The organism is Shewanella donghaensis, from assembly GCF_007567505.1.
Lineage (GTDB): Bacteria > Pseudomonadota > Gammaproteobacteria > Enterobacterales > Shewanellaceae > Shewanella > Shewanella donghaensis.
In genome coordinates this window covers 3,921,658-4,037,000 of the sequence record NZ_CP041783.1, presented here as the reverse complement: position 1 = coordinate 4,037,000, position 115,343 = coordinate 3,921,658, and the positions used below count along the sequence as shown (strand labels likewise).

95 protein-coding genes, 1 tRNA gene and 1 riboswitch (2 of these 97 only partly in view) are annotated in these 115,343 nt (G+C 40.5%); of the genes, 46 read left to right on the top strand and 50 right to left on the bottom strand.

The genetic code is table 11. From position 1 onward, the window contains the following. On the bottom strand, positions 1-1,903 hold the 5' portion of the coding sequence (locus tag FPK91_RS17255; protein WP_144212754.1) for an ATP-binding protein. Its footprint begins 2,654 nt before the window's first position; only the first 1,903 of its 4,557 coding nucleotides appear in the window; it begins with the start codon at positions 1,901-1,903; its stop codon lies off the left edge, out of view. Between the two features lie 124 nt (positions 1,904-2,027). On the opposite strand from FPK91_RS17255, the gene FPK91_RS17250 reads away from it, so the two are divergent. From FPK91_RS17250 to FPK91_RS17200, 11 genes are all read left to right on the top strand, one after another. Continuing rightward, positions 2,028-2,939, top strand: a complete 912-nt coding sequence (locus tag FPK91_RS17250; protein WP_144212752.1) for a LysR family transcriptional regulator — start codon at positions 2,028-2,030, stop codon at positions 2,937-2,939. A 56-nt stretch (positions 2,940-2,995) separates the two neighbouring features. Further along, positions 2,996-4,156: a pyroglutamyl-peptidase I family protein gene (locus FPK91_RS17245; protein ID WP_144212750.1), complete on the top strand. Its 1,161-nt coding sequence runs from the start codon at positions 2,996-2,998 to the stop codon at positions 4,154-4,156. A 151-nt stretch (positions 4,157-4,307) separates the two neighbouring features. Further along, a complete protein-coding gene (locus FPK91_RS17240; protein WP_144212748.1) occupies positions 4,308-4,910 on the top strand; it encodes a SprT family zinc-dependent metalloprotease in 603 nt (200 codons plus the stop codon). A 239-nt stretch (positions 4,911-5,149) separates the two neighbouring features. Beyond that, positions 5,150-5,887 carry an endonuclease gene (locus tag FPK91_RS17235; RefSeq protein WP_144214527.1) on the top strand — a complete coding sequence of 246 codons (738 nt, stop codon included), beginning with the start codon at positions 5,150-5,152 and terminating at the stop codon, positions 5,885-5,887. 12 nt (positions 5,888-5,899) lie between these two features. Further along, the gene (rsmE, locus tag FPK91_RS17230; protein WP_144212746.1) at positions 5,900-6,646 is read left to right on the top strand and encodes a 16S rRNA (uracil(1498)-N(3))-methyltransferase; all 747 of its coding nucleotides are present in this window, start codon (positions 5,900-5,902) and stop codon (positions 6,644-6,646) included. A 37-nt stretch (positions 6,647-6,683) separates the two neighbouring features. Beyond that, positions 6,684-7,637 carry a glutathione synthase gene (gshB, locus tag FPK91_RS17225; RefSeq protein WP_144212744.1) on the top strand — a complete coding sequence of 318 codons (954 nt, stop codon included), beginning with the start codon at positions 6,684-6,686 and terminating at the stop codon, positions 7,635-7,637. Positions 7,638-7,699: 62 nt separating this feature from the next. Further along, entirely contained in the window at positions 7,700-9,166 is a 1,467-nt protein-coding gene (locus tag FPK91_RS17220) for an alkaline phosphatase (protein WP_227006604.1), read from the top strand. Between the two features lie 126 nt (positions 9,167-9,292). Then, a complete protein-coding gene (locus tag FPK91_RS17215) occupies positions 9,293-10,327 on the top strand; it encodes a methyltransferase (RefSeq protein WP_144212742.1) in 1,035 nt (344 codons plus the stop codon). A gap of 196 nt (positions 10,328-10,523) precedes the next feature. Next, positions 10,524-12,191: a DUF342 domain-containing protein gene (locus FPK91_RS17210; RefSeq protein ID WP_144212740.1), complete on the top strand. Its 1,668-nt coding sequence runs from the start codon at positions 10,524-10,526 to the stop codon at positions 12,189-12,191. Between the two features lie 33 nt (positions 12,192-12,224). Beyond that, positions 12,225-12,605, top strand: a complete 381-nt coding sequence (locus tag FPK91_RS17205) for a DUF4144 family protein (RefSeq protein ID WP_144212737.1) — start codon at positions 12,225-12,227, stop codon at positions 12,603-12,605. Positions 12,606-12,669: 64 nt separating this feature from the next. Continuing rightward, a complete protein-coding gene (locus tag FPK91_RS17200; protein ID WP_144212735.1) occupies positions 12,670-13,800 on the top strand; it encodes a site-2 protease family protein in 1,131 nt (376 codons plus the stop codon). 105 nt (positions 13,801-13,905) lie between these two features. Here FPK91_RS17200 and FPK91_RS17195 read toward each other — a convergent pair whose 3' ends face one another. The 3 genes from FPK91_RS17195 to FPK91_RS17185 all read right to left on the bottom strand — a co-directional run bounded on the left by FPK91_RS17195 (position 13,906) and on the right by FPK91_RS17185 (position 17,610). Next, complete coding sequence (locus FPK91_RS17195; RefSeq protein WP_144212733.1) at positions 13,906-15,048, bottom strand: succinylglutamate desuccinylase/aspartoacylase family protein; 1,143 nt, start codon at positions 15,046-15,048, stop codon at positions 13,906-13,908. 16 nt (positions 15,049-15,064) lie between these two features. Continuing rightward, the gene (gene lysC, locus FPK91_RS17190) at positions 15,065-16,414 is read right to left on the bottom strand and encodes a lysine-sensitive aspartokinase 3 (protein ID WP_144212731.1); all 1,350 of its coding nucleotides are present in this window, start codon (positions 16,412-16,414) and stop codon (positions 15,065-15,067) included. Between the two features lie 185 nt (positions 16,415-16,599). Then, positions 16,600-16,776, bottom strand: a riboswitch (Lysine riboswitch). Between the two features lie 399 nt (positions 16,777-17,175). Continuing rightward, positions 17,176-17,610 carry a DUF3293 domain-containing protein gene (locus FPK91_RS17185; RefSeq protein WP_144214523.1) on the bottom strand — a complete coding sequence of 145 codons (435 nt, stop codon included), beginning with the start codon at positions 17,608-17,610 and terminating at the stop codon, positions 17,176-17,178. Between the two features lie 703 nt (positions 17,611-18,313). Here FPK91_RS17185 and arcA point away from each other — a divergent pair. Continuing rightward, the gene (gene arcA, locus FPK91_RS17180) at positions 18,314-19,030 is read left to right on the top strand and encodes a two-component system response regulator ArcA (protein ID WP_102526580.1); all 717 of its coding nucleotides are present in this window, start codon (positions 18,314-18,316) and stop codon (positions 19,028-19,030) included. 215 nt (positions 19,031-19,245) lie between these two features. On the opposite strand, the gene FPK91_RS17175 is transcribed toward arcA, so the two are convergent. Beyond that, a complete protein-coding gene (locus FPK91_RS17175; protein WP_144212729.1) occupies positions 19,246-21,510 on the bottom strand; it encodes a S9 family peptidase in 2,265 nt (754 codons plus the stop codon). A 267-nt stretch (positions 21,511-21,777) separates the two neighbouring features. Here FPK91_RS17175 and FPK91_RS17170 point away from each other — a divergent pair, with 267 nt between their 5' ends. Further along, positions 21,778-22,770: a class 1 fructose-bisphosphatase gene (locus FPK91_RS17170; protein ID WP_144212727.1), complete on the top strand. Its 993-nt coding sequence runs from the start codon at positions 21,778-21,780 to the stop codon at positions 22,768-22,770. Positions 22,771-22,918: 148 nt separating this feature from the next. Here FPK91_RS17170 and FPK91_RS17165 read toward each other — a convergent pair whose 3' ends face one another. From FPK91_RS17165 to FPK91_RS17145, 5 genes are all read right to left on the bottom strand, one after another. Next, entirely contained in the window at positions 22,919-23,674 is a 756-nt protein-coding gene (locus tag FPK91_RS17165) for a thioredoxin family protein (protein ID WP_144212725.1), read from the bottom strand. 134 nt (positions 23,675-23,808) lie between these two features. Beyond that, positions 23,809-25,050, bottom strand: a complete 1,242-nt coding sequence (locus FPK91_RS17160) for a dicarboxylate/amino acid:cation symporter (RefSeq protein WP_144212723.1) — start codon at positions 25,048-25,050, stop codon at positions 23,809-23,811. 575 nt (positions 25,051-25,625) lie between these two features. Beyond that, entirely contained in the window at positions 25,626-26,846 is a 1,221-nt protein-coding gene (locus FPK91_RS17155) for a phosphoenolpyruvate carboxylase (protein WP_144212721.1), read from the bottom strand. A 51-nt stretch (positions 26,847-26,897) separates the two neighbouring features. After that, positions 26,898-27,551 carry a hypothetical protein gene (locus tag FPK91_RS17150; RefSeq protein ID WP_168926960.1) on the bottom strand — a complete coding sequence of 218 codons (654 nt, stop codon included), beginning with the start codon at positions 27,549-27,551 and terminating at the stop codon, positions 26,898-26,900. An 8-nt stretch (positions 27,552-27,559) separates the two neighbouring features. Beyond that, entirely contained in the window at positions 27,560-31,234 is a 3,675-nt protein-coding gene (locus FPK91_RS17145) for an ATP-binding protein (protein WP_144212717.1), read from the bottom strand. A 301-nt stretch (positions 31,235-31,535) separates the two neighbouring features. Between FPK91_RS17145 and FPK91_RS17140 the strand changes: the two genes are divergently transcribed. Next, on the top strand, positions 31,536-32,231 hold the full coding sequence (locus FPK91_RS17140) for a hypothetical protein (RefSeq protein WP_144212715.1): 696 nt from the start codon (positions 31,536-31,538) through the stop codon (positions 32,229-32,231). 216 nt (positions 32,232-32,447) lie between these two features. Here the strand turns inward: FPK91_RS17140 and FPK91_RS17135 are convergent, their stop codons facing one another. The 5 genes from FPK91_RS17135 to FPK91_RS17115 form a co-directional block, all read right to left on the bottom strand. Then, positions 32,448-34,067, bottom strand: a complete 1,620-nt coding sequence (locus FPK91_RS17135) for a methyl-accepting chemotaxis protein (RefSeq protein ID WP_144212713.1) — start codon at positions 34,065-34,067, stop codon at positions 32,448-32,450. A 173-nt stretch (positions 34,068-34,240) separates the two neighbouring features. Next, entirely contained in the window at positions 34,241-35,350 is a 1,110-nt protein-coding gene (locus FPK91_RS17130) for a GGDEF domain-containing protein (RefSeq protein WP_144212711.1), read from the bottom strand. A gap of 179 nt (positions 35,351-35,529) precedes the next feature. Continuing rightward, on the bottom strand, positions 35,530-37,119 hold the full coding sequence (gene ahpF, locus FPK91_RS17125; RefSeq protein ID WP_144212709.1) for an alkyl hydroperoxide reductase subunit F: 1,590 nt from the start codon (positions 37,117-37,119) through the stop codon (positions 35,530-35,532). A 171-nt stretch (positions 37,120-37,290) separates the two neighbouring features. Further along, positions 37,291-37,860 carry an alkyl hydroperoxide reductase subunit C gene (gene ahpC / locus FPK91_RS17120; protein WP_144212707.1) on the bottom strand — a complete coding sequence of 190 codons (570 nt, stop codon included), beginning with the start codon at positions 37,858-37,860 and terminating at the stop codon, positions 37,291-37,293. Between the two features lie 238 nt (positions 37,861-38,098). Further along, positions 38,099-38,845, bottom strand: a complete 747-nt coding sequence (locus FPK91_RS17115; protein ID WP_144212705.1) for a spermidine synthase — start codon at positions 38,843-38,845, stop codon at positions 38,099-38,101. Positions 38,846-38,990: 145 nt separating this feature from the next. Here FPK91_RS17115 and FPK91_RS17110 point away from each other — a divergent pair, with 145 nt between their 5' ends. Continuing rightward, positions 38,991-39,554, top strand: a complete 564-nt coding sequence (locus FPK91_RS17110) for a mechanosensitive ion channel domain-containing protein (RefSeq protein WP_144212703.1) — start codon at positions 38,991-38,993, stop codon at positions 39,552-39,554. A 98-nt stretch (positions 39,555-39,652) separates the two neighbouring features. Here FPK91_RS17110 and FPK91_RS17105 read toward each other — a convergent pair whose 3' ends face one another. After that, on the bottom strand, positions 39,653-40,390 hold the full coding sequence (locus FPK91_RS17105) for a dienelactone hydrolase family protein (RefSeq protein ID WP_144212701.1): 738 nt from the start codon (positions 40,388-40,390) through the stop codon (positions 39,653-39,655). A 107-nt stretch (positions 40,391-40,497) separates the two neighbouring features. Continuing rightward, positions 40,498-41,487 (bottom strand): 2-hydroxyacid dehydrogenase, encoded by a 990-nt coding sequence (locus tag FPK91_RS17100; protein WP_144212698.1) that lies wholly within the window; start codon positions 41,485-41,487, stop codon positions 40,498-40,500. A 186-nt stretch (positions 41,488-41,673) separates the two neighbouring features. On the opposite strand from FPK91_RS17100, the gene FPK91_RS17095 reads away from it, so the two are divergent. The 5 genes from FPK91_RS17095 (at position 41,674) to FPK91_RS17075 (ending at position 47,923) form a co-directional block, all read left to right on the top strand. Continuing rightward, positions 41,674-42,093: a hypothetical protein gene (locus FPK91_RS17095; protein WP_144212696.1), complete on the top strand. Its 420-nt coding sequence runs from the start codon at positions 41,674-41,676 to the stop codon at positions 42,091-42,093. A 35-nt stretch (positions 42,094-42,128) separates the two neighbouring features. Then, complete coding sequence (locus FPK91_RS17090; RefSeq protein ID WP_144212694.1) at positions 42,129-42,419, top strand: hypothetical protein; 291 nt, start codon at positions 42,129-42,131, stop codon at positions 42,417-42,419. A 120-nt stretch (positions 42,420-42,539) separates the two neighbouring features. After that, positions 42,540-43,217 carry a bifunctional tRNA pseudouridine(32) synthase/23S rRNA pseudouridine(746) synthase RluA gene (gene rluA / locus FPK91_RS17085; RefSeq protein WP_144212692.1) on the top strand — a complete coding sequence of 226 codons (678 nt, stop codon included), beginning with the start codon at positions 42,540-42,542 and terminating at the stop codon, positions 43,215-43,217. A gap of 121 nt (positions 43,218-43,338) precedes the next feature. Then, positions 43,339-43,800, top strand: a complete 462-nt coding sequence (gene asnC / locus FPK91_RS17080) for a transcriptional regulator AsnC (RefSeq protein ID WP_144212690.1) — start codon at positions 43,339-43,341, stop codon at positions 43,798-43,800. 250 nt (positions 43,801-44,050) lie between these two features. Beyond that, positions 44,051-47,923, top strand: a complete 3,873-nt coding sequence (locus FPK91_RS17075; protein WP_144212688.1) for a S8 family serine peptidase — start codon at positions 44,051-44,053, stop codon at positions 47,921-47,923. Between the two features lie 91 nt (positions 47,924-48,014). Here FPK91_RS17075 and FPK91_RS17070 read toward each other — a convergent pair whose 3' ends face one another. Both FPK91_RS17070 and FPK91_RS17065 read right to left on the bottom strand, forming a co-directional pair. Beyond that, positions 48,015-48,521, bottom strand: coding sequence for a TlpA disulfide reductase family protein (locus FPK91_RS17070; protein WP_144212686.1), 507 nt, complete (start codon positions 48,519-48,521; stop codon positions 48,015-48,017). Positions 48,522-48,746: 225 nt separating this feature from the next. Then, entirely contained in the window at positions 48,747-50,069 is a 1,323-nt protein-coding gene (locus FPK91_RS17065; RefSeq protein WP_144212684.1) for an anaerobic C4-dicarboxylate transporter, read from the bottom strand. 583 nt (positions 50,070-50,652) lie between these two features. Here FPK91_RS17065 and FPK91_RS17060 point away from each other — a divergent pair. Continuing rightward, positions 50,653-51,219: an outer membrane beta-barrel protein gene (locus FPK91_RS17060; protein WP_144212682.1), complete on the top strand. Its 567-nt coding sequence runs from the start codon at positions 50,653-50,655 to the stop codon at positions 51,217-51,219. 280 nt (positions 51,220-51,499) lie between these two features. On the opposite strand, the gene FPK91_RS17055 is transcribed toward FPK91_RS17060, so the two are convergent. After that, positions 51,500-51,584 (bottom strand) — tRNA-Leu (locus FPK91_RS17055). Positions 51,585-51,848: 264 nt separating this feature from the next. Here FPK91_RS17055 and FPK91_RS17050 point away from each other — a divergent pair. Beyond that, positions 51,849-51,980 (top strand): DUF3149 domain-containing protein, encoded by a 132-nt coding sequence (locus FPK91_RS17050; protein ID WP_144212680.1) that lies wholly within the window; start codon positions 51,849-51,851, stop codon positions 51,978-51,980. 74 nt (positions 51,981-52,054) lie between these two features. On the opposite strand, the gene FPK91_RS17045 is transcribed toward FPK91_RS17050, so the two are convergent. After that, positions 52,055-52,666 (bottom strand): superinfection exclusion B family protein, encoded by a 612-nt coding sequence (locus FPK91_RS17045; RefSeq protein ID WP_144212678.1) that lies wholly within the window; start codon positions 52,664-52,666, stop codon positions 52,055-52,057. Positions 52,667-52,877: 211 nt separating this feature from the next. Next, positions 52,878-53,672, bottom strand: a complete 795-nt coding sequence (tcdA, locus tag FPK91_RS17040; RefSeq protein ID WP_144214521.1) for a tRNA cyclic N6-threonylcarbamoyladenosine(37) synthase TcdA — start codon at positions 53,670-53,672, stop codon at positions 52,878-52,880. Positions 53,673-54,075: 403 nt separating this feature from the next. Between tcdA and FPK91_RS17035 the strand changes: the two genes are divergently transcribed. Then, complete coding sequence (locus tag FPK91_RS17035) at positions 54,076-55,134, top strand: porin (RefSeq protein WP_144214519.1); 1,059 nt, start codon at positions 54,076-54,078, stop codon at positions 55,132-55,134. Positions 55,135-55,605: 471 nt separating this feature from the next. Further along, a complete protein-coding gene (locus tag FPK91_RS17030; protein ID WP_144212676.1) occupies positions 55,606-56,640 on the top strand; it encodes a porin in 1,035 nt (344 codons plus the stop codon). A gap of 87 nt (positions 56,641-56,727) precedes the next feature. On the opposite strand, the gene FPK91_RS17025 is transcribed toward FPK91_RS17030, so the two are convergent. Next, the gene (locus FPK91_RS17025; RefSeq protein WP_144212674.1) at positions 56,728-57,387 is read right to left on the bottom strand and encodes a thiopurine S-methyltransferase; all 660 of its coding nucleotides are present in this window, start codon (positions 57,385-57,387) and stop codon (positions 56,728-56,730) included. Positions 57,388-57,513: 126 nt separating this feature from the next. After that, the gene (locus FPK91_RS17020) at positions 57,514-57,864 is read right to left on the bottom strand and encodes a hypothetical protein (protein ID WP_144212672.1); all 351 of its coding nucleotides are present in this window, start codon (positions 57,862-57,864) and stop codon (positions 57,514-57,516) included. Positions 57,865-58,141: 277 nt separating this feature from the next. On the opposite strand from FPK91_RS17020, the gene FPK91_RS17015 reads away from it, so the two are divergent. Then, on the top strand, positions 58,142-59,944 hold the full coding sequence (locus FPK91_RS17015) for a protein kinase domain-containing protein (RefSeq protein ID WP_144212670.1): 1,803 nt from the start codon (positions 58,142-58,144) through the stop codon (positions 59,942-59,944). Between the two features lie 227 nt (positions 59,945-60,171). Here FPK91_RS17015 and FPK91_RS17010 read toward each other — a convergent pair whose 3' ends face one another. The 3 genes from FPK91_RS17010 to FPK91_RS17000 all read right to left on the bottom strand — a co-directional run bounded on the left by FPK91_RS17010 (position 60,172) and on the right by FPK91_RS17000 (position 68,027). Continuing rightward, positions 60,172-62,571, bottom strand: a complete 2,400-nt coding sequence (locus FPK91_RS17010; RefSeq protein WP_144212668.1) for a zinc-dependent metalloprotease — start codon at positions 62,569-62,571, stop codon at positions 60,172-60,174. A 33-nt stretch (positions 62,572-62,604) separates the two neighbouring features. Further along, positions 62,605-66,315 (bottom strand): response regulator, encoded by a 3,711-nt coding sequence (locus FPK91_RS17005; RefSeq protein WP_144212666.1) that lies wholly within the window; start codon positions 66,313-66,315, stop codon positions 62,605-62,607. Positions 66,316-66,632: 317 nt separating this feature from the next. Beyond that, entirely contained in the window at positions 66,633-68,027 is a 1,395-nt protein-coding gene (locus FPK91_RS17000) for a PhoH family protein (protein WP_144212664.1), read from the bottom strand. 346 nt (positions 68,028-68,373) lie between these two features. Here FPK91_RS17000 and rapA point away from each other — a divergent pair, with 346 nt between their 5' ends. After that, entirely contained in the window at positions 68,374-71,280 is a 2,907-nt protein-coding gene (rapA, locus tag FPK91_RS16995) for an RNA polymerase-associated protein RapA (RefSeq protein ID WP_144212662.1), read from the top strand. Positions 71,281-71,435: 155 nt separating this feature from the next. Continuing rightward, the gene (locus FPK91_RS16990; RefSeq protein ID WP_144212660.1) at positions 71,436-72,296 is read left to right on the top strand and encodes a DUF3530 family protein; all 861 of its coding nucleotides are present in this window, start codon (positions 71,436-71,438) and stop codon (positions 72,294-72,296) included. A gap of 49 nt (positions 72,297-72,345) precedes the next feature. Here FPK91_RS16990 and FPK91_RS16985 read toward each other — a convergent pair whose 3' ends face one another. Together FPK91_RS16985 and FPK91_RS16980 are read right to left on the bottom strand one after the other, a co-directional pair. After that, on the bottom strand, positions 72,346-72,894 hold the full coding sequence (locus tag FPK91_RS16985) for a YqhA family protein (protein WP_144212658.1): 549 nt from the start codon (positions 72,892-72,894) through the stop codon (positions 72,346-72,348). Between the two features lie 146 nt (positions 72,895-73,040). Then, entirely contained in the window at positions 73,041-73,847 is an 807-nt protein-coding gene (locus tag FPK91_RS16980) for a crotonase/enoyl-CoA hydratase family protein (RefSeq protein ID WP_144212656.1), read from the bottom strand. Positions 73,848-74,207: 360 nt separating this feature from the next. Between FPK91_RS16980 and FPK91_RS16975 the strand changes: the two genes are divergently transcribed. Together FPK91_RS16975 and FPK91_RS16970 are read left to right on the top strand one after the other, a co-directional pair. After that, a complete protein-coding gene (locus tag FPK91_RS16975; protein ID WP_144212654.1) occupies positions 74,208-75,203 on the top strand; it encodes a response regulator in 996 nt (331 codons plus the stop codon). Positions 75,204-75,290: 87 nt separating this feature from the next. Further along, positions 75,291-76,253: a GGDEF domain-containing protein gene (locus tag FPK91_RS16970; protein ID WP_144212652.1), complete on the top strand. Its 963-nt coding sequence runs from the start codon at positions 75,291-75,293 to the stop codon at positions 76,251-76,253. A gap of 98 nt (positions 76,254-76,351) precedes the next feature. Here FPK91_RS16970 and rraB read toward each other — a convergent pair whose 3' ends face one another. The 6 genes from rraB to FPK91_RS16940 all read right to left on the bottom strand — a co-directional run bounded on the left by rraB (position 76,352) and on the right by FPK91_RS16940 (position 81,012). Further along, entirely contained in the window at positions 76,352-76,765 is a 414-nt protein-coding gene (gene rraB / locus FPK91_RS16965) for a ribonuclease E inhibitor RraB (protein ID WP_144212650.1), read from the bottom strand. 57 nt (positions 76,766-76,822) lie between these two features. Further along, a complete protein-coding gene (locus tag FPK91_RS16960) occupies positions 76,823-77,575 on the bottom strand; it encodes a 1-acylglycerol-3-phosphate O-acyltransferase (protein WP_144212648.1) in 753 nt (250 codons plus the stop codon). 167 nt (positions 77,576-77,742) lie between these two features. Further along, a complete protein-coding gene (locus FPK91_RS16955) occupies positions 77,743-78,531 on the bottom strand; it encodes a metal ABC transporter permease (protein ID WP_144212646.1) in 789 nt (262 codons plus the stop codon). 3 nt (positions 78,532-78,534) lie between these two features. Then, positions 78,535-79,443, bottom strand: coding sequence for a metal ABC transporter solute-binding protein, Zn/Mn family (locus FPK91_RS16950; protein ID WP_144212644.1), 909 nt, complete (start codon positions 79,441-79,443; stop codon positions 78,535-78,537). After that, positions 79,427-80,626 carry a TonB-dependent receptor gene (locus FPK91_RS16945; protein ID WP_144212642.1) on the bottom strand — a complete coding sequence of 400 codons (1,200 nt, stop codon included), beginning with the start codon at positions 80,624-80,626 and terminating at the stop codon, positions 79,427-79,429. The genes FPK91_RS16950 and FPK91_RS16945 overlap by 17 nt, the downstream gene beginning before the upstream one ends. 77 nt (positions 80,627-80,703) lie before the next feature. Then, complete coding sequence (locus FPK91_RS16940; protein ID WP_227006603.1) at positions 80,704-81,012, bottom strand: ABC-type zinc uptake system zinc chaperone; 309 nt, start codon at positions 81,010-81,012, stop codon at positions 80,704-80,706. 215 nt (positions 81,013-81,227) lie between these two features. Here FPK91_RS16940 and FPK91_RS21185 point away from each other — a divergent pair, with 215 nt between their 5' ends. Then, positions 81,228-81,353 (top strand): hypothetical protein, encoded by a 126-nt coding sequence (locus FPK91_RS21185; protein WP_264371767.1) that lies wholly within the window; start codon positions 81,228-81,230, stop codon positions 81,351-81,353. Here FPK91_RS21185 and FPK91_RS16935 read toward each other — a convergent pair. Continuing rightward, positions 81,350-81,667, bottom strand: coding sequence for a hypothetical protein (locus FPK91_RS16935; protein WP_144212640.1), 318 nt, complete (start codon positions 81,665-81,667; stop codon positions 81,350-81,352). The two genes, FPK91_RS21185 and FPK91_RS16935, sit on opposite strands and share 4 nt — an antisense overlap. 104 nt (positions 81,668-81,771) lie before the next feature. Between FPK91_RS16935 and FPK91_RS16930 the strand changes: the two genes are divergently transcribed. Continuing rightward, on the top strand, positions 81,772-83,397 hold the full coding sequence (locus tag FPK91_RS16930) for a mechanosensitive ion channel family protein (RefSeq protein ID WP_144212638.1): 1,626 nt from the start codon (positions 81,772-81,774) through the stop codon (positions 83,395-83,397). Between the two features lie 133 nt (positions 83,398-83,530). On the opposite strand, the gene FPK91_RS16925 is transcribed toward FPK91_RS16930, so the two are convergent. Continuing rightward, positions 83,531-84,400: a MaoC family dehydratase gene (locus FPK91_RS16925; RefSeq protein ID WP_168926932.1), complete on the bottom strand. Its 870-nt coding sequence runs from the start codon at positions 84,398-84,400 to the stop codon at positions 83,531-83,533. A gap of 127 nt (positions 84,401-84,527) precedes the next feature. Continuing rightward, positions 84,528-85,439: a TraB/GumN family protein gene (locus FPK91_RS16920; protein ID WP_144212636.1), complete on the bottom strand. Its 912-nt coding sequence runs from the start codon at positions 85,437-85,439 to the stop codon at positions 84,528-84,530. A gap of 50 nt (positions 85,440-85,489) precedes the next feature. Between FPK91_RS16920 and FPK91_RS16915 the strand changes: the two genes are divergently transcribed. Beyond that, on the top strand, positions 85,490-85,801 hold the full coding sequence (locus tag FPK91_RS16915; protein ID WP_144212634.1) for a prephenate dehydrogenase: 312 nt from the start codon (positions 85,490-85,492) through the stop codon (positions 85,799-85,801). Between the two features lie 143 nt (positions 85,802-85,944). On the opposite strand, the gene FPK91_RS16910 is transcribed toward FPK91_RS16915, so the two are convergent. Then, the gene (locus FPK91_RS16910) at positions 85,945-86,475 is read right to left on the bottom strand and encodes a DUF3016 domain-containing protein (protein WP_144212631.1); all 531 of its coding nucleotides are present in this window, start codon (positions 86,473-86,475) and stop codon (positions 85,945-85,947) included. 371 nt (positions 86,476-86,846) lie between these two features. Between FPK91_RS16910 and FPK91_RS16905 the strand changes: the two genes are divergently transcribed. Continuing rightward, positions 86,847-87,158 (top strand): hypothetical protein, encoded by a 312-nt coding sequence (locus FPK91_RS16905; protein ID WP_144212629.1) that lies wholly within the window; start codon positions 86,847-86,849, stop codon positions 87,156-87,158. 92 nt (positions 87,159-87,250) lie between these two features. On the opposite strand, the gene FPK91_RS16900 is transcribed toward FPK91_RS16905, so the two are convergent. Next, positions 87,251-87,760 (bottom strand): DUF4240 domain-containing protein, encoded by a 510-nt coding sequence (locus tag FPK91_RS16900; RefSeq protein WP_144212627.1) that lies wholly within the window; start codon positions 87,758-87,760, stop codon positions 87,251-87,253. Between the two features lie 105 nt (positions 87,761-87,865). Between FPK91_RS16900 and FPK91_RS16895 the strand changes: the two genes are divergently transcribed. The 5 genes from FPK91_RS16895 (at position 87,866) to FPK91_RS20975 (ending at position 91,087) form a co-directional block, all read left to right on the top strand. Further along, positions 87,866-88,252 (top strand): hypothetical protein, encoded by a 387-nt coding sequence (locus FPK91_RS16895; protein WP_144212626.1) that lies wholly within the window; start codon positions 87,866-87,868, stop codon positions 88,250-88,252. Positions 88,253-88,337: 85 nt separating this feature from the next. Further along, positions 88,338-89,135, top strand: coding sequence for a response regulator (locus FPK91_RS16890; RefSeq protein ID WP_144212624.1), 798 nt, complete (start codon positions 88,338-88,340; stop codon positions 89,133-89,135). 210 nt (positions 89,136-89,345) lie between these two features. Then, positions 89,346-89,618 (top strand): HU family DNA-binding protein, encoded by a 273-nt coding sequence (locus FPK91_RS16885; RefSeq protein ID WP_144212622.1) that lies wholly within the window; start codon positions 89,346-89,348, stop codon positions 89,616-89,618. A gap of 303 nt (positions 89,619-89,921) precedes the next feature. After that, entirely contained in the window at positions 89,922-90,614 is a 693-nt protein-coding gene (locus FPK91_RS16880) for a TorF family putative porin (RefSeq protein ID WP_144212620.1), read from the top strand. 296 nt (positions 90,615-90,910) lie between these two features. Next, a complete protein-coding gene (locus FPK91_RS20975; protein WP_168926931.1) occupies positions 90,911-91,087 on the top strand; it encodes a PA3496 family putative envelope integrity protein in 177 nt (58 codons plus the stop codon). 119 nt (positions 91,088-91,206) lie between these two features. Here the strand turns inward: FPK91_RS20975 and FPK91_RS16875 are convergent, their stop codons facing one another. The 8 genes from FPK91_RS16875 to metB form a co-directional block, all read right to left on the bottom strand. Beyond that, entirely contained in the window at positions 91,207-91,593 is a 387-nt protein-coding gene (locus FPK91_RS16875; RefSeq protein ID WP_144212618.1) for a hypothetical protein, read from the bottom strand. Positions 91,594-91,676: 83 nt separating this feature from the next. Next, entirely contained in the window at positions 91,677-93,044 is a 1,368-nt protein-coding gene (locus FPK91_RS16870) for an alanine/glycine:cation symporter family protein (RefSeq protein WP_144212616.1), read from the bottom strand. A 260-nt stretch (positions 93,045-93,304) separates the two neighbouring features. Continuing rightward, positions 93,305-93,838, bottom strand: a complete 534-nt coding sequence (locus FPK91_RS16865; RefSeq protein WP_319593223.1) for an SRPBCC family protein — start codon at positions 93,836-93,838, stop codon at positions 93,305-93,307. Positions 93,839-94,016: 178 nt separating this feature from the next. Further along, the gene (locus FPK91_RS16860; protein WP_144212614.1) at positions 94,017-94,331 is read right to left on the bottom strand and encodes a cysteine-rich CWC family protein; all 315 of its coding nucleotides are present in this window, start codon (positions 94,329-94,331) and stop codon (positions 94,017-94,019) included. A gap of 117 nt (positions 94,332-94,448) precedes the next feature. Then, the gene (locus tag FPK91_RS16855) at positions 94,449-95,492 is read right to left on the bottom strand and encodes a c-type cytochrome (RefSeq protein WP_144212612.1); all 1,044 of its coding nucleotides are present in this window, start codon (positions 95,490-95,492) and stop codon (positions 94,449-94,451) included. A gap of 9 nt (positions 95,493-95,501) precedes the next feature. Further along, positions 95,502-96,155, bottom strand: a complete 654-nt coding sequence (locus FPK91_RS16850; RefSeq protein ID WP_405127318.1) for a c-type cytochrome — start codon at positions 96,153-96,155, stop codon at positions 95,502-95,504. 249 nt (positions 96,156-96,404) lie between these two features. Then, entirely contained in the window at positions 96,405-98,798 is a 2,394-nt protein-coding gene (locus tag FPK91_RS16845) for a bifunctional aspartate kinase/homoserine dehydrogenase II (RefSeq protein ID WP_144212610.1), read from the bottom strand. Between the two features lie 59 nt (positions 98,799-98,857). Further along, the gene (metB, locus tag FPK91_RS16840; protein ID WP_144212608.1) at positions 98,858-100,018 is read right to left on the bottom strand and encodes a cystathionine gamma-synthase; all 1,161 of its coding nucleotides are present in this window, start codon (positions 100,016-100,018) and stop codon (positions 98,858-98,860) included. A 206-nt stretch (positions 100,019-100,224) separates the two neighbouring features. Here metB and metJ point away from each other — a divergent pair, with 206 nt between their 5' ends. Beyond that, a complete protein-coding gene (metJ, locus tag FPK91_RS16835; RefSeq protein WP_144212606.1) occupies positions 100,225-100,539 on the top strand; it encodes a met regulon transcriptional regulator MetJ in 315 nt (104 codons plus the stop codon). Positions 100,540-100,667: 128 nt separating this feature from the next. After that, positions 100,668-101,408: a sulfite exporter TauE/SafE family protein gene (locus FPK91_RS16830; protein ID WP_144212604.1), complete on the top strand. Its 741-nt coding sequence runs from the start codon at positions 100,668-100,670 to the stop codon at positions 101,406-101,408. Positions 101,409-101,472: 64 nt separating this feature from the next. Here FPK91_RS16830 and traF read toward each other — a convergent pair whose 3' ends face one another. Next, positions 101,473-102,663, bottom strand: coding sequence for a conjugal transfer protein TraF (gene traF, locus FPK91_RS16825; RefSeq protein WP_144212602.1), 1,191 nt, complete (start codon positions 102,661-102,663; stop codon positions 101,473-101,475). A 135-nt stretch (positions 102,664-102,798) separates the two neighbouring features. Then, complete coding sequence (locus tag FPK91_RS16820) at positions 102,799-103,704, bottom strand: LysR substrate-binding domain-containing protein (RefSeq protein ID WP_144212600.1); 906 nt, start codon at positions 103,702-103,704, stop codon at positions 102,799-102,801. A 136-nt stretch (positions 103,705-103,840) separates the two neighbouring features. Here FPK91_RS16820 and FPK91_RS16815 point away from each other — a divergent pair, with 136 nt between their 5' ends. From FPK91_RS16815 to FPK91_RS16790, 6 genes are all read left to right on the top strand, one after another. Further along, complete coding sequence (locus FPK91_RS16815) at positions 103,841-104,560, top strand: SDR family oxidoreductase (protein ID WP_144212598.1); 720 nt, start codon at positions 103,841-103,843, stop codon at positions 104,558-104,560. A 345-nt stretch (positions 104,561-104,905) separates the two neighbouring features. Then, positions 104,906-106,588 (top strand): ABC transporter transmembrane domain-containing protein, encoded by a 1,683-nt coding sequence (locus FPK91_RS16810; RefSeq protein WP_144212595.1) that lies wholly within the window; start codon positions 104,906-104,908, stop codon positions 106,586-106,588. After that, positions 106,585-108,657, top strand: coding sequence for a peptidase domain-containing ABC transporter (locus tag FPK91_RS16805; protein ID WP_144212593.1), 2,073 nt, complete (start codon positions 106,585-106,587; stop codon positions 108,655-108,657). Before FPK91_RS16810 ends, FPK91_RS16805 begins: the two co-directional genes overlap by 4 nt. Beyond that, positions 108,650-109,975, top strand: coding sequence for an HlyD family type I secretion periplasmic adaptor subunit (locus tag FPK91_RS16800; protein ID WP_144212591.1), 1,326 nt, complete (start codon positions 108,650-108,652; stop codon positions 109,973-109,975). Before FPK91_RS16805 ends, FPK91_RS16800 begins: the two co-directional genes overlap by 8 nt. 16 nt (positions 109,976-109,991) lie before the next feature. After that, positions 109,992-111,023 (top strand): hypothetical protein, encoded by a 1,032-nt coding sequence (locus FPK91_RS21145; protein WP_227006602.1) that lies wholly within the window; start codon positions 109,992-109,994, stop codon positions 111,021-111,023. 79 nt (positions 111,024-111,102) lie between these two features. Next, positions 111,103-115,343: the start of a VCBS domain-containing protein gene (locus tag FPK91_RS16790; protein WP_227006774.1), read on the top strand. 9,496 nt of this gene lie beyond the right edge of the window; the window shows 4,241 of its 13,737 coding nt (coding positions 1-4,241); the start codon lies at positions 111,103-111,105; its stop codon lies off the right edge, out of view.

Here is a 115,343-nt window from a genome sequence, read left to right as displayed (position 1 = left end):
ATGTTGAATGATCTTCTTCACTGTCGAAATATTCTGGTAATAGACGTTCAAAGAAGTAAGTCAGGATTACAAATAAACTGTCGTTTAATTGCGGAAAACCAACACTCTTCCATTGTTCTACACGGGTCAGTAGTTCTGCACGGTTTGATTGATCCATGAAGAATTTAAGCCATTTATAGAACTTATTCTTATCATGTGCAGCGTCACTATTAGATAATGCGGTATCGATTGCGTTATGTAATAACTTATCCACAGATTCACGGGATAAGCTTTTAGACATCATCGCTTCTTTCGAAATCGACGCTAAGTTAACCACTACATTGTCGTAAAGGGCGTTAAAGATTAATACGTTATGACATTGCCAAATAAAATCTTCACGTAATTCGTCATTGACGACGATATCAAGCACTGTCAGCTGATTAAGTTCAGGCCATGGAGCTTGTGTTGCAGACGACGGTAAAGATTCAAGATGCTTTATCAAGCCTTTAAAATTGTTAGCGGCATTACCTTTCCAGCGATGGTAAAGCGACCAACCAATGTTAAATAGTAACGCTTTACGGGCTTTCTTATAATTCTCTTTTGGCTCACCAAGAATGAAACGTGTGATGACGTTACGTTCTGCAGAAATTTCGCTACGCTTAGCATCAAATGTGCCCCATAACTTATTCAGCTCTTCGTCATAAACTAATTTATCAGGTGCAGTGATCCAAGATTGGAACACGCTATCTTGTTCAGCCTGAATACGCGCTAGTAAGTCACCTTCAGGTACGCTCACTTTCGATAAACGACCATACTGCTCAACTGAAATAGAGTGGATACGACTACGAAGCGTCAGATAACGTAAATAACGGTATGCACTACCAAATAAATTGTGGTGCATTGTTGGGCTGCTAGCAACAGCTAATCCCTGGTTATTCTCTAATGCTGACAAACTTTTAGACGGGTCTAAGAAACGCTCTAAACTGCGGTCATAATGCTCACGTAAATCATCAGATTCACGTACAAACGTTACAGCCGCGTTTTCTACCGCTTCAATACCACTGATAATAGCGCGGCGCAGGTTATGCTGACGCTCATCTTTATCATATGGGGAGAAATCAATAATACCGTCAATACAACCCGCAGTAAGTAGCTCTTCAGGAGAAACACCCACTGACTTGGCACATTCCTGCCAAGATAAATTGTACTTACGTGCAATGCTCTGCAAACCTTGAGGCTGAATCGTATTAAAAATACCATCACGCAATGAAAGCAGGATGTTGGCAGCCGCTAGTGGAATTGCACCGCCAGAATAACCAGCACCGATGACGATACCCACTGTTGGTACGTCAACGTTGGCACTCTCAGCAATGGCTTTAGAAATTGAATGAGCTTGGTTTTGGCTGTTAGCAACCTCACCTGCATCGGCACCTGGAGTGTCGATAAGGTAAACGATTGGCATTGAAAGCTCTGAAAAATGACGAATGGCTTTGCAAGCAGCTAAGTGATGTTCTGGCATCCACGCACCGTTTGCAGAGGTTCTTTCTTGAGCAATAAAACCAATGCGACGAGTACGAGAGCCAAAGTTTAATTCGATTTCTGCGCTATAAAAAGAACCTAAGTGCTCCTCTGCAATCATCTTACCTTTAAGGTCAGCGATAACACGTTTAGCACTCGGACGGTTCTTATCTAAAGTAGGTTGAATAACTTTAGTCACATAACTATCAACGTCGAGTGTCGATAGCTCTTTTAAATTTGCTTGGATTGCATCTTCTGATAACAATCCTTTTATTTCTTCAGCTAAAGTTTGCTTACTATGAGCTGGGAATAATGAAAAATCTTTAGCTAAATGTTCCGCTTGAAGAAATAGCGGATCAGCCGATTGTGCCGATGTCTTGTTTACGGGCTGCTTTTTGCTAGTCATCCTGAGATCCTCTGCTTATTTAGCCTCTAAAATTTTTAGTCGGTAAATATAACTTTGTTCCCTGTCTAATTACCATTAAACTATTGAAGACGCTTTGTTCCATTTTTGAGACAGTGAGGCTAAAGTGCCTGATTTAAACGGTATGATGCTGTTTGCAGCAGTAGTTAGAGCAAAAGGCTTTTCCCAAGCCGCAAGAGATATTGGTCAACCAAAATCAACCATTAGTCGCAAAGTCGCTCAATTAGAAGAGCAGCTTGGGGTGCGTTTGCTGCAACGTGACACCCGTAATTTAAGCCTGACTCAAGTCGGTGCATTGTTTTTCCAGCATTGCGACACCATCAGCCAAGAGATTGATGCTGCAAAAGCGGTTGTGGAAAACACCCACTCTGATATTTCTGGTTCATTACGTATTGCTATTCCAGTGTCATTTTCACAAGACGTATTTGCTAGTTTATGTAGTAGCTTTATGCGTCTTTATCCCAATATCGAACTCGATGTTCAATTTACCGATAGTAATGTCGGTTTAGTGGGTGAAGGATATGACATTGCCATTAAGTATGGCCCGCTTGAATCTTCAGACCTTGTCGCGCGCCTTCTATTTGAACGCCAACCTATTCTAGTCGCAAGTCCAGGATATCTCAAAAAATCAGGTACTCCTGCTACGCCTCAAGAACTTTCACTCCATAGCGGTATATTATTAGGCACCAGCTTATCTGCACCTATTTGGCCTGTTGGCAAAGGAAGCCGTAAAACCATGGCAACCTTTAAGCGTAAAGTCCGGGTTAATAGTGCAGGCATGGTAAAACGTCTTGCGCAAGATGACTTTGGTATTGCCATGCTTTCAAATACTAGCTGTAAACAAGAACTGGCAGCCGGGACATTAGTGCCCTTATTACAAGAATGGCCAATGGAGCCTTTTAAAGTTTATGGGGTTTATTCTAGTCGCAAACAATTGGCCAGTAACATTAGTGCATTTCTAGATTTTATTGCTAAACGCTATGCTAGCCAAGAGTCATTACAATCAATAATGAATTAGCCACAAAGCCGTGTTAAATTAGTCTAATAATAACAAAACATCCTAAAGGAATAGTAATGTTCAAGCCTTTGCTTATCGCTGCAGCCTTAATAACTGCAATGCCGACAGTTGCTCAAACCATCAATATGGAAAGAGATGCCGAAGAATTACGCTTACCCACAGCATTAAGCTCACTGGGAGATGTGGTTAATCGTTATGAAAACTTTAATAGCACCTTAAATAATAAACTCGCAGGTTCAACTGATGAGCTAGCTATTACGCAAATGGTGGCATTACAAGGTACCCTACTTTGGCAACAAGCAGTTGCCGACGTACAGTCAGGTCAACATGATGACCGCGCACTATATTGGAGCCGTCTTGCCATTCGCGAGACACTGAAAACAGCAAACGCTGGATATAACATGGTTCCGTGGCAGCGTGACATTTTGATAAAAGCCTTCGAGAAATCTTCACGAGGCTTAAGTGATGTTCACTTCTTACCTGAAACTCAGATTAAAATTTTGCTTACCGGTTTCGATCCCTTCTTTTTAGATAAACATATTGACCAAAGTAACCCATCAGGATTAACAGCTTTAGCTTTAGATGGCGTGACTTTTAACGTTAATGGTAAACAAGCTCAAATCGAAACTGTGATGATCCCAGTGCGTTTTGCTGATTTTGATAATGGCATTATCGAGTCACTACTCACGCCAATGTACCGCGATAATAGCATCGATATGATTTTCACGGTCAGTATGGGCCGTGATGATTTTGATATAGAACGCTTTCCTGCCAGAGCTCGGAGCGCAGCAGCACCTGATAATTTAAATGTTTATACTGGCGCTAGTAAGTCAAAGCCGATTGCCCCTCTGTTTAATGGCGGAACACTTAATGGTTCAGAGTTTGTTGAGTTTTCACTCCCTGTAGCTGCAATGCAAAAGGCTCAAGGCGATTGGTCTATTAATGACAATCATCAGGTGACAACCGTTAGCAAAGGGCAATTTAATGCTAAATCCATATATGAACTTGCGAATGAAAAGTCAGTTGAAGGTTCTGGCGGCGGCTATTTATCTAACGAGATTTCTTATCGCAGTATTTTATTGAAGCAACAGTTTGGCAGGACTTTACCTGTCGGACATATTCATACGCCTAGGGTAGCTGGATTTGATGCTGAACTAGAATGGAAGATGGTTGAGCAAATACGTGAAATGGTCAAGCTAGCAGCGGGTGAGTTGTAGCCAAGGCTCATGATTACTAGCTTTGACAAAAAGCGGTAAATAACCGGCAAGGTTAATGCGATACACTCAACGTGCTAATAATAATGTCGCGCTGATAATGCTATTATCAGCTTTTCAGCAGCGATATTTAGTTTAAAAGATTAATCTCATTATGTTCAAATCCCTATTTTCTCGCAAAGCATCTAAGCCTACCACTTCAACCTCAAAAGCGACCCGGTGGATAGGTGACATCAAACCTATAAAAGAGGCTGAGGTCGCATTGCCAAAAACAGAAGCTCAACAACACGTATTATTAAAGATAGAATCTGATTATCAATTAGCAGAACAACAGCTAGAGCGAAAATTTACCCGCCCAAGTATTCTATTTAGCTTGAGAGGGAAAAGTGCCGGTACTGCTCACTTGCAACTCAACAAATTGCGTTTTAACCCCGTATTATTAGAAGAAAATATTGATGACTTTATCACCCAAGTTGTTCCCCATGAAATCAGCCACCTTATTTGTTTTCAATTATTCGGCAGAGTAAAACCTCATGGCGTTGAATGGCAACAAATAATGAATGGGGTTTTTAACATTCCCGCAGATACCACTCATCAACTGAATACTCACTCTGTCGCTGGTAAACAGTTCCAATATCAATGTCATTGCGGCCCTGTTATGCTCAGTATTAGGCGCCACAACAAAGTTGTTCGTAATCAAACTCAATACCGTTGTAAACGGTGTGCTCAAGTTCTTATAGGCAAACAATCAACTTAATTAAGCCCTATGTTAGAACTCTTATCATTTACCTATTCCGCATCTAATCTCGATAATTAAAAAGCTTTAGCTGAACTCATACCATCGCTTATTTGATGATAATTACCCGCAAACATTCTTATTTCACAATTAATTGCATCCCTAGTTTCAATCCCTTACCATCCTTCGCAAATATCAGGATATACCACCCGTATAACACCTGTGCCGTATATAATAATTTAGGGTAGCTTGTGCCACAAATGTCAAAACTTGTATTACAACCATTATGGTTGTTCGTCGTATTCGCGTGCTTATTAACTTCTACAACCATTAACGCAGCTGAACACCCAAGTAGCTTTAGAAGTGCGAAAAAAATAGCGCAAAAGATTTATAGTAGCTCTCTGCCAATGACCAGTTTTTACTGTGGTTGCGATATTAATGTCGTTGGTAAACAGTGGAAGCCAAATCTAGATAGCTGTGGTTATCAAGTTAGAAAACAAATTCCCAGAGCTAACAGAATAGAATGGGAACATGTGGTTCCAGCATGGGAGTTTGGCCATCAGCTGCAATGTTGGCAAGATGGCGGCAGAAAAAATTGCGGTAAAACCAGCCCTGAATTCAAAAGAATGGAGTCTGACCTACACAACTTAACTCCAGCAGTGGGTGAAGTGAATGGTGATAGGAGTAATTACCGCTTTAGTGAGTGGAACGGAAACGCTACTCAATATGGCCAATGTGATATGGTAGTTGACTTTAAAGGCCGTAAAGTACAACCACCAAAGCAAAGTCGTGGAGCGATTGCCAGAACCTATTTTTACATGCAAGCAACTTATGGATTGTCGATTTCTTCAAGTCAGAAACGTTTATTTCAAGCTTGGGATAAATCTTATCCAGTTGATATCACAGAATGTTACCGAGATCGACTTATTGCCAATAAACAGGGTAACCATAATCAAACTGTATTAAAACAATGTCAGACTCTCGGCCTCATTGATTAAGGATTGTTATTTATGCGAGTTCCAAGAATTTATCAGCCAGTCAATGAACTAGCGCTCAATCAACAAGTTAAACTTGATGAAGATGGCGCTGCCCACATTGGTCGTGTACTTCGTATGGTTGAAGGTGATCAAATCAGTTTATTTACTGGTGATAGTTATGACTACTTGGCCAACATCATCAGTGCCAATAAGAAAAATGTTACCGTAGAAATTATCTCTAAAACTGAGAATAATTCAGAGTCACCACTAGATTTACACCTAGGCCAGGTTATCTCTAGGGGCGACAGAATGGATTTTACCATTCAAAAATCGGTGGAATTGGGTGTCAGTACCATTACCCCATTGTTTTCAGATCGTTGTGGTGTAAAACTTAGTGGCGAACGTCTTGATAAAAAGATAGGTCAATGGCAAAAAATTGTCATCAGCGCTTGTGAGCAATCAGGCCGAAGTATCGTTCCAATTGTCCGTCCGGCGATGACCCTGAGTCAGTGGTGTGCAGAGCAAACGGCAGCATTAAAACTCAATCTACATCCACGAGCAGCTCATGGTATTAATGGCCTGACATTAGACAGTATTAATGAAAATAATAAAGTTCGGTTATTAATTGGTCCTGAAGGCGGTCTATCAGAAGAAGAGATAGCCATGACAGAAACACATCTATTTACCGATGTGCTTTTAGGTCCAAGAGTATTACGAACAGAAACAGCTTCACTAACAGCTATCACCGCATTACAACTAAGATTTGGTGATATAGGTTAATCAATGATGCACGCATTGAGAATATAAGGATAAAAGTATGATTAAGCTCGGCATAGTAATGGATCCAATTAGTGACATTAACATTAAAAAAGATTCTAGTTTCGCCATGTTAATGGCTGCACAAGCTCGCGGTTATCAATTGTTTTACATGGAAATGAATGACCTTGCGATGGTTAATGGTCAGGCAACTGCCACCATGCGTTCATTAACCGTTGAAGCAAACCCAGAAAAGTGGTTTGAATTAGGTGAAAGCGTCGATACACCACTTGCCGATCTTGATGTCATTTTAATGCGTAAAGACCCGCCATTTGATACTGAATTTATTTACGCGACATATATGCTTGAACGTGCAGAAGAACAAGGCACTTTGATCGTCAATAAACCACAAAGTTTACGTGATGCCAATGAAAAACTCTTTACGGCATGGTTCTCTGAGTTTACTCCTGAAACCATCGTAACCAGAGATGAGCAACGTATCCGCGCCTTCCATAAAGAAAAAGGTGACATCATTCTTAAGCCGCTTGATGGTATGGGTGGTAGCTCAATTTTTCGCGTCAAGAAAGATGACCCAAACTTAGGCGTTATCATTGAAACCTTAACCAGTGAAGGTAAGCAATACGCTATGGTTCAAGCGTTTATTCCTGATATCACTTCAGGTGACAAACGCATTTTAGTGGTTGATGGTGAACCTGTGCCCTTCTCATTAGCTCGAATTCCACAAAAAGGTGAAACCCGTGGCAACCTAGCAGCAGGTGGCCGAGGTGTTGCTCAACCGTTATCTGAATCAGATTGGCATATTGCCCGCACTATAGGTCCTGAGCTTAAAAAACGTGGACTGATATTTGTGGGTCTTGACGTTATTGGCGACAAGCTGACTGAAATCAATGTGACTAGCCCAACTTGTATTAAAGAAATTGAAGCCGCATTCGATGTCGATATTACCGGCATGTTAATGGATTCAATTGAAACACGTATTAATAAAACAGCTTAAGTACTATCGGCAGTAATCTACTATATTACTGCCGAATTTTTCGCTAATTTTCGGGACTAAACATGCACCTACGAAATACTCTGGGTTTGCTTTTTGCGTTAACCTTAACCTTCTCTCAATCAACAATTGCTAATGAGCTTATCGCCGAAGCTGCGAGCAATGTGAATTCGTCCGGTGCAAGTCAAGATATCAATTCTGCCATATCAAAACCTGTCGCTTCAAAAAAGACGGTAACTGGTAATGGCGAAAACACTCAAGCCGACATCATTGCGCCAATCACCTCAGTGGTGAGAACTTCAACACCGGCAACGACACCCGCTAAACCTAAAAATATGATAATAATGATCGGTGATGGTATGGGCCCAGCTTATACAACGGCTTATCGTTATTATAAAGACAACCCTGAAACCGAAGAGATCGAACAAACTGTATTCGATAGACTACTTGTTGGTATGGCGAGTACCTACCCAGCACCAGTCAGTGGATATGTCACCGATTCAGCAGCTTCGGCTACAGCTTTAGCCACAGGCTTTAAAACCTATAATGGCGCAATTTCTGTTGATGAAAATAAGCGGCCACTTGTCACGATAATGGAAAAAGCCAAAGCATTAGGTTTATCCACTGGTGTCGCGGTAACCAGCCAAGTAAACCATGCCACCCCAGCCGCTTTTTTATCCCATAACGAACATCGCAGAAATTATGAAGCCATTGCTAAGTCATATTTAGACAGTGATGCAGAAGTGATACTCGGTGGTGGGCAGAAATACTTCTCAGCAGAGTTATTGAAACAGTTTAAGGCAAAAGGCTATCAGCATATAACCGAGTTTGAACAGCTTGATAGCATCGAACAGCCAAAAGTACTTGGCCTGTTTGCTCCAGTACAACTACCTTGGGTCATTGATGATAAGCAAGGTCATAAACTGAGTACGTTGACTAAAAAAGCGTTGGATTTATTATCACAAAATGAACAAGGCTTTATTCTTATGGTTGAAGGCAGCTTAATTGACTGGGCAGGCCATTCAAATGATATCGCTTCTGCTATGGGTGAAATGGATGAATTTGCCAATGCGATTGAAGTTGTGGAGCAGTTTGTTCGCCAAAATAAAGACACCCTTATGGTTGTCACTGCAGATCATAATACTGGTGGCCTTTCGATCGGCGCTAATGGTGAATATGCATGGAATCCTGAGTTACTCCACTCAATACAAGCATCACCCACTGAGATTGCTAAGCAAGTCATTGCTACTGATGATTGGAAAGCCACCTTCAATAACCTCATCGGTTTTGAAGCGAGTGAAGCAGAGTTTAGTCAATTAAACACAGCGCGTATGCAAGGTGAAAAACAGCTCAACATAACCATTCTCAATATTATTGATTTACGCACTAATACCGGTTGGACTTCACTGGGTCATACCGCATTAGATGTACAAGTATTTGCTGCTGGACCAGGAGCAAGGCTGTTTAGCGGTCATCAAGATAATACTGAAATAGCGATTAAGATGATGAGTTTACTGCCAAAAACAAAGTGATTTTTCTTCAGTTTAGATAATCAATAAGCCACGGGTATATAAACCTAAAAGGGTGACAATTTTGTCACCCTTTTTGTTGCCCATTTTTGCTATAATCTAGCCAATATTTTTTAAAAGGTTAATCACGTGCTCACTAACGCTTCTCAAGTTTTATTAAGAAATACTGAATTCATTGAAAACCAAGATGTTTTAATTCTGAATCACGAAGCAGATACGTTAGCTGCAGAGCTACTTGATAGTGCAAAAACGGTTACGGCACTCGCCTTGGATTACAATCACCACCTACTCGTTTCACAAAAAAACAAAGACGGGCTTAGTTGTCACTTTGGACATGAGCTACCAGCAAGTGATGCAGACAAACAGTTTGATGTTGCTGTTATCTATTTTCCTAAAGCCAAACCACTAGCACCTTACCTGTTTAACCTAGCCGCAAAGCATTTAAAGCAAGGCGGCAGCTTACTTGTCGTCGGTGAAAACAAAGGTGGCGTAAAGTCATTAGCAAAGTTACTACCTGATTACTTTTATGCGCCAAGCAAAAGAGACAATGCCCGTCATTGCTTATTATTTGCTTCTGAATTGGTCGAACAAGCACCCATTTTTAATATCAATAACTGGGTGAGCCGATATCAATTATCGACACCACAAGGCGATATTACGATTTGTAATCTTGTTGGCGTGTTTAGCGAAAAACGACTCGATCAAGGCACTGAGTTACTGCTATCTCATTTACCCGCTCTCAGCGGCAGAGTGCTTGATTTTGGTTGTGGAGCTGGCGTCATTAGTGCTGCACTATTAAAAGCCAACCCAGACTTAGCAATGGAATGTATTGATATCAATGCGATGGCATTACTTGCTTGTGAACTAACGCTTGCCGCGAATAGTATGAAGGCTAAGGTTTACCCATCTGATGGCTTCAATCAAATTAACGGACAGTTTAACGGCATCATTGCTAACCCACCTTTTCATGACGGTTTAGCGGCGAATACCCAAATAACAAAAGCTTTCGTCAAATCCAGTGCATCATGCCTTGCAAAGAAAGGGGTTTGGCAAATTGTCGCGAACCGAAACTTACCTTATGCAGACACAATTGCTGAAGTATTTGGTCAAGTAAATGTTCCCGCAGAAAACAATAAGTACAAGTTATATTTTTTCCAGAATTAACAAACAATTAATACAAAAACTATCGTTTACAAAATTATTCAATTAAGCTAATAAATAACCAATAACAGACTAGTTTTTACTTTAAAAAAAAGATACATTTTGTAAACTAATAATAAGCGTCTTTAAAGGCGTATCGTTCTTCTAATTGTGCACAGTAAAAATGTACCAATACAGAGCGTTAAGATTAAGGTGATGTATGTTAGTGTCAAATTTAGCGGTTTTTAATGTAGATCAAACTCAAGTTGAGTTACGCCTGATCCCCAATAGCCACGGCCCTGTAAATGAAGACGATATAAAACAATTACTTAATCAGCCTGAATTTGCGATGTTACGCCCCCTTGAGCAAAATATTGCTAAAGCAATGGCTGAAGTGAATAGCCAATGTGGCCAAGATATTGGCAAACACGAACTATTTTTTACCATTGCTGAACGTGTTGACGGTCAAGTCAGCATCGACATCAGTGAAGATAAAATGTCGGCTTCAATGACGTTAGTCTCTGCATATGGTGGCAAAGATGCCACCTTGCCTATGATCTTAAATGCGCTCAAATCTCATAAAATAAAAATGGGACTCAGTAAGCCCAAAATACAGTCCTTAATCCAACAGTTGACCATTCTTCCCCCTGGTGAAAAATGCAGTAGCACGATAGCAACCGGTAAAGCTGCGATTAATGGCATCAATGCAAGTTTAAAAAGACAAGTACCATTGGCCCGAGAACGCTTACTGCAACCTCAAGAGCGAGAAGACGGCTCAGTCGACATGCGTAACTTGGGGGCCATGATCATGGTAAAACCTAATGACGTATTGATGATAAAAACCCCTGCTACAAAGGGTGAACCAGGCTACAACGTCAATGGTGATGTATTACTTCAAGTTGAAGGTAAAGATGCCAACATGTCAGCAGGAAGTGGTACTCAACTTGATAATGAAAACCCCAATCTGCTTATCGCTACAGTGCCCGGTCAGCCAGTCGAAAACCGTCAAGGTATGCAGGTTGATGATGTATTACAAATCAAAGATGTCGATGTAAAATACGGTCATGTTAATTTTGAAGGCAGCATTTTGATTACTGGTGATGTTCATGAAGGTATGCATGTTAAAAGTAGCGGTGATATTACCGTTATGGGCTTTGTTGATTCAGCAACCCTTGAAGCAAAAGGTGATGTCATTGTCAGCAAGGGCGTCATTGGCCGTTTGATCAAAGAGCATCAACTCAGCACTTCAATTACCGCAGAAGGGCAAATATGCGCTCAATTTGTGCAATATTCTAATCTTACCGCCCAAAGCGATATTTTAGTCACCAAACAATTACTTCATAGTCATTCACAATCCGACAGTCAAATAACGGTAAGTGATCCAAATGCCAAGCGCGGCGATCTTGTCGGCGGTAAGGCCACTGCAGCTAAAGGAATTACTGCTGTAGCATTTGGTGCAACAGCAGGAACAAAAACCGAACTATTTTGTGCGATGCACCAATCAGAGCTTCGGGCAGAAGTTAAATTAGCCGATGAGAAGGCCAAAAGGTTTGTGGTATCGGGACTTGATATTGAATCACGATTGAGAAAGCTTCCGCCTAAAACAGAATGGCAGACAGATGCCGGTATGATTGAGCAAGTAAAAATGATGCTTGATGAAAAAAAAGATATTGCCAATCAACGAGCGCAATCAGAGTTAGAATTTAAAGTTTTAGAGCAAGAAGTTGCTGGTTATTATAATAAATATTGCATTCAAGCTGAAAAACACATCTTTGCGAATGTAGAGATTCATATTGGTCCCGCTCAAAATCGTACTCAACGAGAGCATGGCCCATGCCAGGTTAAAAATGTGCATAACGAAGTCAGCTATGATTACGGCACTCATTAATCTGAATTTATCCCTTTAGAACGCAAGGTAACTATGCAAGAGATTCAGTGGCCAGCAATCATTAAACAGCAAGACTGTGAAGAACTGATCTACCTTGCAAGTGATAGAGATTGGCTCGAGTACTGCTGCCTAACACCACACATCCTCGATTCAACCGATCAACTTTTAGATACCAAAGGCAATACCTATGATATTGCCTTTGAAAACGACTCCCAATTAGAATTTCGCAATCAAGCGACCACGCAATTACCACAGCTCAGCTTAAGTATTAAGCCAATAGATGTTCTCGTCTTTATTAAATACGTTAGGCTTCATGCCCAACTCAATGGCCATTGCTGTAGCTCAAAGCTAGCTTTCAGTACGATTAAGCAAGGAATTGAAACGGTTGAGTTTCTTGACTCTGAATTTTCTTGAGTCAGCTTAGTTACTGAGGCAAAATGCCCTTCATAATTTATATCCCGCTACATGAGTATCAAAAATGGAACTGTTAAACATTGAATGCCTAGGAAAGCGCCTACGATTAGAAGGCTCTATGGCTGGTTGGCAACAACTCTATTGGGATAATCAACTTGTCTCACAAAAGTCTGCATCGGCAGATAATCAAGCGTTTACAATCCATGAATTCGAGCTTTCAAGACCGAGCTCAATGGCGGAGTCGAGCAACGATGATGTCATTACAGAAATCAGTAAAAAAGTCATGAAAGTACGCTTAGAAAGTGATGTTCAGTGGCAACCATTTCTGATTAATTATGCAGTCCTTGTCGACAATGAAACCATTGCAGACGGGCAGCGCAACACCAAAGATATAGAACAACAAACTCCTGAAGTCGCGCCAGTTAAAAATCAAAAATTCAGTGTGGTCGGTTTAGCCTCTTTAGGGTTTAAGCTGTTAAAAAGTGCCAAAGTTATTAAAGCCATGCTTGCTGCAGCCAGTGTAGCGGCCTACTCATGGCTATTTTCAATCGAGTTTGCATTAGCACTGATTGCTTGTTTGGTGATACATGAATATGGCCATATTAAAGCGATGAAACACTTTGGAATGAAAACCAAAGGCATTTACTTAATCCCCTTTATGGGTGGGCTTGCCGTTAGCGATGAGCGAATCAATACTCGCTGGCAAAATGTTGTTATCTCAATAATGGGACCCACTTTCGGACTAATATTATCAATAGCTTGTATGGTGGCTTACTGGATAACTGGTAATATATTTTTTGCCGGACTTGCCAGTTTTAATGCCCTGCTAAATCTATTCAATCTATTGCCCATACTGCCATTAGACGGCGGCCATATATTAAAAAGTATAACTTTTTCAATGAACAGTATGGTTGGTTTAGTGGCTTGTATTGCTGGTGCCGCCGTAGGCGTACTGATCAGTTACAGTTTGGGTTTAGCCTTATTGGGATTCTTATTATTGATTGGTAGTCTTGAAATTGTATTTGAATGGAAAACGCGTCACCAAAGTCACTTACTCCCACTTGACCGTTATGGGCAAATATTTTCAGCGTTATGGTACTTCCTCACAGTAGGTATACTGATTGGTATTATTTGGTACTTTGCAGGATCTGGTGATGATATGTTGGCAATGCCTTTAGAGATATTAAGAAGCTAATCAGTCAATACTGATTCAGTAAACACTCGCTGTTTAGCATCAAGAAAAGATAATTACTTGATGCTAAATAGCGTTAACGCGAATAGGTTTAATTTTTTGTCTTTATTAAGATATTGAGAACACATTAGTCATGACTTTATAAAGCTCAGTGCCTTGATGTACAGAAGCAGAAGCAAAGTGAAGCACTGGCACGCAATCTATCGGTAAGCTAACCGACGTCATAGCCTCGTCACTCCCATATTGCTCCAATCTTAATAAGGTGACTAGGGTTTCCCCAGCCGCTAACGGCTCCCCTGGTTTCGCGCAATATTCTACAAGTCCCGCTTTAGGTGCATGAAACTTTTTATAGTCCTTTAAGTAACAGCCCCAGCGCTTCATTTTTGCAGGACTCACTGATTCTTTAATCACTCCTCGATGACTTAAATAAGCCAAAATACCCAGAGCATCGGTTTTAGCATCAGCCATATCAATACGTTCTTGGCTTGCCAGCTCTAAGGTAAAAGCAGCAACTGGCACATCGAAATTACGACCTTGTGTACTGGCAAATTCAGTTAGCTGCCACCAAGGATAGAATGCCGCCTCATCCATTGCTCCGCCAAATTCATTGGGAATGATTAACGAAAATGGAATTGAGAAAAACGTTGCTGATTCTGCATCATACTCTGGACAATAAAGATGCTTTGCAGATTTAGGCCCAGTGTGCAAATCAAGTACGATATCAGCATCGTGGGCCATATGTTGTAGCGTCACCGCTAAGCGATGCCCTGTACTTATGCCCCAAGGATTTAATAAACGTTGCTGACAGCTATTCAGTAAATGATGACGAAATGCACTAAACAACTCTTTGTCTGCAAGATGTTGATGTTCGTTGAACCACTGCGCAATATCAATGCCGTGATCGTAATACTCGCGGTTCCAATTAACCCCTGTGATGGGATCAAAGCGTCCTAAAGTAAATTCACCACTTTTTTGGTTAATACCTAAAGGGTTGGCTAGTGGCACACAATGAATATCACCCAACACAGTATAGTCTTTTAACAAGGTCATCAGCTGATGTATCACTGCGTTACCTTGTACTTCAGCCCCATGAACATTGGCTTGAATATATACACTAGGCGCAGCAGAATCTTCGCCAATAAAGCTAAACAATGGCGCCGTTAGCGCCTGGCCTGTGGCTAACTCACCCACCTTAACATTAGCGATTGTCGGTAAAGAATCCTTTCCTGTTATAGCGTTCACTGATGACATAAATACCATTTATCCGTTATTCAAATAGATTCTGATGCAAAGCATTAACCACACCGGCAGCTTCAGATTCATCAACTAAAACACATAAGTTATGCGGGCTAGCACCTTGACAGATCATCCGTACATTATGCTTCTCAAGCACAGAAAAGACTCGACTACAAATGCCGGCAGTTGAAGCTATCTGGTTACCAATGATAGCGACCAAAGCTAACTTGTCTTCGACTCTGACTCGACAGTTTTCCGATAATTCTTGCAACAGTGATTCGCTCAATAAACCTTGGCCACTAGAATCAGATCCCGTTTGGTCGAGGGTTAATGATACGTTTACTTCTGAAGTCGTAATCAAATCAACCGAAATTTTGTGCTTAGCAAGCGTTGCAAATGTGTGTGCTAAAAAGCCCTGAGCATGTAGCATTTGCAAACTATGTAGATTTAATAAGGTTTGGTCTTTTCGTAAAGTGACTGCGCGATAAACCGGCGCGTTTTCTACTTGATGACGGATCCAAGTACCGCCCTGTTCTGGCGCCTTACTTGACCCCACAAATACCTGAATTTGTTGACGTACAGCAGGAAGTATCGTGGCAGGATGTAACACTTTAGCGCCAAAAGTCGCCATTTCAGCGGCTTCATTAAAGCTAATTTCAGGAATTGGACGTGCATTAGGTGCTAAACGAGGGTCGGTCGTATAAATGCCCGCAACATCGGTCCAGATTTCAACGGCATCGGCTTTTAATGCCTCAGCTAATAATGCTGCAGAATAGTCACTACCACCTCGGCCTAAAGTCGTTGTATTGCCCTCTTCATCGGCCCCGATGAAACCTTGAGTGACGATCACTTGCTCAGCAAGTAAAGGCAATAAGTGAGTGGTGGCTAAAGTCGAAATTTGCTCAATTTTAGGCTCAGCTTTACCAAAATGACTGTCAGTTCTTAATACTTGGCGAACATCAAAAGCACTTGATGGTGTGCCTTTTTGACGAATTACCGCTGAAAATAACAATGAAGAACATTGCTCTCCCATGGACAGTAATTCATCGATAATTGATTTACTTCTATTAAGGACTAAATTATCACTTAACACCGACATCTGGCTCAACAGCTTGTCGATAATCGCTGCTACATCTTGGGGACGTGCGAGTTTATCAACAATGTCATATTGAATTTGAGCAATTTGAGTCAGTAAGCTTAAACGGCGTTGATCGTTTACATTGGCTTGGGTTAACTCAACTAATAAGTTAGTCACACCGCTAGAAGCACTGACAACCACAACGCGAGTATTTGCATTAGCAAGGATGATATCTGCACAACGATTCATGGCCTCAAAATCAGCAACTGATGTTCCACCGAACTTAGCAACTACTATACTCATAGTGAGACCTCCGTAACAACTGACGGATTTTGGACTAAGACTGATTGGGCTGATATTTGTTGAGTTGAATAGCGATTAAATAATTGAAATGTGTTACTTAAAAACATGATTACACTCCGAACTTACTACGTTCGAAGAGCCTGGTGCAGTGATAACGCACCCTTAAAGAAGGGAAACAGCAATCTTTCACCAGAAGCTCTCCACCAAAAAATAGGTGACAATCGTCAGGATTCAACCTAAGCGACCGATATAGGATGCAACCAAGCATGGCAAATATCTCGGCGTTAATCTCCCTCATAAGCTGTCAATGGAATTGGCTTTCCTCGAACTTATTACCTAGCTAACGCTCCTCTTCTGTTTCTTCCCTAAGGAAGAGAGTGAAAAATACCAAAAAAGAACCACCTAAGTCAATTCAGAGTTGTCATAAACTGACTAAATAACACTATGCGGTAAAAGAGACACTGAAGCTCTAACTTTAGAATAAAAGCGGTTTTAAGCACTTAGATCAATTTTATTGATATAAAACAGCCATAAAGAGATAGGAATCATAGATTTTAGAAAGGAATATATTACGAGTATGAGCAATATGAATATTACTAAAGAACTCTTTCGGCGACGATTGGATAAAAGATTAGCTTTAGCATCTAACTAACCGCTATTGGGCAAGGATAGCTGAATAGCGTTTAGTAAAATCAGCAACTATTCTTCGAATCATATTAGCAACCACTCTTGATGAAATAAGAAGAAACAGCTCGCTGTCGCTAATCATGTAAATCGGGCAGCTCATTGACGACTTTAGATCGCTTACCAAACTCTCCTATTAACACTTCTTTATCGGGTGCATCCCCACATGCCAATAATGATAGAACACCATTATCCACATAATAAATCGCATGCTGCTTAAATTCCCTGCCTAAATCCAACGCTTGTTCTTTTTCGATAAATACCGCCCAACTCTTTTCCATATGGGATAAATCAGGCGCTGCGCCAATTAAAGAACGATAAGGACTGTTATATTGTTGAATCTTTCGTTGTAGCTTTCCATCTAACAACCGATTTTGACAAGGGGCTAATATGCTCCCAAATGGATTATGTGCAGTGATTATTGCGAATGAAAATCCATCAGAAATGCGCTGTGTTAGTAAAAAATGGGTTCCCTGATACTTGCACCAAAGACTATCAATTAAATTATCCATCATTCAATATTCTCAATTTAGACCGATTCAGTGTAGCAAAGCAATACTTGGCACAAAAGCTCATGTGACTTAAGTCACAAGAACAATATTTAAATTAAACCATAAAATCAACAGCTTACCTAAAAAATCAATTTTGTAACAATTCTACTCTGTAAATTTGTTAACATTTCATTTGTTAACAAATGCCTAAAACGAGTACAATAATCACCACTAGCTAGATTTTGCTACATAACACTAAGATGTAACACAAGCGATTACATTTAACGGGGATTTAAATTTCCGATAAATGTCCATGCTTTTAAATGTGTTCTATATTGTTAGTAATGTATTAAATGTAGAACAAAATTAGATTGCTAAGGAACTTTAATACGCAATTTAATCTCTTAGTTTATATAAATCGTTTGTTTAATAGATCTTTTGACTGATTGTGAGTTTATCAATGCTCAGCATACAATCTAAATATTGATTTTTTATGATCACATTTATGTCACGTATAACTCGTTGAAGTAGTGCGGTAATGAATAAGTGCAATAAACAGAGTTTATATAAGATAGCTAGTCATGAAGCGTGTTTTGTTCAGGGCAGACATAGATAAACACCTATCGTGAATTTATAAAATTATCGGCGTTTTCATAGCTATATAACGCCACAGCCCTAGTGCTACATGACTAGAATCAAATTGTTTTTAATTTAGGTAAATAACATGCAAAACCCACACATTCTTATTGTTGAAGATGAAGCTGTAACCCGTAATACTTTACGTAGTATTTTTGAAGCCGAAGGGTATGTAGTAACTGAAGCAAATGATGGCGCAGAAATGCACAAAGCCATGCAAGATAATAAGATTAATCTTGTTGTTATGGATATCAATCTTCCTGGTAAAAACGGTTTATTATTAGCGCGCGAACTTCGTGAAATCAATAATATTGGCCTAATTTTCCTAACTGGTCGTGATAACGAAGTTGATAAAATTCTTGGTTTAGAAATTGGCGCTGATGATTACATCACTAAGCCATTTAACCCACGTGAATTAACTATCCGTGCTCGTAACCTATTAACTCGCGTAAACAGTGCTGGCGCTGAAATCGAAGAGAAAGGTTCTGTTGAATTCTACCGTTTCAATGGTTGGAGCTTAGAAATCAATAGCCGTTCTTTGGTTAGCCCACAAGGTGAATCTTACAAGTTACCTCGCAGCGAATTCCGCGCGATGCTTCACTTCGTAGAAAACCCAGGCAAAATCTTAACTCGTGCTGACCTGTTAATGAAAATGACTGGCCGTGAGCTTAAGCCACATGACCGTACTGTTGACGTAACAATCCGTCGCATCCGTAAGCATTTCGAAAGCTTGCCAGATACGCCAGAAATCATCGCGACTATTCACGGTGAAGGCTATCGTTTTTGCGGTAACTTAGAAGACTAAATACTTCAACTCTAATGAGTGAGCCGTTAATTTGTTAGTGGCAATTTCAAAAGAGTACAAAAAAGCCAAGTCAGTGACTTGGCTTTTTTTATGTCATTTTTTCGCGTCTTTCATGTGCTACTTACGACGGTTTTGAGTAATTAACTGCCGGACAGTTAATATGAATACCCAGGCCACAATGATATTAAGGCCTATGAGAATAAGCGCCCAGGTCATTATTTAAGCTCGTTTTCCAAAAATGCAGCTAACGATTTATATAAATGATTTCTAACTTTCTCACCGCGCATAGAATGCTTAGAGCCAGGATAATCCATCATTTGGAATAACTTACCTTCATCTTGCAATGCTTTATAGACTCTAGTGCTATTTTCAAACAACACATTATCATCAGCCATACCGTGATACATCATGAGCCCTGACTGATAATTTTCCACATAAGGTGTAATGCTGCTGGCATCATAACCTTGCTTATTACTATCAGGATGTCCCATATATCGTTCTGTATAATGAGTATCGTACAAACGCCAATCAGTCACTGGAGCGCCAGAAATAGCCGCTTTAAAATAATCCGGCGCTTTAAACTGACTCATCAATGCCATATAACCACCGTAACTATGACCATAGATAGCAACGTTATCACCATCAATGAAAGCTAAGGTACGTAAGTAATCAACACCGACTTTTTGATCGTTAACTTCTGCATCACCCATGTTTTGATAAATAACATATTCAAATTTAGTGCCGCGATGCGCTGAACCGCGGTTATCTAATTGAAATACAGCAAAGCCTTGTTGTAATAAGTACTGAGTGAAGTAATCCGCTTCACTCCAGCTGTTTACGACTAATTGCGCATGGGGTCCGCCGTAAACTCTCACAACAACGGGATACTTCTTAGCCGCATCAAAATCGGCAGGTTTAAATAAGCGATACTGCAGCGCTTGACCATCTTCTGCTTTTAATTCACCAAAATCTGGCATTTGCCATAAACCAGCAAAGTCATATAAAGGATGCGTTTTATTAACTGCATTCTCTTCAACCCACATTAGTTGCTTACCGGTTTCACTGTGTAAACTCACTTGTGGCGGCTGCTGTAAACTGTTGAAATAATCTAAATAAACAGGTTTATTATCAGCAAAAACGGCTGAATGCATTCCTGCTTTTTCTGATAGTTTCTCAATCTTGTCACCACTTAGCGAAACACGATATAGGTGACGCTCTACAACAGTATCTTTACGGCCAGAAAAATACACCCAACCGTCTTTTTCATCAACAAACTCAATAGCATCAACAGCCCATTCACCTTGAGTCAGTTGCTTGATCGGTTTGCCGTTAAGATCAAATAAATAAAGATGATTAAAGCCATCACGCTCAGATGCCCAAATAAAGGCTTTCTGCTGCTTTAAAAAGTGTAAATCATCATTAAGATTTACCCATGCTTCACTGCGTTCTTTGATAACCGTTTTAGCTTTGGTATCTGAACCTAATTCGACAATGCGTAAATCTAATGCTTGTTGATTACGACTTTGCCATTGAAATGACAAGTGGACGCTATCAGGTAACCACTTAACTCTCGGCAAATAAATATCTTTCTCGTTACCTAATTCAATCCATTGAACGGCTTTAGATGCTAATTGAATAACACCTAATTCAATTTCAACATTGGCTTTACCTGCGTAAGGGTAACGTTGTTCAGTTAGCTTGATACCATCAGCATAAATTTCATTACGCGTAACGAGTTCAACACCAGATTCATCGATTCGGGTAAAGGCAATTGATGACTCATCAGGAGACCACCAATAACCGGTCATGCGGCCCATTTCTTCTTGAGCAACAAACTCAGCCATACCGTTCTTTATCGGCCCTTTACCATCGAAGGTTAGTTGGGTCAGTTTTTCATTGGCTAACTCAAGCACGTATATATTTTGCTCTCGCACAAATGACACGTAACGCCCTTTTGGCGATAACCGTGCATCAGTGACAAAACCTTCACCGGTATTCAGTGCCACCGCTTTTTGATTAGCAATAGTATAAAAATACAATTTACCGGCAGCTGGAATCAATAGTGCTTGGCTGTCTTCAGCCCAAAAGTATTCCATGATCCCTTGACCATAAATACGCTGACGTTCACGACGAGCTTTCTCTTCATCAGATAATTCACCAGAAGCAAGCTTGTCGGCATTAAGCAACATACTGCGCTTGGAGGTATTAATATCCATTTGCCACAAATCATAAAAATGTTGATTGTCTTCACGACTAGCAAGATAAGTCACAACTGAGCCGTCAGGTGACAGTTTTAATCCTCTAGGGCTAGCGCCGGCAAGCGCAGGGGATGCGTGAATTCGTTCGATAGTGAGCGGGGTTTTATTACCAGTCATTTTCATAGTTGAGGCCATTACATGATCAGAAACAAGTGAACTAGCAAATACTAGCGGTATGGCCGACACCAAAGACATGGCGGTCGATTTCCATTTATTATTCATTATCAATCCTTGCGAAAAAATCAAAAGTTTGTATTTATTCTTATTATTATTTTTGTTGTTATTTTTATTGCTGCAGATAATTAATTAACTAAAAACCAACTTCCGAGCGGTATTTGCTCCGAGTTTATAACAAATCAACCGTTTGTCATATAAAGCTCATCTTATTCACGCTGTAATATGACCAAATCTAAGGTATTATCGTTGGCAATAAAATAGAACATTCACCACTGGTTACCGACCTTAACCTCTACTGTCTTAGGAACAAGCATGCAAACTTTGACACAAACCCTTACAAATCAAGCTGTATCAGCCTCACTTTCTCAGCTAATCCTTAGCCTAGCCGATTGCTCAAAAGCCATTAGCCAAGCAGTCCGTCATGGCGCTTTAGCTGGCGTGTTAGGCGCTACTGACCAAGAAAATGTCCAAGGTGAAACCCAAAAGAAGTTAGATGTCATTACCAACGATATGCTCAAAGATGCGTTAAAAGCTGAAGGCAACGTTCGCGGCTTAGCTTCTGAAGAAGAAGATTATGTCGTTGAAGTAAACAAAGATGGCGAGTACTTAGTCTGCTTTGATCCACTTGATGGTTCATCAAACATTGATATTAACTCATTGGTTGGTACTATTTTCTCAGTGCTTCCAGCAGGTGAAGGCGAGTTTAACGAGCATAGCTTTTTACAAAGTGGTCGTAAGCAAGTAGCTGCGGGCTACGTGCTATATGGCCCATCAACCATGATGGCACTGACTACAGGTCAAGGTACGCAGTTATATACTTTAGATCCTGACAGCAATGAATTTTTATTAACGACGCCAGAAGTGAGCATCAGTAAAGACACTGCTGAATTTGCGGTAAACATGTCAAATCAGCGTTTTTGGGAAGCACCTATGCAAACCTACGTTGCTGATTTATTACTAGGATCAATTGGTCCTCGTGAGAAATCATTCAATATGCGTTGGATTGCTGCAATGGTTGGTGATGTACATCGCGTTTTATGTCGCGGCGGTATCTTCACATACCCTACCGATAACAAGAACCCTGAGAAGCCATACAAGCTGCGTTTAATGTATGAAGCTAACCCAATGGCATTACTTGTTGAACAAGCTGGTGGCAAAGCTTCTACAGGCTATGGCGATATCCTAGATATCGAGCCTTCTGCTATTCATCAACGTGTTGCCGTTATCTTGGGTAGTGCCAACGAAGTTGATACTTGCTTGAGCTACCATGATGTTGATTACAGCGAAGAACCTTCGATTGATTAATTGTCATTTTCTCGTATTGATTCAATTCATATTGATACAGTACTGAGACAAGAAAAAACCGCCTTATGGCGGTTTTTTATTGCTTAATATTTAGTTTAAATATATCTAATTATCTTCAAAAATTGCGGCTATCTTTCACTTCCCACTGTTAACTCTCCCAGCTAAACTTCTCATAACTCGGTATAACCAGCTCTATTTGTGGGTTTTGTCTAAGTTGCTCGTTCATAATATTAATATTTTTTTGTAACTGAACGCGAAATTTCCACACTTCAGTAGCGATAATAGAGAGTTCAGTTGAATCTTTCTGCGTGCCCCCTCTCACGTCTTTCCATACAGGCCGGAGATAATCAAAAGCTTGCTTCAAGCGCGCGACTTGGGCTTGTGTAAAATCAGATAACTGCTCTGAATCAATGACAGGCAAAGGCGCAACTTTTCCAACGTAACTAAAGTAATCAATATACTCATCAAGCGGCACGCTATCCCCACTTTGCCAAATGGGCACCGTTTCACGATTTAAAAGCTTACTAGTTTTAGGATCAACAACTAATACCGTTGGCGTACCAAAATAAGCTGGATACCCGAATTGTTGTGCTATAGCGTGGCGGTCTTCAAAGTATTCAACGTCAATAAAGACCGTTTCAAAACGTTGCTTCAACACTGTTTGCATTTTGGGATCAGAGAATTTACCTGCTAAACCACGACTGTCATGGCACCACTGTGCTCCCAACACGACCAAGAGTAACTTCTGCTGCTGTAATGCCTTTTCCTGAGTTGCTGCAACTGTTTCGGGGTAATTAGCATCTGGTGTAAACGTGTATTGTGGCAATGCATCAGCATGATGTGCAGATTGACAGCCTGTCATCAATAGACTGCCGAGTAGTGTAAATATAAGAAGGTGCTTCACTGAGTGTTCCTTGTTAGAGAAGAGCTAGGTATAAATTAAATCGCGCATACAAAAAAGCCTGCAATTGCAGGCTTTTATATTAAACAGTTTAGTGAGTGATTAACAATAGCAACTATTTAGACTTCGAAAACGCGCTACGAATTAGCATCGACCTGATGTGGTTTTTCAGTTTGGTCTACAATCGTCAATACCGCAGTATCGCCAACCACATTACAAGAAGTCAGTACCATATCAATGATACGATCCAATGCCGCTACAATAGCGAATGCTTCCACAGGTAAACCCAGTTGATAAATCAGTACACCAATCATCACCATTCCACCACCGGGAACACCACCAGCACCAACAGACAATAGGAATACACTGAATAACAATGATGGAATCTGATCTGCTGTTATCGGCATACCAAAGGCGTTAGCAACAAAGAAAATGGCAATAGTAATGTAAATTGATACTCCGCCCATGTTCATCGTTGCCCCTAATGGAACACCAAAACCCGCGACTGCACGGCTGACATCTAACTTGTCAGTTAGCGTTCTCATCGTCACAGGAATGGTTGCATTCGAGCTTGCTGTAGAAAGCGAAAATAAGATTTGTTCTTTAGTTTTAGCACGGAAAGTTGATGCTGATACTGGCGTAAAGACCCCTACAGCAGTCGGGTACACCACAAATATCCAGAACAATAACAGTGCAAGAATAATCACTAGGTATTCAACCACACTGACAAAAATGGCAGGCTCTAGGGTTGCACCTAACTTGAACATTAAAGCAAACACACCAATAGGCGCTAAACTCATCACCACGGAGATTAAGCGCATCATGATTTTGTTTGCTGTTTGGAAGCCTTTTACAGCACCGCTAACCGCTTCGCCCATTGATTTAATCACGCCACCTAACAGCAATGCCATGAAGATCACTTGCAGCATGTTGCCTGAAGTGAATGCCGAAAATGGGTTATTCGGAACAATGCTAACAATCAGTTGCATTAAGTTTGGTAACTCAGTGGCGGTAATTACTGTGCCAACGTCGCTAGACATATCGACGCCTTTACCTGGTTCAATCAGCATAGCGACTGCAAATGCCGCCAAGATTGCCACTAAGGTATTAATAATATAAAAGCCAAATGTCTTACCACCCAAACGGCCAAAGCTTTTTAAATCCTGTAGCTCACAAACGCCACAAACAATACTCACAAAAACCAATGGCACAACGAGCATCATGATCATATTAACGAACATGGTGCCAATTCCACTGGCAGTATTGACTAAGGTTTCAGAAAAAAAGCTCACATCAGCTAAAGCAAACTGAACAATGCTACCCAGTAGCACACCTAAAAATAACCCGATAAAAATTCGAGTAGACAATGATTTGGTCATAAGTTCTCGTGTTCCTAGTGAAAAGTCGGCTTTAGTACTGTTTATTATTCGCGACAACGTTTAATTGGCTGCACCATAAAATTAGTGTTGCTGGCGACAAAGAAGTACTAAAAACGACTGAAATTTAATTTTAGTTATTTTTACGTCGTGGATACTGAGACAAGATGCAACATATTACAATGTTACAGATCAATAAGTTGGGCAGTGGTTTGAATAGTAAAATTTACAACCACCAGTAATAACTTGATAATAAACAATTTTATCTAATAATTATTTATTATTAATTACTCTATAGTTTCGAAAACCAAAAAACACAAAAACAACAGCATTAAGTTCTAAAAAAAACAGACAATACAGTGATGCTCACTGGCCGTTTAGGTGTTCATTCCGCGATAAACTAGCAAACTGCTTAGTCGCAACATTTATTTCTAAAAAGCGACAAGCTAGAATGTTAACCACAGCTTCAGCTCAGTAACCTTAATCAAACAAATTCGTTAATATCATCTACATAAAAAAGCGACTAGGCATAAACCTAATCGCTTTTTTTGTATGCATTAAATCAACCACCACTTAATTTAAGCTAACCACAGCTCCACATCAGAGATCATGAAGTTACCGCTATAAACAGGATCAGGATGACCTATGGGCTCAAGTTCAAAATAGGCTTTATGCTCGTCAGGTAAACCTTCGTAGCCGCCAATCACTTGATAAAGCCAATTCTCAGATGCCCACTGCAACTTATTCTCTTCTAAATATTCCAATGCTGATTGTCGAACCCCTGAATCAATCACAGCGCAGAAATACTCATCAACGGCTAACTTAAGAGGGTTATCTGGAATATCAAAATCTTCCACTTCACCCACCGTCATTGACACATCGTGCTCACGCACTTTAGGCGGCAATAAATCACGACTAATGGCTTTTATTTTCGCCACAGTTTCTAGCAAAATAAGTTCATGGCTATCATTGCTAACATCAACACTGGCAGGCTTGATAACCGCTTCTGCACAATTGAACAAATTCGGCACAAATTTGTGTGCTACATGATCGTCAGGCTGATAATCAGGATGTAAATCGGTGTGCAGTAAAAAGCCCTTTAATAATCGAGTACGTCCCTGAATTTGGCGGAATCGACCCAAGAGTTCTAGTAAGCGCCCTTGTACTGCACTGATTTCCTGAATGCACTGACTCAAGGTTTCTTGAAGATTGGTAACCAATAAGCGTCTCAATTCACGTATATCGCCAGCAATATCACTGAGTTCACTAAACTGGATCATTTCTAATCCATTGAGTAATTCAGATACCTGACTTTGGGCTAATTCATTTTCACGAATTTTAGCGTTAATACTGCCAACATAGCCAAATTCATTGTTAATTCTCCCCCACAATACGCGGATTGAATAACGTAGGCTGTCAGTAAAGCTATATACATGTTCATTTAGGTCAGCTAAATAAGCTTCTGCAGCGCTATAGTCAATGTTGTGTCTGGCTTCTTTATAGTGGTCCGCCAAGGTTTTTATGGTGCTAAGCGCCGAGCCAACATTAGAATCAATTTGACGATTGCGCTCATCACTTAACGCCTCTTCAAGTAAAGCTCTCACTGAACGTTTTAACCGCAGCTCTTCATCGGGTTCAGGTCGCCATAAAATGCCACTCTTTTTGAGCTTTTCAATCACTGCGCCATCATGGGTTTGCTCACTGATAGAGCCCGCAAGATAGGCATCCATAACCACATCAGAATGACGGCTTAACTGCTTAAGTAGCTTAACCCCCGCTTGATGTAAATTATTACTCATCGCGATCCCCTAATGTTAAGTTTTTCATAAAAATCCCTCTCATTAGCTTGCTCACATTAAATCTCTTTGAGTCGCCGTTTCAGCTTGCGCCTCTAGGCTTAACCCTTCAGTTTCATCAATAAAGCGGATCACTTCATACAAATAATCGAGTTTACCGGTGGCGATATAAATCTGTTTTTCAGTATTTGGCTTGATCAAATAGCCCAACTCAACTAACCGTTTAAATACCAATTTAATTTGGTTATCGGCATTACTACTGGTTGAACCGAATAGGCGGTATTGGCTCAACTTAGCCAGTTGCTCCATAAACGCTGGCGTATCTTCGATTCGGGCTTGAAGTTCGGTTAACCGTATCGGTGCGCCTTCACTTAAAGGCGCATCTTGGCCGCTACTTTCTTGGACTAACACCAACCATTCAACCAAGGGAATTAACGCTGAACAAATATCTTTAAACTGACTAGATATCACTTTACGTTCTTGCTCACCCAGTTGTTGATAACCGCAAAAGAACACATCGCCTTCTGCCGCAGAAGAAATGGTGCGGTTTATTTGATTCAAGTACAGCTCAACTTTCTCAAAAGTGGAACTGCTTTTAAGCGCACGCCAGCCATCTTCATTGGTGGTGCGACAAATAAACTCCCCCCGTAAAAGCTGCTCGATTAACATGCCAGTGCCAACCAATGTTGTCTCAGTAGTTTCTATCATGTCAGACATTAGATGACTTCCTTATTGGCATGTTGATTTAAGCGTGCAGCAAGCGGGTTAGCTTTAGGTTTCACAACCTGCAATTTTTTGGTTTGTTTATTAATAATGTAACGATTAGCAAACAAGTTCAGTACTTCTGATTCGGGGTTTGGGAACGCCCCTAATACACTGATATTGTTATTGACACAGGCATCAAATATCTTCTTCACGTTAGTGTGATGCAATGTGCCTAATTCATCGATAGGCCAATGGATAGTGACGTCTGCTTTGCCCCGTAATAAACGGGTAAAGGCCAGTAAGAACTTACACAAGATCAAATATGCCATACCGTGACTTGAAGATTCATTAAGCTGTCTGTCAGTGCGAATAATTAAGTCACTGTTACCTTCTTTTAATCGCAGTTCGATTTCTAATAACTTAGCAATACCACCGCTCAATGCTGAACGGCCAATAATATCTAACGCACGGCGCATGCTTGAGGTGTAATGCTCATCAGGAAGCTGACTAAAGCCATCAGCTTTCCATTGCTTGAAGGCTTTAACGAACACTTCAAGTTCAGGCCAAAACTCTAATTCACTAATGCGAGAACGAATTTTAACCGCAGATTCTGATACCCCATCAAGGAACAATTCTTCACCGACTTCTCGAGTAATACGCGCACTTTGTGAGGCGATACGTCTGTCGATATCTGCTAATACATCGTAATAAGCGGTTAAGTCGATACCAAAAATACGCCCTTGTTCACGAATGGCCATTAATGATTGCGGCACCATCACATTCAATAGCTGCTCAAGTTGTGGCACTAACTTGCGGTAATCCAGTAAACGAATGCCTTTATCATTGGTGAAACTCGATTCATCACGAGCTCGCTCCCAAAATTCAGCTAAACTCGAACCTGATTTGCTGGCGATAACTGAATCAAAGTGCTCAACGTATTGCTTAACAGAACCCAATAAATAATCACGTTGCAGTAATAACTCTTCGCCTTGTCTTAAACGTTCCCCGATGCCACCAGCGGCTTCATCTTTACTTGGAGGTAACTTAAGGTCAGCCAATTTACGCATCACTGCGCGTAATTTAGTGAGATTTTCAGAGGCTTCAACTTGCGCTGCATCTGATGCCTTCTTCCTGGTTTCAAGGCTTTGCTTACGCTGCTTAACGTCAGTGGTTTTATTGGCAAGTTGCTGCTCAAACTCTAGTGCAGCTTGCTTCACCTTAGATAAATCAGTTTGCAGCTTAGGCTTAGCGATGAGCCATGCATTTTGATACCAATGATCATATCGCAGCACATCACTACGACGCTTTTCAGCATCACTAATTTGGGTTTCTAATCCACGTATTTTACCTTTAAGAGTCACAATTGCCGCTTCATCAACCCCACGAGATTTAAGCTCATTTTTGTACCATGTCTCACAAGCTTTTTGCTCTTGCTTGGCATTAGTTCGGCGGGTGTCGATATTGGCTTTGATTTGCCCAAGCTGATTATCTAAAGCACCGACAACATCTTGCCAATAGGCATTTTTTTCCATGCGCGCTTCAAGTGCTTGCTCTTTTTGCTCTGTTAGCCAATCTAAGTGCTTATTGTGTTGCTGTTTTAGCTCGCCTTCTAACTGAATAAGACGTTTACTTGCATGGGCTTTACGGTCAGATAACGCTTGATTGATTTGCTGTTGTGAACTGCGCTTTTCATCAAATAAACGACGCACATCTTCTCGGCTATTTTTATAAGCTGTACGGGCGAAGGTGAGATCTTTATTGAGAATATCTAATTGATCGTTAATGGCGACTAATTGATCTTCATTTTCAGCTTTTAACTCTTCAGCTTGTGCTAACGCCTCTTCAGCCTTAGATAAGCGTAAACGTAAGTCTTGTTCTGAAGCGGCATAATCAGGGACATCGATCGCTTTAAGATCTAAGCCAATCCCAAATAAAGCCTCACCATTGGTGTCTGCAACATGGGGATGTAAGTCAGTACGGTGTAATAACTCTGGCGCTATGACCTTACCGAAGCTTTGCTCCCAACCTGGTGATTCTTTGCGAAGGAACTCTAATAACGTATGAGACTGAGGGAATAATATACCTTTGACATCGTCAACATCAGCAAGACGTTCGTTGACTCTCACACTGGCGATTCGAAGTGCTTCACTGACTTGATCGCGTTTGGCGCGCAGTTTTCTTTCTTCAATTGATAAGCGATCAACTTTTTGATTACAGTTTTCCTGATCTTCATCAGCGCGACTAATACGCTCATCAAAAACTGCTAAGCTCATTTTCTCTTCTTCGGTGTAAGTGACGCCATCAACTTGATGTTTCAATTCACCTTGAGTGAGTTTTAGCTTAAATTCCTGTTCAGCAAATTGTGCTTTACCAGCATCGGTTTTTTCACGCCATAGCGTCTCTAGCTGCGTTAAGTCGTTATTTGCTGACTCACGCTGTGCATCACAGTTTTCACGACTATCATCTTGCTCTTGATGCAATGACTCTAGTTCACGATGTAATTGTTCGGCAATTTTACTGCGACGCGTACTGTAAGCAGCTTCAATATCTTGGTGCTTTTCAGTTTGTAACTTATGACGCTCAGATAAATTTTCAAGATCGCTACGCCAATTGTCTAAACTGTCTAAATCCGCTTTAGCTTGCTCAATATCGGCATTTAAAAAGCCTTCATATTGATCTTCAATAGCATCAAGTTCAGCTTCATATTTGCGGGTATCACCTTGTGCGAATGATAGCTCTTGGCTTATTTCATCGCGCGCTTCTTTCCACTCTTCATCGAGTAAACGCAGTTGCAAGCTAGCATCTTTAGATTCATTTTGATTGTTTTCTTGGCGCTCAGCTTCAAAAGTCTCATCACCGCGATAGCCTTTGGCTAAACTACCTAGACGTAGCTCGGCGCTCAGTAACTGGTTAAACTCTTGTTCTAGCTTTTCAAATTCTGGACGAATTTGTTCAAAACCTTGGACTAACTGACTCTCACGGATCCAGCTCTCAACTCTTTGTGGGTTTAATCGCGAAGTTGGCGGATTTACCCCGTCTTCTTCTAAAATGGCAGCAACCATCGATTTGACGGTTTCCATTTTGCCTTCTTTAGAATGCACCGCTTTCGCTAACTTTTCGATATGGCGCAGTGAATATTCACTGTCACATAATGAAAACTGATGCGCATAATTTCTTAGTTCAGACTTATTACCGCCCGTAGTTAATAAACTACGGTCATGCTGGATGATCGCGCGATACTCGCGAGTATTCAGCAAATTGGTATGCGGCACTGACTGACGTTTCATCTCACGGCCTAATTCAGCCATGGTATGACAAATAATGGTGTCGCCATTGCGGTTTTTCACATAATCATCAAGCTCAAAGCCTTTGGCAATAAAGCGGTAATTGACCCCTTTGCCGTCACCTGCTGATGCCATCAATGCTTGATACAGCTTGCCATCACTCTTTTTATATTCATAAATGATGTAGCTTGAATCGTGGGGTAAATACCAACGCTCAAAACTGTCACGTGTTGATGGCACAACTCGGCTAGGATACTCACCATAAAATACTGGCACTAATCGTTGCAGTGTCGTTTTACCTGAGGCATTGGTGCCACAAATATTGGTGTGTCCATCTAACTGAAGTTCAACAACACCTGGAAGGTGAGTATTAATTAACACTATTCTGATCAAGCTTGGCATTGGCATCCTTTTGCGTACAATCCGCAACGGCTAAAAACAAGATTTTAGGAAGTTTTCTCTTATGGACTATAAGTTAAATCAAAGCGCTTAATGAAGCAATTTTGCTTATAGAAAAGCATGAAATAATACGCTATTTCCATCAAATCCCTCGCCTAACAAAACAGCAAACAGTCTAACTCCGTTAAATTATTCCATTTGGAATATGCGATATTCCAAATTACTCAGCATGCTTTGATAGACTGCGGCAAATTTGTCCCCAAGTATTCTCACTCTCTATCTATTAATAGGCGCTCTTTTTCATATGGCTAAAGCTCATGTACTAACATCACTTTCCATTTTATGTGCGTTACCGGTGTCATTGTTGGTTAATGCCGATGATAAGCACCATGAAGACCCAACTAAAATTGTCACTAAAGTCGGTGTGGGCTATAACGATCAATTTACTTTTTCAGGATCGATCGGTCTTGATACTGCTCGTATGGTTAACGCACGTATTAATGATGATGGCAGTGAATGGAGAGTGGGCGGTTCTTGGCTGTTTGATTTTGGCATCATTAACTTTAATTTTAACCGTAATGAATATGATAACGATGCCAGCGCCAATGGTTACAGCATAGGTACTTTTATTCCGTTAAGTTATTTTGGCTTTTCCCCTGGAGGCTGGCAGATATTCCCCATGGCGGGTTACAACTACACTGATGGTGAAGTTGCTGAAGATGATGTGGTTGATGATAAAGGTTTTATTCTAGTACCAAACACCAGTCATGGTGCATACCTTGGTGCTTTTGCGATGAAACCAATAAGTGACAGTTGGACATTAATGGCATTTGGCGGCGGTGCAAGAGGCAGTGATAGTTACTCTAGCTATTGGGCTGGCGGTGGTGCGAGTTTTAAGATTGATAAGCAGCAATCATTCAACTTCTATGGCTTTATTTCCGAGAGTGATTACGGCAAAACCAATAAGGTCGGCATTTCTTATAGTTATGAATTTCAGTAACCGGCAACGAGTCCTAAGCTCGGAGCCAAGGCACTTAGCAAAAGCACCTAGTCAAATCACTTTGCTAAAGTAAAGCTGTAAAGTTCTGACGATCAAGATGCATACAACAAAAAGCCACCTCATGGTGGCTTTTTAGTTTCTATTTCTATTTATCTTGATTTCAAGCTATAGAGTAATCCGCTTAGTCGCTTTACCGACGGTCTGTTTCATCATTTTTTATAACTTAAACTGAGATGTAGCATTTGATAGCTCATCAGAGAATCCAAGTAATCCATCAGAGAGCTCTTGCACTTCTGCCAGAATATCTAATGTCTGTACAAATGACTCATTCATATCAACCACATTAGTACTGACTTGCGCTGCCACTGAAGATTGCTGCTCTGTTGCTGCCGCAATGTGGGTATTCATACTGTTGATACTCACGATTTTCTCTTGGATAGACTTAAGCACATCACCGGTTTCTTGGGCGTGTTTTTCATTCTCAGACGCTTTGCCAATGGCTACATCCATGGTACTAACAGAAGACTCCGCCGCCCCTTTAAGTCGAGTTAACACTTCTCGAATTTCTTTAGTCGCATCGGCGGTTTTTGATGCCAATGCACGAACTTCATCAGCAACCACTGCGAAACCACGGCCTTGTTCACCCGCTCTTGCTGCTTCAATTGCAGCGTTTAATGCCAGTAAGTTGGTTTGCTCAGCAATAGAGGTAATCACATTCAAAATTGAATTAACACTTTCAGTATCTTTTGCTAATTCATTGATAGACTCTGATGCAACTTCGATTTCAGCATTTAACTCTTGTGAGATATTGATCGTGCTGGCAACAACCGCTAAGCCGTTAGTCGCTTCTTGCTCTGCAACATCAGCAGCCTCTGCCGCTTGGCGTGCACTTTGGGATATTTCATTAACCGATAAGCCCATTTCTTCCATTGAATGCTGTACAGTTTTCGCATCTTGACTTTGCTTTTGTGTCGCTTGTGTAGCAATTCCCATACGTTCTTTTAAAGAATCGGCACTTTGTAATAATGGAGCTGTAACACTGACCACTTGCTGAATCGAATCAGCGAGTAACTTAAGGAAACGATTAAAATTACTTGAAACTTGCCCAAGTTCATCACGACCAGTCACATCCAATTGATGGCGTAAGTCACCTTTACCGTCAGCTAGCTCTCCTAGTGAATTAGCTAGGTTCCCAGCAGAGCTACTTAATGAGCGAGCAATTGATATTGTTGCGATGGCCATTAACACCAGTAAAGCAATACCAATAGAGAGCGTTAACACTAAACTACTTTCAGAACGCGCAACTGATTCTTCAATGGTATTGGTAAACTCTGCGACCTTGTCGGTTTTATACTGCTGAATGCCCATCATCAATTTGTCATAGACTTGAGTTTTTGTTGCAATAATTTGCCCGACTTTACTCATATCTAAAGTGCTATCAATCATGCCTTTAGCAAGATCATAGGTAATATCATTATATTGAGATAATTGTTGATTGAGCGTTGATAGTTTAGCCGATTGAGGATTATCTATTTCCATGAGGCTGTTGATATTTTGATTAAGTGACTTATAGGTTTTATTTGCGTTTTCGATAAGATCTTCATCAGCAAATGATACTGCCTGAGTGTAAAGTTCGTCTAAACGTTGCACATAAATAACATTTTGATTAGCCAATTCGACACGATTAGATACCTTGTCTTGCATAAAGCTCATGGTGTCGTTATTTTTATTAATTGACACGATACTTATTGTTAGATTGACGGCAAAAATAATTACTGACAAAACAAAAATTAATCCCACCTTTTTAAAGATAGACATATTACTAAACCAATTCATTTTTGCCCCCAAAGCACTCTGAAAAATTTAAGCCTAACCTTAATAAAGGATACGACTTTGGATAATCTACTATTTAGCAATACCATCCCAATTGTCATCAATCACTGATATATTTTTATATATGCAATTCTATTACTTATCCATACTATCGACTTAGATTTAAAGATCTTAAGTTAAAAGGCAATATTATTTCTAGATTTTGCTTTTACTTCATAGAGTTTGTCATCAGCAAGCTTAACTAATTGATCTCCATTAATCCCTTTTTCCCATTGAGCAATACCTTGGGAAACCGTGACAAATTCATTAATAATTGAATCAGGGTGAACGATTGCCAAGCGGTTAAGTTCGCTTTTCACTTTCTCAGCTATGCCAATGGCCCCCGCTAAATCCGTTTCAGGTAACAGAATAATAAACTCCTCTCCACCATATCGTGCACATACGTCTCTTGGTCGTTTGGCTTGCTCTTTCAGCATCGTCGCGAATACGACTAAACATTCATCACCGTATTGGTGTCCGATACTATCATTAAGCTTTTTAAAGTAATCAATGTCTAGAATAATAATGGATACCGGTAAGGATGTTCTTTCAGCATGTTGAATTTCTTGCTTAAGAATTTGATCAAAGTGACGACGGTTACTTAACTTGGTTAATCCATCAGTTAGTGCAAGTTGATTCAGTTCACACACTAAACGTCGATTTTCAGCATCTCTAAATACCGCTTTACGGAACCACTTCTCCATAACTTGCTGGCCAGAAATAACCACACCAAGAAAACAGAACAGTCGCAATGTAGGGAAGAACACTTCATCAGAAAATGAGTTAACTCTTACTATGGCAATATATACGCTGAGAATAACCACGACAAATAACAGTAAATTACGTTTTGGAAATAGTGCGACAGTAAAAGCAAAAATAAGTAAATGTAAAACAGTTTCTACTTTCTCTTGCGAATCCGGAGCTATCAGCAACAACAAATAACACAGCACTAGCCAGCAAACGAGCAGTAAGAAAGTAAACCGATAATAACTTGAATAACTTTTAGTCTTTCCCAACTTATCAATCGGAAATTTTTTAAAGCAGGCATAAAGTGAAACAAAGATTACGGGTAAAGTACTTATATAGGTAAGCCAAGCACTCATGACGGGGTTGTTGATTTGTTTAAATATCAGAATAACTAAACCTAAAACTAACGACAAGACTGCTAACCACCGACTACTTTTAGCCAGATATTGTTGAGTTTCAATGTGCAACAATTGCTCGAATGAAGGCGTTTTTTGTGTCATTAATAATTTCAGTCAGTATTCTATACTTTTGATTATAGCGATTATTTAAAAGATGATGCTATTAAATCATTTAAATAGCGAAATTTTAAATTACCGCTCTAATAACGGAAAATTAATGAAAAAAACAGCTAACGGATGATAGCTGTTTTAATTGAGTACTGATGTTTTACGCTAGATTGTTACGCTGCGACACTGTCGTTAGCTGTTTCAGTTTCTGCTATTTCATCTTCGCTGTGTCGAATGAGATAATCAAAAGCCCCTAAAGAGGCTGTTGCTCCACTGCCCATGGCGATAATGATTTGTTTATAAGCAGAATTAGTCACATCACCTGCGGCAAATACGCCTGATATGGAAGTTTGACCTTTGCCATCAACAATAATTTCACCACGATTAGTTAACTCTACAGTGTCTTTTAACCATTCAGTATTTGGCACTAAACCGATTTGAACAAAAATCCCCTCAAGCGCGACATTGTGTGACTCGTTAGTACTGCGATCGGTATAAGTTAGCCCTGTTACCCGTTTTCCATCACCCAAAACTTCGGTAGTCATAGCTTGAGTAATAATGGTGATATTGCCCATTGAATTGGCTTTACGCTGCAACACTTCATCTGCTCGCAAGCTGGTATCAAATTCAAGTACAGTAACGTGCTCAACAATATTGGCTAAATCTATTGCGGCTTCAATGCCTGAGTTACCGCCGCCAATAACCGCTACACGCTTACCTTTAAATAACGGGCCATCACAATGCGGGCAATAGGCCACGCCACTGCCTCGGTATTCTTGCTCACCAGGGACGTTCATTTCACGCCAACGTGCACCCGTTGCCAATAAAATCGTCTTACTTGATAGAATTGCGCCACTTTCAAGTTCGATGTCAAAACGATCACCGGATTTAAGTGAAAGTGCGCGTTGGTTATCCATAATATCAACGTCGTAATCTGTCACATGAGCTTCAAGATTTGCGACCAGTTTAGGGCCTTCCGTTTTAGAGACTGAAATAAAGTTTTCAATACCGACAGTTTCAGCAACTTGGCCACCAAATTTATCTGCCACGATGCCGGTTCTAAGGCCTTTTCGTGCTGCGTAAATGGCTGCAGATGCACCCGCTGGGCCGCCACCAACAACCAACACATCAAATTGTTGCTTATTGTTCAATTGCTCAGCTGTTCTTGCCACAGCATTGGTATCTAACTTATTTAAAATTTCCACCACACTAATGGCACCAACTGAGAATGGTTCGCCATTCATATATACCGTTGGTACTGACATGATATTACGGTCATTAATTTCATCTTGGAATAATGCGCCATCAATCATCACATTAGTGATATTAGGGTTAATTGCCGCCATCATATTCAGTGCCTGAACCACTTCAGGACAGGTTTGACAGCTTAATGACACGTAAGTCTCAAAATGAAACTCGCCTGGCAACTGTTTAATTTGTTCGACAATGTCATCTGCTAATTTTACTGGATGACCGCCAGAGTGCAGTAATGCCAAAACAAGGGAAGTGAACTCATGCCCCATTGGCAAACCTGCAAAAGTAATATTACTGCCAGACAACGGATTTACAATACTCATAGACGGTGTTCTTACGCCCTGCTTATCAATAACAGAAACTAGGCTCGATAAACTGGCAATATCCGCCGCTAATGCTGCAAGTTCTTGAGATTTAGGACTCGCGTCTGCAGATACGACAAGTTCAACTGGTCGTTTAAGGTTTTGCAGATAGGTATTCAGTTGATTTTTAATATTCGCATCTAACATACGTGTACTCCTAATGAATGAGGTTGAGCAAAAAATATCAACCTAGAACATAACAACGACTATCGATGTTATGTCAGGGGGACTAGGTTGATTGATGGAGAGGGTAATGAAAAACTTAGCTTACTCAGTGATGAGTTGAGTAAGCTAATGGAGCTAATAATGACTGTGGAGTTAGATTTTACCCACTAGGTCAATTGATGGTGCTAATGTTGCTTCACCAGGCTGCCATGCAGCAGGACAAACTTCGCCATCATGTGTTGCAACATACTGTGCGGCTTGAATTTTACGAACTAATTCAGATGCACTGCGGCCTATACCTAGGTCGTGAACTTCAGCAACTTTAACTTCACCTTCAGGGTTCATTACGAATGTACCGCGAAGTGCTAAACCGTCTTCTTCAATCATCACACCGAAATTGCGAGTAATTGCGCCAGTTGGGTCACCAATCATTGGGTAAGTAATTTTACCGATGGTGTCTGAACTTGAATGCCATGCTTTATGAGTAAAATGTGTGTCAGTTGATACTGAGTAAACTTCAACACCCATTTCTTGTAATTTAGCGTAATGGTCAGCCATGTCGCCTAATTCTGTTGGACATACGAAAGTGAAATCTGCTGGGTAGAAAAATACTACTGACCATTTGCCTAATAAATCTTGCTCGGTAACTGAAACAAAATCACCGTTGTGAAAAGCTGTTGCTGAAAAAGGTTTGATTGTTGAGTTGATAATTGATTGAGTCATAGTGTCGCTCCGAAATAGGTAAATTCTAATTAAGTGTTTGGCTTTATCCGTTTGATGGAATAGATAATAGCGATAACTTAGAATTAAATATAACGGATAAAAACTATCACCCTAATCGGTTTTTTAGAAATTGGAGGTAAAATAAAAGCCGACTATCTAAAAAACCGATAACCGACTCTTTTCTGGAACCTGTACTTACCTAGTTAGATAAACCAACATAATGCGGCTAGGGTGAAGATCACTCTTCCCATTGAGTAAAGCGAGTTAACGAGCGTCCCACAGGGTAATCAAGTTGCTGTGATAACTGCTGTAATTGCTGTTTATTATAAGCTGCACTGAAAGAGTTAGGTTGCTTACTGGCATAAATAACCCAATTACCACCACCGGTTAACGTCGCGTAAACATTGGCAAACTGCGCTGACAACACTTGCTTTAGTAATTCACTTTTACTGTGTTCTTTCCAACAATTGAGCACTAAGAAACCTTCAGCTTTAAGGCTTTTATGACAATGACCGATAAATTCACTGGTTAGCTGTTTTTCATCAACGCCCTGCTCGATATACATATCAGCAAAAATAATATCCACTTTCTTGTGGTTACCATTGATTAAAAACTCGCTACCATCCTGATGCATAACATTAAGCTTTTTACCCACTGGTAATTGAAAAAAGCGTTTGGCGACATCAATGACATCAGCTCTTAATTCAACAGTCGTTAACTTTATAGCAGCATCATAGCGCCTAAGCGCATGCACTAGGCCTCCGCCGCCCAACCCGAGAATTATGGCACTTTTGGGTTTGTTAAATAACAACACTGCTAACATTGCCTGAATATAGGTATGTTGAGGAATATGCGGCGCTGACTTTAGAATTTTACTTTGTTCATCGTTATCACCAAATGACAAGACCCGAAAATCACCATCATCTAAAACATAAATGGGGCCGATTTCGTCACTAACATGGTGCAACTGTTGATACTCTGACATTTTTTAACACTCTACGACTCGTCAGCTTTGACTTGATTACATCCCAGCTTGACGAATATATTTGCAAGCGGCCTAGTTTACAGTATAAATAGCCACTCTAAACGATATGTTTATTAACTTAACTCTGAATAGTGAATTAACGCCCATGAATACTCAAATATTGATTTGCTTCGGCTGCTTGGCAGTGTTTTTTTTCATCCAACACCAATTAAAATTATTGATTGATAAACAAGCACAAAAAAAACAGATTAATGAAGTAAGAAGCCTATTAGTTACCCGGCTAGTATCCTATTTATTATTTTTTATTACCGCGTCGATTATGGCGATTTCATTGGGATTGGGATATCAAGAAGTCTCTTTGTTCGTGTCATCAGCGTTTGCAGTGCTAGGCGTAGCCTTATTTGCTCAGTGGTCCATATTAAGTAATATTACCGCAGGCATTTTAATCTTCTTTGCCTGTCCGTATCGCATTGGTGACAAGATAAAAATTGTTGATAAAGATGAGGATATGACCGGGATTATTATAGAGATAAGTCTATTTCACGTTATTCTAAAGCGTGAGCAAGGGGATGTGATGACTTACCCTAATAGTTTGATGCTACAAAAAGCGGTAATCAAATTACCACATCAAGGGAAAGTCGCTGACGTTAATGCAGATAGTGCCAATAGTGTCGAAACAGTCATTGATGACACAACTCAAAAACTGTAAAGGTTTATGAAGCACATAAACCTTTAGTTATCCTAAAGCTTGGCCCTTATCCTTCTTGATAAGAGCTTGTGGAATAAAAGCTAAATATAATAGTCCACTTACGAAAGAGTACGTTTAAAAAAGGCTACCGCTTGCAGATACATTTGCAACGCAAGCGCAGCGTCGTAACGTTCACCTTCATCTCGCATAAAGGCATGCTGAGCATTCACTTCTTGCCAACTAAAATTGATTCCATGTTGTTCAAGGTTTTGATAAATCAATTTTCGCCCCTCACTTGATACATGTGGGTCTTGTTTACCAAATACCACCACAAGCTCACCTGCAATATCAGGTGTGCGCGTTAACGAATCATTATCTTGCTCGCAGGGTAAAGTATTTGAATGAATGTCTGTTGGATACAAACAAAAAGCCCCGCTTATATCTGCATTTAAAGCCGCCCTATATGCAAGATGACCACCAATACACACACCCATAGCACCAATTTTGAATGTACAAAAGGCTTGGCTGCGGGCAAAATCGATTAAAGCCTGAGTATCGGTATCATGCTGCTCTAAGGTTTTTGAAAATTTATCTTCGTTACCTTTATCTTTTCCCGCATCGTCATACTCAAGCACTGTGCCAATAGGGTTTAGCTCATGAAACACTTCCGGCACTAACACCACAAAACCATGGGAAGCTAAAATCGCAGCACTTCGGGCTATTGGTGCTGTTTGTTGAAAAATTTCAGAATAGAATATGATACTAGCAAACTGCCCTTCTGCATCTGGACGATACACATAAGTCCGCATATTGCCTGTTGGAGTGTCAATATCATGAACTTCTTTGGTGATTATCATATTCCCGCTTCCTTCTATTGGGCTAGTAGTTGCTTTTTCTAACAATTTATTTTGTTAACGGCTGATTTAAGAGCGATAGTTCTTGCTGACTGTTTTATTAGTACTGACTAGTTCAGCTTATTATCAGAGTGTTCACCGTTAAATAAATCAGTGACGTTTTTTAACGTGGTCTGCGCAATGGCATTTAACGCTTCATCGGTTAAAAAAGCCTGATGCCCAGTAAAAATAACATTATGACAAGCAGAAAGCCTTCTAAAGACATCATCTTGAATTATTTCATTGGACTTATCTTGGAAGAATAACTCTTTCTCATTTTCATAGACATCTAAGGCTAATGAGCCTAGCTGACCTGTTTTTAATGCTTCCATGGCATCAATTGCATTTAACAAACCACCACGGCTGGTATTTACCACCATAACGCCTGGCTTCATTTGTGAAAAACTTGAAGTTGATAGCAAGTGATGATTGTCGGCAGTCAGCGGGCAATGCAAACTAATGACATCACACTGAGGATATAATTCTTGCAGCTGAATATACTCGACACCTAAAGCTTCAACGGCAGGGTTTGGATAAGGATCGTAAGCGACAACTTTACAGCCAAAACCTAACAGAATTTTTATGGTCGCAATACCTATCTTGCCCGTTCCAATAACCCCTATTGTTTTACCGTGCATGTTAAAGCCAACTAGGCCTGTTAAAGCAAAGTTCGCATCTCTGGTGCGTTGATAGGCTTTATGAATTTTACGATTAAGAGTGAGCATCAATGCAATAGTATGTTCGGCAACCGATTCAGGTGAATATGCTGGTACATTCACCACTGTAATACCCAGTCGTTGAGCCGCATCTAAATCCACATTATTAAAACCTGCACAGCGCATTGCAATAATCTTAGTGCCACCTTTAGCAAGCTCAACAAGTACTTCCTCACACAAAGAATCATTTACAAACGCACACACCACTTCAAACCCTATGGCTAATTTTACCGTTTGCATGCAAAGGCGATAATCAAAGTATTCAATCTCGGCATTAAAATCTTTGTTCATGGCATCAAAATGTTGAATATCGTAGTGCTTGGCACTAAAAAAACCGATTTTCATACTCAAATCCTTTAAGTCTATTTTGTAGTAACGCACGGAATAAATGTTACTTTCTATTGGTACGAATAGCATTTCACTTTATGATTACATCATACCAATAATTAAGTTTTTGCTATAGATCTCTGTTCAATAGAGTGGTTCTTGATAAGCTAAAACTCTATTCACACCATAAATTTGTGTATTCTCATGTCAAATAAACAACAGCAACCCGTTTCCGAAGTTAAGTTTTGGATTCAACGGTTAGGAAAAACCACGCTAAGAGCGCTGCATATTGTAGGCGTCGTTGGCGCAGGTGGTGGAATATTATTAGGGATAGAGCAACACCTTTGGCTCACATATTGGATTCTGGCTATGAGCAGCGGTTTAGCCTTACTTGTGTGGGAAGTCGTTAGGGATTGGCGCTGGTTGATTCAACTCAAAGGTGTGCTGACCGTTTTTAAGGTCTTATTGTTATTCCTACTTATTCCAATGGACAACTGGAAACCTGAAATAATCATATTTATCATACTATTGTCTGTCATTGTTTCCCATGGACCAGCAGGTTTAAGGCATTATTCAGTGATACATAGAAAAGTAATACATGGCAAAAAAGAAATTAAAGGTTAATCTAGAGTTATATTTTGTAACTTTAAGGTTAAAGGATGTTCCCTTATCCAGAACAATATCGACTAGCAACTCCGCCACTAACCACCAGTTTTATGGTTTTTTGGGCTTTAATCAGCCATAGTATTTTTGCTGATGCGAGCCCTTTTGCGCTGTATCCTTTATTGTCGCTGTTTCCATTTGTGATATTGACCCACCTCTATTTAATCTGGAATGCTCAGGGGTTAACGCGTTTAGACCACAGTTTTTACGCCTTAGTGCACATACCATTAGCTTTTGTTGTGTGGACATTTACTATCATGCACGTCAACGGTAATGCCTTTTCTTAAAGAACGAAGACAGGCACTACACTGGTAAATGACAGACTTAATTGCGCTAACATGACTTGCACAAATGCAAAGTGATAGGTATCTTTGCCGCGCATTCAATATTAAGGCTAGACCCTACTCATGGCAGACTTTATCTACACCCCTCCGACAGATCCTTGGCTCGACATTATTCATGAAGATAAAGATATTATTGTCTTGAATAAGCCATCAGGCTTACTGTCGATCCCAGGACGTCAAGCCCAATACCATGACAGTATTTATAGCCGTGTACTTGAACGCTTTCCTAATTCACAAATAGTACACCGCTTAGATATGGCCACATCTGGAGTCATTGTTGTCGCGTTAAGACGCAATGCTGAACGAGAATTAAAACGTCAATTTAGAGATCGCGAAACCGCTAAAACTTACTTTGCAAGAGTCGCAGGTTTTGTCAGCCCGACCATTAAACAAGTTGATTATCCATTAATTTGTGATTGGCCTAATAGACCCAAACAAAAAGTCGATCACCTTGTTGGAAAGCCTTCACTAACCCATGTCGAAATCGTGAGTTATGCCAAAAAATCAACTTTGGTAAAGTTAACTCCCATTACAGGCCGCTCTCATCAACTTCGAGTTCATATGATGGCCATAGGTCATCCAATATTAGGTGATGGATTTTATGCGGATCCCTGGGCAAAAAGCTTATCGAGCAGATTATTGCTACATGCTGCGGAGTTGACGATAAAACATCCTTATCACCAAACTACTTTAACATTTAATGCAGAAGTCCCATTTATTGCGCCATTAGAGAATCAATAAAAAGCATCATTTAAAGCCATCACAGCTTAGTCAAAAGCTAATTATGAGAACTTTTTGATAGCCAATCGTCACATTTATCCGTAAATTAATGCCTAATTATAATTTAATTAGGCACTTTACTATGGAAACTCCATTTCAAAGAGATCAACTCGATAATCAGATTCTTGAAGCATTGATGGAAGAAGCGAGAACCCCATTTGCCGAATTAGCCAAACGTTTTGCAGTCAGCGCTGGCACCATTCATGTGCGTGTAGAAAAAATGAAACAAGCAGGTATTATTACTGGCGCAAGAATAACAGTTGATCCTAGAGCTTTAGGTTATGACGTTTGCTGTTTTATTGGTATTAACTTAAAAAGTGCAGGAGATTATCCTGCTGCCATATCAAAGCTTAATGCCCTTGAGGAAGTCGTCGAGGCATATTATACCACTGGGAATTACAGCGTTTTTGTAAAGGTAATGTGCCAATCTATCGATGGGTTACAGCATGTTCTCATTAATAGAATTCAATCAATTGACGAAATACAGTCCACAGAAACCCTAATCAGCCTACAAAACCCCATTGTTCGCGGCGTAAAGCCATAGTTTTATTTTGCATAAATTATAATCTAACTATGACTACGCATAATTAATTATAGGTAGTCATAAGTATTTATTTTTTACCGAGTATGTAACAACTTTAGTTACCTTTGTTAATTTTTTGTGTTAAAAAGTCATTAAGTGCATCGAAGAATGCACTAAATGCATTAACTCAAAAATAACACCACTGCCGATTTAGCCAATGCCCTACACGGAGCCAAAACGCAGTGAGTGTAATGAATCCAAGGAAGAAGTTGTGAAGACAAAATTATCAATAGCAATATCAGCGGCACTTTTATCAAGTGTAAGCTATGCCAACACCGACATGACAGGCAGTAAATATGAACTAGAAATACTGTCAATTGATCAACATAAAAAACCAGCAGTAAAAATTAATACGATCAATACACCTCAACGATTTATTGTTGAACTCTCTTCACCAGCAATTGCGACATATTCAGGTGGTGTTAACGAACTAGCCGCTACTTCAGCGTCAACTAAAGGGCAAAAGCTGAATATCCAATCTGCTTCAGCTCAATCTTATGCATCTCATCTAGCCAAAGAGCAAAATTCTTTTGTAAATGCTTTAAATAAAGCATCGGCAAATAGCAAAGTAGAACGTCAATTTAAGACACTATTTAATGGTGTCACTGTTGCAGGCCAAGGTCTTACCGTTGAACAGTTAATGGCTATACCAGGTGTTAAAGCTGTTTACCCTGAAACCATGTATGAAATTAGCATGGATGCTTCACATCAGGTGATTAACAGTGAAGCGATGTGGAACACTGTTAACGGTATGAAAAATGCCGGTAAAGGCATTCGAGTTGCTGTCATTGATGGTGGTATTCGTCCAGAAAACCCAATGTTCACAGATGAAGGTTTTGAAGCTCCGACAGGTATGCTGCCTACAGATGATTATTGTTCAACAACTGATGAGTCATTTTGTAACAACAAATTAATCGTTGCACGTTGGTCTCAGCCTACTTTTGAAGTTTGTCCTGATGAATATATGAGCCCACTTGGTTTTGGTGGTCATGGAACACATGTTGCCGGAACCGCTGTTGGTAATTTAGTTAACACACAATTTAATGATATTGATGTGGAATTGTCGGGAGTTGCTCCAGCAGCTTACCTAATGTCCTATAAAGCGCTTTATTCTAAAGCGGATTGTACTGGCGGAAGTGGCTCTAATATCATGTTAATGGAAGCGTTAGAACATGCTGTTAACGATGGAGCTGATGTAATCAATAATTCATGGGGTGGTGGCGCTGGTGGCGATCCAGCAAGCAGCCCTTATAAAACCATGTTTGAAGCAGCTGAAGCTGCTGGTGTAGTAGTAGTATCAGCTGCAGGTAACGACGGCAATGGTGCTAGCACGATTGGTTGCCCTGCATGTATCGAATCAGGCATTGCAGTAGCAAACAGCACTACTGGTCGTTATTTTGCAAACAGCTTTAATGCTGGTGGAGAAGACCTTTTAGCAATCCCCGGTTCTGATACCGTTATTGAAATGGATGTAACAGCTCCAATTGTTGCAGCTATTAATATTAACGAAGCTAACTATGAAGGCTGTGAAGCTTTTCCTGTTGATTCATTTAAGGACAGTATTGCACTTATTTCACGTGGCGCATGTGCATTCAGCGTAAAAGCTGAAAATGCAATGAACGCTGGCGCAGATGCTTTAGTTGTTTACAACAACAACCCTGGTGCACCAATCACTATGTCTATGCCTGGTGTTACCTTTCCATCAATAATGATTTCAAATGATGATGGTAAAGAAGTCATTGAAGCAATGGGTGAAACCGCGACTGAAGGTACCGTTGGTTCAGAAATCAAACGTATTATGGTTGCAAGCCTAGCTGATACGATTAATAGCTCAAGCTCTCGTGGTCCTAACGGCAACCAAAATATGTTGAAGCCTGATCTAGCAGCACCGGGTACGAATATTTTATCAGCCTTCTCTCCAGATGATGGCGGCGAAGATTTCAATATGATTTCTGGTACAAGTATGGCAAGTCCTCATGTTGCAGGTGCTGCAGCTATGATGCGTCAACTTCATCCTGATTGGTCAGCAAATGATATCAAAACAGCATTAACATCTACATCTACAACTGATGGGATAATGGATGATGATGCAACAACGGCAGCGACTCCATTTGCAATGGGTGCTGGTCGTATGGATCTTGATGCAGCAGCAAAAGCTGTGCTGACATTTGATAAGCCATCAATTGCTGCAGACTCATGTGTTGGTCCATGTACCTTCACACGTACTGTCTACAACAAAAGTGATGAAGATACATCCTGGTCATTAGCTGCAAGTTCTGACTCTGCAGGTATTAGTGTATCTCCTTCTATGCTTGATATTCCTGCTGGTGGTTCAGCAACCTTCATGGTTACTGTAGACTCGACTTTCAGTGACTATGGTGAGTGGATATTTGGTAATGTGATGCTTTCTAGTGCTGAAGGAAAGCAAGATGCTCACCTTCCTCTAGCCGTGTTAGCACTTGAATCAAGTAACGAATCATTAATTTCGATTGTGGCTGATGATGCAGATTTAACCACTGCGGATGACATTGAAGTTACTACTGTCATTAATAACACTATGTTTGAAAATACTGTTACTTTCATAACGACAGCACCAGAAGGCACAATGTTGACTTCAGAAGATGATGTAGTTGTAACACTAGCTAATGCCACGCAAAACGGTATGAGTGTGAATGAAGAAACAGGCGTTATCACTTGGGTTGGTAGCTTAGAACAATCACAAATGTCTATTGATGCTTCAGCTGGTACTTATCCAAGTATTTTTGCTGCAGGTTTAGCCTTTGTTCCTGCTTGTGACGAAGGTTGTGATGAAAAATCATTCACATATGAAGGCCTACCTGCATTCCAATATAATGGTTCAACTTACGACACAATTACTATTTCAGATAATGGTATTGTATTAGTGGGTGGCGGTAATACTGGTGGAACTTGGAACAATAAAGAACTCCCTGATAATGCGAACCCGAATAACGTACTAGCTCCTTTTTGGTCTGATTTTGATCTAAGCGATGGCACAGCCGGTGATACGGGCGGTGGGCAACTAGGTCTGAACGTTATTTCATTTGATGCTGATAACACATTCATTGTTGTTGAGTGGAATAATGGTCAACTGTATGCGGATCCTTCTGGTAGTGAGTACTCTTTCAGTGTCTGGATTAAAACTGGCACTACTGAAGATGTATCATTTAATTATCTAGATATTCCAAATATGCCTACTAACGTATCAATTGGTGCTGAGAACGTAGGCGGAACTGTCGGTGTGACTCATTATTACAACGGTGCTGGTACTTCTGTAGCCACTGATGATTACTTACAGATTGTTTCTGCTGCTGCAGGACAAGTCAAAATTGACTATGTTGCAAAAGCAACTGAATTCGATTTAGGTTACATGGACCAGGCAACCACTGTTGAAGAAACTGAAGTTAGCTTTAATGTATTAGAAAATGACACTATGCCAGATCAAAAAGTAGCCCGTTCTAAGGTTACTGGAGATGGTGTAACAGCTGTAGCTCAAAGACTTATCAATATTGCTCCTTCAGGTGATTTAGGAATGGCTGCAGTAGTTGATGAACCAGCTAACGGAACTGTGACCATGACAGAGTCTGGCGATGTAACTTATACACCAAATAAAGATTTCTTTGGTAAAGATACATTCACTTATTCTGCAACTGATGCTGCTGGTACTGTAAGTACTCCTACTGAAGTTGTAGTTGAAGTGACTAACGTCAATGATGCTCCAACAGTTGCTCCTTCAGACAATGAAGTCTTTGTAGGGTATTCAGTAACCGTCAATTCGAATGCAAGTGACGCTGACGGCGATGACTTAACATACGCTTGGACTCAAACTGCAGGACCTGCAGACGCAAGTTTTGATAGCGCAAGTAAGAACATTAGTTTTACACCTAATAAAACTGGAACTTACTCGTTTAGCGTCTTAGTCACTGACAGTAATGAAACGACCGCGACAGGTGAAGTCTCAATTAATGTCATTCCTACTCCAGACGTTAATAGCAGCGGTTCAATGGGATGGTTAGCAACGCTATTGCTTCCACTTGCTGCATTCCGTCGTCGTAAAATGAAGTAAAACACTTACTTTAAATCTCATTACTGATATTTATAGTAATAAGATAACAAAAAGCCCAGCACATGCTGGGCTTTTCATTAAACTGAGATATTTATTTAACTATTGAGTCTATTGATTTTTGATTAAGTAAACGAACCAGTTCTTGTTCATAAGCTGATTCAAGCTCTACGCTAAAACCAACATGCTCATTAACCAGGTTCCCTTGGCGATCAAAAACAAAACTGCTTGGCATGCCTTTTAGTTCAAAAGCCCTTGCTACATCGCTATCAGGATCAAAACGAATAGAAAAATTAGCCGTTAAGTGTGTTAAAAACTCTTCAGCCATCGCCTGCTCAACATCTATATTTATTGCGATAACTACAAGTCCTTGCTGTTTATATTGCTGATGCATCTTCTCCATCCACGGGAATGACTTTCTGCATGGCGCACACCAAGATGCCCAAAAATCGATGTAGACAACCTTGCCTTTAAACTCATTCAAATTGACAACATTGCCACTTAAATCTTTCAGGTCATAATCTAAATTTGGTGCTGCATATGCATTGCACAACAAGCTTAATGATAACCCTATACATTTTAAAAACCTCAATAAACTCATATTTATAGACCTTATTTAAAATCAGCAGTGGGCTAAATAGCAATTGTTCTGAACCAATTTACTATGTAGATAATCGATAAATGTCAAAAACATTTCAGCTATTTATACGCTAGATAGCGGTATGTAGTTTAGTGCTATTTTATCGAAGGTTACAGGTGAGAAACTAGATATGAAAAAGCCTGCTTTCGCAGGCTTTTAATACAACTTTATAGCACTAAATCCACGCTAATGATTTATCAATACCGTCGAGATGAAATAACCTAGAACAGTTGCTGTAAATACCCCTATAAAACCTGGAATAATAAAGCTGTGGTTTAAAACATACTTACCGATATTCGTTGTACCCGAGCGGTCAAAACTGATTGCCGCTAAATCGCTTGGGTAAAACGGGAAGAAGAAGTAAGCATAACAAGCAGGAATAACACCAATCAATACTGGCGCGGGGATCCCTAAAGCAAAACCTAGAGGGAACATGATTGTTAACGCAGCAGCCTGACTCTTTAAGAATATAGATGCTGTAAACATGGCAATGGCAAAAGACCAAGGATATGCACTAACCAAATCACTTAACGAACTGACTAAATAAGCCTTGTGATGCCCTATAATGGTGTCACTTAACCAAGCAATACCAAAGATAATAACCACAGCAGTCATACCTGCGGTAAACACGTTACTGTTAACGATTTTCTGCGGTGAGACTTTAGTTGCAAGCAAAATAACCGCACCAACAGATAGCATCATAAACTGAATCGCCACAGACATTTTAACGCCTTCAGGCAGCAATTCTTTACTAAACATGGCTAAAAATATAACGGATAAAATGCCGGCTAAAAACAACATTAACCCTCTTTTCGCTATCGTATCAGTATGGGCTTGATCGTCTGTTTCAATTTCTGGATCGATAAGGTTATTTTTAAAATCTTCATCTTTCAATCGTTCTTGGAACGCTTCATCTTTATCAAGATCTTTGCCGCGATTTAAACTCCAAGTACAACCCGCTAAAACACCCACAAGCGTTGCAGGAATCGTAACAGCTAAAACATTAATCAAACTAATATCAAGACTGTTATCCATAGCCGTAGCCATTACTACAGCCGCTGCAGCAGCAATTGGGCTTGCTGTAATCCCCATTTGTGATGCGACAGTCGCCATTGCTAAAGGACGTTCTGGGCGAATACCTTTTTTGTAAGCCACATCATAAATAACAGGCAGTAATGGATAAACTGAATGACCGGTTCCCACAAGTACCGTTAAAGAATAAGTACATAATGGACCAAGAAATGTAATTTGGTTTGGATGTTTTCTTAATAACTTTTCGGCATATTTTACTAGCAGTTTAAGACCGCCAGTGGCCTCAAGGGTAGCCGATGCAGCAACTACAGCCAAAATAATCAGCATCACGCTCACTGGTGGTGAACCAGGTGCGATACCAAAGACAAACGCCAGTATCGATACCCCTAAACCGCCTAATAATCCGAACGCAACACCGCCGTGTCGGATCCCTACAAATATAATCGCCAATAACAACAGCATATGAATATAGAACATTAGCTAATCTCCGTAGCAAATTGTGTAATTGTGCAAATCTAGCCCCGCAGGTTGTTCACTTTAATTTTACAGTGAAGTTCACGCTTAACCTCGGTACTAAATAAGCTATTCATCAATCAAAATAAGTAACTCGTTGTATATGTGTCTCGTGGTATATGTGTCTCGTTGTATAAATTAAATAGCTAAAATATTGGTTATGTTTTTATCTAGCCATATAGAAATTTATACATGAAAAGTAGTTAACAAAAATATTCAAAAAACTAAAAAGTGACCAAACGCATACATTCACGCAACTTACTGTCATATTTGTGATCTACCAATAAACATACTTGATGAAATAAATATGTTAACGACGCGGGAAGCTATTCAGATAAGGGTTTTGACGGTTAGTCACCGCTATTTTTATTAAAAGTTATATTAGTAATATTAAACAATAGAATTTAAATAACTCTCCATCTGATTATTCGTCATTAATGCCAAATAATGTAATCAACAATTCCATTCAGTATTGATTCAGCAACCAGCCACTAAGATAGCTCCAACAAAAATACATTTATTAAAACTTATCTATTTGGAGTTAATCATGAAAACTAAAAATCTTATTTTGGCAGGTGTCATCTCAACAGTAATGTCAGTACCAGCGATGGCTTCAGATTGGTTTGTAGGTGGCGCTGCAGGTTATCAACAAGATAACTATAAAATAAGCTCTGGTATTGAAGGCAACAACAATACTAAAGAGAAAGACATGAGCTACCAGTTACGAGCAGGTAGCTACCTTAATGATAACACGCGTTTGTATGGTACTTATGGCTATAACTCTGATGATATCGCCAGACAGCAAACATTCTTACTTTCTTATGATTACTTAGTGGGTTTAGGTGATAGCAATAAACTTAATTGGTTTATTGGTGCAACTGCAGGTATGACTCATAACAGCATTAAAGACAGTAATTTTGATTCTAAAAATACATTCGTTTGGGGCGGTCAAACAGGACTGATGTACAACCTTAATGACAAGTGGTCGACTGAAGTGGGTTACCGTTATTTAAAGCAAGATTATGATGTGAATACTACTAATGGTGCTAATAGCGGCAGTTTCGCTTTAAATGATACCCAGCAAGTCTATTTAGCTATTGATTATAAATTCTAGTTTTTAATTAAATCTAAATATTAAAGGATGCTTCGGCATCCTTTTTTGTTGTTTTAAAAATATAATGAAAAGACGAATGGTAATAATAGCACTCATAAATTCCCACCTGCCAAACTAGCAATTTTAACTAATCACACTTGTTATCGATCCCAATCGAAACAATATAGAAAAATGGTTATTTTGGAAGACTAAGTTAAAGCAGGCAGAGCGAGTAAGGAGAGTCATTGAATGTCAGGCACAAAAAAACCGACTTACGTCGGCTTTATCCTCAAAGAGGAGATGGTACCAGCGGTCGGACTCGAACCGACACGTCTTTCGACAGGGGATTTTGAATCCCCCATGTATACCAATTTCATCACGCTGGCATCACTTTGTAGCTCAATCAAGCTTCGCTCAATTGAGTGACGGAATTATACCTAGGACATTTACAATGGCAAGCCCTTTCATAAGCATTTTAGCTAAATCTAACTCAATAGCTTAATTCTCATTCAAGTCTAGAACTGCTGTACCTATCCGAGCGATATAAATCATCATTAACTGAAAGCGAATACTTTATTGATCGAGATCATAAATGTTAAAAAGTGAAAGAGGTATGTTAAATGTAGTTTCACAATTTGAGGATAACAATTATGGCTTTTTGGTTAGATTTAATGTTTGGTAATGCAATCGGTTTGCTATCAATGATTGTTATTTTCTGCACTATGGGGATTATGTCTTACATGATGTGGATGTTTATTGTGAAATCAGCGCCTCCTAAATAGCGTGTATAAAAAATCATATAGTGTTTTATTTAGGGGGCTATTGCCCCCTTTTATTTTACTCAAACAAACTCTTTTTAAGCTGCATGTTTTCTTGGCTGCACTAAGCCGTTAATAAAATGCGGACGAGCTTTAATAAGATGACTAAGTTCTTCTTTACTCGGCTCACCAGCGGGTAACCTAAGCACATCACGATTTAAATACACTCTGGCATTCATTGAAATTTTATATTCCGCTGTTGGCCCCTGAATGGCGTAATGACGTTCATTACCTACCAGTTCTAGAATATTAGTTGTCACCAAACCTTTTACTGCCAATTCATTTTGCGGCAGCGCCAAAATAGTAGCCCCTTGTAAAAAAAACTCTCTTAATAACGCCCGTTCTGCAGGATCAAGTAATTTTACCTTAGCTTCAATGGTTTCAACTGCGCGTTTATCTTTTAAGGCACCAATTGATTCATCAACAACAAAGGTAAATAACTGACTTAAAAAGAAGGCTGAACCCACAATTAAGCCCAGGCCAATATAATGACCATAATCTGACACTAAAGCCTCTAGCGACAACGTCTGTAGAACATGGTTAGGTGCAACTAACAACACTGCACAAGCAATCACTAACCACAACATGCTACTTACTAATACACGCTTAATATTTACTAGGTTTACAGTCTCTAATTTCATTTTCATCATAATGCAGTCCGAAGTGTCAGATTTTTGAATCTACTCTGAACAAAGCAATTATAATGCCAATAAAGTGATCGAATTTTAAATAGAATAAAATGAGGGGAAGAGCATCAAAAAGGTTTGTTGATGCTCTTAATATACTGATATCCAGATATAAACTTGTAAACTGATTACGGTGTTGATGTAAGGGAGTGAGTGTAAAAGAAAACTATGTGAACTATTTAGCTGCCAATTTAGCAAGTACCCGACTCGCAGCGACAAAACCGAACGTTCCCGTCACCATAGTGACTGCGCCAAAACCTGATGCACAATCCATTCTCATACTGCCATCAGCTGAGTTTTTTGTACTGCATACACTGCCATCATTTTGTGGATAAACTAACTGCTGGGTAGAAAAAACGGCATCTACCGCAAATCTGCGGGCGACATTTTTTGAGAAGTTATATTCTCGGCGCAATATATTTCTTACTTTGGCTAAAAGTGGATCTTGATAAGTCTTGGCTAAGTCAGCTAATTGAATTTGTGTCGGATCAGTTTGACCACCCGCACCGCCCACTGTGACAATTTTAAGTTTGTTTCTTTTACACCATGCGATAAGTGCGGCTTTTTGCTGCACAGCATCAATACAATCAACCACATAATCGATAGCTAATGGGTCTGTTTTCGTCCCTAGATATTCCGCTAAGTTGTCAGCAGTAATAAAGTCTTCAATTTCATTGACCACACACTCAGGATTAATATCGCGAATACGCTGCGCCATGACTTCAACTTTAGACTCGCCAATGGTTGAAGCTATCGCATGAGACTGCCTGTTGGTATTTGTCACACAAATATCGTCTAAATCAATCAAGCTAATCTGACCGATACCACTTCTTGCTAATGACTCAGCAACCCAGGTTCCCACACCACCAATACCAATAATCACCACATGTGCATTTGCAAAATTTTCTAATGCTGCTTGGCCATATAGACGACCTATACCACCAAAACGATTTAAATATGATTCAGACAACATGCAGTGCTCTTATGAAACGATCAGTATGAAGCCGCTATTTTATATGAAAATCACCAAAACCTGAATGACTCAATTCTTAATGCTTGTTACAGGTAACGCTTGTTACCAATCCGTCAAATTAAAACCAATTTTAGCCCTCAGTCGTTAATAACAAACCAAACCTTGTTAAGGCGAAATATACACTATGTAAAACAACATGATACATATCAAGCTAAAGCACTATTAAGTGACATTAATCACTCTTTTATGTGAACTTTTTATGGCAGTATCAGGCACAGAACAGGAATTACCATAAATAATCTCAAAAGCTATTTTAGCTGAAGATTATTTCTATCAATGTTAGCTATAAACAATTGATTAGCTGACAAAATCAAGCCCTTACCAAAGGAAGATTAAGATGATGAAAAAAAACCTGATCACTGCAGCAATTCTATCTTGTACTGCATTGACCTCTTTCACTGCTCTAGCTGATGGCCCTAATTTCTACGGTCGTGCTGATCTTGCATTCACCAACTCTGATACTGGCGTCGCTACACAAAATCAGAAAGATGGCACCATTATTGAAAACAACTTCTCTTGGTTAGGTGTTAAAGGTTCTGAAAAAATCAATGAAGATTTTGAAGTTATTTACCAAATGGAATTCGGTGTAAGTAACTTTGATAATTCGGGCAATACATTCGCAGCACGTAACACTTTCATCGGTTTAAAAACTGTTGCAGGTACTGCGTTAGTGGGTCGTAATGACACTGTATTTAAAGCTTCTGAAGGCGGCGTTGATTTATTTGGTAACACCAACTCAGATATCGATCTTCTTGCTGCAGGCCAAACTCGTTCTGGTGATGGCATCAGCTATTACTCTCCAAAAATCGCTGACATGCTGACATTAAATGCGACATATTTAATGGATGACAACTATGATTCACAAAGTGATTCTATGTATGCAGTCAGTGCAACGATTGGTGACAAAGCACTTAAAGCACAAAACTTCTACGCATCAGCGGCATACCAAGATGGTATTACTGATATCGAAGCATACCGTGGTGTAGTACAAGCTAAATTTGGTAACTTCATTGTGGGTGGTTTATACCAAAACACTGAAAGCTTAAAAACGGAGCTTGCTCACCTTAAAGGCGATAGCTACTTCCTAAACGCTGCATACGTTATGGGTAACCTAAAGCTTAAAGCGATGTATGGTTACGATGACTCAGGTTTAGGTAAAATTGTAGACCGTCGTACCGGTCAACTTGAGGCTGATGAAGGCGCAAATATTCTAGATGCACGTAAAGATGTCACTGATGTTGAAATTCAACAGTTCAGTGTTGGTGCAGATTACCGTCTAAGCTCAAACACCTTAGTATACGGTCACTACACTAAATATGACGGCGACATGAAGCTGAATGGTGTTGTTGAAGATTTAAGTGACAATATCTTCACTGTAGGTGTTCGTTTAGATTTCTAAACCACACTAAAGCCATTAATTACATTAACGGCTGCTTGTTGGATAAATGTTAAAACGGTCATTTTTGGCCGTTTTTTTTACTTTTTATATTCACCCGTAATCAAACCCCATGCAAAACCACATAGAAATCAGCTTCCCACCACGCAAGACTTAACACTTTAGCAACATCTAAACTAGATTCAAAGCCAATGGGAATAGGCGCTATACCATTTTTCTATAAATGGGAACCTCCATTAATAGGTAGTTTGCTACATATCTGTTAACCAATGCTAAAAATCATCGAATACATCACATTTTTGTACCAAGTTATTACCTCATAGCTAAAAGTTTGACCTACTCCACAACTTATCAAGCCTAAACCTGTAAAAATTCCGATCAATTCGTTACGCAGATCTCTCTGCGACTAACAATTCACTAAAACAACCCATTTAAATGGGAATAGAACATCACGTTCTAAAGGGAGTATTTAAGATGAAAAAGACGCTAATCTCTGCATCAGTTGCCTCAGTTATTGCATTAACTTCATTCGGTGCGCTAGCCGAAAGTCCTAGCTTTTATGGTCGTTTAGATTTGGCTGTAACGAATTCAGACACTGGTGTCACTACCCAAGAAGGTAAAGAAGGCACTGTATTTGAAAATAACTTTTCTCACATCGGTGTTAAAGGTTCTGAAGAAATTTCAAAAGACTTTGAAGTTATTTACCAAATGGAATTCCAGGTTGAAAACACTTCATCTAGCTCAGATGTTTTCAAGGCACGTAACACTTTCCTAGGTCTAAAAACGAATGCTGGTACAGTATTGGTTGGTCGTAACGACACTGTATTCAAGCAAGCTGAAGGTGGCGTTGATATCTTTGGTAACACCAATGCCGATATCGATCGTCTAGCAGCAGGTCAAACTCGTAGCGCAGATGGTATCTGGTATTATTCTCCTAAAATTGCTGATTTAGTAACACTAAATGCAACTTACTTGATGGAAGATAATCAAGCGAGTGATGAAAGTCAGTATGCATTAAGTGCGACAATTGGTGACAAGAAATTAAAAGCACAAAACTACTATGTAGCTGGTGCTTACAACACAATTGGTAACATCGACGCTTACCGTGGTGTTGCACAAGTTAAACTAGGTGATTTCAAAGTCGGTGGTTTATTTCAAAACACTGAAAGCCAATTAGATAGCGCATTTGAAGGTAACACTTACTTCTTAAACGTTTCTTACAATCTAAATGGTGTAAACCTTAAAGCTGAATATGGCGTAGACGAATCAGGTTTAGGTAAGTACTTCTCTAAAATTAGTGGAATGACACCTAGTGCAGATCAAGCTTCTACTCTTAGCGATGTTAACGTACAAAGCATTACTATAGGTGCTGATTACCGCATCTCTAAATCAACGTTAGTATATGGCCATTACGCTATGTACGAAGGTGATTACACAATGACTGGCGCTTCAACAACTGACCTAGAAGATGACAACATCTTCACCGTTGGTGTACGCTACGACTTCTAAGACTGTTTAAGTCTAAAAAAAGCGACCTCTTGGTCGCTTTTTTATTGTCTAAAATTTAATGTCAAATAGGATCTTAAATACCATCAATTATGACTTTCGCGTCAACAAATATGCAGCTTCGTTTAACCAGGTGACTTCTTTCTTTATAAAACGTGGATTATCAGCCAGTACATCTGCACACTCCAGCACTTCGACATCAAAGTAAGGTGCAAGGTACTGTTCAATCCATTGTGGGCTTACAGCAAATGGTGGACCATTTAGCTCAGCTTGCGGATAATCTAAGGTTATCAATAAGCCTTTTACATTAGCAGGTATAAGTTGTGCCAACTGTAATGCATATTGCTGACGCATTTCCTCAGGCCAGGCGATCAGTGCAGCGCGATCGTAAAATGCATCAATAGATTGAGTTATATTTTGGGGAAGCGTAAAAATATCACCTTGAATAAGAGTGACTTGTTCAGTAGCAAAGTATTGGTGCTCACCCTTACTTTTACTTTCAACGGGCAAGCAATTTTCTTTAAAGAAATCTTCTACTGCTGTTTGGCTCAATTCACAACCAAGCACATTATGACCTAGCTCAGCTAAATAGCACATGTCTAGAGTCTTACCACACAAGGGCACAAACACTTCAGTTGAACTATTCACCGCCAACTGAGGCCAGTACTTTACTAAAAACGGATTAACCTGCGGTTGATGAAAACCGATTTGTTGTAACTGCCACTTATCATGCCAAAAGCTGGGTTCCATTAAGGTAAACTCTTATCGCTAATTAATGCGCTTAACTCTAATCACAATAATGGCGATATGCAATACCCACTAAAGACAGGTGATAACGATCCTATGCCCTAGTTTTTAAAGCTGAAACCCAACGGGTTAATCAGGTTGACCTTGTAAAACATGTTGCACTTTTTTCAGCCACTTACAATTATCACATTGGCAATTGCGTCGAGATAAGTGATGCGGACTCAAATTAGAGTCAATAAAATCTACAGCGATCAGCAGTTGTTGTTTTAACTCTTCTACTGATTTTTGTTCAATAGCAACCAGTTCATCATTGTGATTCATCCAAATGCATTCTTCACCTTGATGACAAGTGGTACATTGCTCATCACTGGCATTATAAAATACCGCATGGGGACAATGAGTCACTTCCATAGACTGAATAATACGTTGACGCGGGAACGGGAAAAGAGGAATTAAGTCCGCTTTATTAATGGTTGGCATAAGCACTCCTTGATTAAACCGAATACATTGATTCACTTAAATAGTACCTACCTAACGCACAAAAATACTTGATTCAAGTCAAAGTTTACATCGGTGACATTTTCCTATAGGTAGCTTTGCGACATAGGATTCATTAGTGAATACATAGAAAGCGAAAATAACTAATTCCCACTTTAACTCATACTAGTACTTGCCAGAGAAATGTAAATATGAGTTCATGTGGGAAGGAAAATACCAACGCCATCTTAGTTGCGATTGGTATGAAAGGAGCCTTATTTTGCAAACACCTCAATTACAGCATTTTTACATCAATGAAGAGCAGTCTATCTATCTGCTGAAGGCCGAAGATGCCCGCAAGCACCGTGCTTGGATTCGTTTATGTAAACAGCAGTTAAGTAAACTGGGATATCAAGATATCGAGTTTATTGGTAAAGGGGCTTATGGGTTTGTGTTTGCTGGTATTGATGATATTGCTCAATCGCATGTATTCAAGTTTTCGCGTATAACCCTACCTCGCAGTGTCCAAGATAGGCTTGAAGAAGAAGCCTTTATGCTCAGTCAACTGGTGCACCCGAACGTGCCTGGTGCAATAAAATTTGAGCGAGTGGGCAAACAAGGCATCATGGTGATGGAGCGAGCTCAAGGTGAAGACCTTGATAAAATTGGACATCGTTTAGGCGTGTTACCTATATCGATGATTATTAGCATTGCCCGCCAATTAGCGAATTTACTTTATTATCTTCGCACCGGTAAATCATTAGTGCATGGTGATATTAAACCATCTAATTTAGTTTACGATATCGAGAATGATCATTTATCTTTAATCGATTGGGGCTCGGCAGTTTTTGCTCAACGAGATGAAAATGATAAGGCAGTTGATGACAATGTTATGTCACTGATGTCTAGCGATCAGCATCATACAAATGCCCGAATGGGCGACGTTTATTTTATTGGTGAAGATCAGCTAAATGGTGCCCTATCCAGTCCTCGCTTTGATGAGCAAGGCGTGGCAGCAACTTTATATGCGTTAGCTTCAGGACAGATTAGTCGTTTTGGCAGTAAGGTCATTCCAGCCAGCAGTTTAGGATTACCGATTGAGCTTGCCCGCACCTTAGACGGCATGCTCAGTGATGATCCAGAAAGACGCAAGCTAGCCGGTGATTACTTCTTAAAAAGCATGCGTCATAACCACAAAATGCACCTGCCACATATTGAAAACCTATCGTTACATGAAGATATTCCGCTGTGGGTTTTACCGCGTCAAAAACAAGTTGAAACGGTCAGTTATAGTTCAAGAAAATCATTTTTAAAAGAACACAACACCAAAGACCCAATAGCCAAACTCGATGATGTCCAATTAGAGAAATACTATCGAAATTTTCTTGCTGGAATGGGTGATACCGAGAAAGGCTTTATCGCCGCGGTAGGTAAATTAGCTCAATACCCTATTGTCGGAGGCTTAGCGATTCACTGGCGTAAAAGTGGTGTTTATATTGATTCCAATTTAGCCATTTATGACCCAGATACCAAAGCTGTGTTGATAAAAGCGGTTAATAATATGGTGACGTTAGCCCGCGGTATTAAGCGTATTGGGGTATTTAAGGCCTGTTTCTTTAATGCTAAGGACACTTTACATCTGGAGCGTAACAATGCTTCAGAGCCTTACAAAATGGTCAATGATGAACAACTTACTTTTGAAGTTGGCGATGTGCCGACTTCTGAAGGTCGCTCGCGTTTACACTCCTATTTTGAAGACGGTAGGGATCCTGAGGAAAACCTAGAACTGCCAACAGAGATCATGACCGAACTGGGCTGGATCAATCAGATCCACCATACTGGTTGCATTATTTTTGAGGCACTACCCAATCATTTGAAGATTCACAGCTATCTACGCTTACTGAACCCGCGAAAACAAGCCGCCTTTAGAGCTTCACTTGATCGTATTCTATTACATGCCAGTAAGATTCAAGGTCACGGGGTATCAGGTTTTATGAAATTACCTTATAAAAACACCCGTCAATTTTCACATATTGATCAAAAAGCCGATCATTTTTATCCTAAAAATCCTAAGAAAATTTAAGGCAAAATGATCACTAGATGATGCTTTGGCAAAGCTAACGATTATCCTTGCTGTCAACGATGGTAACATCATGATGATGCAGGTATTAAATGCTAAAAAAAAGCCCTGCAAGCCTATTCATATTAGCTTTACAGAGCTTTATTTACTAATTTTTTATCTAGTGACTTTTTATCTAGTTGCTTTGCTATCCAGCACTCTTTTCTATCAAGTAAGAATTAGCAATAACCTTAAATTGGTGAGCCTGGAGGCATAGCCAGTGGCTTTGCAATAAAGCGATAGTCTGCAGACTCAACCCCTTGTGCCAGTCCTTGTAGCAACCAGTCAAAATGTGCAGCTTGATAATTACTGGCTCGGTTACTGCGGCGTTTCAATTGTTTTTCAACATAATTTAATCGCGACAATAGCTGGGCTTTCACTTCAGCTGAGGTATTCTCATTATGGTAACTTGATAGTAGTTCATCTAAAACTACGGTGTTAACACGCATCTGCACAGCCAAGAGCTGGCCACCTTGTAAGTCTTGATAAACCGTTTTGGCCATTAATTTATCGATGACACTCACAACTGATAGCTGCTCAGAATCATCCATAAAGCCCTGGTTAACGCGATTGAGTCGTTCAGGAGCCAATAGTCGGCCAGCAATATGTCGACTCATCACCTCAGCCATACCGATTGGGTCAGTTAGTACACCAATACCAGAATCAAAGCTTTCACGGGTTTTACGATAATTGCCCGCTTTAGGGACTAACATCTCTGTGACTTCTGCTGGAATAGATAAGCTTTGTGCGGATAACACATCCAGTAATGACTCCAGGGCCATATTCTGTAATTTAGGTGATAAATAATGCCAACGTTGGGCAGAACCTTGCTGTTGGTAACTATAATCACTGCCACCAATCCACTTAGCTGCGGCATCAACCTGATAACGGGTTAGCAAGTAAATAGGCACAAACACATCGACAAGCTCACCAAGTGGTTGTCCTTCCAGTAAAGCATTAGCATTAAACTGCTCGATGGCAACTCGACGAACTTGCTCCAATCGCGTCAGCTCTTGTGCCGCTGAGCTACCATTATCCCAAAGGCTGGCGTAGGCATGACTTGCTGCTGTTGAGCGAGAATCTGCTTCACCGATATAACGTAGTCCATCAGTTCTAGCTTGCTTAACTAGCTGTTGTTGATTCGCTTCATCACCGTAACCATAAGCGATAGTAAATTTATCCCAAACGCCAATACCTTCGGTGTACGGTGCTGAAATATCAATTTTTTCACCTTTCAAAGTGATATTAGGATGAGGATAATCCATCACTGAAGCATTATCATTAGTTGAAGCTGCAAAGTTATGATCTAAGCCAATGGTATGACCAATTTCATGGGCGGATAACTGGCGGATTCTTGCTAGCGCCAACGCCATTGATGCTTCTGCTGCCGCTTCTCTGTCTTCCCAGCCTGCTGTTAAACCACGCGCAATAAGATGATCTTGTTTAACCCGTAAACTACCTAAGGTCACATGGCCTTTGATTATTTCGCCTGTGCGTGGGTCTTTGATTGATGCACCATATGACCAACCGCGAGTGGCGCGATGAACCCATTGGATCATGTTGTAGCGAATGTCTTGTGGATCAGCATCTTCTGGCAGCATCTCAACTTTAAAACCGTTGATAAAGCCAGCTTCAGTAAACGCCTCCTCCCACCAACGACCGCCATCGAGTAATGCTGAGCGAATGGGTTCTGGTACACCTGGATCTAGATAATATGTGATAGGTTTAACGACTTCGCTTGGCGCAACTCCAGGCGTCACTTTCTCAAGTCTATGTCGCAAGATATGTTGTTTGCTAACAGGTGAATCTATTGGCGCTGAGTAATCAAAATACTCTTCAGATAAGTAGCCACTCATCGGTTCATAACTGCGAGATTGATAACCTTCCTCAGGTAATGCGACAAATGAATAACGCATACGAACCGATACAAATTTACCATCAGGGGTGACCTGATTAACAAACTTGCCAGCTTTTGCACTGTTAAATGTCAATAACACATCAACATCTGCATTTTTCTCAAACGACTTAACCCCTTCTGGTAAAATAACCGAACGGGATTTATCTAAACTGTAATTACCTTGCTTAGTATCCGCTAAACGTTGAGCAACGCCGTGCAAATCATTAATAACCAAATCCTTGATAGACACTAACGGTGTTTTACCTTCAACGACTTTACCGCGCCACAAAACCGATTCAGCAAACGCTTCTTTTACTGCTAACTGCTCGGCAGCATTGTCACTAGAAGCTCTAAAAAATGTGTTTAATTGCTTTAATAAAATGAATGGGCCTTGGCGTTCAAATTGCACCATTCGCGTTTGCCCAAGCTGACCTCGGTCTAAGCCGATATCATTTGAACCCACGCCATGCGGCAAACTGGTAATGAGTAAAAAAGGCTCGTTAAGACGCTTAGCTTCAAGAAATAGATCACCCGAGTTATTTTGGAAGTATAAGTTGATAAACCCTTGCGCTTTCTCACTCTGTTTTATCACTTTCTGCGCCGGTGTAGTCGCAGCATAAGTCATAACTGGGGTTGCTATCAGTAACGGTGTTATTGTCATTACAGTTGCAAGCGCCATGCTTTTGCGGTTCATTCAACATTCTCCCTTGTTAATTTCTATATCTATTTATTTTGCGTTTTGATGGTTTTTATAATCAATCCAATGCTGCAAAGTATCAAATAATTCATTAAGTACAATTGGCTTAGTAATGTGGGCATTCATGCCTGCTTTTAAGCTTTTTTCTCTATCACCAGACATTGCATGAGCCGTCATCGCAATTATCGGCATCTGCTCGGTGGTATAACGTTTTCGTAGCTCTTTAGCTGCCGTTAAACCATCCATCACTGGCATTTGAATATCCATTAAAACTGCATCAAATGGACGAGTATCAATAACATCTAGTGCTATCTGGCCATTGTCAGCGACCACCACTTCGTAACCTGCACTTTTCAGTAATTCAGTCGCCACTTGTTGGTTAATAAAGTTATCTTCAACTAAGAGCACTAACCCTGAATCTTTGGCGTCTTCAAGATCTTCTTCTACCACAGGCGCGACGTTTAATTTAGGTTCAGCAGCAAAAGCACCAATAATTTCATCAAATAGTGCTGAAGCCTTGAAAGGTTTTTGCAAAATGGCGAACACACGACTGGCATCAAACTCAGCTTCTAGCGGCTCTGCTGTATAAGCAGTCATAAGAATGATAACAGGACGCTTTTTAAGGCGACCATCAGCAACCATTTCATCGATGATATTGATGACTTCACTGCCATCCATTTCTGGCATCATCCAATCGAGCAATAATAAATCGACAGGGTTACGCATTAAAATCTCTAATGCTTGTGCGCCACTTTGAGCCGTTTTAACCCCAAAACTAAAGTCTCGCATCACTGTTGAGTAAATTTGCAATGCACTTGGATTATCATCAACCACCAGCGTGGTTAAGCTATTTAATTGCTCAGGTACAACTAACGGTTCAACGACATTTTCTTCAGCGATTTCAAAACTAATAGTAAAACTAAAAGTACTGCCTTGATTTGGTTCAGAATGAACTTCCATCGTGCCGCCCATCAGCGAAACGAGATGTTTACTAATCGATAGGCCTAAGCCTGTGCCACCATACTTACGGGTGGTTGAACCATCAGCTTGAGAGAAAGCATCGAAGAGTTTAGCTTGCTGCTCTTCACTAATACCAATACCAGTATCTCTAACCCAAAACTTAAGCGTTATGCGGTGATCTCGTTCACCTACATCTTCACAACCCAGCTCAATCTCACCGTTTTGAGTAAACTTAACCGCATTGGACAATAAGTTAACTAATATCTGCCCTAAACGCAGTGGATCGCCATTAAGAATGAGTCCTGCCGTTACTGGTGCATAAAGCAGTAACTCAACACCTTTTTCCTGGGCTTTTTGTGCATTCATATCAATAACATGATCAAGCACTTTATCCAGTGGGAACGACACTCGCTCAAGCTCTAACTTACCCGCTTCAATTTTAGAAAAATCGAGAATGTCATTAATAATGCGCAGTAATGACTGCGCCGAGAAACCCGCTTTATTTAAGTAATCTTGCTGCTGAGGCGTCAACTGAGTTCTTAGCGAAAGTTGAAGCATTCCAATAATCGCATTCATCGGAGTACGGATTTCATGGCTCATATTGGCTAAGAATTCACTCTTATACATATTAGCCAATTCAGCATCTTGTTTCGCTTCAAGCAATGCAACTTCATTACTCTTTTGGCGAGTTATGTCTTTGTGAGTACCCAATATACGTTTGGTGTGACCTTCGGTAGTGAACTCAACTGCTCGACCGCGAGAAAGCACCCAATGGTATTCGCCTGATTTTGAGCGCATGCGGTATTCAATTTCATAAGAGCCTTTTGGATTCAAAGCATAATCAGCACGGTACTCTTCAACACGGATGCGATCGTCAGGATGAATTAGCGCATCAGTTGCTGAAATCAATGCAGGAAACTCATTGGGTTTATAACCTAACATTGAATAAAACGCTGGATTACAAATCAACTGCTCAGAGTCTAAATACCAATCCCATAAACCATCTTCTACCGCATCCATAGCTAAGTGATAACGTTCTTCAGAAAGCCTTAACTGCTCAGCAGATTCATACTCACGAGTAACATCACGCCATACCGAAATAAGCCCTAATAGCTCGCCTCGACGGTTATAGAAAGGTAGCTTAAGCGTATCAAGTAATACGGTTTTCCCGCCAATATCAGCTTTTTCTTGATAACGCAGTAATGAGCGGTCACTCAGTACTTTTTGATCTTCTTCGCGGCTTCGCGCACCTTGGTCATAGGTGGTGTCCAGTGAAAACTGCCCTATCATTTCGCTTTCTTTGCAGCCCAGCATGTATTCGGCTGATTTATTACAGCCAAGATACTTACCTTCTTTATCTTTATAAACAATCGCTTCAGGGATCGAGTCAATCAACGAGCGCAATAACGCAAACTCACGCTCTCGGCGCTCGGTAGTATCACGTAAACGCTGGGTACGCCTAGCCACCAGATTATCGAGGCGTTTATTTTGCTCGGCTAAGTGGCGAGTATATTGTTTATTCTCTTCGAAAATCCGGCTCACTAGCAGGAACCATGGCTCCCAACCTTCAGTGATTTTTTTCGGTGGTGAAATAGGCTCACGAGAACATTCTTCTAAATGGGTTAACAGCCGCGATGCAGGATTTACGAATGAACGACGAGTCTGCCAATGCACGATTGTGACTAACACTGATAAGGCCAGCACCACTAACAGGAAGGTGACTTTTAATTTATCCCAAGCATCTTGGAACAACACATCTTCATCTTGTAAATACAGCAGGCGCCAAGGTGGGTTTTGTAAGGCTACAGAGTGAATGTAATAGCCATTTCTCAATATGCCATCATGGGCATCGAATAACTCAGATTCCGGTAAAGAATGAAGCTCAGATGGGATGCGCTGGCTGATATGATAAACGCGGTTCATATCACTGGCTTCAAAATCACTGTGGGACAATATGTTGTTGTATTGGTCTAATAAAATCACCGTGCCCGGCATTTTAAAATACATCCGCATCTGTTTCGCAAGCGATGCCAATGTCATGTCTAAATTGATTGAACCAATAAAATCATCTTCAAGATAAACCGGTAAACCTAAGGTGGTTAATAAACCCTGATCAGCTAAATCAACATAGGCCTCACGCCAAAAAACACTGCGCTGCGGGTTCATTGCTGGTGTGGCTAGCTGAAATTGCTTCTTGTTAAGCAGTTCTTCTCTGAAGCGATATTCATCATTAGACCATGGAAATGACGACATAATTCGCTGTTTAGAGATGTAATAAATCGAAGAAGCTTTCGGCGCCGCTTCTTTAGCAACGGGAAAGGAAAGCGATAATTCGAACAGCATTTCCAATTCTTGATAAAAAGTATCACTACGGCCATCAAGAGTGCCCATACCGGTAATGCGGCCCATATTGGTAAAGGGCTCACCACTTTTGGCGTAACTGGGTTCCAGAGTAAAAAACTGGCCGTCTTCATTAAACTTTTCATATTGAGGTAAGCGATCTTTACGGACTAACTCACCTAAACGTAAATTATCTACTGCAACGTTACGTAAGCTTTTTACGGCGCGAATACTGGACTCAAGCAACAAATCAATTTGCAGTACATGACGTAAAACCTGCTCTTCACGCTCTTTGATTAAAATGGTTTTCTGTCGTTCAAACAACACCCAAGCAGATAAAAGTGCCATCACAATTACACCTATATAGGTGTAAAAAACAGCTCGGTTATACTTTCTTTGAATAAGCGATTGTAGTTGTAATTCTGGCTCAGTCGATTTCATTGAAAACCCTTTGGTTTCTCTCAATAGCGTAGTTGTTTGGAAAGGTAAATAAGGAGATACGCTAGTACTGTCTATTTATGCATATTATCAGGAAGATATTCGCAATCACACGAATAAATAACCACAAATGATGTCTATTTGACTTTTAAATCAATTCCATTAAAAACATAGCAAAAAACCACGGTTTATTCATGGCAATAATGCTTAAATATGCTGTTTATTCAAATTAGTGGTTAAATAAGCTTACTCGCAATTAAAAGGCTGCCATCAAGGCAGCCTTAAATCAAACATTCGAACTGAAAGGTGAATTCAACTCATTATAAGTTCTCTTCGGCAAATTCTGCTAAACGCGAACGCACAACACCATTTAAGTAAATATTTGCACTTCCATCAAAGTCTTTAAATCGCTCAACAATATAAGTAAGCCCTGATGTCACAGCGGTTAAATATGTCGAATCAATTTGCGATAAATTACCGCAACAAATCAACTTAGTGCCCTCGCCCATTCGAGTAATCATGGTTTTAATTTGTGAAGCGGTTAAGTTTTGACATTCATCTAAAATCACTACCGAGTTTTGAATCGATCGGCCGCGCATAAAGTTAATCGATTTAAATTGCACATTGGCTTTTTCCATAATGTAATTCATGCTCCCAGCGGGATTAACATCACTTTTATGCAGCACTTCCAAGGTATCAGTAATCGCCGCCAACCAAGGCGCCATTTTCTCTTCTTCTGTTCCAGGTAAAAAGCCTATAGATTCTGCGAGTTCAGGGGTGTTTCGGGTGACGATGACTTTTTCATATTGTTTTTTCTCTACCACTAACTCAAGCGCTGCAGCCATTGCTATTAACGTCTTACCACAACCCGCGGGGCCGGTAAGAATAACTAAATCAATTTCCGGGTCAAGCAATGCATTGAGCGCCATACCCTGATAGATATTCTTGGGTTTAATTCCCCACGCCTGTAAATTATTTAACCTTTCGCGGCCTAAATCAATAATATTAAGGTGCGTTTCTGTCTTACTGGCAACCTTGCCACAGAACTCTGAAACTTCATCAATAAGGTATTGGTTCTTATAAAAAGGCTCGTTACCCACTTCATCGATATCCACTTGGTGAACAGTGTGAGCCCCCTCTCGCATGGTGGAGACTTTATTCACATTGCACCAAAAGTCGCCTTTAAACTGGTGAAACCCTGTGGCAAGAAAACGAATATCATCAATTAATTGATCGGTTCGATAATCTTCAACTCGCTCAATACCCGCACCTTTTGCTTTAAGGCGCATATTGATATCTTTGGTGACCAATACCACTTTTCTTGGGTGATGTATTTTTTGTAGATGTAACGCGGTATTAATAATACGGTTATCGTTATTATCGTCAGGCAAGGCGCCGTTGATGAATTCGATTTGATGATCGGGGAAAATTGAAAGTGTACCTGAAGCGTCTAAATGTCCTTCTCTACAAGGAAGTGGAACTCCTTTAAGGATCTGTTCTGGCGAGGTTTTACCGCCAAGAATATCTTCTAATCCTCGAATAGCGACCCGAGCATCACGACTGATATCGTGCTTTCTGTCCTTTATATTGTCTAATTCTTCTAAAACAGTCATGGGAATGATTACATCATGTTCTTTAAACGAATAAATCGCTAAAGGTTCATGCAGTAACACATTGGTATCCAGTACAAACAACTTGCTGTTGTCATGTTCCATGGCGCCTCCAGAGTGCTCAATACAAATATAAACTATGGGTTAAAACCGATATAAACTCCTGAAATTTAAATATAATAAAATTATTCTACCCGTTAATTATTCAAGCAGAACAATCTCAACTATGCCAGTAAATTTATAAAGTCACAATATCATGCAGATTAAGCACCGCTTCAGTTTACGTTGTTAAAGATGACAATTAGATGGCACTAATATGTCAATTTATCTTTAAACGAAAAGTGAAATTCCTGCAGATGAATATTTAAATCACTGCTAGAATTTAAATTAAGCAGCGTTTGGTATAACATACGCGCCCTTTGTGTTCATCCGCCCCCAATGAGAATTAAAAATGCCGTTTGCTTTAGGTCAACGCTGGATTAGTGATACCGAGTCAGAACTTGGATTAGGAACTGTAGTCGCCGTCGAAGGTCGTATGGTGACAGTGATGTTTCCTGCCGCCGATGAGAACCGTCTGTTCTCACGTGATGAAGCTCCGTTAACTCGTGTAATTTTCAATCCCGGTGATTCCGTCGAAAGCCATGAAGGCTGGAGCTTGACCATCAGCGAAGTGGAAGAAAAAGATAGTTTAGTGACCTATGTTGGTGTTAACAATGAAACCGGTGAAGCGGTTCGATTGCGTGAAACATTATTGAATCACAACATTCGTTTTAATAAGCCTCAAGATAGATTATTTGCAGGTCAAATCGATCGTCTAGAGCGCTTTGGTATTCGTTACCAAAGCCAAATGCTCCGTCATAAACTAGCGACATCTGATTTACTTGGCCAACAAGGCCCACGTGTTGGACTAATACCTCATCAACAGTGGATTGCCCATGAAGTTGGCCGTCGTTATGCTCCGCGTGTTTTATTGGCCGATGAAGTCGGTTTAGGTAAAACCATTGAAGCCGGACTTATTATCCATCAGCAATTGCTGACAGGCCGCGCTGAGCGAATTCTAGTTATTGTGCCAGACACTCTGCGCCATCAGTGGTTAGTTGAAATGCTACGCCGCTTTAATTTGCGTTTTTCAATTTTTGATGAAGATCGTTGTGTTGAAGCTTATGCCGATAACGACAATCCTTTTTACACCGAGCAATTAGTCATTTGTTCATTGGAACTGCTGCGTAAGAAGAAACGTTTAGAACAAGCTGTTGATGCAGATTGGGACTTAATGGTTGTTGATGAAGCTCATCACCTTGAGTGGAGCGAAACTGCCCCAAGCCGTGCATATCAAATTGTTGAAGCATTAAGTGAAGAAGTGCCTGGCGTACTATTATTGACTGCGACACCAGACCAATTAGGTCATCAAAGTCACTTTGCTCGCCTACGCTTATTGGATCCGGATCGTTTTTACGATTACAACGCGTTTCTTGAAGAAGAAAAAAGCTACCAAAGTGTCGCTGAGTCAGCAGAAGCATTATCGTCAAACACTAAATTATCTGACGATGCCGTTAACAGCCTAACTGAATTACTCAAAGAAAAAGACATCAGCGCCAGTATCAAGCTTATCCAAGCAGATAAAGCTGATGATGAAGCTCAGCAAGCAGCCCGTGCAGAATTATTACAAGACTTACTCGACCGTCATGGTACTGGTCGTATTTTATATCGCAATAGCCGTGCTTCAGTTACTGGTTTCCCAACCCGTACCTTCAATCCATACCCACTTTCAATGCCGCAAGAGTACGTAACGGCCGAACGTGTAAACGCAATGATGGGCTCTAAGAAATCACCACTAGATCAAGCTAAACAGTCACTCAGTCCAGAGAAACTGTATCAAGCTTTTGAAAGCGAAAGTGCCAGTTGGTGGAAATTTGATCCCCGTGTTGATTGGTTGATTGAATTCCTTAAAAACCATCGCAGTAAAAAAGTACTGATTATTGCCAGCCAAGCAGAAACGGCTTTAAGTCTTGAAGAAGCACTTCGCACCCGTGAAGGTATTCAAGCAACCGTATTCCACGAAGGCATGTCGATTATTGAACGTGATAAAGCCGGTGCTTACTTCGCCCAAGAAGATGGCGGTGCTCAAGCACTCATTTGTTCTGAAATTGGTTCAGAAGGTCGTAACTTTCAATTTGCTAGTCACTTAGTATTGTTCGATTTGCCATTAAACCCTGACTTACTTGAGCAGCGTATTGGTCGATTGGATCGTATTGGGCAGAAAAATGATATTCAGATTCATTTACCGTACCTTCAAGATACTGCCCAAGAAAGATTAATGAACTGGTATCATCAAGGACTCAATTCATTTGAACTAACCTGTCCAAGTGGTCACGTTCTTTACTCAGAATTTGCTGATGATCTAATGAACGTGCTCAACGATGCAAATCCTGAGTTGATGTCAGAATTGCTTAGTAGCACGCAATCACGTTATCAAGAACTTAAACAAGCAATGGAACAAGGTCGTGATAAGTTACTCGAAATTAACTCTCACGGCGGTGAAAAATCACAGCAGTTAGTTGAACGGTTAGCCGAACGCGACTCAGACACACACTTGATCGGTTCAGTTATCCGTTTATGGGATGTTATTGGTGTAGACCAAGAAGATCGCGGTGAAAACTCAATAGTATTACGCCCAAGTGAGCATATGTTATTCCCATCATATCCAGGTTTACCTGAAGATGGTATTTCAGTGACATTCGACCGAGAAACTGCATTAGCACGTGATGACATTGCGTTTATCTCCCAAGAACACCCTTTGGTGCAAACAGCATTGGATTTAGTCACTGATTCTGAAACTGGTACCACAAGTGTTGCAGTACTTAAAAACAAAGCTCTGCCTGCTGGCACCCTGTTTCTTGAACTGATTTATATGGCTGATGTCTCTGCGCCGAAATCATCGCAGTTATACCGTTATATGCCGCCAACACCTATTCGGGTGTTATTGGATAAAAACGGCCTTAATTTGGCTGATAAAGTCGATTACGATAGCTTTAATAAGCAATTGAGCGCGGTGAATCGTCATATTGCGAGCAAGCTTGTAAATGCATCACAGCCGATTCTACATCCACTATTAGCTAAAGGCGCTGAACAAGCTGAAATTGAGTTAGCCAAGTTAGTTGAGCAAGCCCGCGAGAAGATGACGCTGCAATTAAATGGTGAATTAAATAGACTTGAAGCCCTGAAAGCGGTTAATCCTAACATTCGCGATTCAGAGTTAGATTACGTTCGCAATCAAATGACAGAGCTTAACGGTTATATTGATGACAGTCAGTTCCAGCTCGATGCCATTAGAATGGTATTAGTCAGCCACGTATAATACACTGCTGATATGAAGAAAAAGCCCTGAACTTCAGGGCTTTTTTGTCTTCAATTTATGTCATTATAAGCAGTATTCAATATGGGTTAATACCGACTTTAGTTAACCATAGCCTGCTTAAACCAGTTTTCTGACCACGACAAAGGGACAACGGATTGACTATAAAATCACTGCTTTTATTTCTCACAATCTCTTTTGTCAGTCATTTAGCCATGGCTGCCAATGTGTTTGCACCGGTTCCTGAATCCGAAAAACAAACTATCACAGTCCAAGACCAAAAAATTGAAGTACTAGTCAAACCTTGGCAAAGCAAACGTCAACGTGGCGCAGCAATTCTGGTGGGGCCAACAGACTCCCAAGCCAGCGGCACAGGTTTAATTCATTTTTTACGCGCTGAAGTGCCAACTTATGGATGGGCCTCTATCAGTATTAAGCCCACAGAGGGACTTTACCGACCTAATTTTGCCACCAAAGCAGAAGAAATAACCAAGGCAGGTGAGGAACAATTATCACTTGAACCCCACCAAAACACCCCTAAATATAACTCAAGCCAATTACTAGAGTTGCGTAATTTTCAGCTAAGTGTCATTGATGACTGCATCTCACAATTAGAAGGAATTGGTGCTGAATACCCAGGAAAAAGAATTATCGTTGCCACTGATGACAGTGCTGGGATGGTCATTAATTTATTGTTTGAAGATAAATTGCCCAAACCAGATTTATTGGTGGTCGTAAACCCATACCGTGAATTCGATCATATTATTGAGGAGCAAAACAGAGGCTTAAGTATTGCTCAGCAGTTAAGTGAAATAGATATCCCAATCTTGGATATTCAATCTGCAAATGGTCATCAAATATCTAAAGCTGAAAGCAAGAATAGAAAAGACTTAAACCAATTAAAATCAAGCCATCATTACCGACAATACATGTTAGAGCTCAACCTTAATAATCAAAGCGGTTGGAAAGAAGCACTTAATCATATTGGTAGCTTTGCGAGAAAAATTGCCGGGAAATAAAAAGGCCAGCAAATGCTGACCTTATTAAATTTATAAGAACGACAACTAACTACTTTTCGCTAAGCTCGTTCTCTGCTTTGCTCTCAACAGATTGACTGACAGCAGGCTTATCTTTACTTAGCATCAGTGATAATGCCACTAACACCACGATAATCCCCATGTACAGAAGATCTAGCATCGACTCTGGCTTCATTTCGGTAAAATAAGAAAACACCTTGATGATTAACATCATCAGTATGACCTTACCTAATTTACTTTTGAGTGAATCGATACTGGTTATCACCAGAATTTTTCCACCAGTATTACTGTCATTAGCCGCTTCTAACTCTCGAATGAATAGCTCGTAAAGTCCAAATGCAAAAATCAACATTACCGAACCCAATAAGAAGGTGTCGAGTATCTCCACTACGACCATAATGATGTCATTTCTTATTGCGTGGCTGCCACTAATGATGTAATTCCACAGTAGATCTAAAAGATGAACCACATCTTTTATTCCAACCGCAAAAATAACCAGCGCTCCTACAACACATGACAACACGCCGATCATGACTGACAGCCTGCTACTCCATAGTAGTTTTTCAAATAAATCTCGCATGACACAATCTCTAATGAGTTTTAATTACAATAACCATGATCATAGCAAGGAAATGGGCTATCAGGCAGAGTAAAGCTCTGAAAATCTTGTTTAAAGCTAATACTTAACCCATTAATAACAATTGAACATGTATAACCGATCAAGCATTACCACCAAGACTGTCTAGATTTATAGGGCTTTTCTGATTTTTTAATTTCGCGACTTGCTGCAATCAATCTATTTTTACCGGCCAATAATCGAATTTGACTCAATGATTCACGACTTAATAAGCGTCTTACTGATGCTGACCAGCTGTTATTAATACTCAATTTAATCGCAGCATTCGCATCCGGTGACCGCATCAAAAACTGCTTTGCCAGTTCCAGTGCTCTTTGATGGGGTTGATCACTCACTTCAGTGACAAGACCCATTTCCAGAGCTTCAGGCGCGGGTAAAACTTCTGCTGAGTAAGTGAGTTGCAGCGCTTTATCCTTTGGCATCACTTGTCTTAATGCGGCAAGCCCGCCCATATCAGGAACTAGCCCCCACTTAGACTCCATGATCGACAACTTGGCATTTTCATCGGCGATACGCATATCTGCACCTAAAGCGATTTGCACCCCACCACCAAAACAGCAACCATCAAGCACAGCAATAACAGGGATAGGTAAACGCTGCCAGCCAATAGAAACTCTTTGAGCCAAATTGGCGTTCCCAGGTAACCATTTAAAGAGAAGTTTCACAGCAATAGAAGGAGACTTAGCAACACTTTTTACATCCAAGCCGGAACAGAAATTACCACCCGCTCCCGATAAAATAACCGCATTAACCGATTTATCTTTTTTAAGGCTTTTAATGGTGCGATCAATCGCAATAAACATCTCTAAATTAAGCGCATTATATTTTTCAGGTCGATTTAGGGTGACGTAAGCAATGCCATCTTCCATAACTATCGTCACTAACTTGTTTTCCATTACTCATCCTTAACTGGTCTGTCCAGAAGTTAAGTTAGCATAAATTAGCGGTTCGGCGAATAGTTAACCATATTGCTCATTCATTTAATTTTATAGAAATAAGCGCTATTTTTAGTACCAATAAGAACAGATGTACTCAGTAAAGTCAGATATGGTGCGTGATTGGCAACATTTTTACGTTAAACGCCAAAAAATTGTCGATTAACAGTGCGAAAACTCAACAATAAGTTGTAAAATGCCGCACAATAATTAACAAGCCAGTTAATCATGATGAATTTTATTTTCGATTGTGTGACAAAATAACGCTATGCTTAAAAAGACTGACAAAATAATAACCCTGCAAAAGGATCATCTGTCTCTATGACTATTCCTATTTTAATATGCGATGACTCAGGATTAGCCAGAAAACAAATGGCGCGAACGCTCCCTAAAGAATGGGACGTTGAGATAAGTTATGCGACTAATGGTGCTGAAGGACTCGATGTCATTCGTAAAGGCAAAGGCGAGATTGTATTCCTCGATCTCAATATGCCGGTTATGGATGGTTATGAAGTATTAGAAGCAATTCAAAAAGAAGATTTACCTGCACTGGTCATTGTGGTGTCTGGTGATATTCAAATTAAAGCTCACGAACGAGTAAAAGCACTCGGTGCCTTAGATTTTATTCAAAAGCCTGTTAGCGCCGAAGCTATCAGTAATATTCTTGAAGAATATGGCATTTTAACCTTAGCACTGAAAGACTCCGTTAGTGACACCCCCATGTTTGAAGTTGACCTAAGGGACGCTTGCCAAGAAATTGCTAACGTTGCCATGGGCCGAGCGGCTGATTTACTGGCTAAATTGTTAGATGTGTTTGTAAAACTGCCCATTCCAAACGTTAACGTATTAGAAGTCAGTGAGCTGACAATGGCGCTAAAAGCCACAGAAGAAAGCTCAAAAGTATCAGCCCTTTGCCAAGGGTTTATTGGTGCTGGTGTTGCTGGTGAAGCTTTATTGCTGTTTCATGATTCAAGCTTTACTGATATGGCAAAACTGATGGGCCATAAGAACCCTGAAGATACTGCTAATGAAGTTGAAGTTCTTATCGACACGGGTAACGTACTCATTGGTGCTTTTTTAAATGGCATATCTGAACAACTGGATATGAAATTTAGCCAAGGTCATCCAGTCGTGCTTGGGCGCCACTGTACGGTGAATGAGTTAATACATGACAACTCAGAAAAATGGCAACGGACATTGGCAATGGAAATCAATTATCAAATTGAAGATCATAATATTCAATGTGACCTTTTACTGCTATTTACCGAAGACTCTATCCCAACGCTAAACTATAAGCTGGGTTACTTGCTTGATTAATTTAAGCTAACAACGCTATATACACCCTATTATTTGCTGCTAATTAGCCTGTAAATGAATAAATAATAAAAAGATGGATGTTAACTCATGTCTACAGATCAAAGCGCGATGAACGAATTACACTGGTTAATCGATATGGTGCAAACCATTGAAGTTGGCTTAGTTGTGTTAGATCGTAACTACAACATCCAACTTTGGAATGGTTTCATGGAAAACCATAGCGGCGTATCACCTAACGCCATTAAGGGTAATAATTTATTTGAGACCTTTGCTGATTTACCCGCTGAGTGGTTACAGCAAAAAATGGAATCGGTATTCTTATTAAAGAACCGTTCATTCATTAGTTGGGAACAACGCCCTTACGTTTTCAAATTTAAGAATTATCGCCCTATCACCGGTCGTGCAGACCACATGTATCAAAACATCACCCTACTGCCATTAGCATCTCTAACTGGGCAAATTACGCATATCAGTATTATTGTTTACGATGTTACTGATGTCGCAATCAATAAATTGCAGTTAAAATCAGCCAATGAACAGTTAGAAAAACTCAGCCAAACAGACAGTTTGACCCAGCTGTATAACCGTCGTCATTGGCAGGTCTGTTTTGAGAAAGAATATGATCGCTTTGCCCGTTATGGTGAAAGTGCCAGTATGATCATGATCGATATTGATAACTTCAAAAATATTAATGATAAATACGGTCACCCAGCTGGCGATAAAGTAATCCAGAATATTGCCCACATATTGAATCAATCATTACGTGAGACTGATTTTGCAGGACGATATGGCGGTGAAGAGTTTGCAGTCGTATTAACTAATACCAACGCCAATGAATCAAAATACTTTACTGAGCGCCTGCGTAAGAAAGTCGAAGCATCACAAGTGGTTTATAACAACCAAATCATTAAAATCACCATTAGTATTGGGGTAAATGATTTATCTGCCGATACAAAGAATAGCGCAGACTGGTTATCAGGCGCCGATAAAGCCTTATATCAATCAAAAGAAAATGGCCGCAATCAAACCACGGTATATACTCAGGAATAGTATTTCTGGATACAAAAAAGCCCACTGATGAGTGGGCTTTTTAATGTTTACTTTAAATATAATAGGCCATGCCTACTAGATCAAAATCGGGATGATATTTAGAAACTGTCTTCTTCAATCTCTTCATCGTCATCTTCATCAACGTCGTCTTCATCTTCATCACCAACAAAGAAGGTGCCCCAGCCGTCGTAATCGACTTTTTGCTTAGCAGCAAGAATCATTAACTGCTCGCAGGCTTTATCAAGTAGAGGCGCTTCAAGAGCGTGATTAGCAATAGCATCAAAGCAGATAATCACTGAACCATCTTCAAGTTCCATTTCTTCAGCATCATTGACTTCAAAACCTAATTTGAAGGCATCTACAGCGGCTTTCTCTAGACGATCAAAATTAGTCGAAGAGAAGTGATGCTCGATGGTGTATTCAGCATCAGCTTGTGAACCATCATCAAGCAAGGCTTGAATAATTTCACGGTTCTCTGCAAATTGCTCTTTCAATTGAGCTTCGATAGACATGGATTCTCTCCGTTAACAAATAAAATGCGGCATTAACGCTAATTATACGTGATAAACCTACTGAGGTTTAGCCATTAATGTCGATGCTTCTAGATTTAATTCAGCTAAACGCTTCGACATCACATCATGTACTTTAGCGCATAACTTTTTAACGTCCGCTTTCTCAACATTAGCTGTCGACATTGGCGCCATCATTTCAACAATAACAACACCATTGTTCCACTTGTTCAGCTTAATATGATTTTGACAAGATGCTAACACAGGTACGATTGAGGCTTTAGCTGCTATCGCGGTGTGAAATGCACCGACTTTGAAGGGCAGTAATCCACGTCCACGAGAACGCGTACCTTCAGGAAAAATCCACACTGATAAGAAACTTTCTTTCATTTTCTTAACGGTTTTCGCCATGGTATCAAATGCGCTATGACGATTTTTACGATCAATCAGAATATTGCCTGACAACCAATAAATCTGCCCAAATAACGGCATCCACGCTAAGCTTTTTTTGCCTAAGCTCACAGTCGCTTCAGGCACTGCAGAGGTATGAGTAAACAAATCGAAATTATTTTGATGATTAGCTAAATAGATCTTTGGCTCTTTGACGGTCTCTTCCACTACCGTATCCCCATCAGCTTTTGCAGTTCGGGTAATGACCTTTATGCCTAGGACTGGGGCGACAGATGAGAAAATTTTAGCAATAACATGGACGTTATCACGGTGCATTGGTCTAACAAGACAAAGAATGATGACGAAAAAAAAGGCCAGTGTTAATAACACTGCAAGAATAATTGAACGAGCAATTAACAGCACAGCAGACTCCTGCAAATAAAGTGGCGACAGTATAGCCAGCAGTTTCGCTGGACTCAATAGCTATGGAACAATTTCAGTTTACAATTGTAAGCTTAAATAATTATACACTAGCTATAAAGAATTAATGATGCCTTAAACATTAACGCATCATTAATTCTTTTATACTGCTAACTATCAGCTTGTTTGCTATTGCTGTTTTTACTGCTAAAACTCAACAGTAAACGCATGCAAATAGCACTGACAGCCAAGGCCGCTACAATTGCTGCGCCGCTAGGTAGATCATAACTGGCTGAGAGTATAAGCCCTGTTAGATAACCAACAAACCCAACCACATAAGCCAGCGCCAAAGCATGTTTGCCAACATACTGATTTAGCGCCAATCCAGGTAGTATTAACGTACTGAAAACAAGGTAAACACCGACTAATTCAACCGATAGTGTTATGACTATCGCGAATAAAAAGTAGAAACCAGCGCCTTCGAGTATGTTAGGTTTGAATGCAATTAACGCTAAAATTGCTACCGACACGACAGCGGGTAACACTAGCTGCGACCAATTCACCCACAAAATTTGTCCAGACATTAGCTGTTTCAGTAATTCTGCGCCATGGGGGTCGTTAGATAACAATAACATTGCCCCCACTGCACTCAGTACATAAAAACAGCCAATAAATGCCTCTAACTCAGCAGGAAAACGCTTAGACAACCACGCAATAAAACCTGCACCAGCAAGGGCAAATAATGCCGGCATCCACACATGAGAATAAGGTAACTCCTCAATAGTGTGATCCATGTGAGCGACTATCGCACCGAGTGCAGCCACTTGAGCAATGGCCAAGTCGATGAAAATAATGCCACGTTTAAGTACTTGCCGCCCTAACACCACGTGGGTAGACAACACAAGTAAACCAGCAATAAATGCCGGAAACAAAATGATTAGCAGCTCGAACTCAAACATAGGCTATTCCACCTCAGTTAATATCGTCAATACGCTATCATATAGACTAATAAGGTCATGGCTTTGATCATTACCGCCTACTGACATAGGTACAACGACAACGGGTAAATCAGTACGTTCACCAAGCCAATTTGCCCCGCGCTCATCTTGATAAGATGCCACGACTATCGCCATAATATCGCCCTGTTGACCACGATTAACCAGCTTAGCTAGATGGCTGCTACTTGGTGGTAGCCCTGGCTTTGGTTCAAGATCTGCCACTTGCTCAATAGCAAGCCAGTTAAACAAATATCTAAAGCTTGAGTGGTAAGCAATGACTTTTTTTCCCTTAAGCTGCTGGGCTTTTTCTTCCCAACGAGGAATCGCTTGCTGCCATTGCTCAGTAAACTCAGCTAATGACGCTTGGTATTCAGCAGCAGAACTTGGGTCTAACTCAGTCAATTTTGCCGATAGCGCTTGCGCCACCTTCAGAAATTTTCTTGGGTCAAAATGTAAGTGAGGATTACCTTTAGCATGCACATCGCCCATTGAACGATCGACTTGAGTCAATTGATCCAATGTTTCGATATGCTCAGCAGCATAGAAAAGCCCTGTGTCAGTTGAAAGCACCTTATTGTTAGAGGCTTTCATCTGCAACATAGGTAACCAGCCGATTTCAAGGTCGGCACCAGCACAAACCACTAAATCAGCTTGACGCATTTTAGCGATAAGACTTGGACGCGCCTGTACTTGATGCGGATCTTGCAAAGCACTGGTTGCTGAATACACTTTTGCGTTAGGGGCTAATGCCTCTGTTAACGCCGCATATTCAGGCTCACAGGCAAACACGTTAAATGCAGCATTAGCTGATGAACTCACTAAGCCGGCTAATAGCGTTGCCGCGATAATTACTTTCTTAGAATTGATGCGCACCGTGAGCTCCTAATGTCATTACGTATTGTAGTGTAAGGATGTTGTCGTCTTCAAAACCATCAAAGTTTGTCCCTTGCTGATTAGTATATTGCAGACGAACGGTTGAAAAGTGACTGTAATGCCATGCCAAGCTCAATTCAGTTTCTTTCAATTTTTGTGGGTCTAAATGATCACCATGCGCTTCAAAGGTATCCACTTCGCCGTAACGTATGCCTGCAGACCAATTTGGTGAGAATTGATAAACACTGCTTAAATACCAACCTTGATGATAATCATCACTGTCTGTACTTAATAAGTCGTGTTCATGATCATGATCTTCTTCAAATGAGAAAATATCTGAAACACGGAAATACTCACCGCTCACAGTTAAATGCTGGTACTTATAGTTTCCATTAGGTGCCCATTTATAAACAAAATCAGCAATATAAGTATTCTCACCTGTGTATGATGCACTATGACTGTGGCCCTCGTGGTCATCGTGATCATCATCCGCATGAGGTTCATGTTCATCTTCTAGATAAGTTTTACCATTTTCATTACGTAAGTAGCTTAGACCGACTTGCCAAGAGCTTGAATAACCGATGTCACCACCAAATTTAGTGAAAGCAGAGTAAACACCCACAGAATTAAAGTCACGTTCATCATGCTCATCTTCAGCACGCATTTTTTCACCGCTAAAGGCTTCAATACCCATAGTCCAATATAAGTCTGTTGGCGCAACATAGGTTAACCTAACACCATCATCAAAATAATGGCCACCCATAAAGGCGCGGTAAGCAGCAGGACGATCAGAAAAAGAGTCGGTATGGATGTGTTGATTATTTAAATAACCAATATCTGATAAAAAACGACCAGCACGAATACCAAAGCCACCCGGCATCGCCATAGTTTGAATAAAGGCTTCTTCAAGCTCGATCTCAGTATCGCCATCGTGCACTTCTAATATTGCCGTGACTTTGCCGTAGAACATATCATCGATATTGGCACTGATGGCCAGCTCAGTTTCACCTAAGCCGAAACCTTCACTTCGCCCGCCTAAACCACGGTCTCCTGACTGGTAAAAACCATCCAATACCGCACTAATGTTGGGATTAGTTAAGCTAGAATCTTCTGCAAAAACAGAACTTGATGAAAATGCACACGCGATCGCAACTGCTGTCAGTCGTTTGTTTGAACTAAACATAATTTCTCCAATATACAACAAGCATCCGTCCACCGAAAATGAGTGGCCGAATAAATAATTAAATTAAAACTGTTGGATTAGCGGAGAACGGGTGGCGCGCGGCTGTGGTAATAAGATTGGTGTGAAGCCCGTGTTTTAACCACAACATCGTCAGTCGACTCAAAACGCTGACGAACGATGGCGATGCTAAAATGGCTACTGGGAAGTGATTTTTGTAACTGGTGCTGATGGAAACATAAAGTACAGTCGGTATTTATGCTTTCGTGCTTATGGATTGACTCGTGAGCAGACGCCGCAAATGACAATAGTACGAGCATGGCTGAAAGCCACATCGCAATATGTTGTCTCATTTGCTTAGAAAGTCTCACTGGGTTCGTCTCATCCATTTAAAATTATTTTAAAAATCGCAGCTATTCTTAAGAAATAAACATAAAAAATCAACTGCTAGTTTGTTACAAATCACTTTTATTAAAAAATTGTGATCGACCATAGCAACTTAACCCACTAACCACTATGCTGTTTTAAGATTAGCTTAAGCTGAAAAAGTTAAAATAACAGTCATAAATATCAGCTTAGTCAACCAATGACAGAGGAATTATCTATGATGAATATAGTAAAAGACAATTTGGGCATTATTTTAACAATGGTGATCATCGGTGTTGTGGTACTAGGCGGTATCTATTACGTTGAAACCGCATTAGAAAACCAAGTTCACGTGGTTGATTAATTTGTTGTTGAATCGTCTGCAGGCGCTTCAATAACCAGTAGATGATCCATCAAATGCGTTACCCCCGTAAGAATCAACGAAAGCATGATTATGGGGGTAATGATATTAGCCAAACCATCAACAAAATACCCAGTCACGCCCGCTCCTACCGCAGTGTAAAAGCCAAAAATTTTCAACGCGGTTAAATAACCATGTCGTCCAAGCCATGCTTGACAGTGATAACACTGAATATGCGAAGAAAAACCTTTCCCTCTTGTACCCGTTATTTTACTAACTGATATTTGCTTGTGACAATGAGCGCATAGCAATGCCATGATGAACTACCTGAAAATAAAAAGTGCGTAAGTTTAGCAAATTATCGTCAAACTTCCTTCAATAACTTATGATAAACAATCTACATTTTTACAGGACGTTTATCATGCCCAGAATTTTGATTGTTTTATGCTGTTTGTTAAGCCTTATGAGCTTTTCTGAATCCAGTTTTGCTGTTGAAACAAATACAAATACCATCAATAAAATTGATAAGTTACAAAAAGTTATCGATGCTGATATTAATTATTTACAAAGTGCTAAAGGCGAGCTAAAAAATATTAGTGAGTTCCGTATACGCAATAAAACCAACCAACTACGTGAACAATTAGATATATTAATTAGTCAACCTGACCCTGATTTAGTCTACCTAACGCCAAAAGTCGAACAACAACTGGCCTTCCTTGATACTGTCGGTAAATATTTAGATGCTGATATTACGGCGTTAAAGCTTACATTAGGTGGCGATAATGACACTGCAAGCATGCAAGCTATCATTAAGCGTGAAGAAGATAGAGATCATTACCTTCAAGCTGAGTTAGAAACCATTAATTGGGGAACAACGTTAAACATCAATGTAGAGGCAGCTAAAGCTGCATTGACAGATGAACTGACCATAAGAGCGGATTATCTAGAGAGTTTAACCAACTATACTCAAAATCAATTATTGCATGCTGTTGATGAAGCCTCCAATGCTGGCGCAGATATTACCGCCGAGCAAAAAAACCAAGTTGCAGACTTAAAAAATAGACTAGCTCAACATAGCAGCAGCTTAAGTATCGCCGCTGACATACTCGAAAATCTAGGGCAAGACACTGCCCAAATTAAACAAACCCTATTTAGTGTATCAGGCGATATTACTCAAGATGTTTTAAACTTTGATGTGGCATCAAGTTTGGCACAAGAGTGGATGACAATAGCGAAGAATCAAGCCCTAGAAAATGGCACTGGATTAACATTCAAAATTGTCATCTTTTTGGTCATTCTATTCTTAACCAGTTTGGTTGCGAAAATAGTAAGAAAAGTCGTCCGTAAAGCAGTCAACTCTTCAAAGCTTAAATTTAGCGTACTGCTACAAGATTTCTTTACCTCGATTTCAGGTAATGTCGTTTTCGCTTTAGGCTTATTGATTGCACTATCTCAACTTGGCTTTGAACTCGCTCCCTTACTTGCTGGTTTCGGTATTGCCGGTGTGATTATCGGTTTTGCATTGCAAGATACCTTATCTAACTTTGCATCAGGCATGATGATTCTGATCTACCGTCCTTATGATGTGGGTGACTTGATTAACGCAGCAGGGGTAACCGGTCGTGTAAGCCATATGAGCTTAGTATCAACCACAGTTAAAACCCTTGATAACCAGCGACTTATTATTCCAAACAACAAAATTTGGGGCGATACCATTAATAATATTACCGTGGAGAATGAGCGACGCGTTGATATGACATTTGGCATTGGCTACGGCGATGATATCCCTAAAGCGGAAAAAATCTTAACTGACATCGTACTAGCGCATCCAAAAGTGAAGAAAACTCCAGAACCTACGATTAGATTGCATACCCTAGGTGAATCATCCGTTGATTTTGTAGTACGCCCTTGGGCAAACCCAGTTGATTACTGGGAAGTTTACTGGGACATCACCCGTGAAGTGAAAATGCAATTTGATGCACAAGGTGTCAGCATTCCATTCCCGCAACGCGATGTGCATATTTATCATGAAAAGGCACAAGATTAAGCCTTTAATGAAAGGACATTTATAACAGTCAATTCATGCATCAAAAAGCCCGAATCAATTAATGATTCGGGCTTTTTTATTACGCGTGAACTAATTACACCTTTATTAATATGCATTAATTCCCTGGCCATACTTAATCTAAGTAAGACATGGTGCCTAACAGATGAGGGCGGCGACCTTTAATATCTCGCATTTCGAATCGTTTACCATTTTCCATACTTTCAAAAGCAAAAGTCACCTCTGATGGCATAAATACGGGCAATTTAAACTCGACATCAAGCTTAAAGGGTCTATCACCAATAAACTGCATTAAGCCAGACAAGCATCGCGCTTTTGACCACATACCATGTGCTAGCACACGATCAAACCCAAACCGTTTCGAGACAATGGGGTGTAAATGAATAAGGTTATAATCACCAGATGCTTTGGCATACTGACGACCTAAATCTTCAGGTAATGACCAGGTATTAACATTTTCCCAAACCATATCTGATGCACGTGGTGGTCTAGCTCTTCTTCCCTTCGATTCGATTCGATATAGGTAAGTCGAGAGTGCTTCCCAAACCAGTTCTTCACCCACATAGACTTTAGATTCAAGCTCAAATTCAAGCCCTGTATCGGTGGTTTGACTAGATATCAGATTACACTCAACATTGAACACTTCATCAGCATTGATAGCTCTGTGCAAACTAATGCTGTTTTTCAAATGAATCATACCCAACAAAGGAAAAGTAATCCCTTTATGGGTAAAAATTGTCGCATGCAATCTAAACACAAGTGTATATAAATAAGTTGGCGGTAACACTTTGCCATCATAATCAAACTTGCACACATCCGCATACTGACGAATTTTGTTATCTGATATAGAAATACCGTCAGCTTGCACATGGATCTTAGGCAATGGCTGTTGATCCCAACCAGGCTTGCGAGTCAATAAAATTTTGCTATATAAAGATATCAACGACGGCATTGATGTTAATGCTATAGAGTAATCGTTACTCAAGTGGCTTACCTTTTTGATACGGTGAAAATAGTAATAAAACAGAATTTACTAGGTCACAAATGTTTAATAACCTCATTATACTACAGCCAAAATATCCGGCACAGCCCCAAACTCATTAAACAACACGCTACAAACACTGGTCTTGCCAGCAATCAATCACTTCAGCACCCAAGCTTTTGAATATAATCGGCATTGATTGGCTGCCAACCAAATGACCTGCACCTACCACAATAAACATTTGCTGATACTGATTTTCTTTAAAGAACTCCATGGTTCGCTGACTCATTTGATGATTCCGTTGCCATAAGAGTTTTTCAACTAACTCTTTGGCTAGCTCATCACTTTGGTCTTCCATAATGTTTGCCAGTACCTGTTTATCACCTATTCGCCATGCTGCAACCATTTCTAGCATGTCTGCATCTGATGATGTTATCGCTTCATCGAGCATTTGCAGTTGTGTTTGGGTAGAAAATGATGAGATAAGCTCAAATTGAAACTTTACACTCTCAAGTTCTAATAAGGGTCGACTTTTATTTTTGGCCACCAAGGTGACATCTACCCCTTCTTCAGCATTTAAACCAAGTTGGTTATATCGAACCAATGTGACTTGAGCAGCTTGAAGCCATGGCGCTAATGGCGATAATCCCTGACAAACCGTCATAGATTGCTGACAAAAATCGGGGGAAACCTGCGCTAAATCGACTTTGGTCTCTTGCGTTGCCAAGCCGTACTGGCTTAATAATTGTTGAGTATTGGCCTTGGTGACATCTGCCTCAATAACTAGAGCATCAGCTTGAGCATATGCTTGCTCAATAACCGGTGCCATCGGATAAAAATCAGCTTTACCCACATGAATAGAACCTAATAAAAAAGCCTGTTTGCCTTGGTAGGTTATTTTGTAAAAAGGTGGTGTATCTGTTTCAGCTGCAGCAATCGATGTACAGAAAAAAGCACCGGCAATGAATAAACCCATTCGAGCACTAAAGTGCTTTCTTGCTGCAAACGATAATTTAAAACCCAATTGACTTGTTAGTCCCATAGCAGACCCTTATAATTTAGCTAAATTTGAAGATGTTTAATGAGGCTATCATGCCGTATACCAAAGTTATCCAGCAAGTAAAAGAAAGTCTCCAAACAGGATACCGCCAAGCCATTGATGCAGATAAAAGACTCGACGAATTACGTCAAGTTGGTCACGGTAAGTTTGTGGCAATTTTTACAGAAGAACAAGGTTTTAGCCAAAAGAGCAATCGTTTTTTACCTTATGTGCAAGAATTAGCTGATGAGCTAGATGAAATTCAAGAACTAAGACATATCCCACCTGAGACATTAGAGTCTTATGTTAAGAAGCTAGGGGCATTACTTCAAACACTGCATTTATTCAAGCAAAACACTAAGTAAGAAATAAAACGCTGTTGCATGTATTACCGTTAGTAGCGCAGACAAACCTTTGAACGGCTATTTTTATGTAACAAACGGTCAATAAAAAACGGCTTTAATAAGCCGTTTATTTATTCAAACCTGAGTCACTAATGACATAAACTTTACAGTTTAGGTGCTACCGTTTTCTTTAACCAAGACTTAAGCATTGCCGTTTCGTACTCAAAAGGTCTTTGGTTACGTGTCGAATTAACCCCGTACATAAAGTTCATGTCCATGAGCTTTTCATTACCAGCCATAATCACTTTATCACCCTCTGTAATGCTATAAGAGAAAGTCATTCTAGGTGGGTATAAATCTTTCACAATACGTAATTCACTTGCCGATGTTGCGCCAAATGTCGGTCTTAAATCACCAGCCAAATCAACATCGGTAACAATCATTTCAAGCTTTTGACCATGCTTAAGGATTTTTTCAGCTTCTTTGTTTACATTTTCTGTAATCGTATCGAAAAATCGTTGTTGAAAACGCGACTTAACTTCTGTCGCAGTTTTTAAATCTCGATAGCTTTTCGGTTCTTGCCATTCAACTTTTACAACACCTTCTTCAGTTACTGGGTTTGGTGTTGTTTCTTCTTCAGCAATTGCGACATTACACATTAATGCGCCTGCGAGCAGTAGATGTTTAACCTTCATTATATTGTCTCCTGGCTATGCGAATACAGATGTTAATACCCACGTTTATATTTATTATCTTATTTCATCACTTAGGATATAAAATCTAACCTGTATATAAGCTTAACGTAATCTGAATAGTCTTGCTGTAAGAAAAGAGCCCGACTTAAGAAAAGATATAAACCTTTCCGTTCAAAAAACAAACCGAAACTGTTCAGTTATCGTTCAGGCAAGGTTCGGTAATATACATCCCAACAAAGCAACACACCATTATATAACTCACTTACCAACATGCATTGCAATTTGTAAGCAAGATTAAATATTACAGGAAGCTATTATCGCTGAAGGATTAAGCGCAAAACGACTTAACGAATCAATACTGGAGTAATACTATGAATAACATCACAACTAAAACGACTATGACTAAGAAACTTTCTCTAGCCGCTACATTTTGTGTTGCTATGCTAGCTTCATCAAGCAGTTTTGCTCATCAGTTTGATATTGATGCCCAAGGCGAGCAAGCGATTAAAGAACACAAACAATTAATGAGTGAACATATGCAGGCTGCCGAGCAAGATTTTTCCGCTGAATTAAGCCAAGATTTTGATCAGCAAATGCAAACCGCAGAACAAAATTTTATGAAGCAAACCTGTGCTAAATACGGTTTGGACTTCGACACTCAATCAGAAGTGTGTGATGGCTAACCGCCAACACCACTTTGATATAAAAAATGCAGCCACATGGGCTGCATTTTTTATTATTGCGCAATAATTTAAGTACTAATTTAAGTGCTAACCTAGAATGGAAAACGTTGGCTCAATTTAGGGTAGTTTTTCCGTAAGTCTTTTTTCTTCGTACTGAACTTTTTCCCTTTTGGCGTATCCTGTCCAGAAGGTACAAACGGTAACTCATCACCATTGCGATCTTCATAGATCTTACCGGCGATCAAATCATAATCTTCGATGAATGGATAAGCATAATCATCTTTCGTTGGCCATTTATCAAGCTCACCCAAGCAATCTGGATTATTGATGATATTGTTATACCATTGTTCACCTAACGACAGAATGAAGCTGCGAAACTCAACAAAACCATAGTCAGAATCACATCCAGTAATGATGTATGCCGCTCCCCAGATATCCCATTGGTAGCTCCGGCGCATTTGTTGGCCAAACATTTTATCAAAAGCCGCTAATGCAACATCATCTAATGCCGACAACTTTTCAACTAATTGATCATTGCACTCTTGTTCTGATTGCTCAGCGTGGCTGCGGGTCACTAAAGACCAAAATTCCGCCTCAGTCATTCACTTATCCTAAATTCTTATAAAAACGTTTTCACAAACTCTCTCAACTCACGTTATTCTACACCACATCACGATTAACACAGCCTCATTAATGACAGTAAAACTATGAATAAACCGCCACTGAGATTGACCCTACTAATTATTTTTTATGTACTACTTTTAATACTCGCGCTTTGGCGCTCATATAGCATCCAAAGTATTGACCTATTCACTATTGGCGTCATCCCAGTACTATTTGGTTTGGTTAAACGAACTCAATGGGCAAGCATTGCACTAAAAGTCTACTTGGCAATACAAACTTTAGCGGCATTAGCATTATCGACAACTGCAGTTATTGCTTATCAATTAACACCTGAAGATGTAAAAGTGGAATACAACGGAATGACGATTCCTATTCCTGCGATTGCTATCTGTATATTGATGGTCCTTAGTTTTCAGTATTGGGTCGCATTTTGTAAAAAAACTGCAGATTATTTGAAACAGAATAGTTAACTAAGCTAACAGCTCGCTATATTCAGACCTTCGCTTAAGGTAAAATATGTCCAATGACTCAAACACTAATAATAAGAAGTATGCCATGAGCCAATTATCTCCAAGCGAATTATCTATTTTGCTACTTGAACCTTCTGATGTTCAACGCAAAATTATTATGTCTCGCCTGCAACAAGAAGGCGTAAGCAGTATTCAAACAGCCGCCAATATAGCCCAAGCTAAAGAAATCATTGCTCGGCATACTCCCGATTTGATTGTCAGCGCACTGCATTTTGATGATGGTGAAGCGACTGAACTTCTCAGTTTTATAAAACAAGATACCCACTATAAAGATATCCAATTTATGCTGGTATCCAGTGAATGTCGCCGCGAACAATTAGAAATATTCAGGCAATCTGGGGTCGTGGCAATTTTGCCAAAACCTTTTGCAGCGGATCATTTAGCCACAGCATTAAACTCAACCATTGATTTAATCAGTAATGACGAGTTGGATTTAAGCCATTTTGACGTGCAAGACATTCGCACATTGGTGGTTGATGATAGCCGTATGGCGCGTAACGTTATTAAACGCACAATAACCAATCTAGGTATAAGAATTATTGTTGAAGCCACTGACGGTGCAGAAGCAATTGAATTGATGCAGCAACAGATGTTTGATTTAGTCATTACTGACTACAATATGCCCAGTGTCGATGGACTGGCGCTAACGCAATATATTCGTAACGAAAGCCAACAGTCACATATTCCCATTTTGATGGTGTCTTCAGAGGCCAATGATACCCATTTAAGTAATGTCTCAAGTGCAGGTGTCAATGCCCTTTGTGATAAACCATTCGAGCCAAAACTTGTTAAACAGTTACTCTATCAATTACTCGAAGAATAACTCGTCTGACTATATTTTCAGTCACATAAACACTTGAAGACAATTAAAACAGCGTAAAAACAATCCAAAGTGCTAATAAAAAGCCCAAAAGGCACCATTTTACAAAAATGCTGCACATTAATAAGATAAAAGGCTTTTAAACCCCCATGGCTTATGGCATGTTAATCTAGTTTTAATTAAACACATCTATGGAAAGCAGAGAATATCAACATGAACAAAAGTGAATTAATTGCAAAAATCGCAGAAAATGCTGAGTTAACAAAAGCTGAAGCAGGTCGTGCACTAAAGTCTTTTGAAGAAACTGTTACTGAAGCCATGAAAAATGGTGACAAGATTTCTATCGTAGGTTTTGGTTCTTTCGAAACATCAGTTCGCGCAGCACGTACAGGTCGTAACCCACAAACGGGTAAAGAAATTCAAATTGCTGAAGCAACTGTACCAAAGTTCAAAGCTGGTAAAACGTTAAAAGATAGCGTTAACTAAAAACCGCTTTAACGATAAAACCTCCTTCTTGGAGGTTTTTTTATGCCTTGACCTTTATAAACACAGAAAACTATTTCAGTAAATTCCACACTTAAAACGCACAAAAAAAGTGCAGCTCTGCCTCATTGAGATGCACCATTGTTGCCACATATTAGCGCATGTTTATATAAGATGCTGATTTAGAATGGTTTATAAACATGGCACATCATTAGCAATATCCCCTTCAGATAAATCAACATTTAGCTCAGCGGTCTGACTTTTATGCTGAGACTAAATGAAAATAAAAACTTTAAGGGAATGAAAATGAAAAAATCACTATATCAAGCTATTGCGCTATCGACCGGCTTACTAATGAGCGCCACAGCTTTTGCTGAAGTAACAGGTAATATTGGTGCGACCTCTAACTACCTATGGCGCGGTGTATCTCAAACAGGGGATAGTGTCGCTGTTCAGGGCGGCGTAGATTACGAGAATGAATCTGGTTTTTATGCTGGTACTTGGGCATCTAATGTCGATTTTGGCGACGGTACAAGCTATGAGCTTGATCTATACGCAGGATATGGTGGCAGTATCACTGAAGATCTAAGCTACGACATTAACTATTTATATTATGCTTACCCAGACTCGCCTGGTAGCGTTGATTTTGGTGAAGTGTCTGTGGGATTAGCATGGAAATGGTTAGACGTTTCCTACTCGCACACAGTTAATGGAGGCGATGATATCGCTTCAGGAACATTAGATTCAAAAGACATGATGTATGCTCAAGCTAACTTAACGTTCCCGTTAACCGAAAAGCTTTCACTTGGTATTCACTATGGTTATTCAGATGGCGATATCATCACTAGTTGGTTTGGAACTGATAGCTACTCAGAATATAACGTCTCTTTGAGCACAGATACTGACTTCGGAACCATCTCATTCATGGCTTCTGATACCGATTTAGACGATGACGATGCTAAAATCGTTTTAGGTTATTCATATAGCTTTGGTCTATAAGCGCTGATATAACTTTTCATGCAGTAATGCATGAACGTCATTCATAAAAACGTCACCCTTGGGTGGCGTTTTTATTATTTATCCATAAAAATCCACTGACAGAATTAAGCATTTTTTTTAATTGCTGCTACATTCAAATTAACAGGTTATTTTATTAAATTAAATTTTGCCTTACTGGCTGCATTAATCATATTCAACGTTCTTGTAGTAAATAACCATAAGTGTTCAAGGAAGGATTATCGTTCATTAGAGTAGCTATCGCGGCTTACAACAACACCAGAGATGAGGATAAAGTGATGGCTAATATTACTGAAACTATCCCAAATGACACTGAAATTGACGCCATGGTGTCACCAAAAAATAGACGTTCTGCAGAGATAATTGAACGAAAAAGACAAGTAAAACGTCGATTAGATGAATATCTAGAACAAGCAGAGTTACGTAGAAGCATAGGGGACGATGACTTTTTTTAGCCGTGCTATCACTAAGATGTGAAAACTAAGATGTGAGAACTAAGATTTGAGAATTATCATATGTGTTGCTTCAACAGCGCTTTTTAAGCCTTAACCAACTGTAGTTAAGCTAATTTTTATTATTTTATTTCGTACGCTAAGCCTCTACATTCTTGATACACAGAACAACCAATTAAACTACCTTCTCCGCACTGTGTAATCACCAGTGCATTACCGCCAATTTCTGCGGTCTGAACTTTTAAATTTTTCTTCAAATCAAACAAGCTGGCTCTATCTGTTAAGTCAGGCTTATATGAATCACGACAATAACTTGCAACCACCTCTCCTAGAGGGACGTTATCATGACGATACACTTCACTCGGTTCGTAAATATCTACTGTGGTAGATTTATATCGGTAATCAGCAGCTTCAGATACATTGGTTTTAAAGCTCATATTATTGCAGCCGAACAACACTGAGACAGATAATATAACCAGTGCAGATTTTGAAATATTGACTCTTTGCATAAAACGCCTATTTATAAAAAAGGTATAACCTTCACGGCTATACCTTTTGTATATCAACAATGATAAAAACATCTAAAAATATGTTACACACTTGCCTTAAGCGCTTTTTGCTTGGCAAAGTACTCGCGAGTCAAACCAAATACCACAGGACTAAGCAGTGCCAAGGCAATTAAGTTTGGAATGGCCATCATTGCATTGAGCGTATCAGCCAATAGCCAAATAAACTCTAATGAACTTACGGCGCCGATTGGCACCACGAGCGTCCAAATTAAACGAAATGGTTTTACCGCTTTATCACCAAATAAGTATTGAACACACTTCTCACTGTAAAAACTCCATCCTAGAATAGTCGTGAAAGCAAACACAGCAAGCGCTACCGCCACAATGTAATTACCCATAGGTATTGCATGAGAAAACGCGAACGAGGTCAGTGCTGCGCCATTTTCGCCAGATGTCCAAGCACCCGAAACGATAATAGCTAACCCCGTAATTGAACACACGATTATGGTATCAATGAACGTACCTAACATAGCAATTAAGCCTTGCTTAACCGGATCGTTTGTTTGCGCTGCAGCATGTGCAATCGGCGCACTACCCAGACCCGCCTCGTTTGAAAACACACCACGCGCGACACCAAAACGAATAGCGGCCCATACAGCCGCGCCAGCAAAGCCGCCTTGAGCAGCGACAGGGTTAAACGCGCTATGAATAATTAATTCAAATGCTGCAGGAATTTGGTCAGCATAGACCACCAACACAGCTAAACCCGCAGTGATATAAAATAAAGTCATTAATGGCACTAATTTACCAGCAACATCAGCAATACGTTTAATACCGCCCATCAGTACTGCACCCACTAACACCATTAATACTAGGCCTGTAATCCAGTTTGGCACGCCAAAGTTAGAACTCATTGCATCAGCTACAGAGTTTGTTTGCACAGTATTACCAATACCAAACCCAGCGATAGAGCCCATAACAGCAAATGCGGTACCTAACCAAGCCCACTTGCTGCCCAAGCCATTCTTAATGTAATACATCGGCCCACCGACATGATTACCATTACTGTCTTTTTCGCGATACTTAACCGCCAGAACCGCTTCGGCAAACTTAGTCGCCATGCCCACTAACGCGGTACACCACATCCAAAATAACGCACCAGGACCACCGATAACGATAGCCGTTGCGACCCCGGCAATATTACCCGTACCAATCGTGGCAGAAAGCGATGTCATCAGCGCATTAAAAGGACTGATTTCACCTTTGCCTTCACTATCGCTGTCAGTGCTTCTGCCTGACCATAATAGTTTGAAGCCCGTGCCTAATTTTAGGATTGGCATTAACTTAAGTCCGATAGACAAAAATAATCCCACTCCTAAAATCATCACCAGCATGGGGACGCCCCATACGACGCCGTTTATCCAGCCCAGAGTTGCAGTTAGTGCTTCCATTGAAAACCTCATAATGAGTTAAATATTTATAGTTATTATTAATCGATCTTTTTAATCGTTATTTTTTATAGTTTTAGCGCTTATCCATTGAAAACGGATAAGCGCGGAATTCAGATTACCTGCATTGGCGCAAAATTGGAAACACCAGCGTAGTTCAAACAGTGTAAATTTCGTAATAACAACTATTAATCATCAGGTTAAATAACTTAATTTATAAAAAATTGATAATTAAAGTAGCGCTTAAAGCTCTGTTATGGCGATTAATCTAATATCACTTTTAAATTATCTAAGCCTTGTTGCAAGTCATTACCAATCATCGCTTCAAAATCAATAAACAAAAACGTCAAGTTCATTGGGTAATCTATGTGACCGCTAAATCCCCATTTCACCAAGGTTTTATCTGCTGAAATGGCTTCAGTGGTCATGTAGGCAGGTTCAGTTGCTTCAAAAGGGCTCAAAAAACGTAATTCGAAATCGATTCTTTCACCTTCAAGGATATTAAGAATTTCTTGTTCACCAACACCCACATCAGGGTTTTCGCTAGACCAAGCAGAAATAAAGCCAACAGTAGCATCCGTTCCTGTAAATCTTTTTTCCATATTGGGATCTATTTGAGCCCACTTACTAAAGTTATTTTGATTTTTTAGATGCTTAACATAATCAAAAACCAAAGGTTTCGGCTGATTGATTATTACACTGCGCTCAACATCATAAGTTTGAGAGACAAATAATGCGACGATGAAAGGAAGCGATATGAGGGTTGCGATAACAATGGCTATTTTTTTTATCATCATTTATTTCCATATACTGAGTATTTAAAATGCAGCAAGTAAAACGCGCGGATCTAATAAGTACTCAGTATATCAACAGCATTGCGCATCACAATTAATTTTAACAAAGTAACAACAAGACTGAAGTGAATGGGATAAAGAGGGACAACTAAGGGTTTTAAGCGCTGAAGATTAAAAGTTATTAGACTGACAGTTTTTTATAACAGCTCTGACAAACACACGCTTGGCCTTTTAAATCATCCAAAACTCTTGGAATTATCGACGCTTTGGTAGATTGAGCTAAACACCAACAATCTTGGATCGATTTACCCACGCTCACAGCACATTGATTTGCTTGCTGACAAACGGGACAAATTAACGGTTCATCAGGTTGTTTAATAGCAGTGGATTGCCTAATAGCTGGGTCACCAATTGTTAATTTGTTAAAAGTTGATTGGCTACTATTTGTTTCGTTATTAGATACTTGATCAGGTGAGAATATTTCAACATCAGCCATTTTATTCACTTCTTCATTCGATAGGTTTATGACATAAATTAAAAATCGGTACTTAGAATTTAACCTCTAAATACCGATTCTACTCTATTCCATCATTTTACATGCTAATGAGATGCTTTATTTTGATGCTGGCGCATTGGGGTAAGCTTTTGACCCTAATACGCTACCCGCACCGGCTTTACCATAATAACCATCGTGTTGATGATAGCTTTTTTGCGTATCTGATAAGTTGCCTTTATAGCGAGGATCCTGAGGACGCTCATGTGAATTCACATATGCAGCCACATCCCAAGCTTGTTGAACTGACAATTGGATACTCTTGCCCAGCGGCATGTTTTCATAAATAAAGTTAGCCGCGGTATTCACTCGATGCATACCTGCGCCCCAGTTATAACTTTGTGGTCCCCATAATGGCGGTAAAGCACTTACGTCAGCCATTTTAATACCTTGGCCATCAACGCCATGGCAAGTCTGGCAATGGGCCAGGTAAACAACCTCACCTCGCTCAAGCGAGTATGCCTGTTCAGGTTTAGCCAGTTTAGGGAAGCCTCTACCCGCTAATGACGCTAATGCTTTTTGATCTAATTTAGATTTAACTTCCACAGGGAGTGGAAAGTCTTCTCTATTGCCACCCTTTACCAGCTCTGTATCACTCAGTTCAGGAACTTTGTTATCAAGATCAAATTGATTCATTAAGCCACTCATGGCTAGCCAATATGAATAAGCTGAGATAGCCACAAGTTCTTTACTGCCAGATGCAGGGGCGGTGCCATTCATTGAATAAGTAAAACAGCCCTGAATACGTTCTTCATAGCTATTCACTTTATCGTTTTTCTTTCTATAGGCTGGGTAAGCCATATAGGCCGCCCATAATGGCGAAGCATTGGCTTTATTACCGGCATTCATATGGCAATTGACACAATTGAGCTCATTGCCCACTTGTTGATCACGCATTTGCTGGCTGTTGACGAATAACTGATAGCCTAATCTTACTTTATCACCAAACTCGCCACCTGGAATGGTAGATAAAGCGCTAGGTTGAAGATATAAAGCGGTAGGATCTTTTGCTATTGCAGGAATTTGTGCTTGTCGATCAGGTAGTTCGGCAGCGGTAACTGAGTTAATGAACATACCCGCAGCTAAATAATAAAATAGTTTCATAGTATGTCCTTATTTTTTAACCACAGGTATTTGTGCTGAAAAGTATTGAGATAATGCGTTTATTTCTTCCGCAGTTAGTTTATTAGCAATATTTCCCATCATGTTATCAACATCACCTTTACGGGTGCCATTTTGCCAAGCTAATAATTGATTCTTTAAGTAAGTGGGTTCTTGTCCTGCAAGTCGAGGGAAATTTTCAGCGCCAATACCTGAAGGTCCATGACAACTAGTACAAGCGGGAATATCGCGGCTCCAATCACCTTGGTAAGCGAGCTTTTCAGCCACATCAGTAATCACAACTTTATCGCCGCGATATTGTAATGTTATCTCCTTGACGGGTTTAGCCGCAAAATAATCAGAGACTAATTTAATTGCATCACCTTGCACAGTCGCAGCCATCGCCATCATAGTCGGGTTCTGCCGAGAACCGATTTGAAAAAGAGTTAGCTGGTTAGCAATATATTCACTGGATAAACCAGCTAATTTAGGCCCCGCAACACCTAAACCTTCTCCATTAACACCATGACAACTGACGCATACTTGTGCCTGTGCAGGTATGCTTTGTAATAACTCTTTAGGGGATTGCGCTGGAATACTGGCCAAAGCAGTACTACTTGTCACCACAACAGTCATTGTCGTCACGACTTTTACAAGAAATTTCATATAGCGCCCTCTCCTTGGGTGATTTTCAAACAACTATGGAATTAAATGTAACCTATAAAGACGGGATTTTCTTTACAAATTAAATTTTAAAGCTGAATTGATTCAATGGTTAAATACTAATAGCTTTTGATAATCAACAATATTCCTTGGTGGAACTTATCAAGAATGAGGTATTTTCGGTAGATAAAAAAGGCCTATTCCCTTTAGGAATAGGCCTTTATAGATTTGAGTTAATATAGTGAAATAACGCTACTCTTGGAGTAAATCTTTACATATTTGCACTAAATCTGACTGCACTGCAGCAGCAGTAACCTCTCGGCCAGCACCTGGACCGCGAATAATCAACGGATTCCCTTGATAGAAAGCGCTGCGAATCACAAACACATTATCCCCTGGGGTTAAGTTGGCATAGGGGTGATTTGAGTCGACCCATTGAATGCCGACTTCAGCATGCATTTTCCCGTCAACTTTATCTAACGATGCTACATACCTTAAAACTTTATTTTGCTCTAAGGCCGCATTGAATTGTTGCAGCATAAATTCATCTAACTCGCCGATACGCACTAAAAAATCATCCAGTGACAAATCAGCTAAATGAGTAGGTACCAATGAATTTAGCTCAATATCATCAAGTTCAATTTCAAAACCAATTTCACGGGCTAAAATAAGTAACTTACGTTGCATATCTCGACCAGATAAGTCATCTCGAGGATCAGGCTCTGTAATCCCTAGACCGCGAGCTTCAATGACTAACTCCGAAAATGGCTTTTGACCATCGTAATGTTCAAACAACCAACATAAAGTTCCTGAAAAAATACCCCCAACGGCTTCGATGCTATCGCCGCTATTACGTAAATCATTTAGCGCATGTTGAATTGGTAAACCTGCACCACAACTTGCGTTATATCGCCAGAATAAACGGCGGTTACTCAGCTGAAGCTTAAGCTCTCGATAAAAAGGTAATGGACCAGAACCCGCTAGTTTATTAGCACTAACAACATGAATACCTCGTGCAAATAGCTCTGGGTATTGCAAGGTTAAGCTGGCACTCGCGCTGATATCCAGTGCGACAAGCTCATCACAATCAAGTTGCTCAAGTTGCTCAAATAAATTGGGGTAATCCCAAGATTTAGCTGTGGTATCAAAATCATGTTGCCAGTTATTGATATCAATGCCTTGCTGACAAATCAGCGCTTCTTTTGAGCTGACTAAACCAACTAACTGGACATTGGCTTCTAATTCTCGATTAAGTGTTGCTGATGAACGCTGGAACAAATCTATCCACGCTTCACCAATATTTCCCACACCAAGCAGCAATACACCAATACGTAAGCGCGGGCCTGCGCAGCGGCGGTGTACTTTTTGGGTCAGTAAACTAACCTGAGATTTAGGTACTAAGGTCACTAAACTCAAACCATCTTGATACAGGGGTTTAGCATCACGACTTAATAATCGGGCAAAACTACGGCGATAATGTTCAGCATCAGCACTCACGAGTGCCACTAGTCCTAATTCGGTATTAGAGCGTATATCGCTAATGGATAACGCTTCTGCATGCAGTTCAAGTAATACTTCAACTTGCTGTTGGTTTTCAGCAGTGAACGCCAGCTCAACTTTGTGATGCGCTGAAGTCCAATAAGCTAATGGGGCAATACCCGCTTGTTCTAGTAACTCTAGTGTTTTTTGAATTGGTGCTTGTTGCTTTAAGCGAAATAACGCCACTTCGTTTAAGCTTGTGACCACTGGAGCACTTGCCGATGAGCTTTGCGGCGCAATAAGGGTAAAATCAGTATGAGATGCGTAACTAGAACGAACAGCGAGACTGACATTGGTATCAAATAACGGCTGTAAGGTGCGGCTATGCAATACTGGCGATCCTAGTTTTGCTAATCGATCCGCTTCAGCCAATGACATGCTTTCAAGTAATTTTGCATCATTAATTTTATTAGGATCAGCGTTAAACACACCTTCAACATCAGTCCAAATAGTGACTCGTTCAATATCGGCTAAGCTGGCAATTATCGTAGCACTGTAATCAGAACCATTACGTCCTAGTAGCAAGGTATCACCTTCGTTATTGGCACAAATAAACCCAGTAATCACTAAGCGTTCATTAGGATGTGCAGCTAGCAGCTTTTGAACTTTTTGACGAGACTCTTCAATGCAAATATTGGGCACAAGGCCTTCATCTGCAACGAGAATAGAGCAAGCATCAATGTTAGCAGCTGCAACGCCAGATTCTCTTAACAAGGCTGCCATTAATCTTGCTGACCAACGCTCACCAAAACTGAGCACATGGTTTAATTGAAATTTGTTTCTTTGCTCTAGCGACAATAAACTAATCAGCTGTGACTTATCTGTCGATAAGCGTTCACGTAAGTCACGTGCTTGCTCATTAGATAACAATTGTTCAATGAGGTTTTGCTGATAACTAACTAGAACTTGTAGCTCTTCTTGCCACAGGTCGCCATTTTCTTTTAATGAGAGTAATTTATATAAAAAGTTAGTGCTTTTTCCCGCAGCTGACACCACGACTAAATCATCACTGTTGCCATGGGTCAGTAAAATATGGGCAACGCGGCGATAGCAATCTGCATCAGCAAGACTTGAACCACCAAATTTATGTAAATGACTGCGGGTCATTTCTAACTCCTTAAACAACTTATACCAGCCTGATGATTAAACAATCAGGCAAGATTAACTTAAAGTGCAGCGACTGCAGCTAAACCAACTTGAATATCTGCAACCAAGTCTTCAGCATCTTCAATGCCGACAGATAATCGCAATAAAGTATCTTTAATACCAGCTTCATAACGCGCTTCAGGCGCCATTGCTCTATGGGTCATAGTCGCTGGTACGGCAACTAAGCTTTCCACTCCGCCCAAGCTTTCAGCCACACTGAAAATAGACAGTGCACTTAAAAATGCTACCACTTCGTCTTCGCCGCCTTTAAGCTCGAAACTTAACATAGCGCCGAAGCCTTTTTGTTGCTTAGCGGCAATATCGTGACCTGGGTGGTCTTTTAATCCCGGATAATACACTTTTTCGACAACATCACTGGCCTGAAGCACTTCAATGACACGTTGTGCATTTATTTGGTGCTCTCGAATACGTACAGCCAAAGTACGAATACCGCGCAAAGTCAGGTAACTGTCGAATGCCGAACCCGTTAGCCCAAGTGTGTTTGACCACCAATGCAGTAACTCACCTAACTCAGGATCTTTTGCTACCACAGCGCCGCCAACAACATCACTATGACCATTAATATATTTGGTAGTTGAATGCATTACGATATCAGCGCCAAGTTCTAATGGCTGCTGTAAAATTGGCGATAAAAAGGTGTTATCGACTACCACTAACGCATCGACGTTATGGCTTTGTTCAACGATGGATTTGATATCCACAACACGAAGTAATGGATTAGAGGGTGTTTCTAGCCACACCATTTTAGGTTTTTGTGCGATGGCTTCACTTAATGCTTGCTCATCAGTTTGATCAACTACCAATAATTTAAACTGACCTTTGTTGGCAAGATTTGTGAACAAACGGTAACTACCACCATAACAATCATGGGGTACAACCAATAAGTCATTAGGACCTAACAAACTAGTGACCAGAGTAATAGCAGCCATACCTGTACATGTCACAACACCAGTTGCACCATTTTCAAGTTTGGCAATAGCTTCGCCTAACACGCATCGTGTCGGGTTTCCTGAGCGACTATAGTCAAACTCTCTAGGATTCTTATGCCCATCAAAAGAGTAATTTGTTGATAGGTAAATCGGCGGGACTACTGCGCCATATTGCGTATCAGTTTCGATACCTTGACGAACTGCTAGCGTCGCTGCGCGATGTTTGCTCATTGTAAACTCCTGAAAAATAGCACCAAAGAGATGTCTAGATGGCTAAATGTACCTAAGCTGAGTCACATCGTCAACACAAATCAGCCGTTTAGACGTCTAAACATAAAGAAATCTATTTGTATTCGTTATAGAATAGCAGCAATAATTTGACTGTAATTAATTAGCAGTTAAAATCTGCCACGAATCTATCGTATAAAGGTGAGTTAATGACTGAATGGAATGGCGACTATATCAGCCCATATGCCGAGCATGGCAAAAAAAATGAACAAGTAAAAAAAATCACGGTATCCATTCCTTTAAAAGTATTAAAAGTGCTTACTGATGAACGTACCCGCCGCCAGGTAAATAACTTGCGTCATGCAACTAATAGTGAACTTTTATGTGAAGCATTTCTACATGCATACACAGGTCAACCATTGCCTAATGATGATGACTTATCTAAAGAAGGCCCTGATAGCATTCCATCAGAAGCAAAAGCCATAATGGATAGCATGGGTATTGAGTGGGAAGATTTAGATTAAGCCATAGTCTGGTAGTTCACTCTTCCAATCAGTCTGCGTACTTAATCAAGCACCATGATTAATCTCATACAGCCAATCTGATACTGCTAACATAAAAAGTTAGCAGTATTGCGCCTAAAGAGTCGACAATGGAATTTATCGATCCGCAAACCTTGATGCTTGCATCGGTTATCATTTTTATAGGCGCATTAACCCAAGGCTTAATCGGTTTTGGGTTAGCGGTTGTTGCCAGCCCAATCTTATATATTATCGACCCCCAGTTAGTGCCAGTCCCTGTTATTGCGATGGGCTTTTCAATAGCCTTAATGACCTTACTCAGAGAACGAACTGCATTACAGTTCAATGGACTGCAATATGCGTTACTGGGTCGAGTACCCGGTGGTTTTCTCGGTGCTGGATTATTACTGTTTGCTCCGCAAGCCATCCTAGGCTTAGCGATTGCCTTTATTGTTGCTACTGCCGTTATTCTCAGCCTTTATAAAATAACCGCACCAGTTAACCGCATAACGTTATTTATTGCAGGGGTATTGTCAGGAATTTTTGGCAATATTGCCGCCATTGGTGGACCACCATTAGCCATTCTATTAGCTGGCAAAGATGCGCCACAATTTAGAGCGGCACTTTCGATATTTTTTGTATTTAGTTCAATGATTGCGATGGTGATCTTGGTAATTGCAGGATTAGTTGAACAAAAGCATATCTGGTTATCCCTAATGCTTTTACCTTCTGTGATTTTAGGTAATATCGTCGCTGGTAAGTTAACCAATAGAGTTGACAAGAATAAGACACGTACCGCCACACTGGTACTTTGTAGCTTTAGCGCTTTAATTCTTACAGTGAAGTCGTTAGTGGAATTATCTGTGGGTTAACATTAGCTATGAGCAATCTTTGGAATGGGAAAGGGAGAACGAGATAGAAAGTTAGCATTACGCATTAAAAATGATAAGAGGTTTGTAACACAGCCCCTATAGCATCTTCGCCATAACTACCAGTCATATCGAGCTTAAACGCTTGCCCAATAGCAAATCCAGTACCGAATGAATATACATCGACGCTGTTATCTTTTAAGTCATGACGATAGCCCATCCTTAATGATAGCCAGCTGGTTGCCTTAACCTCACCACCCACCCGTAAAAATTGAACGGAATCAAAATCAGTGAAGCGAGTTTGATCCACAAGATCAATATCTGCCGTAAGAGTAGCTCTAGACCAATCATATGCCACCCCTGCTGTCACAAGAGGTTCTATGCGGTATTCAAATTTACGCCCTTGTGCTTCCTCTGTGGTGACCGTATTACTGATGAGATTTCTTGCTGATAAACCGACCGTTAAACTATCCGTGGGTTGCCAGGCGACACCTAAATCTAGATTAAACATACTCTCATCATTTCGATATCGATCATCATCAAAGTCATCGGCATCAAAGTTATTGGCATTAGCCGTATAATGATAGGTATCAATACGCTGAAGTTTTGGCGACACACCGATTGTTACTGGCAAGTTGACGATTGAAAGAGGGAAACTTAATGCGACACCAAAATCAGTAACTGCGCCAGCTAAGACAATACCTTGAGAATCTAAATCGGCAATATCGGTAGGAGGGTTACTAGGGTCTAAACTACTGAGTATATCAATATCTGACTGAGCAATATCAGCTACACCAACGCCATCGATATAGCTCTTATAAAATATCGCCATTGGTACTGTTTGAGTGGGAATAACTAATGCTGCACCAACACCAGCAGAAAAACTTGCGGTACTGCCTTTGAGTGAGGTTAAGTCAGTAACTAAGTCGTCTCTATAACGCTCGATATTATCAGTATCGCTGCCGTTAATCGCACTTTCTAATCCATCATATGAGTCTTGCAGTGAATCAAATTTATCGACCATCTCATCACTATCATCAAGTTCAACGCCAACAACGGGTAAAAGCAGGGAGAATTTATTAGTCTTGGGGGCATATATGGCAAGTAAAGCAGGATTAATAAAACTTGCACCTTCACGATTTGAAGATGCCACACCAGTGCCGCCCATGCTATTACTGCGAGCTTCAAAATAAAGCTGGCTAGCTTGCGAACTTATCGCAAACAGCAGTGAAAACACCAGTAGCGCTATTGATCTCATTATTCACCATTTTCATTTTTGTTATCTAATTAAAGATAGTCGATAAAAATAAAAACGTGACTTGATAGCATCAGTATTTAGCGTTTCCTAAGTGCTAACAAATCTGAATTTCAAGTGGTTTATTCAGTGAATAAGCTATGAATCAGGTAGATAGCGTTTAAAATTGTCCATGGTAAATTGGATAAATTTTTTCAGTCTTTCCGGTTGAAATTTATCTTTGTGATAAAGCATATAAAATGGCGTATCGGGAATATGCCAATCACTAAAAACATCAACGAGTTCACCGGTATTAATTTCATCTGGACAGTATAAATATGGCAAACGTACTATGCCATTTCCGGCCAACGCACTGGCTTTCATTGCTCGGCCATTTTTACACTTAAAACCGCCTTTGATCGCAACCTCTACATTCAGATCGTCATGCTTATGGTTAAAGCGCCAATGGTTAATTGAACCAGTGATACACGAATGCTGATTTAGTTCGCTAGGATGTATTGGCTGACCATGCTTAGCTAAATAGTGTGGCGATACTAGAGTTCTATTTTCAATATCCATGAGCTTTCGCCCTACTAAGCTAGAATCAGCGAGTTGCCCCATTCTGAATACAATATCGAAATGCCCTTCAATTAAATCTACTCGTTGGCTACTAAAATCAAGATCGATGGTGATGTCTGGATATTGCTTAATAAAGTCATTAACTAACTGAACAAGGATATCTTCACCAATGACTCCACCTACACAGTTAATGTGAATATTACCTTGTAGTTTTTCGGCGCTATCCAATGCCATTGCGACCACTTGATCGATCTGTTCCAACGCTTGCTGACATTGAGTCAGTAACTGTTCGCCTTGTTCTGTTAAACGCTGAGTTCTGGTTGTCCTAATGATAAGGCTAACTCCAAGAAACTTTTCTAAACTCAGTAACTGCTTTGATAAATGCGACCTTGAACAGCCTAATACTTGCGCCGCTTGGGTAAAGTTGCCCTGCTCGGCAATCACCACAAAGGCTCTGATATCAATCAAATTTATATCTAAGTTCATAATAATTTCTATTTTTGTGTGTCTTCATCAAAAGATATTAGGAGTCACAGGTAAACAATGATGTTCTTTGTGGATTATATATCAACAATAAAGTAATACCTATAATGGGCACAACTTAACGAACGAGGTAAAAATCATGAAATCACTTGTTGTCATTACTGGCGCATCATCAGGTATCGGTGCCGCTATGGCGAACGCATTTAGCGCTAAAGGTCACCCACTACTTTTACTTGCTCGTCGCGTTGAGCCAATGCAAGCACTTAACTTACCAAACAGTTTATCTATCAGTGTAGATGTTACTGATGCTGCAGCAATGAAAGCTGCGATTGCGACTGCTGAAGCAAAGTTTGGTACTGTTGGCTGCCTGATTAATAACGCTGGTGTTATGTTACTTGGACAAGCTGATGTGCAAGATCCTGCAGAATGGAGCCAAATGCTCAACATCAATGTTATGGGCGTGCTTAATGGCATTCATGCTGTTCTTGCTGATATGAAGGCCCGTAAAACAGGCACTATCATCAATGTAAGCTCTATTGCAGGGCGTAAAACATTCCCTAACCACGCAGCTTATTGTGCCAGTAAGTTTGCTGTTCATGCGCTAACTGAAAATATCCGCGAAGAAGTCGCTATGGATGATGTACGTATGGTCACTATCGCACCCGGCGCCGTTGAAACAGCACTGCTTAGCCACACAACTAATGAAGAAATTAAAGCAGGCTATCAAGATTGGAAAGAATTCATGGGCGGCGTTATCGAGCCAACTGCGGTTGCTGATGCGGCAGTATTTGCCTTTGAAATGCCGCAAAATGTTTGTGTAAGAGAAATTGTATTAGCACCAACACGCCAACAACCTTAAAAGTACATCGAGTCTCGATAAGTACCCATTTCAAAAACCATGAGTGATGACTCATGGTTTTTTATTATCTTCGCATTAATTTTAATAAACTGCCTCCCTCAGCATACTTCATGCGTACCTCATATAAACGCATTCTCTTATGTTTCGCAATAATTCCTCCATTACTAGCAAACTAGCTATATTTGAAAAAAATTAGATTAATCCCAAGGTGTTATATTAATTGCTTAAAGTTTCAATTAAGTTATACATATGTAATGAAACTTAACTAAAACAAGCTACGCTTAAAGCAGAAATATATTGATTGTTTATCAATTACATATTGGCAATAAAAAGGACACTTTTTGTATGCAGGAAAACTTCCGTTTATTTTCCAGAAATAAAGCATTTCCCGAACTATTATTGTCATCGACATTTATCAATTTATTGTCGCTTGCGCTGCCCTTCACCATGCTACAAATCTACGATCGTATTCTGCCAAATCAAGGTTATGGTACTGCCACTATTCTTGTTTCCGGTGTGGCGATTGCCATATTGCTGGAATTATTACTCAGATATGGCCGCAGTTGGTTACTTGCGGCATCTGCAGCCAATTTTGAATTAGAAACCACGACCAAGGTGGTTAACAAGCTTATGCAAGCGGACTATCACCATGTTGAAGCCATGGGAACAGGTAAAGTCACTAATGGTTTAGCCAGTATTGCGAGTATGCGAGAACTCTATTCAGGGCAAGCAATTGTGGCACTAATGGATTTTCCATTTGTATTAATTTTCTTAGCTTTAGTCGCTTACATTGGTGGCCCGCTGGTATTCATTCCGATAGTTGTCTGGCTAGTTGTTGGCGCTCTGGTTTATGCCATTGGCAAGAAACTCGCTATCGCTACTGAAAACCTCGCTCTTTCAGATGCTGAACGAACCCGAATGTTGATACTGGTGTTATCAGGGCTAACCACAGCCAAGGCCCTATCTTTAGAAGATCGATTAGCCAGTATTTATAATAAAATAAACCATCAGCGACTGGCACAACAGCAACAAGTCGATTGGTTATCGGCTAAGTTACAAGAAGTCATCCAAGCAGCATCGCAAGGAACAACATTAATATTAGTGATGCTAGGTTGTTTAGAAGTCCTTAACGGTTCGCTTACAACAGGTGGACTGGCGGCATGTTCAATATTAGCAGGTCGCGCCATCGCACCATTAAGCGCGATTATTAGTCTTCGCTCTCGACTTGTTAGTGCCAAAACGGCGATGTCACACGTAGATGATTTAACCGCCATTCCAGCTGAAGCGTTTAGTGCTAAAAAAATCTATCAACAAAAAATTCCTAACGGCCCCATTACATTTCAAAAAGTCGATAGCAGTAATTTAGGCACTGTCATTCAACAGTTGAATTTAGAGATCCTCCCTAAAACCTTAGTTACCCTGCAATCAAATCCCCTGAGTCATGCTAGCCACTTACTCAGTATCATTGCTGGATTTCAAAAGATAAATACAGGTGAAGTCGCCATTGATGGGGTTTTACTTCATGCACACGATAGTAAAGAGTTTCGACAATCAGTTAATTATGTTGCCCCTTGGCCAACCTTATTTGCAGGTAGTTTACTTGAGAATATGACCATGTTCCGAGCAGAGTATGAACCACAAGCAATGGCAATTGCTGACAGTTTAGGCTTAACGGCTAAAATTGCCGAACTGCCCAATGGTTATCAAACTTCAGTGGGGGAAAACGATAATCAAATGCTAAATAAAGGGGCGATTAAACTCATTTCAATAGTCAGAGCGATAGTTCAAAAACCGTCAATATTGCTGCTGGATGAGCCGATGATTTCACTTGATGCGGATGCCCAAAATAAATTACTCACCTTATTAGCCCAACTGAAACAACAAATGACCATTGTGGCAGCATCTCATTACTCTGAACTCGGTAAAATTAGTGATGAAGTTGTCACAATTGAGGGGCATGCTCAGCCTAAAGAAACTAATAAATCACCGCACATGGATAATAGTGATTCACAGGAGGTGATCCTATGAAGACTTTAGAACTAAAGCCATTACTGGTGGAGCTGTTCCAACAATTAGGTCTTTACACTCAAGCCAGTAACGTTGCCAGTGACACTGAAAACGACCTCAATACCCTAGCGGTGTCTCGGATATTAAAAAAGCATCAAATTGGTTTCTCTGTTATTAAACCGTCAGATAATACGCTGCATTTAACCATCCACCCTTTCTTGGTTGTCCCAGCCAAAGACAATGCCTTTATAGCAAGAAGACAGGGACATCAGTTCGAAAAATTAGAAAACAATCATTGGCAAGCGGTCGATATAACTCAGCTAACTGATGATGCCTACCTATTTGTTATCGATGCATTACCCCGCAGCAAAAAGAGTGTTCAAGCTTTTGCTGCTCACATGAGTAAAAGAACCAAATGGTACCGCCCTGTGTTCTGGCTTAGCTTACTGTCCAGTATTACAGGGTTAGCAGTACCTCTATTTACTATGGCTGTATATGACCGAGTAATTGGTGGTCAAACACCCTCCATATTACCCAGCATTGCCTTAGGTGGGGCGCTAGCGATTGGCGTATTAGTATCAACCCGCTTAGCGCGGGCGCAAATTCTTGCCACCACCAGTAATCGGTTTGCTAGAGATCTTTCCCAGATAACCTTTTATCGATTATTACACATGCCGTTAATGGTCCTTTCGCGTGTCGGTATTTCAAATCATATCGCTAGAATGCGTAATGCGGAAAAAGTCAGAATGCTATTATCTGGCCCTGGAGGTGGCGGCTTAGTCGACCTGCCCTTCACTATTATTGCACTGCTGGCGATTATGTTTTTAAGTGGCTGGCTAGTATTAGTGCCTATTGGCATGTTGATGCTCTATTACTTGGTGATGAAAGTCGTCAGCCGCTATGTTCAAGCTGCTTCACCCACCATTAGTGGCGAGTATCAAAATGCCCTAAGCGAACTAGCGAAAAATCTACTGCAACTCAAAGCGGCTGGCGATACTGAAGGCTGGCAAACAAAATTTCTTCGTCAATGCCGTGAAAACAGTCGCCAGAATTTTCTTTACGCTAAACGAAATGGCCTAAATGCAGCCATTGCTCATTCATTGAGTTTATTCACCGCGCTTATCACAGTATTTACCGGAATATTTTTAGTGCTAAACCAAACTATTTCCCCTGGTGCATTAATTGCCTGTGTGATGATGATTTGGCGTATAACTGGCCCTGCACAACTGGCATTTTCATCTCAACAAAAATTCACCATGATGGATGTAGCAGTTAAGCAGTTTGATCGGTTCATGCAGGCCACAACAGAGCAATCTGAATTGCGCCTCGACACCCCTGATAACACTCAAGCTCCTGCAATTTCATTTCAGCATTTAACCCTGAGATACAAAGCTGAAGGAGAACCTGCACTATCAGGTGTGAATGTAGACATAGAACCCGGTGAATTAGTTGCCGTTATAGGGCCCAATGCCTGTGGTAAATCAACCTTGCTACTGAGCGCTTTAGGCGTCTTAGAAGCACAAGCCGGATTTGTTACCGTGAATGGGAAAAATTTAAAACAATATGACACTGAAATCTTCAGGCATTGGGTCGCTTATAGCCCATCACAACCTGATATTTTCCCTGGGACTTTAGCTGAAAACATCCGTATAGCTAAACCAGGTGCAACCGATGATGAAATTAAAACCGCTATTTTGACTGCCGGTGGGGCCAGCTTTTTTAATAGCATCAATAATGACTTATCGGTTGATTTACTCGGTGAGAATAACGCCATGCTTTCGGCTATTGAAGGCAGCTACATAAACCTTGCCCGCGCACTGATAAAACAATCTCCATTGTTATTGCTTGATGAACCATTACCCCATCGCAATCCAGAATCGAAACAGCAGTTGATAAAAACCTTATTAAACTTAAAAGGAAAATCAACCGTAATATTTACTAGCCACGATCAAGATTTAATTCAACACGCTGACAAAGTCATTATTCTTGATAAAGGCGCCGTGGTTTATGCGGGTCCAATCCCCGATCAAGCACCTCAAACGCCAGATGCCAATAACACCGTCATGCAGGAGTCTCCAACCAATGGATAATCGTCAACTAGCTAATAGAGTCTGGCCAGAACATGAATTTGCAGAAGCAATTGAAGCACCTGCTGAGCGGAAGTTCATTCGAAATATCATCTTATTGATCACGGGTTCAATATTAATCATGTTGGTTTGGTCTGTTTTTACCAGCGTAGAAGAAATTTCAAAATCCAAAGGACAAGTGGTGCCGTTAGGCCATAGGCAGGTCATACAAAGCCGTGCTGGTGGCACTATTGCTTCAGTCGTAGTCGAAGAAGGTGACGTTGTTAAGCAAGGTGATATTTTGGCAAGTTTTGTCTCTATTGATAGCTTATCAGCCGAGGAAGAGCTTTACAGTAAACGCGCTAATTTAATGATGCGAATTGAACGTTATGAAGCCTTCATTGATGCACGTGATGCCAATTTTGATGAGTTCGCCTATGAGTACCCGCAACTGGTTAAACTGCATAAGTCTTCGCTAAATCGCATGATCGATGAACGAGTGGCAATTGAGCAGCTTTCAGAATCTGAAATAGCCAAATCGCAAGCTGAAATCGATGGACTAAAAACAGAAATCCCTCCCCTTAGCGATCAAATTCAAACCGCTGAACAAACGTTAAAAATGATGTTGTCTGTCACCGAAGAACAAGCAGTATCAAAGTTACGCATTTTAGAATCACAGCAAAAGCTTGATTCTTACATGCGAGAGCTAAAGGCGATGGAAAGCAAACAACAAGTTCTCACCAAGAACCTGCTAAACCTTCAGCAACAACTCAAACAAAGACAAGCTTCATTATTAAAAGAAGTGGGTGAAAAACGTACTGACACACAAGCTGAATTGTTAGGTGTCACAGCAAGGCTAAAATCATCCAACTCACTGGTATCTCAAAACACCGTAACCGCACCTGTTGACGGCATCATTCAATCAATCCCAACATCTTCAACTGGCAGCGTCATTCAACCCGGCGGCACTGTGGCTGTAATTGTTCCAATGACCAAAACAGGTTTGATGGAAATTAAATTGTCACCAAGAGATATCGGCTTTGTGCATGTTGGTCAATCAGCACGTATTAAAATTGATGCGTTTGATTACAGTCGTTATGGCGCGTTAGATGGAATCGTAAAACGTATTTCACCGAGTACAGATAAAGATGAAAAAGGCGGCGTATTTTATAAAGTGCAGCTTGCCATTGATAAGCCCTACTTTTTGGATAATCCCGATAGTTTTGCATTAATTCCAGGAATGACTGGCGAAGCAGATATTGTTACAGGTGAAAAAAGCGTGTTCCAATACCTATGGAAACCTGTGTTCACCAACATTAACGAAGCATTTGGCGAAAGATAAATGGTAGGAGTCTCCCATGACGACGGACAGCAAAGATAATAAAAATAAGCCAAATGAAAAAAATAAACTCAATAAGGATCTGCCAGAAAAGAAAATCCAGCAAGCGATAAAGAAAATTGATAATGATGCTAAAAAGTTGCGGGCAAAAGAATCTAGAGATACGGGAAACATAACCCCAAATAGACAAAATGACCTTGTAGCTGACAAGTCTTGGCAGACTAATATAGCCAATGCATCAGTGGATGATAAAGTAACTGAAGAAGGCTTTTCTAATGCAGCTACTAATCCAGAAGCGACTCAGCAAGACGTTATTAAAACATCCATAACGCCACAACAACAAACAAGCTCAACACTTAAAAATGCCAGTCAAACCGCTGATAGCAATCCGATGACTCAGAGTCAGCTGCAGCCAATGAATAAGCTTATTGTAGAAACAGGTTCAACTCAAACAACAGGACTAGCAGCGGGGGCACATTTTCATAATGGTAATATCACAACCCAAGACATAAGCCAGTTTAGAACATCTCAGATTTCGTTACCTGAACAAGACTTTCAGACTGCTTTTACCATTAATTCATCATCTCATTTAGTTTCAAATGTCATCGCACCACAAACTTCAACACAAACTGCAACACATGAAGTCACAGAGATAGTAAAAGGTGCACCAACACCAGATATTACCCCTCCCTCTACTGGCACTGGCACTGGCACTGGCACTGGCACTGGCACTGGCACTGGCACTGGCACTGGCACTGGCACTGGCACTGGCACTGGCACTGGCACTGGCACTGGCACTGGCACTGGCACTGGCACTGGCACTGGCACTGGCACTGGCACTGGCACTGGCACTGGCACTGGCACTGGCACTGGCACTGGCACTGGCACTGGCACTGGCACTGGCACTGGCACTGGCACTGGCACTGGCACTGGCACTGGCACTGGCACTGGCACTGGCACTGGCACTGGCACTGGGCACTGGCACTGGCACTGGCACTGGCACTGGCACTGGCACTGGCACTGGCACTGGCACTGGCACTGGCACGAATGAAACCCCAATAGAAATAGCAAGTCAACCATCAGCAGCACAATTAAAAGAAGATAATGCAGTGAGTACTGCGAGTGGCGTAATGCAAGCTACAGGCACTGATGCTAACCAAGTTTTGTGGAGTACAGACAATGCTCAAGGTAAATATGGTGAGTTAACGTTAAACCAATTAACTGGCGAATGGCATTACCAACTTGATAATAATAACCAGCAAACAAATGCATTATCGGAAGGAACTCACCAAACCGAACAATTTGTTATTTCAGCCACTGACAGCCAAGGTAATAAAGTGAGCTCTGTCATTGCTGTAGAGGTAGAAGGTAGTAACGATTTACCACAAATTTCAGGTATACATCATGCTAGTCTCAATGAGCTAGGTTCGATTGATACCGTTTCAGGCAACCTCATAGCTACCGATCCAGATAATGGCGATAGCATCACTTGGTCGGCCTCAAATGGGATAGGTCAATTTGGCCAGCTCATAATTGACCCAAAATCTGGAGAATGGCAATACGTTTTAGACAATCATTCAGCAACGACTTTAGCCCTACATCAGGGAGAAGTAGCAGTTGAAACCTTCACTGTCACAGCAACTGATAGCTCAGGCACCCCAGTATCAAAACAAGTTACCATTAGCATTAACGGTAGCAATGAAACAGCTCAAATTGGTGGAGTGTCATCGGCTAATCTAACTGAAGATAAGGATGTTCATTCAGGTCAGCTTAGAGTTGATGGGGTATTAAGTGTTACTGATGTAGATAACGGTCAAGCACAATTTTCAGCAGAATCATTACAAGGTCAATTCGGTATCCTGAGCATCAATAATTTAGGCCACTGGACCTATACCGCCGATAACTCTCAGCCGACTATTCAAGGTCTTAAAACCGGTGAATCCATTACCGATACAGTGTTAGTTCACTCCGTTGATGGCACAGAGCAGAAAATTACCGTCACCATTAACGGCACTGATGATAAAGCCCAAATAGCTGGAACCAGTAAGGCAAGCCTGACAGAAGATAAAGATGTTCATTCAAGTCAACTTAGAATAGATGGCGCACTTACCGTAACTGATGTAGATAACAATCAAGCCCAGTTCAACGCAGAAAGCCTGCAAGGTCAATTCGGTATCCTAAGCATCAATAATCTAGGTCATTGGATCTACACCGCCGATAACTCCCAGCCGAGTCTTCAAGGTCTTAAAACAGGTGAATCCGTTACTGACACAGTGCTTGTACATTCAGTTGATGGCACAGAGCAGAAAATTACCGTCACGATTAACGGCACTGATGATAAAGCCCAAATAGCTGGAACCAGCACGGCAAGCCTAACCGAAGATAAAGACGTTCATAGTGACCAGCTTCGAGTAGATGGGGCGCTGACGGTAACGGATGCGGATCATGGCCAAAGCCAATTCGCTGCTACATCACTGCAAGGCCAGTTCGGTACGCTGAGTATCAATAATTTAGGTCACTGGACCTATACCGCCGATAACTCTCAGCCGACTATTCAAGGGCTTAAAACCGGTGAATCCGTTACTGACACTGTGCTTGTACATTCAGTTGATGGCACAGAGCAAAATATTACCGTCACCATTAACGGCACCGATGATAAAGCGGTTATTGGTGGCACATCAACAGCCAGTTTAACCGAAGACAAAAATGTCCACTCTGGCCAGCTTAGAATAGATGGCGCACTCACTGTTACCGATTTAGATAACGGCCAAGCTCAGTTTTCAGCGATGTCACTACAAGGTCAGTTCGGAACTTTATCGATTAACAACTTAGGTCACTGGATCTATACCGCCGATAACTCACAGCCGAGTATTCAAGGGCTTAAAACAGGCGAATCCGTCACCGATACAGTGCTAGTTCATAGTATTGATGGCACTGAACAAAAAATTACCGTCACCATTAATGGCACTGATGACAAAGCCGTTATTACTGGCACATCAACGGCTAGCTTAACTGAAGATAAAGATGTTCATTCAGGTCAGCTTAGGGTTGATGGCACATTAAATGTTACTGATGTAGATAATAATCAAGCGCAGTTCAACACAGAAAGTCTGCAAGGTCAGCTCGGTACCCTGAGTATCAATAATTTAGGTCACTGGACCTATACCGCCGATAACTCTCAGCCGACTATTCAAGGTCTTAAAACCGGTGAATCCGTTACTGACACTGTACTTGTACATTCAGTTGATGGCACAGAGCAAAAAATTACCGTCACCATTAACGGCACCGATGATAAAACGGTTATCTCAGGCACATCAACGGCTAGCTTAACCGAGGATAAGGATGTTCATTCTGGTCAGCTTAGGGTTGATGGGGTATTAAGTGTTACTGATGTAGATAACGGCCAAGCACAATTTTCAGCAGAATCACTGCAAGGTCAATTCGGTACGCTGAGTATCAATAATTTAGGCCACTGGACCTATACCGCCGATAACTCTCAGCCGACTATTCAAGGTCTTAAAACCGGTGAATCCGTTACTGACACTGTGCTTGTACATTCAGTTGATGGCACAGAGCAAAAAATTACCGTCACCATTAACGGCACCGATGATAAAGCGGTTATTGGTAGTACTTCAACAGCCAGTTTAACCGAAGATAAAGACGTTCATAGTGGCCAGCTTCGAGTCGATGGCGCACTTACCGTAACTGATGCGGATAATGACCAAAGCCTATTCGCTGCCACATCACAGCAAGGCCAATTTGGTACCCTATCAATTAATGAACTTGGTCATTGGACCTACACCGCCGATAACTCGCAGCCAAGTATTCAAGGGCTTAAAACAGGTGAATCCGTTACTGACACTGTGCTTGTACATTCAGTTGACGGCACAGAACAAAAAATCACCGTCGCCATCAATGGTACTGATGATAAAGCGGTTATTGGCGGCACTTCCACTGCAAGCCTGATCGAAGATAAAGATGTTCATTCAAGTCAACTTAGAATAGATGGCGCACTTACCGTAACTGATGTAGATAACAATCAAGCGCTGTTCAACGCTGAAAGCCTGCAAGGCCAGTTCGGTACGCTGAGCATCAATAATTTAGGTCACTGGACCTATACCGCCGATAACTCTCAGCCGACTATTCAAGGTCTTACAACAGGTGAATCTGTTACTGACACTGTGCTTGTACATTCAGTTGACGGCACAGAACAAAAAATCACAGTCACCATCAACGGCACTGATGATAAAGCCCAAATAGCTGGAACCAGTACGGCAAGCCTGACCGAAGATAAAGATGTTCATAGTGGACAGCTTCGAGTAGATGGGGCGCTGACGGTAACAGATGCGGATCATGGCCAAAGCCAATTCGCTGCTACATCACTGCAAGGTCAGTTCGGTCTTCTGAGTATCAACAACCTTGGCCATTGGACCTATACCGCCGATAACTCTCAGCCGACTATTCAAGGTCTTAAAACAGGTGAATCAGTTACTGACACTGTGCTTGTACATTCAGTTGATGGCACAGAGCAAAAAATCACCGTCACCATCAATGGTACTGACGATAAAGCCGTTATTGGTGGCACATCAACAGCCAGTTTAACCGAAGATAAAGATGTCCACTCTGGCCAGCTTAGAATAGATGGCGCACTCACAGTCACTGATGTTGATAACGGCCAAAGCCAATTCGCCGCTACATCACTACAAGGTCAGTTCGGAACTTTATCGATTAACAACTTAGGTCACTGGATCTATACCGCCGATAACTCACAGCCAAGTATTCAAGGGCTTAGAACAGGTGAATCCGTTACTGACACTGTGCTTGTACATTCAGTTGACGGCACAGAGCAAAAAATTACTATCACCATCAATGGCACCGATGATAAAGCGGTTATCTCAGGCACATCAACGGCTAGCTTAACCGAAGATAAGGATGTTCATTCAGGTCAGCTTAGGGTTGATGGGGTATTAAGTGTTACTGATGTAGATAACGGCCAAGCACAATTTTCAGCAGAATCACTACAAGGTCAGTTCGGTCTTCTGAGCATCAATAATCTAGGTCATTGGGTCTACACTGCCGATAACTCCCTGCAAAGTATTCAAGGGCTTAAAACAGGCGAATCCGTCACCGATACGGTGTTAGTTCACACGGTTGATGGCACAGAGAAAAAAATCACAATTACCATTAACGGTACTGACGATAAAGCGGTTATTGGCGGCACTTCCACTGCAAGCCTTACAGAAGATAAAGATGTTCATAGTGGCCAGCTTAAAATAGACGGTGCACTAACTGTTACCGATTCAGATAACGGCCAAGCTCAGTTTTCAGCAGAATCCTTACAAGGTCAATTCGGCACTTTATCGATTAACAA

Bases quoted from the DNA above. Each gene is read 5' to 3' on its own strand.
- FPK91_RS17245 (WP_144212750.1), top strand. From the start codon at position 2,996: ATGTTCAAGCCTTTGCTTATCGCTGCAGCCTTAATAACTGCAATGCCG.
- FPK91_RS17240 (WP_144212748.1), top strand. From the start codon at position 4,308: ATGTTCAAATCCCTATTTTCTCGCAAAGCATCTAAGCCTACCACTTCA.
- FPK91_RS17235 (WP_144214527.1), top strand. From the start codon at position 5,150: ATGTCAAAACTTGTATTACAACCATTATGGTTGTTCGTCGTATTCGCG.
- rsmE (WP_144212746.1), top strand. From the start codon at position 5,900: ATGCGAGTTCCAAGAATTTATCAGCCAGTCAATGAACTAGCGCTCAAT.
- gshB (WP_144212744.1), top strand. From the start codon at position 6,684: ATGATTAAGCTCGGCATAGTAATGGATCCAATTAGTGACATTAACATT.
- FPK91_RS17220 (WP_227006604.1), top strand. From the start codon at position 7,700: ATGCACCTACGAAATACTCTGGGTTTGCTTTTTGCGTTAACCTTAACC.
- FPK91_RS17210 (WP_144212740.1), top strand. From the start codon at position 10,524: ATGTTAGTGTCAAATTTAGCGGTTTTTAATGTAGATCAAACTCAAGTT.
- FPK91_RS17205 (WP_144212737.1), top strand. From the start codon at position 12,225: ATGCAAGAGATTCAGTGGCCAGCAATCATTAAACAGCAAGACTGTGAA.
- FPK91_RS17200 (WP_144212735.1), top strand. From the start codon at position 12,670: ATGGAACTGTTAAACATTGAATGCCTAGGAAAGCGCCTACGATTAGAA.
- FPK91_RS17195 (WP_144212733.1), bottom strand. From the start codon at position 15,048: ATGTCATCAGTGAACGCTATAACAGGAAAGGATTCTTTACCGACAATC.
- lysC (WP_144212731.1), bottom strand. From the start codon at position 16,414: ATGAGTATAGTAGTTGCTAAGTTCGGTGGAACATCAGTTGCTGATTTT.
- FPK91_RS17185 (WP_144214523.1), bottom strand. From the start codon at position 17,610: ATGGATAATTTAATTGATAGTCTTTGGTGCAAGTATCAGGGAACCCAT.
- arcA (WP_102526580.1), top strand. From the start codon at position 18,314: ATGCAAAACCCACACATTCTTATTGTTGAAGATGAAGCTGTAACCCGT.
- FPK91_RS17175 (WP_144212729.1), bottom strand. From the start codon at position 21,510: ATGAATAATAAATGGAAATCGACCGCCATGTCTTTGGTGTCGGCCATA.
- FPK91_RS17170 (WP_144212727.1), top strand. From the start codon at position 21,778: ATGCAAACTTTGACACAAACCCTTACAAATCAAGCTGTATCAGCCTCA.
- FPK91_RS17160 (WP_144212723.1), bottom strand. From the start codon at position 25,050: ATGACCAAATCATTGTCTACTCGAATTTTTATCGGGTTATTTTTAGGT.
- FPK91_RS17155 (WP_144212721.1), bottom strand. From the start codon at position 26,846: ATGAGTAATAATTTACATCAAGCGGGGGTTAAGCTACTTAAGCAGTTA.
- FPK91_RS17150 (WP_168926960.1), bottom strand. From the start codon at position 27,551: ATGATAGAAACTACTGAGACAACATTGGTTGGCACTGGCATGTTAATC.
- FPK91_RS17145 (WP_144212717.1), bottom strand. From the start codon at position 31,234: ATGCCAAGCTTGATCAGAATAGTGTTAATTAATACTCACCTTCCAGGT.
- FPK91_RS17140 (WP_144212715.1), top strand. From the start codon at position 31,536: ATGGCTAAAGCTCATGTACTAACATCACTTTCCATTTTATGTGCGTTA.
- FPK91_RS17135 (WP_144212713.1), bottom strand. From the start codon at position 34,067: ATGAATTGGTTTAGTAATATGTCTATCTTTAAAAAGGTGGGATTAATT.
- FPK91_RS17130 (WP_144212711.1), bottom strand. From the start codon at position 35,350: ATGACACAAAAAACGCCTTCATTCGAGCAATTGTTGCACATTGAAACT.
- ahpF (WP_144212709.1), bottom strand. From the start codon at position 37,119: ATGTTAGATGCGAATATTAAAAATCAACTGAATACCTATCTGCAAAAC.
- ahpC (WP_144212707.1), bottom strand. From the start codon at position 37,860: ATGACTCAATCAATTATCAACTCAACAATCAAACCTTTTTCAGCAACA.
- FPK91_RS17115 (WP_144212705.1), bottom strand. From the start codon at position 38,845: ATGTCAGAGTATCAACAGTTGCACCATGTTAGTGACGAAATCGGCCCC.
- FPK91_RS17110 (WP_144212703.1), top strand. From the start codon at position 38,991: ATGAATACTCAAATATTGATTTGCTTCGGCTGCTTGGCAGTGTTTTTT.
- FPK91_RS17105 (WP_144212701.1), bottom strand. From the start codon at position 40,390: ATGATAATCACCAAAGAAGTTCATGATATTGACACTCCAACAGGCAAT.
- FPK91_RS17100 (WP_144212698.1), bottom strand. From the start codon at position 41,487: ATGAAAATCGGTTTTTTTAGTGCCAAGCACTACGATATTCAACATTTT.
- FPK91_RS17095 (WP_144212696.1), top strand. From the start codon at position 41,674: ATGTCAAATAAACAACAGCAACCCGTTTCCGAAGTTAAGTTTTGGATT.
- FPK91_RS17090 (WP_144212694.1), top strand. From the start codon at position 42,129: ATGTTCCCTTATCCAGAACAATATCGACTAGCAACTCCGCCACTAACC.
- rluA (WP_144212692.1), top strand. From the start codon at position 42,540: ATGGCAGACTTTATCTACACCCCTCCGACAGATCCTTGGCTCGACATT.
- asnC (WP_144212690.1), top strand. From the start codon at position 43,339: ATGGAAACTCCATTTCAAAGAGATCAACTCGATAATCAGATTCTTGAA.
- FPK91_RS17070 (WP_144212686.1), bottom strand. From the start codon at position 48,521: ATGAGTTTATTGAGGTTTTTAAAATGTATAGGGTTATCATTAAGCTTG.
- FPK91_RS17065 (WP_144212684.1), bottom strand. From the start codon at position 50,069: ATGTTCTATATTCATATGCTGTTGTTATTGGCGATTATATTTGTAGGG.
- FPK91_RS17060 (WP_144212682.1), top strand. From the start codon at position 50,653: ATGAAAACTAAAAATCTTATTTTGGCAGGTGTCATCTCAACAGTAATG.
- FPK91_RS17050 (WP_144212680.1), top strand. From the start codon at position 51,849: ATGGCTTTTTGGTTAGATTTAATGTTTGGTAATGCAATCGGTTTGCTA.
- FPK91_RS17045 (WP_144212678.1), bottom strand. From the start codon at position 52,666: ATGATGAAAATGAAATTAGAGACTGTAAACCTAGTAAATATTAAGCGT.
- FPK91_RS17035 (WP_144214519.1), top strand. From the start codon at position 54,076: ATGAAAAAAAACCTGATCACTGCAGCAATTCTATCTTGTACTGCATTG.
- FPK91_RS17030 (WP_144212676.1), top strand. From the start codon at position 55,606: ATGAAAAAGACGCTAATCTCTGCATCAGTTGCCTCAGTTATTGCATTA.
- FPK91_RS17025 (WP_144212674.1), bottom strand. From the start codon at position 57,387: ATGGAACCCAGCTTTTGGCATGATAAGTGGCAGTTACAACAAATCGGT.
- FPK91_RS17020 (WP_144212672.1), bottom strand. From the start codon at position 57,864: ATGCCAACCATTAATAAAGCGGACTTAATTCCTCTTTTCCCGTTCCCG.
- FPK91_RS17010 (WP_144212668.1), bottom strand. From the start codon at position 62,571: ATGAACCGCAAAAGCATGGCGCTTGCAACTGTAATGACAATAACACCG.
- FPK91_RS17005 (WP_144212666.1), bottom strand. From the start codon at position 66,315: ATGAAATCGACTGAGCCAGAATTACAACTACAATCGCTTATTCAAAGA.
- FPK91_RS17000 (WP_144212664.1), bottom strand. From the start codon at position 68,027: ATGGAACATGACAACAGCAAGTTGTTTGTACTGGATACCAATGTGTTA.
- rapA (WP_144212662.1), top strand. From the start codon at position 68,374: ATGCCGTTTGCTTTAGGTCAACGCTGGATTAGTGATACCGAGTCAGAA.
- FPK91_RS16985 (WP_144212658.1), bottom strand. From the start codon at position 72,894: ATGCGAGATTTATTTGAAAAACTACTATGGAGTAGCAGGCTGTCAGTC.
- FPK91_RS16980 (WP_144212656.1), bottom strand. From the start codon at position 73,847: ATGGAAAACAAGTTAGTGACGATAGTTATGGAAGATGGCATTGCTTAC.
- FPK91_RS16975 (WP_144212654.1), top strand. From the start codon at position 74,208: ATGACTATTCCTATTTTAATATGCGATGACTCAGGATTAGCCAGAAAA.
- FPK91_RS16970 (WP_144212652.1), top strand. From the start codon at position 75,291: ATGTCTACAGATCAAAGCGCGATGAACGAATTACACTGGTTAATCGAT.
- rraB (WP_144212650.1), bottom strand. From the start codon at position 76,765: ATGTCTATCGAAGCTCAATTGAAAGAGCAATTTGCAGAGAACCGTGAA.
- FPK91_RS16955 (WP_144212646.1), bottom strand. From the start codon at position 78,531: ATGTTTGAGTTCGAGCTGCTAATCATTTTGTTTCCGGCATTTATTGCT.
- FPK91_RS16945 (WP_144212642.1), bottom strand. From the start codon at position 80,626: ATGTTTAGTTCAAACAAACGACTGACAGCAGTTGCGATCGCGTGTGCA.
- FPK91_RS16940 (WP_227006603.1), bottom strand. From the start codon at position 81,012: ATGGATGAGACGAACCCAGTGAGACTTTCTAAGCAAATGAGACAACAT.
- FPK91_RS21185 (WP_264371767.1), top strand. From the start codon at position 81,228: ATGATGAATATAGTAAAAGACAATTTGGGCATTATTTTAACAATGGTG.
- FPK91_RS16935 (WP_144212640.1), bottom strand. From the start codon at position 81,667: ATGGCATTGCTATGCGCTCATTGTCACAAGCAAATATCAGTTAGTAAA.
- FPK91_RS16930 (WP_144212638.1), top strand. From the start codon at position 81,772: ATGCCCAGAATTTTGATTGTTTTATGCTGTTTGTTAAGCCTTATGAGC.
- FPK91_RS16920 (WP_144212636.1), bottom strand. From the start codon at position 85,439: ATGGGACTAACAAGTCAATTGGGTTTTAAATTATCGTTTGCAGCAAGA.
- FPK91_RS16915 (WP_144212634.1), top strand. From the start codon at position 85,490: ATGCCGTATACCAAAGTTATCCAGCAAGTAAAAGAAAGTCTCCAAACA.
- FPK91_RS16910 (WP_144212631.1), bottom strand. From the start codon at position 86,475: ATGAAGGTTAAACATCTACTGCTCGCAGGCGCATTAATGTGTAATGTC.
- FPK91_RS16905 (WP_144212629.1), top strand. From the start codon at position 86,847: ATGAATAACATCACAACTAAAACGACTATGACTAAGAAACTTTCTCTA.
- FPK91_RS16900 (WP_144212627.1), bottom strand. From the start codon at position 87,760: ATGACTGAGGCGGAATTTTGGTCTTTAGTGACCCGCAGCCACGCTGAG.
- FPK91_RS16895 (WP_144212626.1), top strand. From the start codon at position 87,866: ATGAATAAACCGCCACTGAGATTGACCCTACTAATTATTTTTTATGTA.
- FPK91_RS16890 (WP_144212624.1), top strand. From the start codon at position 88,338: ATGAGCCAATTATCTCCAAGCGAATTATCTATTTTGCTACTTGAACCT.
- FPK91_RS16885 (WP_144212622.1), top strand. From the start codon at position 89,346: ATGAACAAAAGTGAATTAATTGCAAAAATCGCAGAAAATGCTGAGTTA.
- FPK91_RS16880 (WP_144212620.1), top strand. From the start codon at position 89,922: ATGAAAAAATCACTATATCAAGCTATTGCGCTATCGACCGGCTTACTA.
- FPK91_RS20975 (WP_168926931.1), top strand. From the start codon at position 90,911: ATGGCTAATATTACTGAAACTATCCCAAATGACACTGAAATTGACGCC.
- FPK91_RS16875 (WP_144212618.1), bottom strand. From the start codon at position 91,593: ATGCAAAGAGTCAATATTTCAAAATCTGCACTGGTTATATTATCTGTC.
- FPK91_RS16870 (WP_144212616.1), bottom strand. From the start codon at position 93,044: ATGGAAGCACTAACTGCAACTCTGGGCTGGATAAACGGCGTCGTATGG.
- FPK91_RS16865 (WP_319593223.1), bottom strand. From the start codon at position 93,838: ATGATGATAAAAAAAATAGCCATTGTTATCGCAACCCTCATATCGCTT.
- FPK91_RS16860 (WP_144212614.1), bottom strand. From the start codon at position 94,331: ATGGCTGATGTTGAAATATTCTCACCTGATCAAGTATCTAATAACGAA.
- FPK91_RS16855 (WP_144212612.1), bottom strand. From the start codon at position 95,492: ATGAAACTATTTTATTATTTAGCTGCGGGTATGTTCATTAACTCAGTT.
- FPK91_RS16850 (WP_405127318.1), bottom strand. From the start codon at position 96,155: ATGAAATTTCTTGTAAAAGTCGTGACGACAATGACTGTTGTGGTGACA.
- FPK91_RS16845 (WP_144212610.1), bottom strand. From the start codon at position 98,798: ATGACCCGCAGTCATTTACATAAATTTGGTGGTTCAAGTCTTGCTGAT.
- metB (WP_144212608.1), bottom strand. From the start codon at position 100,018: ATGAGCAAACATCGCGCAGCGACGCTAGCAGTTCGTCAAGGTATCGAA.
- metJ (WP_144212606.1), top strand. From the start codon at position 100,225: ATGACTGAATGGAATGGCGACTATATCAGCCCATATGCCGAGCATGGC.
- FPK91_RS16830 (WP_144212604.1), top strand. From the start codon at position 100,668: ATGGAATTTATCGATCCGCAAACCTTGATGCTTGCATCGGTTATCATT.
- traF (WP_144212602.1), bottom strand. From the start codon at position 102,663: ATGAGATCAATAGCGCTACTGGTGTTTTCACTGCTGTTTGCGATAAGT.
- FPK91_RS16820 (WP_144212600.1), bottom strand. From the start codon at position 103,704: ATGAACTTAGATATAAATTTGATTGATATCAGAGCCTTTGTGGTGATT.
- FPK91_RS16815 (WP_144212598.1), top strand. From the start codon at position 103,841: ATGAAATCACTTGTTGTCATTACTGGCGCATCATCAGGTATCGGTGCC.
- FPK91_RS16810 (WP_144212595.1), top strand. From the start codon at position 104,906: ATGCAGGAAAACTTCCGTTTATTTTCCAGAAATAAAGCATTTCCCGAA.
- FPK91_RS16805 (WP_144212593.1), top strand. From the start codon at position 106,585: ATGAAGACTTTAGAACTAAAGCCATTACTGGTGGAGCTGTTCCAACAA.
- FPK91_RS16800 (WP_144212591.1), top strand. From the start codon at position 108,650: ATGGATAATCGTCAACTAGCTAATAGAGTCTGGCCAGAACATGAATTT.
- FPK91_RS21145 (WP_227006602.1), top strand. From the start codon at position 109,992: ATGACGACGGACAGCAAAGATAATAAAAATAAGCCAAATGAAAAAAAT.